The 110008-nt window shown below is 65.8% G+C and carries 100 protein-coding genes, 12 tRNA genes, 1 other RNA gene and 1 pseudogene (1 of these 114 cut by a window edge); 86 read left to right on the top strand and 28 right to left on the bottom strand.

The window, feature by feature from the left end:
• From AC5P7S_RS07885 to AC5P7S_RS07745, 29 genes are all read left to right on the top strand, one after another.
• Positions 1 to 141: EF-Tu C-terminal domain-related protein (locus AC5P7S_RS07885; RefSeq protein WP_495204990.1), on the top strand; the 141-nt coding region annotated here is incomplete at its 5' end.
• Between the two features lie 332 nt (positions 142 to 473).
• A complete protein-coding gene (gene rpsJ, locus AC5P7S_RS07880) occupies positions 474 to 785 on the top strand; it encodes a 30S ribosomal protein S10 (protein WP_005408208.1) in 312 nt (103 codons plus the stop codon).
• Between the two features lie 11 nt (positions 786 to 796).
• Positions 797 to 1447 carry a 50S ribosomal protein L3 gene (gene rplC / locus AC5P7S_RS07875; protein ID WP_004145336.1) on the top strand — a complete coding sequence of 217 codons (651 nt, stop codon included), beginning with the start codon at positions 797 to 799 and terminating at the stop codon, positions 1445 to 1447.
• Between the two features lie 12 nt (positions 1448 to 1459).
• A complete protein-coding gene (gene rplD / locus AC5P7S_RS07870; RefSeq protein WP_005415412.1) occupies positions 1460 to 2065 on the top strand; it encodes a 50S ribosomal protein L4 in 606 nt (201 codons plus the stop codon).
• Positions 2062 to 2361, top strand: coding sequence for a 50S ribosomal protein L23 (gene rplW, locus AC5P7S_RS07865; RefSeq protein ID WP_004145338.1), 300 nt, complete (start codon positions 2062 to 2064; stop codon positions 2359 to 2361). Before rplD ends, rplW begins: the two co-directional genes overlap by 4 nt.
• Before the next feature lie 10 nt (positions 2362 to 2371).
• The gene (gene rplB, locus AC5P7S_RS07860; RefSeq protein WP_004145339.1) at positions 2372 to 3199 is read left to right on the top strand and encodes a 50S ribosomal protein L2; all 828 of its coding nucleotides are present in this window, start codon (positions 2372 to 2374) and stop codon (positions 3197 to 3199) included.
• A 6-nt stretch (positions 3200 to 3205) separates the two neighbouring features.
• Entirely contained in the window at positions 3206 to 3475 is a 270-nt protein-coding gene (gene rpsS / locus AC5P7S_RS07855; RefSeq protein WP_005415413.1) for a 30S ribosomal protein S19, read from the top strand.
• Between the two features lie 12 nt (positions 3476 to 3487).
• On the top strand, positions 3488 to 3823 hold the full coding sequence (gene rplV / locus AC5P7S_RS07850) for a 50S ribosomal protein L22 (protein ID WP_004145348.1): 336 nt from the start codon (positions 3488 to 3490) through the stop codon (positions 3821 to 3823).
• Between the two features lie 18 nt (positions 3824 to 3841).
• The gene (gene rpsC / locus AC5P7S_RS07845) at positions 3842 to 4576 is read left to right on the top strand and encodes a 30S ribosomal protein S3 (RefSeq protein ID WP_005415414.1); all 735 of its coding nucleotides are present in this window, start codon (positions 3842 to 3844) and stop codon (positions 4574 to 4576) included.
• Positions 4577 to 4581: 5 nt separating this feature from the next.
• Positions 4582 to 4995 (top strand): 50S ribosomal protein L16, encoded by a 414-nt coding sequence (gene rplP / locus AC5P7S_RS07840; RefSeq protein WP_004154486.1) that lies wholly within the window; start codon positions 4582 to 4584, stop codon positions 4993 to 4995.
• Complete coding sequence (gene rpmC / locus AC5P7S_RS07835; RefSeq protein ID WP_004154487.1) at positions 4995 to 5180, top strand: 50S ribosomal protein L29; 186 nt, start codon at positions 4995 to 4997, stop codon at positions 5178 to 5180. The genes rplP and rpmC overlap by 1 nt, the downstream gene beginning before the upstream one ends.
• A gap of 11 nt (positions 5181 to 5191) precedes the next feature.
• A complete protein-coding gene (gene rpsQ, locus AC5P7S_RS07830; protein WP_004154489.1) occupies positions 5192 to 5461 on the top strand; it encodes a 30S ribosomal protein S17 in 270 nt (89 codons plus the stop codon).
• A 12-nt stretch (positions 5462 to 5473) separates the two neighbouring features.
• A complete protein-coding gene (gene rplN / locus AC5P7S_RS07825) occupies positions 5474 to 5842 on the top strand; it encodes a 50S ribosomal protein L14 (RefSeq protein ID WP_010483978.1) in 369 nt (122 codons plus the stop codon).
• A gap of 16 nt (positions 5843 to 5858) precedes the next feature.
• Positions 5859 to 6176 carry a 50S ribosomal protein L24 gene (gene rplX, locus AC5P7S_RS07820; protein ID WP_004154490.1) on the top strand — a complete coding sequence of 106 codons (318 nt, stop codon included), beginning with the start codon at positions 5859 to 5861 and terminating at the stop codon, positions 6174 to 6176.
• An 11-nt stretch (positions 6177 to 6187) separates the two neighbouring features.
• On the top strand, positions 6188 to 6730 hold the full coding sequence (rplE, locus tag AC5P7S_RS07815) for a 50S ribosomal protein L5 (protein WP_005415416.1): 543 nt from the start codon (positions 6188 to 6190) through the stop codon (positions 6728 to 6730).
• An 18-nt stretch (positions 6731 to 6748) separates the two neighbouring features.
• A complete protein-coding gene (gene rpsN, locus AC5P7S_RS07810) occupies positions 6749 to 7054 on the top strand; it encodes a 30S ribosomal protein S14 (protein ID WP_005408209.1) in 306 nt (101 codons plus the stop codon).
• Between the two features lie 257 nt (positions 7055 to 7311).
• On the top strand, positions 7312 to 7710 hold the full coding sequence (gene rpsH / locus AC5P7S_RS07805; RefSeq protein ID WP_005415417.1) for a 30S ribosomal protein S8: 399 nt from the start codon (positions 7312 to 7314) through the stop codon (positions 7708 to 7710).
• Between the two features lie 18 nt (positions 7711 to 7728).
• Positions 7729 to 8253 (top strand): 50S ribosomal protein L6, encoded by a 525-nt coding sequence (gene rplF / locus AC5P7S_RS07800; RefSeq protein ID WP_005415418.1) that lies wholly within the window; start codon positions 7729 to 7731, stop codon positions 8251 to 8253.
• Positions 8254 to 8285: 32 nt separating this feature from the next.
• Entirely contained in the window at positions 8286 to 8639 is a 354-nt protein-coding gene (gene rplR / locus AC5P7S_RS07795; protein ID WP_004154495.1) for a 50S ribosomal protein L18, read from the top strand.
• A 161-nt stretch (positions 8640 to 8800) separates the two neighbouring features.
• Positions 8801 to 9343 carry a 30S ribosomal protein S5 gene (rpsE, locus tag AC5P7S_RS07790; RefSeq protein ID WP_005415419.1) on the top strand — a complete coding sequence of 181 codons (543 nt, stop codon included), beginning with the start codon at positions 8801 to 8803 and terminating at the stop codon, positions 9341 to 9343.
• Positions 9336 to 9527, top strand: a complete 192-nt coding sequence (gene rpmD, locus AC5P7S_RS07785) for a 50S ribosomal protein L30 (RefSeq protein WP_005408214.1) — start codon at positions 9336 to 9338, stop codon at positions 9525 to 9527. The genes rpsE and rpmD overlap by 8 nt, the downstream gene beginning before the upstream one ends.
• Positions 9528 to 9533: 6 nt before the next feature.
• Positions 9534 to 9977 (top strand): 50S ribosomal protein L15, encoded by a 444-nt coding sequence (gene rplO, locus AC5P7S_RS07780; RefSeq protein WP_004154498.1) that lies wholly within the window; start codon positions 9534 to 9536, stop codon positions 9975 to 9977.
• Positions 9978 to 9984: 7 nt separating this feature from the next.
• The gene (gene secY / locus AC5P7S_RS07775; protein ID WP_005415420.1) at positions 9985 to 11352 is read left to right on the top strand and encodes a preprotein translocase subunit SecY; all 1368 of its coding nucleotides are present in this window, start codon (positions 9985 to 9987) and stop codon (positions 11350 to 11352) included.
• A 347-nt stretch (positions 11353 to 11699) separates the two neighbouring features.
• On the top strand, positions 11700 to 12056 hold the full coding sequence (rpsM, locus tag AC5P7S_RS07770) for a 30S ribosomal protein S13 (RefSeq protein ID WP_004154500.1): 357 nt from the start codon (positions 11700 to 11702) through the stop codon (positions 12054 to 12056).
• An 11-nt stretch (positions 12057 to 12067) separates the two neighbouring features.
• Entirely contained in the window at positions 12068 to 12457 is a 390-nt protein-coding gene (gene rpsK, locus AC5P7S_RS07765; RefSeq protein ID WP_004145443.1) for a 30S ribosomal protein S11, read from the top strand.
• Positions 12458 to 12472: 15 nt separating this feature from the next.
• Positions 12473 to 13102: a 30S ribosomal protein S4 gene (gene rpsD / locus AC5P7S_RS07760; RefSeq protein WP_004145446.1), complete on the top strand. Its 630-nt coding sequence runs from the start codon at positions 12473 to 12475 to the stop codon at positions 13100 to 13102.
• A 55-nt stretch (positions 13103 to 13157) separates the two neighbouring features.
• Positions 13158 to 14156 carry a DNA-directed RNA polymerase subunit alpha gene (locus tag AC5P7S_RS07755; protein ID WP_005408216.1) on the top strand — a complete coding sequence of 333 codons (999 nt, stop codon included), beginning with the start codon at positions 13158 to 13160 and terminating at the stop codon, positions 14154 to 14156.
• Between the two features lie 190 nt (positions 14157 to 14346).
• Entirely contained in the window at positions 14347 to 14730 is a 384-nt protein-coding gene (gene rplQ / locus AC5P7S_RS07750) for a 50S ribosomal protein L17 (RefSeq protein WP_005408217.1), read from the top strand.
• Positions 14731 to 14891: 161 nt separating this feature from the next.
• A complete protein-coding gene (locus AC5P7S_RS07745) occupies positions 14892 to 15398 on the top strand; it encodes a disulfide bond formation protein B (protein WP_005415421.1) in 507 nt (168 codons plus the stop codon).
• A 63-nt stretch (positions 15399 to 15461) separates the two neighbouring features.
• On the opposite strand, the gene AC5P7S_RS07740 is transcribed toward AC5P7S_RS07745, so the two are convergent.
• On the bottom strand, positions 15462 to 17588 hold the full coding sequence (locus tag AC5P7S_RS07740; RefSeq protein ID WP_095377056.1) for a TonB-dependent receptor: 2127 nt from the start codon (positions 17586 to 17588) through the stop codon (positions 15462 to 15464).
• 221 nt (positions 17589 to 17809) lie between these two features.
• Between AC5P7S_RS07740 and AC5P7S_RS07735 the strand changes: the two genes are divergently transcribed.
• Together AC5P7S_RS07735 and AC5P7S_RS07730 are read left to right on the top strand one after the other, a co-directional pair.
• A complete protein-coding gene (locus AC5P7S_RS07735) occupies positions 17810 to 19201 on the top strand; it encodes a class II 3-deoxy-7-phosphoheptulonate synthase (protein ID WP_005415423.1) in 1392 nt (463 codons plus the stop codon).
• Between the two features lie 675 nt (positions 19202 to 19876).
• The gene (locus AC5P7S_RS07730; protein WP_315973848.1) at positions 19877 to 21064 is read left to right on the top strand and encodes a mechanosensitive ion channel family protein; all 1188 of its coding nucleotides are present in this window, start codon (positions 19877 to 19879) and stop codon (positions 21062 to 21064) included.
• A gap of 27 nt (positions 21065 to 21091) precedes the next feature.
• Here AC5P7S_RS07730 and AC5P7S_RS07725 read toward each other — a convergent pair whose 3' ends face one another.
• The 3 genes from AC5P7S_RS07725 to typA are packed head-to-tail and all read right to left on the bottom strand — an operon-like array spanning position 21092 to position 25082.
• Positions 21092 to 22714: an amidase gene (locus AC5P7S_RS07725; protein WP_095377054.1), complete on the bottom strand. Its 1623-nt coding sequence runs from the start codon at positions 22712 to 22714 to the stop codon at positions 21092 to 21094.
• Between the two features lie 41 nt (positions 22715 to 22755).
• Positions 22756 to 23223, bottom strand: a complete 468-nt coding sequence (locus tag AC5P7S_RS07720; RefSeq protein WP_005415426.1) for a DUF2127 domain-containing protein — start codon at positions 23221 to 23223, stop codon at positions 22756 to 22758.
• A gap of 11 nt (positions 23224 to 23234) precedes the next feature.
• On the bottom strand, positions 23235 to 25082 hold the full coding sequence (typA, locus tag AC5P7S_RS07715; RefSeq protein WP_005415427.1) for a translational GTPase TypA: 1848 nt from the start codon (positions 25080 to 25082) through the stop codon (positions 23235 to 23237).
• Positions 25083 to 25354: 272 nt separating this feature from the next.
• Here typA and AC5P7S_RS07710 point away from each other — a divergent pair, with 272 nt between their 5' ends.
• The 6 genes from AC5P7S_RS07710 (at position 25355) to AC5P7S_RS07685 (ending at position 32029) form a co-directional block, all read left to right on the top strand.
• Positions 25355 to 25846, top strand: a complete 492-nt coding sequence (locus tag AC5P7S_RS07710) for a peptidylprolyl isomerase (protein WP_005408225.1) — start codon at positions 25355 to 25357, stop codon at positions 25844 to 25846.
• 117 nt (positions 25847 to 25963) lie between these two features.
• Positions 25964 to 26950, top strand: a complete 987-nt coding sequence (locus AC5P7S_RS07705; protein ID WP_005415428.1) for a malate dehydrogenase — start codon at positions 25964 to 25966, stop codon at positions 26948 to 26950.
• A gap of 122 nt (positions 26951 to 27072) precedes the next feature.
• Entirely contained in the window at positions 27073 to 27687 is a 615-nt protein-coding gene (locus AC5P7S_RS07700; RefSeq protein ID WP_095377053.1) for an RluA family pseudouridine synthase, read from the top strand.
• Positions 27688 to 28328: 641 nt separating this feature from the next.
• Positions 28329 to 30209: a propionate--CoA ligase gene (gene prpE, locus AC5P7S_RS07695; RefSeq protein WP_005415430.1), complete on the top strand. Its 1881-nt coding sequence runs from the start codon at positions 28329 to 28331 to the stop codon at positions 30207 to 30209.
• A 214-nt stretch (positions 30210 to 30423) separates the two neighbouring features.
• Positions 30424 to 30927, top strand: coding sequence for a hypothetical protein (locus AC5P7S_RS07690; RefSeq protein ID WP_005415431.1), 504 nt, complete (start codon positions 30424 to 30426; stop codon positions 30925 to 30927).
• A gap of 46 nt (positions 30928 to 30973) precedes the next feature.
• Positions 30974 to 32029 (top strand): suppressor of fused domain protein, encoded by a 1056-nt coding sequence (locus tag AC5P7S_RS07685; RefSeq protein ID WP_065178951.1) that lies wholly within the window; start codon positions 30974 to 30976, stop codon positions 32027 to 32029.
• A 93-nt stretch (positions 32030 to 32122) separates the two neighbouring features.
• Here AC5P7S_RS07685 and AC5P7S_RS07680 read toward each other — a convergent pair whose 3' ends face one another.
• The 5 genes from AC5P7S_RS07680 to AC5P7S_RS07660 form a co-directional block, all read right to left on the bottom strand.
• Positions 32123 to 32734: a glutathione S-transferase N-terminal domain-containing protein gene (locus AC5P7S_RS07680; protein WP_053501065.1), complete on the bottom strand. Its 612-nt coding sequence runs from the start codon at positions 32732 to 32734 to the stop codon at positions 32123 to 32125.
• An 84-nt stretch (positions 32735 to 32818) separates the two neighbouring features.
• Positions 32819 to 33277, bottom strand: coding sequence for a cell wall hydrolase (locus tag AC5P7S_RS07675; RefSeq protein ID WP_004154513.1), 459 nt, complete (start codon positions 33275 to 33277; stop codon positions 32819 to 32821).
• A 297-nt stretch (positions 33278 to 33574) separates the two neighbouring features.
• Positions 33575 to 35605, bottom strand: a complete 2031-nt coding sequence (locus AC5P7S_RS07670) for an NADPH-dependent 2,4-dienoyl-CoA reductase (RefSeq protein ID WP_005415434.1) — start codon at positions 35603 to 35605, stop codon at positions 33575 to 33577.
• A 134-nt stretch (positions 35606 to 35739) separates the two neighbouring features.
• A complete protein-coding gene (gene yczE, locus AC5P7S_RS07665; protein WP_005415435.1) occupies positions 35740 to 36372 on the bottom strand; it encodes a membrane protein YczE in 633 nt (210 codons plus the stop codon).
• A 157-nt stretch (positions 36373 to 36529) separates the two neighbouring features.
• Positions 36530 to 37549 carry a zinc-binding alcohol dehydrogenase family protein gene (locus tag AC5P7S_RS07660; protein WP_005415436.1) on the bottom strand — a complete coding sequence of 340 codons (1020 nt, stop codon included), beginning with the start codon at positions 37547 to 37549 and terminating at the stop codon, positions 36530 to 36532.
• Positions 37550 to 37906: 357 nt separating this feature from the next.
• Here AC5P7S_RS07660 and AC5P7S_RS07655 point away from each other — a divergent pair, with 357 nt between their 5' ends.
• The 4 genes from AC5P7S_RS07655 to AC5P7S_RS07640 all read left to right on the top strand — a co-directional run bounded on the left by AC5P7S_RS07655 (position 37907) and on the right by AC5P7S_RS07640 (position 40970).
• Positions 37907 to 38998 (top strand): OmpA family protein, encoded by a 1092-nt coding sequence (locus AC5P7S_RS07655; RefSeq protein WP_005415437.1) that lies wholly within the window; start codon positions 37907 to 37909, stop codon positions 38996 to 38998.
• 218 nt (positions 38999 to 39216) lie between these two features.
• On the top strand, positions 39217 to 39723 hold the full coding sequence (locus AC5P7S_RS07650; RefSeq protein WP_095377052.1) for a hypothetical protein: 507 nt from the start codon (positions 39217 to 39219) through the stop codon (positions 39721 to 39723).
• Between the two features lie 20 nt (positions 39724 to 39743).
• On the top strand, positions 39744 to 40550 hold the full coding sequence (locus AC5P7S_RS07645) for a pseudouridine synthase (RefSeq protein ID WP_032953965.1): 807 nt from the start codon (positions 39744 to 39746) through the stop codon (positions 40548 to 40550).
• 84 nt (positions 40551 to 40634) lie between these two features.
• Entirely contained in the window at positions 40635 to 40970 is a 336-nt protein-coding gene (locus AC5P7S_RS07640) for a hypothetical protein (protein WP_053501208.1), read from the top strand.
• 83 nt (positions 40971 to 41053) lie between these two features.
• Here AC5P7S_RS07640 and kbl read toward each other — a convergent pair whose 3' ends face one another.
• Positions 41054 to 42262: a glycine C-acetyltransferase gene (gene kbl / locus AC5P7S_RS07635; RefSeq protein ID WP_095377051.1), complete on the bottom strand. Its 1209-nt coding sequence runs from the start codon at positions 42260 to 42262 to the stop codon at positions 41054 to 41056.
• 205 nt (positions 42263 to 42467) lie between these two features.
• Between kbl and AC5P7S_RS07630 the strand changes: the two genes are divergently transcribed.
• Complete coding sequence (locus AC5P7S_RS07630; protein ID WP_005415441.1) at positions 42468 to 43163, top strand: TorF family putative porin; 696 nt, start codon at positions 42468 to 42470, stop codon at positions 43161 to 43163.
• Between the two features lie 194 nt (positions 43164 to 43357).
• On the opposite strand, the gene tdh is transcribed toward AC5P7S_RS07630, so the two are convergent.
• Positions 43358 to 44380 carry an L-threonine 3-dehydrogenase gene (gene tdh / locus AC5P7S_RS07625; RefSeq protein ID WP_005415442.1) on the bottom strand — a complete coding sequence of 341 codons (1023 nt, stop codon included), beginning with the start codon at positions 44378 to 44380 and terminating at the stop codon, positions 43358 to 43360.
• 399 nt (positions 44381 to 44779) lie between these two features.
• Between tdh and AC5P7S_RS07620 the strand changes: the two genes are divergently transcribed.
• The 7 genes from AC5P7S_RS07620 (at position 44780) to AC5P7S_RS07590 (ending at position 53381) form a co-directional block, all read left to right on the top strand.
• On the top strand, positions 44780 to 46942 hold the full coding sequence (locus AC5P7S_RS07620; RefSeq protein WP_065179525.1) for a S46 family peptidase: 2163 nt from the start codon (positions 44780 to 44782) through the stop codon (positions 46940 to 46942).
• 200 nt (positions 46943 to 47142) lie between these two features.
• Positions 47143 to 47787 (top strand): histidine phosphatase family protein, encoded by a 645-nt coding sequence (locus AC5P7S_RS07615; RefSeq protein ID WP_005415444.1) that lies wholly within the window; start codon positions 47143 to 47145, stop codon positions 47785 to 47787.
• A gap of 41 nt (positions 47788 to 47828) precedes the next feature.
• Positions 47829 to 49100: a bifunctional tetrahydrofolate synthase/dihydrofolate synthase gene (gene folC, locus AC5P7S_RS07610; RefSeq protein WP_095377050.1), complete on the top strand. Its 1272-nt coding sequence runs from the start codon at positions 47829 to 47831 to the stop codon at positions 49098 to 49100.
• Between the two features lie 80 nt (positions 49101 to 49180).
• On the top strand, positions 49181 to 50224 hold the full coding sequence (locus AC5P7S_RS07605; RefSeq protein WP_095377049.1) for an SPOR domain-containing protein: 1044 nt from the start codon (positions 49181 to 49183) through the stop codon (positions 50222 to 50224).
• Positions 50225 to 50270: 46 nt separating this feature from the next.
• On the top strand, positions 50271 to 51050 hold the full coding sequence (locus AC5P7S_RS07600; RefSeq protein ID WP_005415448.1) for a CvpA family protein: 780 nt from the start codon (positions 50271 to 50273) through the stop codon (positions 51048 to 51050).
• A gap of 30 nt (positions 51051 to 51080) precedes the next feature.
• A complete protein-coding gene (gene purF, locus AC5P7S_RS07595; RefSeq protein ID WP_065185785.1) occupies positions 51081 to 52547 on the top strand; it encodes an amidophosphoribosyltransferase in 1467 nt (488 codons plus the stop codon).
• A gap of 9 nt (positions 52548 to 52556) precedes the next feature.
• The gene (locus AC5P7S_RS07590) at positions 52557 to 53381 is read left to right on the top strand and encodes a ferritin-like domain-containing protein (protein WP_095377047.1); all 825 of its coding nucleotides are present in this window, start codon (positions 52557 to 52559) and stop codon (positions 53379 to 53381) included.
• A gap of 65 nt (positions 53382 to 53446) precedes the next feature.
• On the opposite strand, the gene AC5P7S_RS07585 is transcribed toward AC5P7S_RS07590, so the two are convergent.
• Entirely contained in the window at positions 53447 to 54904 is a 1458-nt protein-coding gene (locus AC5P7S_RS07585; RefSeq protein ID WP_495213618.1) for a T6SS phospholipase effector Tle1-like catalytic domain-containing protein, read from the bottom strand.
• 225 nt (positions 54905 to 55129) lie between these two features.
• Between AC5P7S_RS07585 and AC5P7S_RS07580 the strand changes: the two genes are divergently transcribed.
• Positions 55130 to 56383 carry a M12 family metallo-peptidase gene (locus AC5P7S_RS07580; protein ID WP_069138938.1) on the top strand — a complete coding sequence of 418 codons (1254 nt, stop codon included), beginning with the start codon at positions 55130 to 55132 and terminating at the stop codon, positions 56381 to 56383.
• A gap of 88 nt (positions 56384 to 56471) precedes the next feature.
• Here AC5P7S_RS07580 and lpxH read toward each other — a convergent pair whose 3' ends face one another.
• The 9 genes from lpxH to AC5P7S_RS07535 form a co-directional block, all read right to left on the bottom strand.
• On the bottom strand, positions 56472 to 57218 hold the full coding sequence (lpxH, locus tag AC5P7S_RS07575) for a UDP-2,3-diacylglucosamine diphosphatase (protein ID WP_095377045.1): 747 nt from the start codon (positions 57216 to 57218) through the stop codon (positions 56472 to 56474).
• Positions 57219 to 57311: 93 nt separating this feature from the next.
• Positions 57312 to 57851, bottom strand: a complete 540-nt coding sequence (locus AC5P7S_RS07570) for a phosphatase PAP2 family protein (protein WP_065185789.1) — start codon at positions 57849 to 57851, stop codon at positions 57312 to 57314.
• The gene (locus tag AC5P7S_RS07565) at positions 57832 to 58977 is read right to left on the bottom strand and encodes a glycosyltransferase family 4 protein (RefSeq protein ID WP_053500127.1); all 1146 of its coding nucleotides are present in this window, start codon (positions 58975 to 58977) and stop codon (positions 57832 to 57834) included. Before AC5P7S_RS07565 ends, AC5P7S_RS07570 begins: the two co-directional genes overlap by 20 nt.
• Positions 58978 to 59147: 170 nt before the next feature.
• Positions 59148 to 62072 carry a TonB-dependent receptor domain-containing protein gene (locus AC5P7S_RS07560; RefSeq protein WP_005415457.1) on the bottom strand — a complete coding sequence of 975 codons (2925 nt, stop codon included), beginning with the start codon at positions 62070 to 62072 and terminating at the stop codon, positions 59148 to 59150.
• 317 nt (positions 62073 to 62389) lie between these two features.
• Positions 62390 to 63916 (bottom strand): exopolyphosphatase, encoded by a 1527-nt coding sequence (gene ppx / locus AC5P7S_RS07555; RefSeq protein WP_005415458.1) that lies wholly within the window; start codon positions 63914 to 63916, stop codon positions 62390 to 62392.
• Positions 63917 to 64085: 169 nt separating this feature from the next.
• Positions 64086 to 66173: a polyphosphate kinase 1 gene (ppk1, locus tag AC5P7S_RS07550; RefSeq protein WP_032953971.1), complete on the bottom strand. Its 2088-nt coding sequence runs from the start codon at positions 66171 to 66173 to the stop codon at positions 64086 to 64088.
• A gap of 4 nt (positions 66174 to 66177) precedes the next feature.
• Positions 66178 to 67509 carry a phosphate regulon sensor histidine kinase PhoR gene (gene phoR / locus AC5P7S_RS07545; protein WP_005415460.1) on the bottom strand — a complete coding sequence of 444 codons (1332 nt, stop codon included), beginning with the start codon at positions 67507 to 67509 and terminating at the stop codon, positions 66178 to 66180.
• A 106-nt stretch (positions 67510 to 67615) separates the two neighbouring features.
• The gene (gene phoB, locus AC5P7S_RS07540) at positions 67616 to 68305 is read right to left on the bottom strand and encodes a phosphate regulon transcriptional regulator PhoB (protein ID WP_005408258.1); all 690 of its coding nucleotides are present in this window, start codon (positions 68303 to 68305) and stop codon (positions 67616 to 67618) included.
• Positions 68306 to 68421: 116 nt separating this feature from the next.
• Positions 68422 to 70068, bottom strand: a complete 1647-nt coding sequence (locus tag AC5P7S_RS07535) for a M48 family metalloprotease (RefSeq protein WP_095377044.1) — start codon at positions 70066 to 70068, stop codon at positions 68422 to 68424.
• 142 nt (positions 70069 to 70210) lie between these two features.
• Here AC5P7S_RS07535 and grxC point away from each other — a divergent pair, with 142 nt between their 5' ends.
• From grxC to AC5P7S_RS07510, 5 genes are all read left to right on the top strand, one after another.
• Positions 70211 to 70501 carry a glutaredoxin 3 gene (grxC, locus tag AC5P7S_RS07530; protein WP_095377043.1) on the top strand — a complete coding sequence of 97 codons (291 nt, stop codon included), beginning with the start codon at positions 70211 to 70213 and terminating at the stop codon, positions 70499 to 70501.
• Positions 70498 to 70890, top strand: coding sequence for a carboxymuconolactone decarboxylase family protein (locus AC5P7S_RS07525; protein WP_004154542.1), 393 nt, complete (start codon positions 70498 to 70500; stop codon positions 70888 to 70890). Before grxC ends, AC5P7S_RS07525 begins: the two co-directional genes overlap by 4 nt.
• Before the next feature lie 321 nt (positions 70891 to 71211).
• Positions 71212 to 72216, top strand: a complete 1005-nt coding sequence (locus AC5P7S_RS07520; RefSeq protein ID WP_033835461.1) for an isocitrate dehydrogenase — start codon at positions 71212 to 71214, stop codon at positions 72214 to 72216.
• Between the two features lie 248 nt (positions 72217 to 72464).
• Positions 72465 to 73208, top strand: coding sequence for a cysteine hydrolase family protein (locus AC5P7S_RS07515; RefSeq protein WP_005415464.1), 744 nt, complete (start codon positions 72465 to 72467; stop codon positions 73206 to 73208).
• A 53-nt stretch (positions 73209 to 73261) separates the two neighbouring features.
• Positions 73262 to 74170, top strand: a complete 909-nt coding sequence (locus tag AC5P7S_RS07510; RefSeq protein WP_005415465.1) for a LysR family transcriptional regulator — start codon at positions 73262 to 73264, stop codon at positions 74168 to 74170.
• A gap of 78 nt (positions 74171 to 74248) precedes the next feature.
• On the opposite strand, the gene AC5P7S_RS07505 is transcribed toward AC5P7S_RS07510, so the two are convergent.
• The gene (locus AC5P7S_RS07505; RefSeq protein ID WP_005415466.1) at positions 74249 to 75007 is read right to left on the bottom strand and encodes a Bax inhibitor-1/YccA family protein; all 759 of its coding nucleotides are present in this window, start codon (positions 75005 to 75007) and stop codon (positions 74249 to 74251) included.
• A 180-nt stretch (positions 75008 to 75187) separates the two neighbouring features.
• Here AC5P7S_RS07505 and AC5P7S_RS07500 point away from each other — a divergent pair.
• The 18 genes from AC5P7S_RS07500 to AC5P7S_RS07415 all read left to right on the top strand — a co-directional run bounded on the left by AC5P7S_RS07500 (position 75188) and on the right by AC5P7S_RS07415 (position 86389).
• Positions 75188 to 75264, top strand: a tRNA-Pro gene (locus AC5P7S_RS07500).
• Between the two features lie 39 nt (positions 75265 to 75303).
• Positions 75304 to 75380 (top strand) — tRNA-Arg (locus tag AC5P7S_RS07495).
• 172 nt (positions 75381 to 75552) lie between these two features.
• Positions 75553 to 75629: transfer RNA gene (locus AC5P7S_RS07490), tRNA-His, on the top strand.
• A 79-nt stretch (positions 75630 to 75708) separates the two neighbouring features.
• Positions 75709 to 75784: transfer RNA gene (locus tag AC5P7S_RS07485), tRNA-Lys, on the top strand.
• Between the two features lie 198 nt (positions 75785 to 75982).
• A tRNA-Lys gene (locus AC5P7S_RS07480) sits at positions 75983 to 76058 on the top strand.
• Positions 76059 to 76276: 218 nt separating this feature from the next.
• Entirely contained in the window at positions 76277 to 76645 is a 369-nt protein-coding gene (locus tag AC5P7S_RS07475) for a hypothetical protein (protein ID WP_095377042.1), read from the top strand.
• Between the two features lie 136 nt (positions 76646 to 76781).
• A tRNA-Leu gene (locus AC5P7S_RS07470) sits at positions 76782 to 76866 on the top strand.
• Positions 76867 to 77056: 190 nt separating this feature from the next.
• Positions 77057 to 78352 carry a trigger factor gene (gene tig / locus AC5P7S_RS07465; RefSeq protein ID WP_005415468.1) on the top strand — a complete coding sequence of 432 codons (1296 nt, stop codon included), beginning with the start codon at positions 77057 to 77059 and terminating at the stop codon, positions 78350 to 78352.
• Positions 78353 to 78428: 76 nt separating this feature from the next.
• Entirely contained in the window at positions 78429 to 79055 is a 627-nt protein-coding gene (gene clpP / locus AC5P7S_RS07460) for an ATP-dependent Clp endopeptidase proteolytic subunit ClpP (protein ID WP_004146318.1), read from the top strand.
• 126 nt (positions 79056 to 79181) lie between these two features.
• On the top strand, positions 79182 to 80471 hold the full coding sequence (clpX, locus tag AC5P7S_RS07455) for an ATP-dependent Clp protease ATP-binding subunit ClpX (RefSeq protein ID WP_004154600.1): 1290 nt from the start codon (positions 79182 to 79184) through the stop codon (positions 80469 to 80471).
• A 143-nt stretch (positions 80472 to 80614) separates the two neighbouring features.
• Positions 80615 to 83065: an endopeptidase La gene (gene lon, locus AC5P7S_RS07450; RefSeq protein ID WP_005415470.1), complete on the top strand. Its 2451-nt coding sequence runs from the start codon at positions 80615 to 80617 to the stop codon at positions 83063 to 83065.
• 220 nt (positions 83066 to 83285) lie between these two features.
• Complete coding sequence (locus AC5P7S_RS07445; RefSeq protein WP_005408270.1) at positions 83286 to 83558, top strand: HU family DNA-binding protein; 273 nt, start codon at positions 83286 to 83288, stop codon at positions 83556 to 83558.
• A gap of 11 nt (positions 83559 to 83569) precedes the next feature.
• Positions 83570 to 83644, top strand: a tRNA-Val gene (locus tag AC5P7S_RS07440).
• A 26-nt stretch (positions 83645 to 83670) separates the two neighbouring features.
• A tRNA-Asp gene (locus tag AC5P7S_RS07435) sits at positions 83671 to 83747 on the top strand.
• An 82-nt stretch (positions 83748 to 83829) separates the two neighbouring features.
• Positions 83830 to 83906: transfer RNA gene (locus tag AC5P7S_RS07430), tRNA-Asp, on the top strand.
• 86 nt (positions 83907 to 83992) lie between these two features.
• Positions 83993 to 84069: transfer RNA gene (locus tag AC5P7S_RS07425), tRNA-Asp, on the top strand.
• A 106-nt stretch (positions 84070 to 84175) separates the two neighbouring features.
• Positions 84176 to 84252, top strand: a tRNA-Asp gene (locus AC5P7S_RS07420).
• Between the two features lie 181 nt (positions 84253 to 84433).
• A complete protein-coding gene (locus tag AC5P7S_RS07415) occupies positions 84434 to 86389 on the top strand; it encodes a peptidyl-prolyl cis-trans isomerase (protein ID WP_053500849.1) in 1956 nt (651 codons plus the stop codon).
• Between the two features lie 180 nt (positions 86390 to 86569).
• Here the strand turns inward: AC5P7S_RS07415 and AC5P7S_RS07410 are convergent, their stop codons facing one another.
• Positions 86570 to 87772: a lytic transglycosylase domain-containing protein gene (locus AC5P7S_RS07410; RefSeq protein WP_065185795.1), complete on the bottom strand. Its 1203-nt coding sequence runs from the start codon at positions 87770 to 87772 to the stop codon at positions 86570 to 86572.
• Positions 87769 to 88533: a hydroxyacylglutathione hydrolase gene (gloB, locus tag AC5P7S_RS07405; RefSeq protein ID WP_005415478.1), complete on the bottom strand. Its 765-nt coding sequence runs from the start codon at positions 88531 to 88533 to the stop codon at positions 87769 to 87771. Before gloB ends, AC5P7S_RS07410 begins: the two co-directional genes overlap by 4 nt.
• A gap of 11 nt (positions 88534 to 88544) precedes the next feature.
• Here gloB and AC5P7S_RS07400 point away from each other — a divergent pair, with 11 nt between their 5' ends.
• Genes AC5P7S_RS07400 through dnaQ form a run of 3 tightly spaced genes read left to right on the top strand, consistent with a single transcriptional unit; the run spans position 88545 to position 90390 of the window.
• Positions 88545 to 89189, top strand: coding sequence for a methyltransferase domain-containing protein (locus AC5P7S_RS07400; RefSeq protein WP_065185797.1), 645 nt, complete (start codon positions 88545 to 88547; stop codon positions 89187 to 89189).
• Between the two features lie 12 nt (positions 89190 to 89201).
• On the top strand, positions 89202 to 89654 hold the full coding sequence (gene rnhA, locus AC5P7S_RS07395; protein ID WP_005408275.1) for a ribonuclease HI: 453 nt from the start codon (positions 89202 to 89204) through the stop codon (positions 89652 to 89654).
• 4 nt (positions 89655 to 89658) lie between these two features.
• Positions 89659 to 90390, top strand: a complete 732-nt coding sequence (dnaQ, locus tag AC5P7S_RS07390; RefSeq protein ID WP_095377041.1) for a DNA polymerase III subunit epsilon — start codon at positions 89659 to 89661, stop codon at positions 90388 to 90390.
• A gap of 69 nt (positions 90391 to 90459) precedes the next feature.
• On the opposite strand, the gene AC5P7S_RS07385 is transcribed toward dnaQ, so the two are convergent.
• On the bottom strand, positions 90460 to 91164 hold the full coding sequence (locus tag AC5P7S_RS07385) for a PP2C family protein-serine/threonine phosphatase (protein WP_005415481.1): 705 nt from the start codon (positions 91162 to 91164) through the stop codon (positions 90460 to 90462).
• Positions 91165 to 91329: 165 nt separating this feature from the next.
• Between AC5P7S_RS07385 and AC5P7S_RS07380 the strand changes: the two genes are divergently transcribed.
• Positions 91330 to 91420: transfer RNA gene (locus AC5P7S_RS07380), tRNA-Ser, on the top strand.
• 917 nt (positions 91421 to 92337) lie between these two features.
• A complete protein-coding gene (locus AC5P7S_RS07375) occupies positions 92338 to 92742 on the top strand; it encodes a DUF6165 family protein (protein WP_005415482.1) in 405 nt (134 codons plus the stop codon).
• Between the two features lie 18 nt (positions 92743 to 92760).
• Here AC5P7S_RS07375 and AC5P7S_RS07370 read toward each other — a convergent pair whose 3' ends face one another.
• Positions 92761 to 93807, bottom strand: coding sequence for a glycosyltransferase family 9 protein (locus tag AC5P7S_RS07370; protein ID WP_005415483.1), 1047 nt, complete (start codon positions 93805 to 93807; stop codon positions 92761 to 92763).
• 20 nt (positions 93808 to 93827) lie between these two features.
• Between AC5P7S_RS07370 and AC5P7S_RS07365 the strand changes: the two genes are divergently transcribed.
• Entirely contained in the window at positions 93828 to 94577 is a 750-nt protein-coding gene (locus AC5P7S_RS07365; RefSeq protein WP_005415484.1) for a 3-deoxy-D-manno-octulosonic acid kinase, read from the top strand.
• A complete protein-coding gene (locus tag AC5P7S_RS07360; protein WP_005415485.1) occupies positions 94577 to 95344 on the top strand; it encodes an MBL fold metallo-hydrolase in 768 nt (255 codons plus the stop codon). Before AC5P7S_RS07365 ends, AC5P7S_RS07360 begins: the two co-directional genes overlap by 1 nt.
• A gap of 148 nt (positions 95345 to 95492) precedes the next feature.
• On the opposite strand, the gene ffs is transcribed toward AC5P7S_RS07360, so the two are convergent.
• Positions 95493 to 95589: signal recognition particle sRNA small type (ffs, locus tag AC5P7S_RS07355), an RNA gene on the bottom strand.
• A 300-nt stretch (positions 95590 to 95889) separates the two neighbouring features.
• Between ffs and AC5P7S_RS07350 the strand changes: the two genes are divergently transcribed.
• The gene (locus tag AC5P7S_RS07350) at positions 95890 to 96207 is read left to right on the top strand and encodes a DMT family transporter (protein WP_005415486.1); all 318 of its coding nucleotides are present in this window, start codon (positions 95890 to 95892) and stop codon (positions 96205 to 96207) included.
• 358 nt (positions 96208 to 96565) lie between these two features.
• On the top strand, positions 96566 to 107455 hold the full coding sequence (locus AC5P7S_RS07345) for an autotransporter-associated beta strand repeat-containing protein (RefSeq protein ID WP_495213617.1): 10890 nt from the start codon (positions 96566 to 96568) through the stop codon (positions 107453 to 107455).
• Between the two features lie 57 nt (positions 107456 to 107512).
• Here AC5P7S_RS07345 and AC5P7S_RS07340 read toward each other — a convergent pair whose 3' ends face one another.
• Complete coding sequence (locus AC5P7S_RS07340) at positions 107513 to 107956, bottom strand: GNAT family N-acetyltransferase (RefSeq protein WP_005415487.1); 444 nt, start codon at positions 107954 to 107956, stop codon at positions 107513 to 107515.
• A 349-nt stretch (positions 107957 to 108305) separates the two neighbouring features.
• Here AC5P7S_RS07340 and AC5P7S_RS07335 point away from each other — a divergent pair, with 349 nt between their 5' ends.
• The 4 genes and pseudogenes from AC5P7S_RS07335 to AC5P7S_RS07320 all read left to right on the top strand — a co-directional run.
• Positions 108306 to 108680, top strand: coding sequence for a DUF3592 domain-containing protein (locus AC5P7S_RS07335; RefSeq protein WP_005415488.1), 375 nt, complete (start codon positions 108306 to 108308; stop codon positions 108678 to 108680).
• A gap of 289 nt (positions 108681 to 108969) precedes the next feature.
• Complete coding sequence (locus AC5P7S_RS07330) at positions 108970 to 109266, top strand: Arm DNA-binding domain-containing protein (protein ID WP_095377039.1); 297 nt, start codon at positions 108970 to 108972, stop codon at positions 109264 to 109266.
• 3 nt (positions 109267 to 109269) lie between these two features.
• Positions 109270 to 109527, top strand: a pseudogene (locus AC5P7S_RS07325) (phage integrase central domain-containing protein); the annotation flags it as partial.
• A gap of 100 nt (positions 109528 to 109627) precedes the next feature.
• Positions 109628 to 110008, top strand: partial view of a DUF927 domain-containing protein gene (locus tag AC5P7S_RS07320; RefSeq protein WP_242441293.1) — the 5' portion only. The gene runs 342 nt beyond the window's last position; only the first 381 of its 723 coding nucleotides appear in the window; its start codon is at positions 109628 to 109630; its stop codon lies beyond the right edge, outside the window.

Here is a 110008-nt window from a genome sequence, read left to right as displayed (position 1 = left end):
GAAATGGTGATGCCGGGTGACAACGTCAAGATGGAAGTCACCCTGATCAACCCGGTGGCCATGGACGAAGGTCTGCGCTTCGCCATCCGCGAAGGCGGCCGTACCGTCGGCGCCGGCGTGGTCTCGAAGATCATCGAGTAATCTGGTAGTATCAGCGCCCCGATGTTGCCTGGGTAGGGCATCGGGGCGTATCAAATGGGAAAGCAGGCACAGGATGTGCCTTGTGTTCCCCGGACCAGGAAGGGTCAATGCCATTCAGGCGGCGTCAACAGGCGACTGTTGACAGCTGCCTTGTGTGCCATTATGCTTCTACGTCTGGGCAGGCCGGGTAACTGGTCTGCCTACGTTTTTGAGGTCCATGGATTGACCTTGGCGGCCTGCAGGACTGCGGGCCGTCCGTATTCAGGAATTTCATGGGACAAAGCAACCCAGAGGCTTTGTCTGTCGCTCTTTTAACGAAGGAACCTACCGCCATGGCGGACCAAAAGATCCGGATCCGGCTGAAAGCGTTCGATCATCGTCTGATCGACCGTTCGGCCAGCGAGATCGTTGAAACGGCAAAGCGGACCGGCGCGCAAGTGCGTGGCCCGATCCCGCTGCCGACCAAGATCGAGCGTTACACCGTTCTCGTTTCCCCGCACGTCGACAAGGACGCGCGTGACCAGTACGAGACCCGCACGCACAAGCGCGTGCTCGATATCGTTGACCCGAATGACAAGACCGTGGACGCGCTGATGAAGCTCGAACTGGCTGCCGGCGTCGACGTTCAGATCAAGCTGACCTGAGGACTACGACCATGACGAAGAAGTATTCGTTGGGCTTCGTGGGCCGCAAGGCCGGCATGAGCCGCGTGTTCACTGAAGATGGCCGCTCCATCCCGGTGACCCTGATCGAAGCAACCCCGAACCGCATCGCGCAGATCAAGACCGTCGAAACCGACGGCTACAGCGCCGTGCAGGTGACCGTCGGCGCGCGTCGCGCTGCCCTGGTCAACAAGCCGGAAGCCGGCCACTTCGCCAAGGCGAAGGTGGAAGCGGGTCGTGGCCTGTGGGAATTCCGCGTTGAAGACGCGCAGCTCGGCGATTTCGCCGTTGGCGGCGAAGTCAAGGCGGACATCTTCGAAGTCGGCCAGATCGTCGACGTCCAGGGTGTCACCAAGGGTAAGGGCTTCCAGGGCACCATCAAGCGCCACAACTTCCGTATGGGCGATGCAACCCACGGTAACTCGCTGTCGCATCGCGCGCCGGGTTCGCTGGGTCAGCGCCAGACCCCGGGTCGCGTTTTCCCGGGCAAGAAGATGTCGGGCCACATGGGCGCGGTGCAGCAGAGCACCCAGAACCTGGAAGTGGTCAAGGTCGACGTCGAGCGCGGTCTGATCGCGGTTCGCGGCGCCGTTCCGGGCGCGGCGGGTGGCGATGTGATCGTCCGTCCGGCGAGCAAGGCATAAGGAGAGATGACGATGGAACTCGTTATCACGGGTAGCAACAACAAGGTCTCGGTCTCCGAAGCCGTGTTCGGTCGCGATTTCAGCGAAGATCTGGTCCACCAGGTCGTCGTTGCTTACCGCAACGCCGGTCGCGCCGGCACCAAGGCACAGAAGACTCGCTCCGAAGTGGCTGGTACCACCAAGAAGTCGAAGAAGCAGAAGGGCGGCGGCGCGCGTCATGGCGCACTGACGGCTCCGATCTTCGTCGGCGGCGGTGTCACCTTCGCGGCCAAGCCGCGCAGCTTCGAGCAGAAGGTCAATCGCAAGCAGTACCGTGCCGCCATGTGCGCGATCCTGTCCGAGCTGAACCGTCAGGGCCGTCTGACCATCGTGGAGGCCTTCGACGTCGAAGCCACCAGCACGAAGGGTCTGATCGCCAAGCTGGCCGGCCTGGAAGTGGGCAAGCGCCCGCTGATCGTCACCGAGGAAGCGTCCGAGCACCTGTACCTGTCCGCCCGCAATCTGCCGTACGTGCAGGTGCGTGACGTGCAGGGTCTGGACCCGGTCTCGCTGGTGGGTGCCGACACGGTCGTCATCACCGCTGACGCGGTCAAGAAGGTCGAGGAGTGGCTGGCATGAACAGCAACGAAAAAATCTTCAGCGTGCTGCGTGCCCCGCGTGTCTCGGAAAAGACCGCGCGCCTGCAGGAACTCTCCAATCAGTATGTCTTCGAAGTTTCGAACGAAGCCACCAAGGCCGATGTAAAGGCCGCGGTTGAGCAGCTGTTCGACGTCAAGGTCGAAGCCGTCAACGTGGTCAACGTCAAGGGCAAGAACAAGTCCTTCCGTAACCGTGCTGGCCGCCGCGGCGATTGGCGCAAGGCGTACGTTCGCCTGGCCGACGGCCAGTCGATCGATGTAACGGCCAAGGCCTGAGGTACATCCCATGCCATTGATGAAATTCAAGCCCACCTCCCCCGGCCGCCGTTCGGCCGTGCGCGTGGTCACCCCCGACCTGCACAAGGGTGCTCCGCACGCCGCGCTGGTCGAGTCGCAGAGCCGCTCGGGTGGTCGTAACCACCACGGTCGCATCACCGTGCGTCACGTCGGTGGTGGTGCCAAGCAGCACTACCGCATCATCGACTTCAAGCGCAACAAGCTGGGCATCCCGGCGCGCGTGGAACGCATCGAATACGATCCGAACCGCACCGCCCACATCGCTCTGCTGTGCTACGTCGACGGTGAGCGTCGCTACATCATCGCCCCGAAGGGCCTGAAGGCTGGTGATCAGGTGATCGCTGGTTCGGACGCCCCGATCAAGGCCGGCAACACCCTGCCGCTGCGCAACATCCCGGTCGGTACCACCATCCACTGCATCGAACTGAAGCCGGGCAAGGGCGCTCAGATCGCTCGCGCCGCTGGTGCGGCCGTGCAGCTGGTGGCTCGTGAAGGCATCTACGCCACCCTGCGCCTGCGCTCGGGTGAAATGCGCAAGGTTCCGGTCGAGTGCTGCGCCACCATCGGCGAAGTCGGCAACGACGAGCACAGCCTGGAAAAGCTGGGCAAGGCCGGTGCCAAGCGTTGGCGCGGCGTTCGCCCGACCGTTCGTGGTGCTGCCATGAACCCGGTTGACCACCCGCACGGTGGTGGTGAGGCCAAGGCCGGCCAGGGTAACCCGCATCCGGTCACCCCGTGGGGTGTCCCGACCAAGGGTTACAAGACGCGCCATAACAAGCGCACTCAGCAGTTCATCGTCCGCGATCGTAGGGGCTAATCGACCATGGCACGTTCACTCAAGAAGGGCCCGTTCGTCGATCACCACCTCGTCAAGAAGGTGGAGGCCGCTGCGGGCAGCAAGAAGCCGATCAAGACCTGGTCGCGCCGTTCGATGATCCTGCCTGACATGGTAGGCATCACCATTGCCGTGCATAACGGCAAGAACCACATCCCGGTTCTCGTCAACGAGAACATGGTCGGCCACAAGCTCGGCGAATTTGCCATCACCCGGACCTTCAAGGGTCACGGTGGTGACAAGAAGTCGGGCAAGTAAGGAGAGATGACAATGGAAGCGAAAGCCATCCTGCGCACTGCGCGCATCTCCCCGCAGAAGGCTCGTCTGGTCGCTGACCAGGTGCGCGGTCTGCCGGCCGAACGTGCGGTCAACCTGCTGAAGTTCTCGGACAAGAAGGCTGCCCACCTGATCAAGAAGGTGGTGGAGTCGGCAATTGCCAACGCCGAGAACAACCAGGGCGCCGACGTCGACGAGCTGAAGGTTCAGACCATCATGGTTGATGAAGGTCCGACCCTGAAGCGTTTCATGGCGCGGGCGAAAGGCCGCGGTACCCGCATCCTCAAGCGCACCAGCCACATCACTGTGGTTGTGGGCGCCGCCAAGTAAGCGGATAAGGAAAAGACCATGGGTCATAAAGTTCATCCGATTGGTATCCGCCTCGGCATTTCCAAGGACTGGAACTCCAAGTGGTACGCCAACAAGGCCGAGTTCGCCGGTTACCTGGCAGCCGACCTGAAAGTGCGCGACATGCTGCGCAAGAAGCTGGCTCAGGCCGGCATCAGCAAGATCCTGATCGAGCGTCCGGCCAAGACCGCTCGCGTGACGATCCACACCGCCCGTCCGGGCGTGGTGATCGGCAAGCGCGGTGAGGACATCGAGAAGCTGCGCAAGGAAGTGAGCGAGATGATGGGCGTCCCGGCGCACATCAACGTCACCGAAGTGCGCAAGCCGGAACTGGACGCGCAGCTCGTTGCCGAGTCGATCGCCCAGCAGCTGGAGCGTCGCATCATGTTCCGCCGTGCAATGAAGCGCTCGGTCGGCAACGCGATGCGCCTGGGTGCCCTGGGCATCAAGGTCAACGTCGGTGGCCGCCTCAACGGTGCAGAAATCGCCCGTTCGGAGTGGTACCGCGAAGGCCGCGTGCCGCTGCACACCCTGCGTGCCGACATCGACTATGGCTTCGCTGAAGCCAAGACGACCTACGGCATCATCGGCATCAAGGTCTGGATCTACAAGGGCGAGGTCTTCGATTTCTCCCAGGTTGGCCAGGAAAAGCAGGACGACACCCCGTCGCGCAACGATCGTCACGATCGCGGCGACCGCGGTGACCGTCAGCGCCCGGCCCGTGAAGCGAGGTAACGACAATGTTGCAACCCAAGCGAACCAAGTACCGCAAGGTACACAAGGGCCGTAACGATGGCCTGAGCTGGAGCGCCAACGCTGTCAGCTTCGGCGAATACGGCCTGAAGGCAACCGCACACGGTCAGCTGACCGCGCGCCAGATCGAAGCGGCCCGCCGCTCGATCAGCCGCTACGTCAAGCGCGGCGGCAAGATGTGGATCCGCGTGTTCCCCGACAAGCCCATCACCAAGAAGCCCATCGAAGTCCGAATGGGTTCGGGTAAGGGTAACGTGGAATACTGGGTGGCCCAGATCCAGCCCGGCCGCATGATCTATGAAATCGAGGGTGTTTCCGAGGAAGTGGCTCGCGAGGCGTTCCGCCTGGCCGCCGCCAAGCTCTCGGTCACCACCACTTTCGTGACCCGTACGGTGCGCTGATGGATATCAAAACTCTCCGTGAAAAGTCGGCTGACGAACTCAAGGCCCACCTGATCGACCTGCGTAAGGAACAGTTCTCTGTCCGTATGCAGCAGGTCACCGGCCAGCTGCCGAAGACCCACGACATTCGCCGGGTCCGTCGCGAGATTGCTCGCGTCAAGACCCTGCTCGGCAGCACGAAGTAAGGATGGCCGCTATGAGCGACAATACTGAAAAGAAGACGCTGCGCACGGTCGAAGGCCGTGTCGTCAGCAACAAGATGGACAAGACGGTTACCGTCCTGGTTGAGCGTCAGGTCAAGCACGCGCTGTACGGCAAGTACATCAAGCGCTCGACCAAGCTGCACGCCCACGATGCCGACAACGCCTGCAAGGAAGGCGACGTCGTCCGCGTGACCGAGATTGCTCCGATGTCCAAGACCAAGAACTGGCGCGTGGTGGAAGTCATCACGCGTGCGGCTGAATAAGGAGTCTGAATCATGATCCAGATGCAGAGCTACCTTGACGTCGCGGACAATTCGGGTGCCAAGCAGGTGATGTGCTTCAAGGTGCTGGGTGGTTCCAAGCGCCGTTACGCCGGTATCGGCGACATCATCAAGGTCACCGTGAAGGATGCGATTCCGCGCGGCAAGGTCAAGAAGGGTGAAGTGTATGACGCCGTCGTGGTGCGTACCCGCAAGGGTGTGCGTCGCGCCGACGGTTCGCTGATCCGCTTCGACGGCAACGCTGCCGTCCTGCTGAACAACAAGCAGGAGCCGATCGGTACCCGTATCTTCGGGCCGGTGACCCGTGAACTTCGTTCGGAGAAGTTCATGAAGATCGTCTCGCTCGCTCCCGAAGTGCTGTGAGCGACAGGAGATAATCATGGCTAACCGTATCAAGAAGGGCGACCAGGTTGTCGTCAACGCTGGCAAGGACAAGGGCAAGCAGGGCGAAGTCGTCCGCGTCGACGGCGACCGCGTGGTCGTCGCCAACGTGAACATCGTCAAGCGCCACACCAAGCCGAACCCGCAGGCAGGTGTTGCCGGCGGCGTGGTCGAGCGCGAAGCTTCGATCCATATCTCCAACGTGAACGTGCTGAACCCGGCTTCGGGCAAGGGCGAACGCGTTGGCTTCAAGGTGCTGGAGGATGGACGCAAACTGCGTGTGTTCCGCTCCAGCGGTGAGGCGCTCGACGCCTGAGGAATGTGAAGATGACTTCCCGTCTCGAAAAGATCTACAAGGAAGAAGTGGTGCCGGCGCTGATGAAGCAGTTCGGCTACACCAATCCGATGGAAGTACCGAAGCTCGTCAAGGTCACCCTGAACATGGGTGTCGGCGAGGCTGCCACCAACAAGAAGATCCTGGAAAACGCCGTCGCGGACATGACCAAGATTTCCGGCCAGAAGCCGGTTGTCACCAAGTCGCGTATCTCGGTTGCGTCGTTCAAGATCCGTGATGGTTGGCCGATCGGCTGCAAGACCACGCTGCGTCGCCACAAGATGTACGAGTTCCTGGACCGCCTGATCAACATCTCGCTGCCGCGCGTGCGCGACTTCCGTGGTGTTTCCGGTCGTTCCTTCGACGGCCGCGGCAACTTCAACATGGGTGTGAAGGAACAGATCATCTTCCCGGAAATCGACTTCGACGCCGTCGACGCGATCCGCGGTATGGATATCGCCATCACCACCACTGCGAAGACCGACGCGGAAGCGAAGGCGCTGCTGGCAGCGTTCAAGTTCCCGTTCCGTAACTGATCTGTCGAGGAAACCGAAATGGCAAAGACCTCCATGGTCAACCGCGACATCAAGCGGGAAAAGCTGGCCAAGAAGTACGCTGAGAAGCGTGCGGCTCTGAAGAAGATCGTGTCCTCCGTGGACGCGACCTACGAAGAGAAGATCGACGCCGCAACCAAGCTGGCCAAGCTGCCGCGCGATTCGTCGCCGAGCCGCCAGCGCAACCGTTGCGAGCTGTCGGGTCGTCCGCGTGGCGTGTACAGCAAGTTCGGCCTCGGCCGCAACAAGCTGCGCGAAGCCACCATGCGTGGCGACGTCCCGGGCCTGCGCAAGGCCAGCTGGTAATTCCAGCCGGCCCTGCGATCAGGAGCCCCCTCGGGGGCTTCTGAACCGGGGAGGGAGGCGTTCAGCTTCCTTTCTGCGAAAAAAACCGAAGAGCCCGGCGCAAGTCGGGCTCTTTTGGCGTATACTCCCGCGTCTTGCCCTGCGCAAACGGGGTTGTAGGAGTGGGCCCCGGCCCGCTGCATCAAGGGACCTGGCCCGTTTCCAGGAGACAACAGATTTTCGCGAAAGCGGATATCGGTGCACTCAAAGGTACTCATATGAGCATGACTGATCCCATCGCCGACCTGCTGGTCCGCATCAAGAATGCGGCTGCGGTTGGCAAGCAGACGGTGAAAGCCCCGTCGTCCAAGATCAAGGTTGCGATCGCCCAGGTCCTGAAGGACGAGGGTTACATCACCGACCTGCGCGTGACCCAGCTGGAAAACAACAAGGCCGAGCTGGAAATCGTGCTGAAGTATTTCGAAGGCAAGCCGGTCATCGCGACCCTGAAGCGCTTCTCGCGTTCGGGCCTGCGCCAGTACCGCGGCAAGAGCGAGCTGCCGAAGGTCATGAATGGCCTGGGCATCTCCATCATTTCCACCTCCAAGGGCATCATGACTGATGCGCAGGCGCGCCAGCTGGGCGTCGGCGGCGAAGTCCTGTGCTTCGTGGCCTAAGGCGAAAGGAGTAGAACTATGTCCCGCGTAGCCAAGAAGCCCGTCACCCTGGGTAAGGTCGAACTGAACGTCCAGTCGGAAAGCGTCACCGTCAAGGGCCCGAAGGGCACCCTGTCGCTGGTCAAGCCGGCCGGTATTGCCATCAACGTCGACAGCGGCGTTGCCACCCTGAGCACCGAGAGCGCCGACCTGGTCGCGCTGACCGGTACCGTGCGCGCGATCCTGGCCAACATGGTCAAGGGCGTGTCCGAAGGCTTCGAGCGCAAGCTGGAGCTGGTCGGCGTGGGTTACCGTGCTGCCATGCAGGGCAAGGATCTGAGCCTGTCGCTCGGTTTCTCGCATCCGGTCGTGTTCGTGGCGCCGGAAGGCATCACCATTTCCACCCCGACCCAGACCGAGATCCTGGTCCAGGGCGCTGACAAGCAGGTCGTCGGTGAAGTCGCCGCCAAGATCCGTGCGTTCCGCAAGCCGGAGCCGTACAAGGGCAAGGGCGTGAAGTACTCCGACGAAGTCATCATCCGTAAGGAAGCCAAGAAGGCCTAATTAGGCGCTTCCGCTTTCAAGGAAAACACATCATGAACAAGAACATCGCCCGCCTGCGTCGCGCCAAGTCGACCCGTGCCCACATCCGTGAGCTCGGCGTCGCCCGCCTGTCGGTGCTGCGCACCGGCCAGCACCTGTACGCCCAGGTCTTCACCGCTGACGGTTCGAAGGTGCTGGCTGCCGCCAACACCACCCAGACCGACGTCAAGGAAGGCCTGAAGAACGGCAAGAACGCCGATGCCGCTGCCAAGGTCGGCCGCATCGTTGCCGAGCGCGCCAAGGCCGCCGGCATCGAGAAGGTTGCCTTCGATCGTTCGGGCTACCGCTACCACGGCCGCATCAAGGCCCTGGCAGAAGCCGCCCGCGAAGCCGGCCTGCAGTTCTAAGGGACAAGGGCAGGGGGCCGATGGCCTCCTGCCTGCCTGCTCGCCAGCCTGAGTGAGGCTGGACGGCGCCGCTCTTCTGCAGCGGTCCACCGGAACAACGCGTCACTCCACAACCATAAGCGGCCTCGAGCCGTACATACCCAAACAACCAAGGAATCAACATGGCAGAAGAGCGTCAGCAGCGGGGTCGCGATCGCGACCGTAACCGCGAAGAGAAGATCGACGACGGCATGATCGAAAAGCTGGTCGCGGTCAACCGCGTCAGCAAGACCGTCAAGGGTGGCCGCCAGTTCACCTTCACCGCCCTGACCGTGGTCGGCGACGGCGAAGGCAAGGTCGGTTTCGGTTATGGCAAGGCCCGCGAAGTGCCGGTCGCCATCCAGAAGTCGATGGAACAGGCCCGCAAGAACCTGGTCAGCGTTGACCTGAACAACGGCACCCTGTGGCACACCATCAAGGATGGTCACGGCGCAGCCCGCGTGTTCATGCAGCCGGCTTCGGAAGGTACTGGCGTCATCGCCGGCGGTGCGATGCGCGCCGTGCTGGAAGCCGTTGGCGTGAAGAACGTGCTGGCCAAGGCCACCGGTTCGCGCAACCCGATCAATCTGGTGCGCGCCACCGTGAAGGGCCTGACTGCTGCGCAGTCGCCGGCCCGCATCGCGGCCAAGCGCGGCAAGAAGGTGGAGGAACTCAACCATGGCTAATGAGTCCAACAAGACTGTGAAGGTCCGCCTGGTGCGTGGCCTGCGTGGCACCCAGTCGCGTCACCGCCTGTCGGTGCGTGCCCTGGGCCTGAACAAGCTCAACGATGTGCGTGAACTGAAGGACAGCCCGCAGGTGCGCGGCCTGATCAACAAGGTTCAGTACCTCGTCCAGGTTGAGGAGTAATCGACCATGACTCTGCGTCTCAATGAACTGAGCCCGGCACCGGGCGCCCGCACCGAGCGCACCCGCGTCGGCCGCGGTATCGGCTCGGGCCTGGGCAAGACTGCCGGCCGCGGCCACAAGGGTTCGTTCGCCCGCAAGGGTGGCGGCAAGATCAAGGCTGGCTTCGAAGGCGGCCAGACCCCCATGCAGCGTCGTCTGCCGAAGATCGGCTTCCGTTCGCCGATCGCCAAGGACACCGCTGAAGTGCTGCTGTACGCGCTGGACAAGCTGCCGGCCGGTGAGATCGACTTCGCCGCCCTGCGTGCTGCCAAGCTGGTCCCGAGCACTGCCAAGAAGGCCAAGGTCGTCGTCAAGGGCGAAGTGACCAAGGCGTTCACCCTGAAGGGTATTGCTGCCACGGCTGGTGCCAAGGCTGCGATCGAAGCTGCCGGCGGCAGCGTAACGGAGTAAGAAAATCATGGCGCAAGCTGGCATCGGTAACCTCGCGGGCGGAATGGGCAAGTTCACTGAACTTCGCCAACGTTTGCTGTTCGTCGTCGGGGCTTTGATCGTCTATCGCATCGGCTGCTACGTGCCGGTGCCGGGCGTCAATCCCGATGCCATGCTTGCCATGATGCAACAGCAGGGCGGCGGCATCGTGGACATGTTCAACATGTTCTCGGGCGGCGCCCTGCACCGTTTCAGCATCTTTGCGCTGAACGTGATGCCGTACATCTCGGCATCGATCGTGATGCAGCTGGCCGTGCACATCTTCCCCGCCCTGAAGGCGATGCAGAAGGAAGGTGAGTCCGGCCGCCGCAAGATCACCCAGTATTCGCGCATCGGCGCCGTGCTGCTGGCAGTGGTGCAGGGCGGTTCGATCGCGCTGGCCCTGCAGGGCCAGGTTTCGCCGTCGGGCGCTCCGGTCGTGTACGCCCCCGGCATGGGCTTCGTGCTCACCGCGGTGGTCGCACTGACTGCCGGCACCATGTTCCTGATGTGGGTCGGTGAGCAGGTCACCGAACGCGGTATCGGCAACGGCGTGTCGCTGATCATCTTCGCCGGTATCGTCGCCGGTCTGCCGGGTGCGGTCATCCACACCTTCGACGCCTACCGCGACGGCAACATCCAGTTCATCCAGCTCCTGCTGATCGCCATCGTCGTACTCGCCTTCACCTTCTTCGTGGTGTTCGTGGAGCGTGGCCAGCGCCGGATCACGGTCAATTACGCGCGCCGCCAGGGCGGTCGCAACGCGTACATGAACCAGACCTCGTTCCTGCCGCTGAAGCTCAACATGGCCGGCGTCATCCCGGCGATCTTCGCCTCGAGCCTGCTGGCCTTCCCGGCCACCCTGGCCATGTGGTCCGGCCAGGCTGCCAACCAGAGCAGCTTCGGCCAGGTCCTGCAGAAGGTCGCCAATGCCCTGGGCCCGGGCGAGCCGCTGCACATGATCGTGTTCGCTGCGCTGATCACCGGTTTCGCGTTCTTCTATACCGCGCTGGTGTTCAATTCGCAGGAAACCGCCGACAACCTGAAGAAGTCGGGCGCTTTGATTCCGGGCATCCGTCCGGGCAAGGCCACCGCCGACTACATCGACGGCGTGCTGACCCGCCTGACCGCGGCCGGCTCGGCCTACCTGGTGATCGTCTGCCTGCTGCCGGAACTGATGCGCACGCAGCTGAATGCCTCGTTCTACTTCGGTGGCACGTCGCTGCTGATCGTGGTGGTGGTGGTGATGGACTTCATCGCCCAGGTGCAGGCACACCTGATGTCCCACCAGTACGAGAGCCTGCTGAAGAAGGCCAACCTGAAGGGCGGCAACCGCGGCGGTTTTGCCCGCGGCTGATAGGCCTGTTATACTTTCGTCTTCCTGACGTGATGGTCCCTCCGCTTCGCGGACTCCGGCCACACAAACGAAGGGCGGCCCCCGCAGCGGTTCCGGGTGGGGGTGTGATGAGGTGGTCCCGCGCTGGAGTAGCGCGGGCGGCCCCGGGGGAAACCCCAGGTCCAACCCCATCCGGCGCCGGAGCCTGGGCACACTCCCCAGGCCGGGTTCATGAAACCAATGGTTTCACGGGCTTCCATGTAAACCGGAACCTTGTTAGTATCGCTAGTTCACTTTTTTGATCCATCCTGCCGGATTGGCGTGCCCGAGGCGCGCTGTCGGCCATCACTCAGCTGGAGAACCGCGTCATGGCGCGTATTGCAGGCGTCAACCTGCCAGCCCAGAAGCACGTCTGGGTCGGGTTGCAAAGCATTTACGGCATCGGCCGTACCCGTTCGAAGAAGGTCTGCGAAGTCGCAGGCGTTGCTTCCACCACCAAGATCCGCGATCTGTCGGAGCCGGAAATCGAGCGCCTGCGCGCCGAAGTCGGCAAGTACATCGTGGAAGGCGATCTGCGCCGTGAGATCGGCATCGCGATCAAGCGCCTGATGGACCTGGGCTGCTACCGCGGCCTGCGTCACCGTCGTGGCCTCCCGCTGCGTGGCCAGCGCACCCGTACCAACGCCCGCACCCGCAAGGGTCCGCGCAAGGCGATCAAGAAGTAAGGGACTGAGAAATGGCTAAGCCCGCTGCTAAGACCAAGAAGAAGATCAAGCGCGTCGTCACCGACGGCGTTGCCCACGTCCACGCTTCGTTCAACAACACCATCGTCACCATCACCGACCGCCAGGGCAACGCTCTGTCGTGGGCGACCTCCGGTGGCGCTGGCTTCCGCGGTTCGCGCAAGTCGACCCCGTTCGCTGCCCAGGTGGCTGCTGAAAAGGCCGGTCGTGCTGCGCTGGACTACGGCGTGAAGTCGCTGGAAGTCCGCATCAAGGGCCCGGGTCCGGGCCGTGAGTCGGCCGTGCGTTCGCTGAACAACGTCGGCTACAAGATCACCAACATCATCGACGTGACGCCCATCCCGCACAACGGGTGCCGTCCGCCGAAGAAGCGTCGCGTCTAAAGGGAGCGATAAGAAATGGCTCGTTATATCGGTCCTACCTGTAAGCTCGCCCGCCGCGAAGGCGCCGACCTGTCCCTGAAGAGCCCGGCGCGTGCGCTGGACTCCAAGTGCAAGCTGGAGCAGAAGCCCGGCCAGCACGGCGCCACTGCCCGCAAGGGCAAGCTGTCCGACTACGCCACCCAGCTGCGTGAAAAGCAGAAGGTCAAGCGTATCTACGGCCTGCTGGAGCGTCAGTTCCGCAACTACTACAAGAAGGCCTCGACCAAGAAGGGCAACACCGGCGAGAACCTGCTGCAGCTGCTGGAAACCCGCCTGGACAACGTCGTCTACCGCATGGGCTTCGCCGTGACCCGTCCGGCTGCCCGTCAGCTGGTGTCGCACCGCGGCGTCACCGTGAATGGCAAGTCGGTCAACCTGGCTTCGTACCAGGTCAAGGCTGGCGACGCCATCGCTCTGTCCGAAAAGGCTGCCAAGCAGCTGCGCGTCCAGGAAGCCCTGACCGTCGCCGCCCAGCATGACCTGAGCCCGTCGTGGGTTGAAGTGGATTCCGGCAAGTTCACCGGCATCTTCAAGGCTGTTCCGGATCGTTCGGATCTGCCTGCGGACATCAACGAAGCGCTGATCGTCGAGCTGTATTCGAAGTAATTCACATTGGAGAGCCCCCGGCGACGGCCGGGGGTTCACTAGGAGAACCCGCAACATGACGGTTACCGCCAACCAGGTTCTGCGTCCTCGCGGTCCGCAGATCGAACGCCTTACCGACACCCGTGCAAAGGTCGTTATCGAACCTTTGGAGCGGGGTTACGGGCATACGCTGGGCAACGCCCTGCGTCGCGTGCTGCTGTCGTCCATCCCGGGCTTCGCCATCACGGAAGTCGAAATCGACGGCGTGTTGCATGAGTACACCACGGTCGAAGGTCTGCAGGAGGACGTGCTCGAAGTCCTGCTCAACCTGAAGGATGTGGCCATCCGTATGCACTCCGGCGACAGCGCCACTCTGTCCCTGTCCAAGCAGGGCCCGGGCGTTGTCACCGCTGCCGACATCAAGGTCGACCACAATGTGGAGATCCTGAACGGCGACCATGTGATCTGCCACCTGACCAAGGATACGGCGATCAACATGCGTCTGAAGATCGAACGTGGTTTCGGCTACCAGCCGGCTGCCGCGCGTCGTCGTCCGGACGAAGAAACCCGTGCCATCGGCCGCCTGGTCCTGGATGCCTCGTTCTCGCCGGTTCGCCGTGTCGCCTATGCCGTGGAAGCGGCGCGTGTCGAACAGCGCACCGACCTGGACAAGCTGGTCATCGATATCGAGACCAACGGCACCATCGATGCCGAGGAAGCCGTGCGCACCGCCGCCGACATCCTCAGCGACCAGCTGTCGGTGTTCGGTGACTTCACCCACCGCGACCGCGGTGCGGCCAAGCCGGCCAACAACGGCGTGGATCCGGTGCTGCTGCGCCCGATCGACGATCTGGAGCTGACCGTGCGTTCGGCCAACTGCCTGAAGGCTGAAAGCATCTACTACATCGGCGATCTGATCCAGAAGACCGAAGTGGAGCTGCTGAAGACCCCGAACCTGGGCAAGAAGTCGCTCACCGAGATCAAGGAAGTGCTGGCTCAGCGCGGCCTGTCGCTCGGCATGAAGCTGGAGAACTGGCCGCCGGCCGGCGTCGCCAGCCACGGCATGCTGGGCTGATATCGGTAATACCTGAAGGCTCCACCGTTCGCGGTGGGGCCTTCAACGCAGCACACCATGCCACGACGAACCGCAGGTTCGCGGGCAGGTCGTCCAGGACGGGCGGCCAGGACCATCCGCAGTCCGCGCAGCAACGCCAGGATGGCGACAACGATCCGCACAGCCTCATCATTAACCAAGGAATATCACCATGCGTCACCAGAAGTCTGGCCGTAAGTTCAGCCGTACCAGCGCCCACCGCGAAGCGATGTTCAAGAACATGGCCGCCTCGCTGTTCAAGCACGAGCTGATCAAGACCACCCTGCCGAAGGCCAAGGAACTGCGCCGCGTTGCCGAGCCGCTGATCACCCTGGCCAAGGTCGACTCCGTCGCCAACCGCCGTCTGGCTTTCGCCCGCCTGCGCGACAACGAAGCCGTGGGCAACCTGTTCACCATCCTGGGCCCGCGCTACGCGAACCGTCCGGGCGGCTACCTGCGCCTGCTGAAGTGCGGCTTCCGCGCTGGCGACAACGCGCCGATGGCCTACGTCGAGCTGGTTGACCGTCCGGTCGTGGCCGAGGAAGTGGCCGAGTAATCGGACCGCTCCAATGCGACACAGCGAAAGCCCGGCCTCTGCCGGGCTTTTGCGTTTCTGTGGGATCTGACCCGTACCGTTCCGACAGGCGTCACCTGTGGCGGTTCGAATGGCATGCACTCTCGGTTACGCTTGGCGCCTGATCCATTCGAGCGTTGACGATGAATCCACTGCGCTGGCCCTTCCGCGCCCAGTTCTTCCTGGGCTTCCTGATCTGCGCCGGCCTGCTGGGCTACGCGATCTTCCTGCAGCTGAAGATGGGCCTGGAGCCGTGCCCGCTGTGCATCTTCCAGCGGCTGGCGTTCGCCGCGCTGGGCCTGCTGTTCCTGATCGGTGCACTGCACGGGCCCTCCAACCGTCCTGGCCGGGCAACCTACGGCGTGCTCGCCTTCATTGCCGCCGCGGTCGGCGTAGGCATCGCTGCGCGCCACGTCTACGTGCAGATGCTGCCACCGGAGATGGGGGCGACCTGCGGCCCGCCGCTGAGCTTCCTGCGCGAGACCATGGGGCCGCTGGAAGTGTTCCGCACGGTGCTGACCGGTACCGGCAACTGCGGCAATATCGACTGGACGTTCCTGGGCCTGACCATGCCGATGTGGTCGGGCGTGTGGTTCGTGCTGCTGGCGCTGTGGGCGCTGGTGGTGTCGCTGCGCAAGGTCAAGCGCTGAACTAAGGCGGGGTCGGAGCCCTCTCCTGCGGAAAGGGGTCCGACCCCAGGCACCCTGGCGTTCTCAGAAATCCTGCTGCAGGCTCAGGTAGGCGCCACGGCGCGGCCCCCACTGCGGCGCGAACACGCCAACACCGCCGCCATCGCGCAGCTGGTAGCTGCGATCCAATGCGTTGATCACGGCCAGCTGCACATGCAGCGGATGGCCACTGTCGGCATTGAAGTCATGCCCGGCGCTGAGGTTCACCTGCAGGTAGGATGGCAGCTCGCCGCCGTTGGGCACGCCCTCGATGTCCGAACGCAGGCCGCTACCGAACACGTAGTTGGCGCCGACCCGGTTGTGGCCGGCGAAGGCGTAGCTGAAGCCGCCCGATGAGGTCAGCTTCTGGTCGTGGTCGAGGTGGATCCAGTGGTTGGCCACATAGGCCAGCGCTTCTGGATCGAGGTTGTACTGGCTGGTGATGACCTGGGTGCCGATGGCCTTGTTGTACGCCGCGTTGACGTAAGCGCTGAACGGACCGTTGCTGTAGTCGGCACTGAACTCCAGGCCACGGATATGGCCGCGGCGGTAGTTGAACGTCGAATAGATGTAGGCGGCACCAAACTGGCCTTCGTCCTGCAGGCGCGCAACACGGCGGTCGTACGCGTCCAAGCCCAGGGTCAGGTGTTCGCCCAGCTGATGCGATACGCCGATGTCGTAGTAGTCACTGCGCTCGGCCAGTGGCGTGTTGTTGCCGCCGCTCGGCTGCTGGTTGGTGGTGCCGTCGTACAGCGCGATATCGCTGCTGGCGATCAGCTCACTGGCCGGCGGCGTGAAGTAACGCGAATAGCCGGCATGCACGGTGGTGCTGTCGCTGGCATTCCAGGCCACGCCCACGCGGGGGCTGAGCTGGCCCTCGGTGTGGCCAAAGGCCTTGTAGCGATCGCCGCGCAGGCCGTAGTTGACGGTCCAGTCGTCGCCGATCTTCCATTCATCCTGCACGTACAACGCCAGCGTGCTGGCATGGAAGGCACTGCGGTCAGGTATCAGCAGCGGCGTGGTGCTGGACTGCTGGCCGGCGTCATCGACCGGGAACACCCAGCTGCTGTTGCTGGCCCGCGCGTTCTCGTAGTTGCCGTACAGGCCATAGCGCAGCGTGTGGTCGTTGCCCAGCGGGGTGGAGAAATCGGCCTGCAGCGTGTTGGCGCGGTTGCTGCGCTGCACCTGCGAGGCGACGCCACTGAATACCAGGTCGCCGATGACATCCGGGTTGAACGCCACATCGCTGTAGCGCTGCCCGGCGGACAGCTGGTAGGCGGTGCTGCCCAGCGCGCCCTGCAGCACCAGCATGCCGAAGCGGGTGGTTTCGCGCTGGGTTTCATCCAGCTGGCTGGAGTCGAAGGTGGTGGTGTCCAGGTAACCGAACTGCGGGGTCTGCCCGGGGTTGACCGGGATCTGGAAGCGGTTGTTGGCGAAGCCGGCGAACACGCTCAGGCGGGTGTTCTCGTTGACCAGGTAGGTGAGGTCAGCGAACGCTTTGCCCTGGTGGGTGTCGTCGTGCAGCGGCTTGCGCGAGCGGGTCGGGTTTTCCAGGCCAACCTCGTTCTGGTCGTAGTTGCCAGTCAGGAACCAGCTCCATCGCCCCTGGTTGCCCCACCACGAGGCATTCGGATTGATCTTGCCGAACGAGCCTGCGGTCAGACCGGCGCTGCCGCCATTGCCGAGCTCGGCACCATTGCGGGTGGTGATGTCGACCACTGCAGCGGTGCGCTCGCCGAACTGCGCCGGCAGCGCGCCATCCATCAGGCGGATGCTCTTGATGGTGCGTGCATCCAGTGTCTGGCCGAAGCCGGAGATCGATTCGGGCAGCAGCACGCCATTGATGCGGTACTGCAGGTTGGCGTGGTCGCCGCGCACGTGCACGCCGCCATAGGAATCCTGGACCACGCCCGGGGCCTGCAGCAGTACCTGGCTGAGCGGCGCGGAGGCACCCAGCGGCTGCTTCTGGATGTCCTCGGCGGTGATCTGGTACTGGCTGCTGCCGATGTCCGGCGACAGCGCGTTGCGGGCCTGGTCGAGCTGGGCGTGGACGGTGACTGCGTCCAGATCCTTGACGGAGGAAGAGGTGTCGTCGGTCGTTGCGGCGAAGGCGGGCAGGCTGGCCAAGGCCAGGGCGAAGGCAATGCCGGTAGCGAGGGGTGAGGGCTTCATGGTGAGAGAGGGGGCGGCTGGGCGTGGAAGGGGCCGGTCCATGACGTGGAAGTGTTACTCCGTAACAAATCATGCGCCTGTCCCGTGCGGCTGACCATGCTGGATCTGGCTGCTGGCGCTGGCCTTTCCCTGCCGTTCAGGTGGCCGGGGCGGTGGGTGTGGGCCTTTGCGTCAGCGGCTGGCTCTGCGACCATGACCGCCCCCCACCCCGGAAGTCTGCAATGAGCCTGTCCGCCGTTCCGCCCGCCTCCGATTCCGACGCGACCACCGCTGGCGCTGCCTGGTCGCCGGAGAGCTGGCGTGGCAAGACCGCGCTGCAGATGCCGACCTACCCGGACCCGGTGGCGTTGGACGCCGCTCTGCACGAGCTGAAGCGGCTGCCGCCGCTGGTCACCTCGTGGGAGATCCTGGCGTTGAAGCAGCAGCTGGCCGAGGCCCAGGAAGGCAAGCGCTTCCTGCTGCAGGGCGGCGACTGTGCCGAGAATTTCAGCGACTGCGAATCGGGCACCATTTCCAACCGATTGAAGGTGTTGCTGCAGATGAGCCTGGTGCTGGTGCACGGCCTGCGCCAGCCGGTGATCCGCGTGGGCCGCTTCGCCGGCCAGTACGCCAAGCCGCGCTCGGCCGACACCGAGACCCGCGATGGTGTGACCCTGCCCAGCTACCGCGGCGATGTGATCAACGCGCCGGCCTTCACCGAGGCAGCACGCCTGCCGGACCCGAAGCGGATGCTGCAGGCCCACGCGCATTCGGCGATGACGATGAACTTCGTGCGTGCGCTGATCGACGGCGGTTTCGCCGACCTGCACCACCCCGAATACTGGAACCTGGAGTGGGTAAGCCACTCGCCGCTGGCGGCCGAGTACCAGAAGATGGTGGCCTCGATCGGCGATGCGGTGCACTTCATGGAGACCCTGGCCGGGGCCCGCGTGCACAACCTCAACCGCATCGACTTCTACACGTCGCACGAAGCGCTGCTGCTGCCCTACGAGCAGGCGTTGACCCGCCAGGTGCCGCGCCAGCAGGGCTGGTTGAACCTGAGTACGCATTACCCGTGGATCGGCATGCGCACGGCCGCGCTCGATGGCGCGCACGTGGAGTACCTGCGTGGCGTGCGCAATCCGATTGCGATCAAGGTGGGCCCGTCGGTGACGCCGGACCAGCTGCTGCGCCTGATCGATGTGCTCAACCCACATGACGAGCCGGGCCGCCTGAGCTTCATCCACCGGATGGGCGCAACGCAGATCGCAGAGAAACTGCCGCCGCTGCTGGACGCGGTCAAGCGTGATGGTCGCCGCGTGCTGTGGGTGTGCGATGCGATGCATGGCAATACCGAAAGCACCGCCAACGGTTTCAAGACACGCCGCTTCGACAACGTGCGTGGCGAGGTGGAGATGTCGTTCGATCTGCATGCGGCCGCCGGTACGCGCCTGGGCGGTGTGCATCTGGAACTGACCGGCGAGGACGTGACCGAGTGCATCGGCGGCGCGCGCGAACTGACCGAGCGCGACCTGGAGCGTGCGTATCGTTCGACGGTGGACCCGCGGTTGAACTACGAGCAGTCGCTGGAGATCGCGATGGCGATCGTGCGCAAGCAGGAGCTGGTGCGGTAAGGATTTTTCGGCAGGGCTTGCAGCCCTGCACCTGCTACGAGCCAGAGCAACGTCAACGTCAACGTCAAAAGCGGGCTATCCGTGGGTTGGCGGGACGGTGTCGGAGTGCGGGGACGCCGCAAGTACGTCCTTGTAGGCTTGGCAGCCGCATCCATGCGGCTGACACCCCGCACCCCGACACCGCCCCACCTTCGACAGGTTCACTCGGCTGCTGGTAGGTGTCGACCTTGGTCGACACGGTAGATCCACGCGATGCGTGGATGCTTTTGGAATCCAATTCGAAATATTCGATTCCGATGGAGATTCATCCACGCATGGCGTGGATCTACTGCAGATCGCGGAGATCTGTCGTAGGCGGGGTGGGTCCGGTTGCGGGGGCGTGAGCCGCATGGATGCGGCGACCGAGCTTACATGGGTGAGGGCGCTTTGCTTGCGAAGCACTGCTTCGCAAGCGCCCGAACGCACAGCCGCCAGCGGCTGGGCCGGGCCCCGGAGGGGTACTTGCAGCGCCCCCCGCAACCGGACCCACCCCGCCATCCCACAGCAAACCCGCTTCTGCTTCGGCTGTTGCTGTTGAGGTTGCCGGCCAGCGGCCGGCACTACCGCAGGTGCAGGGCTGCAAGCCCTGCCGACCAACACCCTCCTTACAAACGACTGACGTGACGCTCATGTGCCATGCGCGAGGCTGTCCACTTGGCGGTTCGACTGGAGGTGACAAGGGTGCACTGGCAGAGCGCACAGGCCTACGCATGGCCGTTGGGATTGGCCGTGGTGGTGGGCGGTATCGGCGCGTGGCTGATCCTGTGGATCTATCATCGGCTGAAAGGGCGTGATCGGCGGCGCGCGCGCATCGGGCGTGTGCTCGGGCTGCCAATGGCCACCGCATGGCCGCTGCTGCTGTTGATTCCTGCGTTGCAGGCCACGCCGCTGCAGGATCCCCTTCTGGGCAACCTGCAACGGGTGCTGCATATCGCACTGACCGCCTGCTTCATCTGGTTGCTGGTACGCGCAGTGGCAGCGGGTGAGCGGGCCATCCTGCGCAGCCATCCCATCGATGTCTCCGATAATCTGGAAGCGCGCCGCATCCAGACCCAGACGCGGGTGCTCAGCCGCGTGCTGATGGGCGGCATCATCGTGCTGGGCACTTCGCTGGTGCTGCTGACCTTCCCCATGGTGCAGAAGATCGGCACCGCGCTGCTGGCCTCGGCGGGCCTCATCGGCCTGGTGGCCGGTATCGCCGCAAAGCCAGTGTTCGGCAACCTGATCGCTGGCCTGCAGATTGCAGTGACCCAGCCGATCCGGCTGGACGATGTGGTGATCGTCGAGGGCGAGTGGGGACGCATCGAGGAGATCGGCAGCAGCTACGTGGTGGTACGCATCTGGGACGAGCGGAGGATGGTGGTGCCGTTGACCTGGTTCATCGAGAACCCCTTCCAGAACTGGACGCGGCGTAGCGCTGACCTGCTCGGCACAGCCTTCCTGTGGCTGGATTATCGTGCCCCGATTGCGGCGATCCGTGCTGAACTGGAGCGCATCTGCCGGGGCGAAGCGTTGTGGGATGGCCGGGTCTGCGTGACCCAGGTGACCGAAACCAGCGAGCGCGCGATCCAGGTGCGCCTGCTGGTGAGTGCGCGCAGCTCCGGCGACGCGTTCGACCTGCGTTGCCTGGTACGCGAGCGCATGCTCGATTTCCTCGCACGTGAGCATCCGCAGTCGCTGCCGCAGCTGCGCGCGCGGCTGCAGCATGCTGACGAGCTGGACATGCCGCGTGGTCCACGCGCACGTACTGCAGATGTGCGTTCGCCGGGGGCTGAAGACGGTGAGGCGGCAATCGTGCCGATGGAGCCGGAACCCGAACGGTAGCGCCGGCCAGCGGCCGGCACTACCGGATCAGGGCTCGCCGGCGTCGATCAGCGTGTCGGTGCCGAAATGCGGTGGCCGCCGCGCGCGGGTGCGCTGTTCGTAGGCGTACGCCATTTCGATCAGCTTCGGTTCGCTCCAGGCGGTGCCCATGAACAGCAGGCCGACCGGCAGGCCATCGATCTGGCCCATCGGCACGCTGAGGCTGGGATAGCCGGCGACGGCGGCGGCACTGTAGCTCTCGCCGGGGAAGTCGTCGCCTTCGCTGCGGATCGGCCACGCAACGCCGGTGGTCGGCGCGACCAGGGCGTCGAGCTGGTGGGCGGCGAGGGCCGCATCGATGCCTTCCGGGCCCGCCAACCGGCGCGCATCGCTGCGTGCGCGGATGTAGGCGGGGTCAGCCAGGCCGGCGGTGGCGTCGGCCTCTACCAGCAGTTCCTGGCCGAACAGGCCCAGTTCCTGCTTGCTGTGCGCCCGGTTGAAGGCGATCAATTCGGCCAGGCTGTGCAGGGGAGCGCGGTGGGCGCTGAAGTAACGCTCCAGCCCGGCCTTGAACTCGTACAGCAGTACCTTGCGTTCGGCGTCGGCCCAGGCGCCCTGGTTGGGCAGTTCCACCGGCACCACGACGGCACCGGCCCGGCGCAGCTCGGTGGCGGCGTGTTCGATCAGTGGCGGCATGCCGCGGTATTTCAGCAGCGGCGTCTGCAGCAGGCCGATGCGCTTGCCACGCAGTCCCTGCGGATCCAGCCGCGCGGTGTAGTCGTACACCGCACGGCCGGGCATGGTTGCGGTGGCCGGGTCGGCATCATCGCGGCCGGCAATTGCGGTCAGTACGGCCGCAGCGTCGGCGACGCTGCGTGTCATCGGCCCCGCAGTGTCCTGGCTGAAGGAAATCGGGATGATCCCATCGCGGCTGACCAGGCCGACGGTCGGCTTGAGGCCGACGATGCCATTGATCGCCGCAGGGCAGACGATGCTGCCGTCGGTTTCGGTGCCGATCGCCACGCTGGCCAGGTTGGCGGCGACCGCTACCGCGCTGCCGCTGCTGGAGCCGCAAGGCGAGTGGCTGAGGCGATAGGGATTGCGGGTCTGGCCGCCGCGCGCGCTCCAGCCGGACACCGAATCGTTGCCGCGGAAATTGGCCCATTCGCTGAGATTGGTCTTGCCCAGCACCACGGCCCCGGCCTCGCGCAGGCGCCGCACCAGATACGCATCGTCAGGGCGGAGCCCCTGCAGGGCCAGAGAGCCGGCACTGGTGGCCATCGGCGCCGCGTTGATGTTGTCCTTCAGCAGTACCGGGATGCCGTGCAGCGGGCCACGCAGGCGTCCATCGCGGCGCTCGCGGTCGCGCGCCGCGGCTTCCTTCAGGGCATCGGGGTTGAGCTCGATCACCGCGCGCAGGCGGGGGCCGGCCCGATCCAGGGCGGCGATCCGCTGCAGGTAGGCCTGGGTCAGGGTGGTGCTGTCCAGTTCACCGGCGGTCATCCGCGCCTGCAGGTCGGCAACATCGGTTTCAGCGTACGGGAACGGCACGTTGCGGCTCGCAGGTTCGGCCGCATGCGCGCTGGGCGTGGCCGGGCTGCAGCCAGCCGAAAGCAGCGCAGGCAGCGCGGCGAGCAGGCAGGTCAGCAGAGGCGGCAAGGACGGGCGCATGGGGCGGCTTGGTCGGCTCCAATCCCCAGTGTAGCCGGTGCTCAGCGGTGGCGCTTGCGCAGGTCGCGGGCGAGAACGTAGACCACGATCAGGTTGATCGCCAGGATCGTCCACGACGGCCAGCCGGGGTGGCGGATGATCGCGAAGATGTCGAAGGGCAGGTACAGCGAGGCAGTCAGGCAGCCCAGCCAGGAGGCCCAGGCCTTGGCCCGCCACAGGCCCCAGGCTTCGACCAGGTGCAGCAGGCCGTAGCCGATCATCCCCGCCGCGGCCAGGTGGACCGCGTCGGGGCTGATCATATGCAGCAGCGAGGGCAGGGTGCCATGGTCCGGATCCAGGCTGAAACGCCGGATCAGGACCATGATGCCGTGCCGAAGCGGCTGCGGTCCGAGCACTTCCAGCCCGGTGGCGGCCAACAGCGCCAGCATCGCCTTGCTCGCTTCGAGCAGGGCGATGACGTGCAGGCCCGGATGCCGGTGTGGATCCGGGTTGTAGCCGCTCTGGTTCACGGGGTGCAGGCTCAGCCGCCGCGCGAAGCCTTCTTGCGATCGCTTTCGGTCAGGAACTTCTTGCGCAGGCGGATCTCCTTCGGGGTGATCTCGACCAGCTCATCGTCTTCGATGAAGTCCAGGGCCTGTTCCAGCGAGTACTTGATCGCCGGGGTCAGCTGGATCGCATCGTCCTTGCCCGAAGCGCGCATGTTGGTCAGCGGCTTGGTCTTGATCGCGTTGACGGTCAGGTCGTTGTCCTTGGAGTGGATGCCGACCAGCTGACCTTCATACACGTTGTCGCCTTCGGCAGCGAAGAGCTTGCCGCGTTCCTGCAGCGGACCCAGCGAGTAGGCCGGGGTGACGCCCGGCGCATTGGCGATCATCACGCCGTTGATGCGCTTGGCGATGGCGCCCTGTTCCTTCGGGCCGTAGTGGTCGAACACGTGGAACAGCAGGCCCGAACCCTGGGTCAGGGTCTTGAACTCGTTCTGGAAGCCGATCAGGCCACGGGCCGGGATCTGGTACTCCAGGCGCACGCGGCCCTTGCCGTCCGATTCCATGTTCTTCAACTGGCCCTTGCGGGTGCCCAGCTTTTCCATCACGCCGCCCTGGTGGATTTCTTCGATGTCCACCACCAGCTGCTCGATCGGCTCCATCAGCTGGCCGTCGATTTCCTTGATGATCACTTCCGGGCGCGACACAGCCAGCTCGTAGCCTTCGCGGCGCATGTTCTCGATCAGCACCGACAGGTGCAGTTCGCCACGGCCGGAGACCAGGAACTTGTCGGCGTCTTCCAGCTGCTCGACCTTCAGGGCCACGTTGTGGACCTTTTCACGGTCCAGGCGGTCCTTGATCTGGCGGCTGGTCAGGAACTTGCCACCGGACAGGTCCTTGTTGCCGGCGAACGGCGAATTGTTCACCTGGAAGGTCATCGAGATGGTCGGCTCGTCGACGGTCAGCGCAGGCAGGGCTTCCGGGAAGTCCGGTGCGCAGATGGTATCGGAGATGGTCAGCTCCTGGATGCCGGAGATGGCCACGATGTCGCCGGCCTCGGCCGAATCCTGCTCGATGCGCTCCAGGCCCATGAAGCCCAGCACCTGCAGCACCTTGCCGTTGCGCTTCTTGCCTTCACGGTCAATGACCGCGACCTGCATGTTCTTCTTCAGGGTGCCGCGCTGGATGCGGCCGATGCCGATCACGCCCACGAAGTTGTTGTAGTCCAGCTGGCTGATGCGCATCTGGAACGGGCCTTCCGGGTCCACTTCCGGCTTCGGCGCGTGCTGCATGATCGCTTCGTACAGCGGGGTCATGTCGCCGTCGCGCACGGTGTCTTCCAGGCCCGCGTAGCCGTTCAGGCCCGAGGCGTAGACGATCGGGAAATCCAGCTGCTCGTTGGTGGCACCGAGCTTGTCGAACAGGTCGAAGACCTGGTCGATCACCCACTCCGGACGGGCGCCCGGACGGTCGACCTTGTTGACCACGACGATCGGCTTGAAGCCCATCGCGAAGGCCTTCTGGGTCACGAAGCGGGTCTGCGGCATCGGGCCGTCCATCGCATCAACCAGGATCAGCACGGTGTCGACCATCGACAGCACGCGCTCGACCTCACCGCCGAAGTCGGCGTGGCCGGGGGTGTCGACGATGTTGATCCGGTTCTTGATGCCGGTCTTCTTGTCTTCCCAGGTGATGGCGGTGTTCTTGGCCAGGATGGTGATGCCGCGTTCCTTTTCCTGGTCGTTGCTGTCCATCACGCGCTCGGCGAGGACGGTGCGCTCGGACAGGGTGCCGGACTGCTTCAGCAGCTGGTCGACCAGGGTGGTCTTGCCATGGTCGACGTGGGCGACGATGGCGATGTTGCGAAGATTTTCGATGGACATACGAAAGGGGGCCAGTCGGCGCCGGATTTGGAAAAAGAAGTCCAACATTATACGTCGAACTTGACGATTCGCGAAAAGGTGGATTTCACGCCGGCCCAGCGGCCCATTCAGCTGGCTGTCCGCCGCTTCGGCCGAGGTCGCCAGGACGGGGCCCCCGGCTCACCTTCCGCTGGCTGAAGGCGGGGGCTCCACCGATGGTCGAAGGCACCGCCGCCACGAGGCAGGTGTAAACTAGGTGGCTAGACGCATTCCCCTTTGCACCAAGGATCTTCATGTCCCTCATCGCCACTTTCGACACCACCCAGGGCCCGATCAAGGTCGAGCTGTTCGCCGACAAGGCGCCGCTGACCGTGGCCAACTTCGTGAACCTGGTCAAGCACGGCTTCTATGACGGCCTGATCTTCCACCGCGTGATCGCCGACTTCATGATCCAGGGCGGCTGCCCGCAGGGTCGTGGCACCGGCGGCCCGGGCTACAAGTTCGAAGACGAGAAGAATGGCGTGAAGCACGAGGTCGGCTCGCTGTCGATGGCCAACGCCGGCCCGAACACCAACGGCAGCCAGTTCTTCATCACCCACATCAAGACCGATTGGCTGGACGGCCGCCACACCGTCTTCGGCAAGGTCCTGGAAGGCCAGGCCATCGTCGATTCGGTCAAGCAGGGCGACGTGATCCATTCGATCACCCTGGAAGGCGACGTCGACGCCGTGCTGGCCGCCCAGGCCGACCGCGTCGCGGAGTGGAACAAGCACCTCGCCGCCTGACCCCCTTCGAAACGGCCACCCACGGGTGGCCGTTTCCCTGTTCCCCGCCGCCTGCCCGGCCTGCGTGGCCATGCCCGCGGCGTCCCATCAAACGCTTGCAAGCAAGAGGAAACCCCCATGAAAGCACCCGTTCGTGTTGCCGTGACCGGCGCCGCCGGCCAGATCGGTTATGCCCTGCTGTTCCGCATCGCCTCCGGCGAAATGCTGGGCAAGGACCAGCCGGTCATCCTGCAGCTGCTGGAACTGCCGGTCGACAAGGCCCAGGCCGCCCTGAAGGGCGTGATGATGGAGCTGGAAGACTGCGCGTTCCCGCTGCTGGCCGGCATGGTTGGCACCGATGACGCCGAAGTCGCGTTCAAGGACGCCGACATCGCTCTGCTGGTCGGCGCACGTCCGCGTGGCCCGGGCATGGAGCGCAAGGACCTGCTGCTGGAAAACGCCAAGATCTTCACCGCCCAGGGCGCGGCGCTGAACAAGGTCGCCAGCCGCGACGTGAAGGTGCTGGTGGTCGGCAACCCGGCCAACACCAACGCCTACATCGCAATGAAGTCGGCCCCGGACCTGAAGCCGGAAAACTTCACCGCCATGCTGCGCCTGGACCACAACCGCGCGCTGAGCCAGCTGTCGGCCAAGCTCGGCAAGCCGGTCGGTGGCATGGAGAAGCTGGTCGTGTGGGGCAACCACAGCCCGACCATGTACCCGGACTACCGTTTCGCCACCGCCGACGGCGCCTCGATCGCCGATGCGATCAACGACCAGGAGTGGAACGCCAACACGTTCATCCCGACCGTCGGCAAGCGCGGCGCGGCGATCATCGAAGCCCGTGGCTCGTCCTCGGCCGCTTCGGCCGCCAATGCCGCCATCGACCACGTGCGTGACTGGGTGCTGGGCAGCAACGGCAAGTGGGTCACGATGGGCGTGCCGTCCGACGGTTCCTACGGCATTCCGGAAGGCGTGATCTTCGGTTTCGCGGTGACCACCGAGAACGGCAAGTACACCCTGGTCAAGGATCTGCCGATCGACGACTTCAGCCAGAAGTACATCGACAAGACCCTGGCCGAGCTGGAAGAAGAGCGCGCCGGCGTCGCCCACCTGCTGGGCTGATGCAGGCGGTACCGGCTCCGGTCGGTACGTCTTGCATCAAGGTAGGTACCGACCGCTGGTCGGTACGCAGAAAACGGGGAGGCTTCGGCTTCCCCGTTTTCATTTGGCATTCCTGGAACCGCATGATCCACCTGCACTACATCGACGACGCGCTGCTGGTGGCTGAAAAGCCCCCCGGCCTGCTGTCCGTGCCCGGTCGCAGCGCCGAGAACCAGGACTGCGTCGTCGCGCGCCTGCAGGCGCTGTACCCGGATGCGTTGACCGTGCACCGCCTGGACCAGGTGACTTCCGGGCTGCTGCTGCATGCGCGTGGCAAGGACATGCAGGCGGCGTTGTCGATGCAGTTCGAGCAGCGCCGGGTTGGCAAGCGCTATGAAGCGGTCGTCGAGGGGCTGCTTGAAGGCGATGCCGGCGACGTGGATCTGCCGCTGATCGTGGACTGGCCGAACCGGCCGAAGCAGATGATCGACCATGAGCGCGGCAAGCCGGCGCTGACGCGTTGGCGCGTGCTGGCGCGTGATGTTGAAGCGCAGCGTACGCGCGTGGCGTTGGAACCGATCACCGGCCGCAGCCATCAGCTGCGGTTGCACATGGCCAGTATTGGCCATCCGATTGTTGGCGACGTGCTGTATGACGCGGCACCGGCGCAGCGCGTGCACCTGCATGCGCGCAGCCTGCGGTTCACGCATCCGCTGACGGGCGAGGCGCTCGCGTTCGAGTCCGCGGCTCCGTTCTAGGGGTTCGGCAGGGCTTGCAGCCCTGCACCCGCAGAATCAACGTCAATGTCAAAAGCGGGCTATACGTGGGTTGGCGGGACGGTGTCGGAGTGCGGGGCCGCCGCAAGTACGTCCGTGTAGGCTTGGCAGCCGCATCCATGCGGCTGACACCCCGCACTCCGACACCGCCCCACCTTCGACAGGTTCACTCGGCTGTTGGTAACGGTGGCCGTTGTTCCGCGCAGCTGTTGGTAGGTGTCGACCTTGGTCGACACGCTTTTTCTGTCAGATATCGAATGAATCATTCACGCATGGCGTGGATCTATCGTGTCGACCAAGGTCGACACCTACCAGAACAATATGCCGTTCCGACAGATCGCGGAATCTGTCGAAGGCGGGGTGGGTCCGGTGGCGGGAGTGTCCGCGGCATGGATGCCGCGGCCAAGCCCCCATGGACGGGTTTACGGCGTCTCCCGCCACCGGACCCACCCCGCCATCCCCAAGTAAGCCAGCTTCTGCTGTTGCTTCGGCTTCGGCTTCGGCTTCTGCAGGTGCAGGGCGCAGCCCTGCATGAAAAACCCACCCCCTACCAAGGTAGGGCGGCCCGCGCGCCAGCGCCGGACTATCCTCGAACCCATGACTTTGTCTGGGAGGGCTGCGTCATGAACTACGAGGAAACCTACCGTCGCTCGATCGACGAGCCGGAGGCTTTCTGGGGCGAGGAAGCCAAGCGCATCCATTGGCACAAACCGCCGCAGCAGGTGCTCGACTACAGCAACCCGCCGTTCCGGCGCTGGTTCGTCGGCGGCGAAACCAATCTCTGCTACAACGCCGTCGACCGCCACCTGGCAACGCGCGCCGACCAGCTCGCGCTGGTTGCGATTTCCACCGAAACCAACAGCACCCGCGAGATCACCTATCGCCAGCTGTATCGCGAAGTGAACGACTTCGCCGCCGTGCTCAAGCATCTCGGCGTCGGCCACGGTGACCGCGTGGTGATCTACATGCCGAACATGGCCGAAGCCGTGTTCGCGATGCTGGCCTGCGCGCGCATCGGTGCGGTGCACTCGGTGGTGTTCGGTGGCTTCGCCGCGCACAACCTGGCGCTGCGCATCGACGATGCGAAGCCGAAGTTGCTGATCGCAGCGGACGCCGGCATGCGCGGTGGCAAGCTGATTCCGTACAAGCCGATGGTCGACGCGGCCTGCGCCGAAGCGGCGTCGCCGCCACCGCACGTGCTGATCGTGTCGCGCGGGCTGGATGCCGCCGAACCCCGCGTGCCGGGTCGCGACGTGGACTACGCCGCGCTGCGTGCACAGGTTGGTGAGGTCGATGTGCCGGTACAGTGGCTGGAAGCGAGCGAGCCGAGCTACCTGCTATACACCTCCGGTACTACCGGCAAGCCGAAGGGCGTGCAGCGCGATGTCGGTGGTTACGCGGTGGCGATGGCGCAGTCGATGGAGACCGTGTTCGACTGCAAGCCGGGCCAGGTGATGTTCTCCACTTCCGACGTCGGCTGGGCGGTAGGCCACTCGTACAACGTGTACGGCCCGCTGATCGGTGGCTGCACCTCGTTGCTGTACGAGGGGCTGCCGACGAATCCGGACCCGGGTATCTGGTGGGCGCTGTGCGAACAGTACAACGTGCGCACCATGTTCTCCTCACCCACCGCCATCCGCGTGCTGAAGAAGCATGACGCGGACTTCATCCATCGCCACGACCTGCGCGCCCTGAAGTATCTGTTCCTGGCCGGAGAGCCGCTGGACGAGCCCACCGCGCACTGGATCAGCGAAGCGCTGGGCAAGCCGATCATCGACAACTACTGGCAGACCGAAACCGGCTGGCCGGCACTGACCCTGCTGCCGGGCCTGGAGATGAAGCCGGTGCGCTTCGGTTCACCGGGCTTCCCCAATCTCGGCTACCGGATGAAGGTGATCGACGAGAACACCGGCGAGGAAGTGGCACCGGGGCAGAAGGGCGTGCTGGTGGTGTCGCCGCCCTTGCCGCCGGGTTGCATGAGCACGGTGTGGAACGACGACAGCCGTTTCCTGCAGAGCTACTTCAGCCACTTCAAGGAACTGCTGTACAGCTCGCTGGACTGGGCGATCCGCGATGACGATGGCTATACCTTCATCCTCGGCCGTACCGACGATGTGATCAACGTGGCCGGGCATCGGCTGGGGACGCGCGAAATCGAGGAGGCCATCTCCAGCCATCCGCGCGTGGCCGAGGCTGCCGTGATCGGGGTCAAGGACGAGCTGAAGGGGCAGGTGCCGCTGGTGTTCGTCACCCTCAAGCAGGGGCTTGAAGGCGAGGATCCGGCGCCGGTGGTGGCCGAGATGATGGCGACGGTGACGACTTCGCTTGGTGCGGTCGCGCGCCCGGCGCATGTGCACGTGGTCAACGCGCTGCCCAAGACCCGTTCGGGCAAGCTGCTGCGGCGCTCGTTGCAGGCGTTGGCCGAGCAGCGTGACCCGGGCGACCTGTCGACGCTGGACGACCCCAGCGCGCTGGAGGAGATCCGCCGCGCGCTGGGCCGTTGATCCGGTGGTGCCGGCCGCTGGCCGGCCCCCCATCAATCCCGAGGTTGCCGGCCAGCGGCCGGCACTATCCGCTGCACTTGCGCTAAGCTCGCCCTGTCATCGACCTGCAACACGCGGTGCGCGCCGGGGAATGCGCGCGCCGCCCAGGGGTGGCACACAGGGGGGCGTGCCCGTGAGGGTGCGCCGGCATGGCGCATCAAGGGAGGGGGATGCAATGGCATTGCTGCACGCCAAGACGGCTGCTGGCCGTCAGGAAATCGAAGACCGTGGCCGGCGCCTGCCGGCGGCACTGCGTTCAATCCTGCTGATGGTCGATGGCCATCGCGATGACACCGAACTGCGCGGCTTGTTCGATGGCCTGCGCGCACCTCCGGATGCACTGGAGCAGCTGGCCGCACAGGGACTGATCGAGGTGATCGGCGGGAGCGTAGAGGCCGCTCCGGCGCGTGGCATCAGCACCGGCCGCGAACAGGACCCGGCGCTGTACCAGCAGTTGTACGACGCGATGAGCGAGGCGGTGCGGCGCCATCTGGGGCTGAAGGGCTACTTCATGCAGTTGAAGATCGAACGCTGCACCGATGCGCTGGCGTTGGAACGCCTTTGCCCGGAACTGCTGGCGGCGGTGGGCAAGGCGCGCAGCCCGGCGCTGGCCCAGCGCTGGTGGCAGGAAACCCAGTCCGCCGTAGTAAACGCTGGCAAAGAGGTCGTGCAGGCCTGAGCCACCGCGTAAAGTGATCGGTTCACTTCCCCACAAGGAGTCCCGCGTGCAGGACGACCACGATGACACCGACACCCCCGGCTGGGACGCGATCAATGCGGCGCTTTCGCCGCTGTATGCCGGGCAGGAGCCGCGACACTACGGCACCGCGCTTCCCTACACGCTCGGCGGCCAGGATCCGCTGGATGGCATCAGCGTGTACTGGGCGGATGCGCCGGTTCCGCATTGGCACTACATCACCTACGGTTTCTCCGAGCTGTATGCCAAGGAGAGCAGTGATGCTGCCGCCAGCGGCTATGGTTTCGAGCTGACGTTCCGTCTCGCTGCCGAAGCCGCTGAGAACGCCGACAGCACGCCGCCGGTGTGGCCGATGAACCTGCTGCAGAACCTGGCGCGCTATGTGTTCGGCAGCGGCAACGTGTTCGAGGATGGCCACCATCTGAATGCCAACGGCCCGATCGCACTGGAGACCGACACGCGGTTGTGCCACCTGGCCTTCATTGCCGACCCGCAGTTGCCGGCACGCGACACCGCCAATGGCCACCTGCAGTTCCTGCAGCTGGTCGGATTGACCGATGAGGAAATGGAGGCGGTCAAGCGCTGGTCTACGCGCGGCGTGCTGCAGGCGCTGCAGCCGGCAATGCCGCTGTGGGTCAGCGACCTGCACCGCGGCAACCTGCTGGAGGACCCTGCGCTGGCGGCAGAGGTGCGGGCCGGCAGCGAGCGCGAAGGCTCCAGCACCGGCATGTTGTTCATCGAGACACTGGACTGGCGCCAGGAGGCAGGCATGATCACGCTGGTGCTTGGCGCCGGCCAGGTGGCGAGCGTGTGCGAACTGCTGCCGCTGCGCCTGCGCCACGGCAGATCGCTGGAACTGGTCAGCCGCGAGCGGCAGTGGGAGTTCATCGCCGACGGGGGCGGTGAAGTGGCGGACGTATCCGCCGACAGCGCGCGCTGGTCACTGGACGAGGCGGGCCTGCAGGCCCTGGCAGGGGTGCACGCCGAGCGCGGGGTCTACCCGCTGGCAGGAAGGTTGCGTATCGAGGTGGTGCCGACCTACCTGCGCGATGCCAAGGGGGAAGTGATCCGCCAGATCGGCTGATCGCGCCAATGAAATCGAGGGGGGCGGAGCCGCCTGGTAGCCGATGGGGTCAGATCCGTTCGCCACGCGAACGGCTCTGACCCCTGACCAAGGTCAGGCCAGGCCTTCGGCCTTCAGCGCGGCCTGCACGCCGGCATCGGCGTCCATGCGTGCCTTGTAGGCGGCCAGGTTGTCCAGGCCGGACAGATCAACCTTGGTACCGGCGGCCCAGCGCAGGGTGATGTAGAAGTACGGGTCGGCGAAGCTGCGGAAGCCGGCCAGCCAGGGCTTGTCGGCCAGCTGCTTGTCAGCGGTCTCGAACAGGCCACGCAGGCGCTTGTGCGCGGCGGCGCGGATCGCGTCGTACTGGCTCTCGTCGGCGATGAACTTGCCCGGCGCGAACAGCGGCGAGAAGGCCGGGTGCACGTCGGAATTGACGAAGGCCAGCCAGCGGGTGGCTTCGGCGCGCTGGCGCGGGCTGCCATCACCGGCGAGGCCGGCCTGCGGGAAGCTGTCGGCGATGTAGCCCATGATCGCGGCGTTCTGCAGCAGCACGAAGTCGCCGTCGACCAGTGCGGGAACGGCACCGGCCGGATTGATCTTCAGGAATTCCGGACCCTTCAGGGTGTCCTTGTTCAGCAGTTCAACCTCGAACGGCTGGCCGGTCCACTGCAGGGCGATGTGGTCGGCGGTGGAACAGGCACCGGGCTTGCTGTACAGCTTCATGGGAACTCCAGGTGATGCGGGCGGGAAACGCCCACTATCCCAGAGCCCGGCGGCGGCCGGCAACGCTGCCGCCAGCACGGATCGTTACGATTGCCGCGGCTTGAGGTTCTGCACCTTGTAGAAGGTGTGATCGCCGATGGTCGCCACCTGGTAGGCGTTGCGCCAGTTCGGGCTGGCGATGGACAGCGCGGCGAAGTGGCTGGCACCGGGCACGATCTCGCGGCGTTCGCCGGCCGGCAGCGCCCAGTTGCGCTCGGCGTCGAAGGCCACGTTCATCGCTTCGCTCCACGCCGCGTCATTGCCCAGCTGGGTGCCGGGGGAGACGATGGTCGGTGCGAACTGCTTGCGCGCGGTGACCACCTGGCACATCGAGTCGCCCCACAGGCCACTGTCGAGACGGCGCAGGGCGACCTCGGCAACAGCCTGCTGGCCGCGCAGGGTCTGGTCGCGGGCTTCCAGGTAGACGGTGGTGCTCAAACACAGTGAATCAGCGGCCGGCTGAGGCAACAACTGCGACAGCCAGAGAATCCAGGCCAGTTTCATATAACTCCTTGCTCCGTATGGGCCGCACCCTCCGGTTCCGGCCGCGGGGCGACAGGAGGTGGGGGACGACTTGGCGTCATGGGGAGGCGGCCATCGGGGCCGCCCCGTGGGCAGCCCCAAAAGAAACGATCAGTACCGATCGTGGGGACTGCGCCGGCTCACCGGAAACTGGCTGGTGAGCGGAAAGATGGCGCAAGGTAGGGGGGCATAGCCGAACGCATCGTGAACCGCTCGGCTTGACATTCAGGTTCAACCGGGGTGACGGAAATCACATTCCGTCCCCCATTCAGGCGCTCATCAGAGCGCGGCGGCGACCCGGCTGCCCTGGTCGATGGCGCGTTTCGCATCGAGTTCGGCGGCCACGTCGGCACCGCCGATCAGCTGCGCGTTGATGCCGGCCGCCTGCAGTTCGGCCTGCAGCGTGCGGTTCGGTTCCTGCCCGGCGCAGATCACCACATGGTCGACCGGCAGCAGCTGTTCGCTGCCGTCCACGCGGATGCGCAGGCCCTCGTCGTCCACCCCTAGGTACTCGACGCCACCGAGCATGCGCACGCCCTTGGCCTTCAGCGTGGCGCGATGGATCCAGCCGGTGGTCTTGCCCAGCCGCGCGCCCGGCTTGCCCGGGCTGCGCTGCAGCAGCCACAAGCGTCGCGGTGACGGCTCGACCTCGGGCCGACCCAGCGAGCCGCGTGCCTCGAAGCTGGGGTCCACGCCCCATTCGGCCATCCAGCGCTGCGGATCCAGCGAGGGGGATTCACCGGCGTGGCTGAGGAATTCGCCGACATCGAAGCCGATGCCGCCGGCGCCGATGATCGCCGCATTGGCGCCCACTTCGACCCGTCCCAGCAGCACGTCCAGGTAGCTCACCACCTTGGCGTGATCGGCACCGGGGAAATCGACCTTGCGCGGGGTGATGCCGGTGGCCAGCACCACCTCGTCGAAGCCAGCCAGTTGGGAAGCGTCGACGCGGGTGCCCAGGCGCAGCTGTACGCCGGTCTCCTGCAGCGCGTGGCGGAAGTAGCGCAGGGTCTCGTGGAACTCTTCCTTGCCGGGGATGCGCTTGGCCACGTTGAACTGGCCGCCGATCTCATCATTGGCATCGAACAGGGTGACCTGGTGGCCACGCTGGGCAGCGACAGTGGCGCAGGCCAGGCCGGCGGGGCCGGCGCCGACCACCGCAACCGTCTTCGGCGTAGCAGTGGGACGATAGACCAGCTCGGTCTCGTGGGCGGCGCGCGGATTGACCAGGCAGCTGGCCAGCTTGTTCTCGAACACGTGGTCCAGGCAGGCCTGGTTGCAGGCGATGCAGGTGTTGATCGCCTCCGCGCGGCCGGCACGGGCCTTGTTCGGCCACTGCGGGTCGGCCAGCAGCGGGCGTGCCAGCGACACCATGTCGGCGCCGCCACCGGCCAGGATGCGTTCGGCAACGTCGGGCATGTTGATGCGGTTGGTCGCCACCAGCGGTACCTTCACATGCGGCTTGAGCTTGGCGGTGACGCCGGCAAAGGCCGCGCGCGGCACCGAGGTGGCGATGGTCGGAATGCGCGCTTCGTGCCAGCCGATGCCGGAATTGATGATCGTTGCGCCAGCCGCCTCGATCGCCTGCGCCTGTTGAACGATCTCGTCCCAGTCGCTGCCGTCGTCGACCAGATCCACCAGTGACAGGCGGTAGATGATGATGAAGTCCGGGCCACAGGCCTCGCGGATGCGGCGCACGATCTCGACCGCGAAGCGCATGCGCTGGCGCGCGTCGCCGCCCCAGGCATCGGCGCGCTTGTTGGTGCGCGGGGCGATGAACTCGTTGATGAGGTAGCCCTCCGAGCCCATCACTTCCACGCCGTCGTAGCCGGCCTCGCGGGCCAGCTTCGCGCTGCGAGCGTAGTCGGCGATATGGCGCTCTACGCCGCTGGCCGACAATGCGCGCGGGGTGAACGGGTTGATCGGTGCCTTCAGCTTCGACGGTGCCACCGACAACGGGTGGTAGGCATAGCGGCCGGCATGCAGCAACTGCAGGCAGATCTTCGCGCCGTGCTGGTGCGCGGCGGCGGTGAGCTGGCGGTGCGGCCGCACTTCCCAGGGCCAGGACAGCTTGCCACCGAATGGCTTCAGCCAACCGACCACATTGGGCGCGAAGCCGCCGGTGACGATCAGGCCGACGCCGCCCTCGGCGCGCTCGGCGAAGTAGGCCGCCAGCCGTGGGAAGTCGCGGGCGCGATCTTCCAGGCCGGTGTGCATCGAACCCATCAGGACGCGGTTGCGCAGCTGGGTGAAGCCCAGATCCAGCGGGGCGAACAGGTGGGGATAGGCGCTTTCGTTGGCTGGCGACATGGTCGATACGCTTGCGTACGGAAGCGCGAAGCGTGCCGCGAAACGGCGGCCGGGGCAAGGGCCGCTTCTTTGGGAGGGCTGGCCGCTGTCTGACGGTTTGGTAGTGCCGGCCGCTGGCCGGCATTCCGGTCAACTCAGGGCGATTGCGGTTGCCGGCCAGCGGCCGGCACTACCGGAGCAGGCCTACCGATCCCGAACCAGCCCAGCGTCACTCCGCACAGCGGCCCGATCAGCAGGGCGAAGGCGAGGGTGCCGAGGCCGACATTGCCGCCCAGGCACCAGCCCAGCAGCAGTACGCTGCCTTCGATCAGGCTGCGCACCTTCCAGATCGGCCAGCCGGTACGGGCATGCAGACCGGTCATCAGGCCATCGCGTGGCCCCGGGCCAAGGCGGGCACCGATGTACAGGCCGGTGGCCAGCGCCACCAGCAGCATGCCGGCACAGAACATCGCCACCTGCCAGCCAAGGCCGACGGCCGGCGGCAGCAGCCACAGCCCGAACTGTGCGGAGGGGCCGATCAGCATCACGTTGAGCACGGTGCCGAGGCCCGGCTTCTGCCGCAGGGGCCACCACAGCAGGAGCACCAATGCACCGATGGCATTGGTTGCCAGGCCGAATGACAGCGGCGTCTGCGCGGCGATGCCCTGCGACAGAACATCCCAGGGTGCCACGCCGATGGCGGCGCGGATCATCAGCGAGGCGCCGAAGCCGTACAGGAACAGGCCGGTGATCAATTGCAGCAGGCGCAAGGGCAGGGCGGTGGGCATGGCGGTCCGGGGGGGCGGGGATCTGTTTCCACCGTATCGCCGTTTCTGCGTCATCCATAGATACAGATGCCGGCCAATCCGCCGCTACAGGTAGCGTCGATCCCGCGTAGAGGCTGTGGTGTAGAGCCGAGCCCCTGATCGGCTCCGCACTGCGGCGTCAGTCGTCCCAGCCGACCAGCGCCAGCTTGCCCACCGTGCGCCCGCTGGCCAGGCGCTGATGCGCGATGTCCAGGTTGGCCGCGTTGATCGTGCCCAGCGTCTCATTGAGCGTACCGCGCAGCTGGCCGGCATCGATCATGCTGGCCGCACGGCTGAGGATGCGGTGCTGTTCGATGCAGTCGGCGGTGGCGAAGCGCGAACGCGCGAACATGAATTCCCAGTGGATGCCGATGCATTTGGCCTTGTAGGGATCGCCGATGCGCAGTGCACCCCGCGGCTCGACGATCAGGCCGACGTGGCCCTGCGGTGCCAGCAGCTGGCCCAGTTCATCCCAGTAGTGGTCGGTGTCGGCCAGATTGAGCGCGACCTGCACCGCATCGATGCCCAGCGCCTGCAACTGGGGCTGCAGTGGCTGCCGATGGTCGATCATATGCGCGGCCCCCATCTGTCGGCACCAGTCGATCGAGGCCTCGCGCGAGGCGGTGGCGATCACCTCGAAACCGGCATGGCGTGCCAGCTGGATCGCCATCGAGCCGACGCCGCCGGCGCCGCCGATCACCAGCAGGTGCTGGCCCACGTGGCGGCGGCCATCGAGCTGCAGCGGCATGCGCTGGAACAGCAGTTCCCAGGCTGTGAGAGTGGTCAGCGGCAGCGCGGCCGCTTCAGCGAAATCGAGCGTGGTCGGCTTGCGGGCGACCAGGCGCTCATCAACCCACTGGTACTGGGCGTTGCAGCCCGGTCGGGTCACGTCACCGGCGAAGTAGACCTCGTCACCGGAGGCGAACAGGCTGGCCTCGTCACCGATGGCTTCGACCACGCCGGCTGCGTCCCAGCCGAGCACCCGGGGAACCTCAAGGGTGGCTGGATCGGTGGCGGCCCGCTGCTTGCCATCGACGGGGTTGACCGAAACCGCTTCGATCCGCACCAGCAGATCGCGGCCGCGAGGAGGCAGCGGCGGTGGCAGGAGGACATCACGCAGGGCGGGCGCGTATTCACGACTCAGGGCGACGGCTTTCATCACGGCTCCGGCTGGGTTCGTGATCCCATCATAAGGTTCCTCACGTTTCCTCAGACGCGCTGAACCGTGTGATGCAGCACGTTGCGCAATATGTCGCTTCTCGCACCTAAACCCCGTCAAACCCTTGCAGCGTGTGGGTCTTGCGGATTTTCATCATCCTGTATAGGGTTTCAACGTCGGACCGGTGGACGGTCGGGCGCAACACTTCACATGTTACGGGACTGTTAACATGGCCTTCACCCGCCTGAGCATAATGTTCGCGGCGGTGGCGTGCTGAATCGGCTGTCGAACATCGACGCACTAGTGCTGGCCCATGCCTCTACCGGTTTCATACCCCCGAAATAGGAGCTGTATTCAATGAACAAGAAGATCCTTACTGCCGCGCTGCTGGGCGGCCTGGCTTTCGCCCAGGCAGCTTCTGCGCAGGAGTTCGATGACCGCTGGTACCTGACCGGTTCGGCCGGCTTCAACTTCCAGGACAGCGACCGTCTGACCAATGACGCTCCGTTCGTGACCCTGGGCCTGGGTAAGTTCATCAGCCCGAACTGGTCGCTGGACGGTGAGCTGAACTACCAGAACCCGAACTTCGACAGCAACCAGGACCTGAACTGGTCGCAGTACGGCATCTCGCTGGACCTGCGTCGCCACTTCATCAAGGAAGGCCGCGGCTGGAACCCGTACATCGTCGGTGGCCTGGGCTACCAGAAGTCGGAAGAAGAGTACGCTGCGCTCGACAACAACGGCCCGCGCCAGCGTAAGGACGGCAATGTTGCTGCCAAGCTGGGCGTCGGCCTGCAGACCACCTTCGACAAGCGCGTTGCTGTCCGCGCCGAAGTGGCCTACCGCGCTGACTTCGACGACCAGAGCATCGCCGCACGTGACGAAAGCTGGTTCGGCGACGTGCTGGCTTCGGTCGGCGTCGTGATCCCGCTGGGCCCGGCTCCGGTCGCGGCTGCTCCGGCTCCGGCTCCGGTTGCCCCGAGCTGCGCCGACCTGGACGACGACGGTGACGGCGTCAACAACTGCGACGACAAGTGCCCGAACTCGCAGCCGGGTCAGACCATCGGTCCGGACGGTTGCCCGGTTCCGGTCTCCATCGACCTGAAGGGCGTCAACTTCGACTTCGACAAGTCGAACCTGCGTCCGGACGCCGTGGCGATCCTGAGCGAAGCCACCGAGATCCTGAAGCGTTACCCGGATCTGCGCGTTGAAGTTGCCGGTCACACCGACTCGAAGGGTACCGACGCTTACAACCAGAAGCTGTCGGAGCGTCGTGCTACCGCCGTGTACAACTACCTGACCAAGAACGGCGTTGACGCCGGTCGCCTGGTCGGCCCGATCGGCTACGGCGAGAGCCGTCCGATTGCTCCGAACACCAACCCGGATGGTTCGGACAACCCGGAAGGTCGCGCCAAGAACCGTCGTACCGAGCTGAACGTCCAGAACTAAGTTCTGACGCTCTGCCCGTAGGACACAGCAGGACCCGGCTTCGGCCGGGTCTTGTTGTTTCTGCGGCCAGGACGCTCGCCTGTGACGCGGCAAGGCAACCGTTCGTCGGTCTTTTGTCCGTAAAACCAATAAGTTGTCGTATTCATTGAAAGTGGCGCTTGAAAGCTGACGCGGCATTGCTAAACTCGCCGCGTCACTTCCTTCCGTGGATGCCCCTCATGCTGCGCTCTGCATCGGCCGCCGTCCTGGCGCTGGCCCTGGTTCCCGCCGCCCACGCTGCGGTCGATTGCTCGGTCAACACCAGCGCCTCGCCGCTGCCGTTGCCGGCCACGACCATCGCGCCAGTGGCCGACGAGCTGTACATCCGTGGCAACCAGCTGGGCATGCCGGCCGGTGTGCTGAGCAGCAACTACGATCCGTCGCAGTCGCTGGACCAGGTGCTGCAGCGCCTGCGCATCGACGGCTGCCAGAACATCGCCAAGGCCATTCCGAGCGCACCGGCGGTGAAGCCGAACGATCCGGCGGCCTACAAGCCGCAGACCGAATTCGACAACACGCCCTGGCGCTTCGACATGAGCCAGAACGGCAAGCGCATGACCGCCGAAGAGTTCGACGCCTGGATGAAGGCGCGCGGCGTTCGCGTGGTCAAGGCGCGTCCGGCTCCGGCCTCCACTCCGGCCCCGGCCGAAGCACCGGCTGAGACCAAGCCGGTCGACAAGAAGTAAGCGCCGCGGGGAGCAGAGGCTTGCGCACGCGCCGCCCACCTGCCGCCCCCGCCTCCCGCTCCCGCGCACCGCGTGGGCGTGCGACTCCGGATGTCTCCAGTGGCGTGCGCCATGGCCTGGCGCGCGTGCTGTCCAAGGCGGGTGTGTGCTCGCGCAGCGAGGCCGCGCGCTGGATTGCCGAGGGCCGCGTACGCGTGTCCGGCCGCATCGTTCGTGATCCCGAGTTCCCGATTGCCAGTCCGCCCCCGCCGATCGAGGTCGACGGCCAGCCGATGGGGGCGCCGCAGCGCCTGTACCTGATGCTCAACAAGCCGCGCGGGGTGGTCACCACGGCGCAGGACGAGCGTGGTCGCGACACCGTGTATCGCTGCTTCGATGGTGCCGGCCTGCCGTGGATCGCGCCGGTCGGGCGCCTGGACAAGGCCAGCGAAGGCTTGCTGTTGTTCAGCAATGATCCGCAGTGGGCGGCGCACCTGACCGATCCGGAGACCGGCCCGCAGAAGACCTATCACGTGCAGGTGGATCGTCTGCCCGATGAGGACACCCTGGCCGCGCTGCGCGCCGGTGTCGAAGACGCGGGCGAGCTCCTCGCCGCCCGTGCCGTGCGCGTACTGCGCAGTGGCGACAAGACCGCATGGCTGGAGGTGGTCCTCGACGAGGGCCGCAACCGCCATATCCGCCGCCTGTTGGCGGCCTTCGACCTGCAGGTGCTGCGCCTGGTCCGGGTCGCGATCGGTGGGCTGGTGCTCGGCGATCTCGGCAAGGGCCAGTGGCGGGTTCTGCAGGTCAGCGACCAGCAGCGGCTGGGGGCCGCTGCACCGGGCTGATCATCGCCCGTGGCCGGCAGTTGCCGGCCGCCGTTCCAGGCGTAGGGGGCGCCTGGCTGTCGACATTCCCGAACGGAGCCTGCCATGTACCACCTGACCCTCAATCAAACCCTGCGCTGTGCAGGCCTGCTGCTGCCGATGGTGCTGCTGGCCGCCTGCGGCGGCCACAAGAAGGTGGCCAAGGCGGAAACGCCTGCCGAGACGCCGGTGGTGGAAGTGAAGACCCCGGAGCTGGATGGTCGCGGCAGTTACCGCTTCCTGATGAGCAACGGCGACAAGAAGATGACCGCCGATGAGTTCGATGCCTGGATGAAGGCCAACGGCATCCGCGTTGCCAAGGGCAATGGCCAGGACGCTGCCGCCAAGCCGGTAGTGGTGGCCAGCAAGGAAGAGCCGAAGGGCAAGAAGAAAAAGAAGTGACGCCAGTGGGTGCCGACCTCGGTCGGCACGCCATCAAGCTGCGGTAGGTGTCGACCTCGGTCGGCACGCTTTGACCGCTGGGATCAGCCCTTGACCACGCCCAGTTCGACACCGATGCGGGTGAACGCATCAATCGCCCGGTCCAGGTGCTCGCGGCTGTGCGCGGCGCTGATCTGGGTACGGATGCGGGCCTGGCCCTTGGGCACCACCGGGAAGAAGAAGCCGATCGCGTAGATGCCTTCTTCCAGCAGGCGCTCGGCGAACTTCTGCGCCAACGGTGCGTCATACAGCATCACCGGGCTGATCGGATGCACGCCCGGCTTCACGTCGAAACCGGCGGCGGTCATCTTCTCGCGGAAGTAGGCGGTGTTCTCGGCCAGGGTGCTGCGCAGGTCGTCAGCGGCAGCCAGCATTTCGAACGCCTTGATGCCGGCGGCCACCACGTGCGGCGGCAGCGAGTTGGAGAACAGGTACGGGCGCGAGCGCTGGCGCAGCAGTTCGATCACCTCGGCGCTGGCGCAGGTGAAGCCGCCCAGTGCGCCGCCCATGGCCTTGCCCAGAGTGCCGGTGATGATGTCGATCTTCTCCAGCACCCCCTTCACTTCGGCCGAGCCGCGGCCGGTGGCGCCAAGGAAGCCGGTGGCGTGGCATTCGTCGATGTGCACCAGGGCGTTGTACTTCTTTGCCAGCGCGGTGATCTCGTCCAGCGGCGCGATGAAGCCATCCATCGAGAAAACGCCGTCGGTGGTGATCAGCTTGGTCTTGCAGCCGGCGGCATCGGCGGCCTGCAGCTGGGCTTCCAGATCGGCCATGTCACAGTTGGCGTAGCGGAAGCGCTTGGCCTTGCACAGGCGCACGCCGTCGATGATCGAAGCATGGTTCAGTGCATCGGAAATGATCGCGTCGTTCTCGCCAAGCAGCGGCTCGAACAGGCCGCCGTTGGCGTCGAAGCAGGCCGCGTACAGGATGGTGTCCTGCTTGCCGAAGAAGTCGGCGATCTGCCTTTCCAGCTGCTTGTGCAGGTCCTGCGTGCCGCAGATGAAGCGCACCGAGGCCATGCCGAAGCCGTGGGTATCGAGTGCGTCCTTGGCGGCCTGGATCAGGTCCGGATGGTCGGCCAGTCCCAGGTAGTTGTTGGCACAGAAATTCAGCACCTTGCGGCCGTCGTCGAGGGTGATCTCGGCCGACTGCGGGCTGGTGATGATCCGCTCGGACTTGAACAGGCCCTGGGCGCGGATGGCGTCCAGTTCCTCGGCGTAGTGGCGGGTCAGGGCGGAGGAGGCGTCGGTCATGGCGTGGGCACGGCTCTGAACGGGAAACCGCTGATTCTAACGGGCATCGCCGCTTGCCGACCGGCCCGGGCGGGGCATCGCCACGGCCGGCACATGTTGCATCGCAATAGCAAAGTGGTTAAAAATTCGTGAACCGGAGCTGTCCCGTTCCGGCCGATACGCCCGCCCTCGGCCTTCCACGCCACCGCCCCCATCGGAGACGCTCATGAAGCACGCCCGTGCCTGCCTCGCCATTGCCGCTGCCTTGACCCTGGCTGCCCCGTTCGCCGCCAGTGCCCAGGAAAACGAATCGCCGTACAGCTGGAACGTCACCGCCGTGTCGGACTACCTGTTCCGTGGTGTCTCGCAGACCGACGAAAAGCCGACCCTGCAGGCCGGTTTCACCTACACCTCGCCGGTAGGCCTGTATGCCGGTGTCTGGGGGTCGGGCGTGGACTTTGGTCCGGGCGACCCGAACACCGAGGTCGACTACCAGATCGGTTACGGCGTGGACGTCACCCCGCGCGTCAACTTCGATGTGCTGCTGAACCGCTATACCTACATCGGTGCCAGCAACCAGAACTACAACGAGCTGGTGACCACCACCACGCTGGATGAGACCTACAAGCTGACCGTGGCCTACACCAATGACCAGTGGAACAGCGGCACCGACGGTTGGTACTACGGTGTCGGCGGCCAGTGGGGCCTGCCGCGTGACTTCACCCTCAACGCCAATGTCGGCCGCAGCAGCTTCGAGAAGGGCCTGGCCAAGGACTACACCGACTGGAACGTCGGCGTCAGCCGCCAGTTCGGCCTGTTCAACGTCGGCCTGGGCTACTACGGTACCGACGGCAACGGCCGCGACAACTCCGGCAAGCTGGCCCACAGCCGGGTGATGCTGAGCGTGGCCGTCGGCAAGTAACCCTTGCTTCGGTAGGTGCCAGGCTTGCCTGGCATGCTTTACGAAAAAGGCGCCCATCGGGCGCCTTTTTCAATTCCGCAGTGTTCTTGATCCCATCCGGGGGAGAGCCCCCTTGTTGTTCAAGGGGGCGCGCCAATGGCGCGGGGATAAGGAAACATGCGCGGACTGATTCAACGTGCCGAGGGCACGGTGAATCAGTTCCAGCTGAGCACGACCTTGCCGGCCTTGCCTTCTTCCATCAGGTCGAAACCCTTCTGGAAGTCGTCGATCGGCAGCTGGTGGGTCATCACCTTGCCGAGCGGGAAGCCGGACAGCACCAGCTGGGTCATCTTGTACCAGGTCTCGTACATCTTGCGGCCGTAGATGCCCTGCACGGTCAGGCCCTTGAAGATGATCTTGTCCCAGTCGCAGCCGGCGCCCTTGGGCATGATGCCGAGCATGGCGATCTTGCCGCCGTGGTACATGCAGTCGAGCATGTCGTTGAACGCACGCGGGTTGCCGCTCATTTCCAGGCCCACGTCGAAGCCCTCCATGTGCAGTTCCTTCATCACGTCCTTCAGCGACTGGTTGGCGACGTTGACCACCCGGGTGGCGCCCATGTCGGCGGCCAGCTTCAGGCGGAAGTCGTTGACGTCGGTCACCACCACGTTGCGCGCACCGATGTGCTTGCAGATGCCGGCAGCGATGATGCCGATCGGGCCCGCGCCGGTGATCAGCACGTCCTCACCGATCACGTCGAATTCCAGTGCGCAGTGCGCTGCGTTGCCGTACGGGTCGAAGAACGCGGCCAGCTCCGACGGGATCTGGTCCGGGATCGGCCACAGGTTGCTGGCCGGCATCACCATGTATTCGGCAAAGGCACCATTGACGTTGACGCCGATGCCGACGGTGTTCGGGCACAGGTGCGGGCGGCCGCCGCGGCAGTTGCGGCAGTGGCCGCAGACGATGTGGCCTTCGGCCGAGACGCGCTGGCCGATCTCGTAGCCGGTCACGCCCGGGCCGATTTCGGCAATGCGGCCGACAAATTCATGGCCGATGGTCAGGCCCGGCTTGATCGTGCGCTGGCTCCACTCGTCCCACAGGTAGATGTGCAGGTCGGTACCGCAGATCGCGGTCTTCTCGAGCTTGATCAACACCTGGTTGGGGCCCGGAGTCGGCACCGGAACCTCTTCCATCCAGATGCCCTTGGCTGCTTCGCGCTTGACCAGGGCCTTCATCGTTTGCTGCGCCATCGGGGTGGAACTCATCAGGGGGAAAGCGCGGATTATAGGGTGCCGCGCGGATTTCCCATGTTGCGCTGCGGGTGCAGTGGCGGAACGAAAGGCGTGCGCCGGCGGGCGTTTCGAACGTGCTGCAAACAGCAGCGCCTCCTTGATTCCGGGGGAGGGGGCGTGGTCACCCTGGCCGGGACACGCAAAAGCCCATCCATGGTGCTCGATGGCGCCATCCATGGCGCCAACGGTCCCGGCCAGGGTGACCACGCCCCCTCTGGACGATTCCATGTGCGCGGCCGACGTGCGCATGGCAGAGCAAGAAGCAGGCCCATGACTTCCGGGGTTCGGGCCGGGGCAGGGCAGCGGGCTACAATCGAGGGTTCCACTACCAGGGGCCGCTCCATGCGCTCGAACCTGCTTGCATTCTCCATCGTCGCCAGCCTTGGGCTGGTCCAGGTCGCCCACGCCGCAGAAGGCATGTGGGTGCCGCAGCAGCTGCCGGAAATCGCCGGGCCGCTGCAGAAGGCCGGCCTGAAGCTGTCCCCGGAGCAGCTGGCCAACCTGACCGGTGACCCGATGGGTGCGGTGGTTGCGCTGGGGGGCTGCACCGCCAGCTTCGTCTCGCCGCAGGGCCTGGTGGTCACCAACCACCACTGCGCGTATGGCGCCATCCAGCTCAATTCGACCGCGCAGAAGAACCTGATCAAGGACGGCTTCAACGCACCGACCCTGAAGGATGAACTGAGCGCCGGCCCGAACGCCCGCGTGTTCGTGCTCGACCAGATCACCGACGTCACCGCCCAGGCCAAGGCCGCCATCGCCGCCGCAGGCAACGACCCGCTGGCCCGCAGTCGCGCGCTGGACGCCTTCGACAAGGCCCAGGTTGCCGCCTGTGAAGCCGATGCCGGCTTCCGCTGCCGCCTGTACAGCTTCTCCGGCGGCAACACCTATCGCCTGTTCCGCAACATGGAAATCAAGGACGTGCGCCTGGTCTACGCGCCCCCGGGCAGCGTCGGCAAGTTCGGCGGCGACGTCGACAACTGGATGTGGCCGCGCCACACCGGCGATTTCTCGTTCTACCGCGCCTACGTCGGCAAGGATGGCAAGCCGGCCGCCTTCGCCGCCGACAACGTGCCGTACCAGCCCAAGCACTTCCTGAAGTTCGCCGACCAGCCGCTGGGCGCCGACGACTTCGTGATGGTGGCCGGCTACCCGGGCCGCACCAACCGCTACGCGCTGGCCGGTGAGTTCAACGAAACCGCCAGCTTCACCTACCCGACCATCGCCAAGCACTACAACGCCGTGCTGAAGATGATCGCCGACGCCGGCAAGGCCGACGCCGACGTCAAGGTGAAGTACGCTGCCACCGCCGCCAGCATGAACAACGTGGCCAAGAACTACCTGGGCCAGCTGGAAGGCTTCAAGCGCATCGACGCCGCCGGCCAGAAGCAGGCTGAAGAAGCTGCCGTGCTGGCCTGGCTGAAGAAGCAGGGTGCCGCCGGCAAGCCGGCCCTGGCGGCGCACGCGCAGCTGGTCAAGCACCTGGATACCAGCAAGGCGACCCGCGAGCGCGATCTGTTCGTCGGGCAGTTCAACAACACCTCGGCCGTTGGTGCGGCAATCACCCTGTACCGCCTGTCGATCGAGCGCAGCAAGCCGGATGCCGAGCGCGAAGCCGGTTACCAGGAACGCGACCTGACCACCATCGAAGGTGGCCTCAAGCAGATGGACCGCCGCTATGTGGCGAAGATGGACCAGCAGCTGCAGGCCTACTGGCTGGAGCAGTACGTGGCCCTGCCGGCCGCGCAGCGCGACAATGAAGTGCTGAACAAGTGGCTGGCCGGTAGCGATGCCAACGCAGTCAAGGCGCTGGTGGGCAAGCTGTCGGGCACCGAGCTCGGCAGCCTGGACGCACGCCTGAAATGGTTCAAGGCCGACCGTGCCGCATTCGAAGCCAGCAGCGATCCGGCCATCCAGTACGCCGTGGCTGTCATGCCGGCACTGCTGAAGCAGGAAGAGCAGAAGAAGATCCGCGAAGGTGAATCGCTGACCGCGCGTCCGCTGTACCTGCAGGCCGTGGCCGACTACAAGAAGAGCCAGGGCGAGTTCGTCTACCCGGACGCCAACCTGTCGCTGCGCATCACCTTCGGCAACGTCATGGGCTACGGCAAGGACGGCGTGAAGTACACCCCGTTCACCACCCTGGAAGGCGTGGCGGCGAAGGAAACCGGTGAAGATCCGTTCGATTCGCCGAAGGCGCTGCTCGATGCGGTCAAGGCCAAGCGTTATGGCGGCCTGGAAGACAAGCGCATCGGTTCGGTGCCGGTGAACTTCCTGTCCAACCTGGACATCACCGGCGGCAACTCGGGTTCGCCGGTGCTGGACGCCAACGGCAAGCTGGTCGGTCTGGCATTCGATGGCAACTGGGAATCGGTCAGCTCCAACTGGGTGTTCGACCCGGTGATGACCCGCATGATCGCCGTCGACAGCCGCTACATGCAGTGGATCATGCAGGAAGTGGCGCCGGCGCCGCAGCTGCTGAAGGAACTGAACCTGGCGAAATAAACCGGTTGCGGTAGTGCCGGCCGCTGGCCGGCAAACCCGACCCGATGGCCGGGAATTCCGAAACCCCGCGACCCACGTCGCGGGGTTTTTTCATGCCCGCCCCGACCCGGCGCGCCGAACAGGTATCATCCGTGTTCCGCGCACTTCACAGGATGTGAACGAAACGCGGGAACCTCCTCCCCCCAGGACCCCTTGCACGCATGCGCATCCTGCTTGCCCGCCACGGTGAAACGCCGTGGAACGCCGAAGGCCGCTATCAGGGCCAGATCGACATCCCGCTGTCGCCGATCGGCGAAGCTCAGGCCCAGGCACTGGGTGCCCGCCTGGCCTCGGTCGACATCACCCGTGCCGTCGCCTCGCCGCTGTCGCGCGCGCAGCGCACCGCGCAGCTGGCGCTTGGCGCCGCCCGTGCCGACATGCTGCTGACCGAGCCGGAACTGCAGGAAATCGCCCACGGCGAATGGGAAGGGCTGCTGGCCAGCGAGATCCACGAGAAGGATCCGTCGCGCCTGCAGGCCTGGCGCGAGGAGCCGGATACCGTGCTGATGCCCGGCGGCGAATCGCTGCGCCTGGTGCTGGAGCGCAGCTGGCGCGGCCTGGCCCGCGCCACCGACGGCCTCGGCGAGCACGACACCCTGCTGGTGGTTGCCCATGACGCGGTGAACCGCGTGATCCTGTGCAAGGTGCTGGGCCTGCCGATCTCCCGCCTGTGGACCTTCCGCCAGGCACCGACCACGCTCAACCTGCTCGAAGGCGCCGACCTTGACAGCCTGGAAGTGGTGCGCCTGAACGACTGCGCCCACCACACGCCGTTCTTCGGCGAAGCCAAGCACCGCGCACTCTGATCGATCCCCTCGCACCAACTGCTTCTGCTGGAACCGCTGCCGTGACGAACACCCCGACCACCCTGGCCGACTGGCTGGACTACATTGAACGCCAGCATCCGGCGAGCATCGACATGGGCCTGGAGCGCGTGCGCGCCGTGGCCACGGCGATGGGCCTGGGGGCGCCGGCCAAGCGCACCATCGTGGTCGGTGGCACCAACGGCAAGGGCTCCACCGTGGCCTTCATCGAAGCCATTGCACGTGCCGCCGGCTGGAAGGTCGGCGCGTACACCTCGCCGCACCTGCTGCGCTACAACGAGCGCGTGCGCATCGACGGCCAGGACGTGGACGATGCCGCGCTGGTCGCTGCGTTCAGTGCGGTCGAGGCCGCGCGTGGCGAGACCACGCTGACCTATTTCGAGTACGGCACGCTGGCTGCGCTGCAGCTGTTCGCCGACGCCGGGCTGGACCTGGCGGTGCTGGAAGTGGGCCTGGGCGGCCGCCTGGATGCGGTCAACATCGTCGATGCCGACGTGGCGGTGATCACCACCGTGGACATCGACCACGCCGAGTGGCTGGGCGAGGACCGCGAGGCGATCGGCACCGAGAAGGCCGGCATCATCCGCGGCTGGAAGCCGGTGATCCTGGGCGAGACCGACCCGCCCTCGAGCGTGCTCGCGCGTGCCTACCTGGTCGGTGCCAACGCGATCCGCGGCGGCAGCGATTACTTCTACGAGCCGATCGACGCCCAGCGCTGGCGCTGGCGCGATGTCGGCCTGCGCATGGAGCTGCCGACCCCGGCGCTGGCCGGCCCGATCCAGCTGGCCAATGCCGGTGCGGCCATCGCCGCGCTGCGCGCGCTGGACAAGCCGGTGCCGCGCGCGGCGTGGGCCGCCGGTATCGCGGCGGCGCGCATTCCGGGCCGCCTGCAGGCGTTCGAGCGTGGCGGTGTGCAGATCCGCGTCGACGTCGGGCACAACCCGCAGGCGGCGGGCCAGCTGGCGCGCGCGCTGAAGGCCGAGGCGTCGGCCGGGCGCACCTTGGCGGTGTATACCGCATTGCAGGACAAGGACGCGGCGGGTGTGGTGCAGGCATTGCAGGGCGTGGTTGGCGAGTGGACCCTTGCCGGCCTGGACGGCCCGCGTGGCCAGAGTGCCGCCCAGTTGCAGGCGCGCCTGGCCGAGACCGCTGCTGGCAGCGCGCAGCTGGCCGCTTCGGTCGAACAGGCGCTGGCGCAGGTACTGGCCCGGGCCGAGCGCGGTGACCGCGTACTGGTGTTTGGCTCCTTCCATACCGCTGCCGCCGCGTTGCAGTGGTTGCAGGGCAGCGCCTGAGCCACGTTCAGCCAATCCCGACGCCGTCCGGTCCGGCACCCGTATAATCGACCGCAACCTCCGGACAGTTGCCGCCTCACGTGGATACGCCTCTGAAACAGCGTCTGATTGGTGCCATCGTGCTGGTTGCACTGGCCGTGATTTTCCTGCCGATGCTGGTCAAGGGGCCTGCACCGGACAGCGGCGTGGCCTCGGTGCCGATCGCCGCGCCGGATGCACCGGCCGATGGCCAGTTCGAAACCCGTGAACTGCCGCTGGTGGCCCCGGCCGGTGGGGCTACCGGCCTGCAGACCGGGCAGGCCAAGCCGCTGCAGGAGGCCGCCACGCCGGCCACGCCGCCGACCGCGGACACGTCCCCGGCGGTTGCCGCTGGCAACTACGCCGTCACTTTCGGCGCATACGGCAGCAAGGCCGACGCCGATGCCGTGATCGCCTACCTGCAGCGCTCGCAGCTGCCGGGCTTCGCAGAAGCGACTACCATCAACGGCCGTCAGGCATGGCGTGTGCGCGTGGGGCCGTATGCCGACCGTGCACAGGCCGAGGCGGCCCGGCTGCAGGCGGTGAAGATCCGCGCCGATGTGAAGGCCGAAGTGATCACTCTGGATGCCGCAACGGGCAGCAGCGCCCCGGTGGCAGCTACCCCGGCACCGGCTACGCCAAGCGCCAGTACCCCGTCCGCAGCCACCTCGCCGTCCGCCAGCAGCAACCCGGTGCGCAGCGAAAGCCTGCCGCCGAGTACGCCGACTGCGACGGCCACTCCGGCGGCCAAGCCCGAGCCGCCGAAGCCGGCGCCGAAGCCCGAAACCCCGAAGCCCGAGCCGAAGCCGGAGGCCACCGCCAGCAAGCCGGCGACGGCACCGGCCACGCCGGCTGCACCGGCGGCCAGCGGCGTCGGCTTCGCCGTGCAGCTGGGCGCGTTCGGCCAGGCCAGCGATGCCAATGCGCTGCGTGACAAGGTCCGTGCTGCCGGCTTCAGCGCCTTCGTCGAGCAGGTGCGTACCGAAAAGGGCACCCTGCATCGCGTCCGTGTCGGACCGGTGGCCAACCGGGCTGACGCCGAACAGCTGAAGGCGCAGGTCGCCGCCAAGGTTGGCGTCGCCGGCATGGTCCGACCGCACCCATGACCGACGTGCAGGCCCGTTGCCAGCGCCGCCGAAGGAGCGGGGCGCCATGATCGACGTGGTGCTGCTGATCGTGATCGCTGCCTCGACCCTGCTCGGGATGCTGCGTGGCTTCGTGGGAATCGTCATCGGCACGTTGTCGTGGCTGCTGGCCGCGTGGGCGGCCTTCGCCTTCGGCAACGATGCCGCGCGCTGGTGGGCGGCACCCGCGGCACCTGGCGGCGAACATTTCGTCGGCGGCTACCTGGGCGTGGGTATTGGCGTGATGATCGTGGTCGCGGTGATCGGCATGGTCATCAAGGCGATGATCCACCGCAGCATGCTGACCAGCCTGGACCGGTTGCTGGGCGGTGTACTGGGGGCCGTGCGCGGTGGCCTGATCGCGGCGATCCTGGTGCTGCTGGCCGGCTTCACCCCGCTGACCGCCGAGCCCTCCTGGAAGCGCTCGGCGGTTCGCCCGGTGCTGAATCCTGCCGTGGCCTGGATGAACGGGAAGCTGCCGCACTGGCAGGTACCCGGCGCCGACATGCTGCCCAAGGCCTTGCCGACCGACATGCTGTCCCCATCTGCATTGATGGAATTGGGGAAGAACGCAGGCGCCGGGTTGGGAAAGCCGGGCGCGGCAGGCGATAATGGCATCCTCAACCAGGTAGTGGCGGGCGGCGGATGGCTGCGGCCCGCGAAAGCGGAACAGGGCGATGCATACGATCCGGCCGAAGTGCGCCCGGACGCCCCAGCACTGCCGGACAGTATCGAGCCGGACGATCCGGCCAATGTCGACCGCAGGCGCGGCGACCACCGCGGCCAGGTACGGCCACCTTCCTTGTAACTGGGCACAGCCCAGCGGAGACCTCGCACCATGTGTGGCATCGTCGGAATCGTCGGCAACCAGAACGTCGCCGGGCAGTTGTATGACGGCTTGACCGTTCTCCAGCACCGCGGCCAGGACGCGGCAGGTATCGCCACCGCCAATGGCAGCCGCCTGCGGGTGCAGAAGGCCACCGGCCTGGTCCGCGATGTGTTCGACGCCCGCACCATGTCCACGCTGGAAGGCAGCGTTGGCATCGCGCACGTGCGCTATCCGACGGCAGGTTCGGAAGGCATGGACGAGGCACAGCCGTTCTACGTGAATTCGCCTTACGGCATCGCGCTGGCCCACAACGGCAACCTGATCAACACCGAGGCGCTGCGCCAGCAGGTGTTCGAACAGGACCGGCGCAACGTCAACACCGATTCGGACAGCGAAGTGCTGTTGAACGTGTTTGCCTACGAACTGGAGCAGCAGCGCCAGCTCAGCCCGGAAGCCGCGATCCGCGCGGTGGCCGGCGTGCATCGCCGCTGCAAGGGCGGCTATGCAGTGGTCAGCGTGGTGCTGGGCCTGGGCCTGGTGGCCTTCCGCGACCCGCATGGCATCCGCCCGCTGGTGCTGGGCAAGCGCAGCCACGCAGAAGGCGAGGAGTACATCGTGGCGTCCGAGTCGGCCGCGCTGGACGTGCTGGGTTTCCAGCGCGTGCGTGACGTGCAGCCGGGCGAAGCGCTGGTGATCACCGCGCGCGGCGAGCTGTTCTCGGAAATCTGCGCCGAGCCGGCCGAGCACACCCCGTGCATCTTCGAATACGTGTACTTCGCGCGACCGGATTCGATGATCGACAACGTCTCGGTGCACAAGGCACGCATGCGCATGGGCATCAAGCTGGGCGAGAAGATCCTGCGCCTGCGCCCGGACCACGACATCGACACCATCATCCCGATCCCGGATACCTCGCGCGATGCCGCGCTGGAGATCTCCAATGTGCTCGGGGTGAAGTACCGCGAAGGCTTCATCAAGAACCGCTACATCGGCCGCACCTTCATCATGCCGGGGCAGGGGGAACGCGTGAAGTCGGTGCGCCGCAAGCTCAACCCGATCCACCTGGAGTTCCGCAACCGCGTGGTGCTGCTGGTGGACGATTCGATCGTGCGTGGCACCACCAGCCAGCAGATCGTGCAGATGGCCCGTGATGCCGGCGCGCGCAAGGTCTACCTGGCCAGCGCCGCGCCGCCGGTGCGCTACCCGAACATCTACGGCATCGACATGCCGGCGGCCGAAGAGCTGGTCGCGCACAACCGCACGGTGGAAGAGATCGAGGCCCACCTGGGCTGCGACTGGCTGATCTACCAGGACCTGGAAGACATGGAAGCGGCGGTGAGCGAAGGCAACCCGGCGCTGCGCAGCTTCGATTCGTCCTGCTTCAACGGCCACTACCCGACCGGTATCGAGCCGGGCTACTTCGAGCGCATCCAGCAGTTGCGTTCGGACGATGCCAAGCACAAGCGCCGCGCCTGAGGATCAGGCGTGGTGGATGTGCCCGACGTTGGTGGCGACCTGCTGCGCGCTGCGCAGCAGTGCCTGGCTGAAGCCGATCCGCTGCGCAAGGTCGCATTGACCCAGGCGTATGCGGCCGCGTTCCGTGCCGGTCGCCTGAAGGTGGCCGCGGATGCGCCGCCGCCGGATCCGATCTGCATGCCGGGTCGTCCGGGACGACTGGTGCTGGTGCATCCGCGCGAGGTACCACGGCGTGGACTGGGCGGCGTGGAAGGGCGGGCTGCCTTCATCCACGCCATCGCCCATATCGAGCTCAACGCGATCGACCTGGCCTGGGACGCGGTGTACCGGTTCCGGGGCCTGCCGTCGGCGTTCCATGCTGATTGGGTCAGCTGTGCCGATGACGAATCGCGGCATTTCATGCTGCTGCACGAGCGCCTGCAGGTGCATGACCACGACTATGCTGATTTCCCCGCACACAACGGTCTGTGGGAAATGTGCGAAAAGACCGCGCATGACGGCCTGGCGCGCATGGCGCTGGTGCCGCGCGTGCTGGAAGCGCGTGGCCTGGACGTCACCCCGGGCATGATCGAGAAGCTGCGCAATGTCGGTGATGGCGAAACCGCCGATGTGCTGGAGGTGATCCTGCGCGAGGAAGTGGCGCATGTTGCCGCCGGTTCGCGCTGGTATCGCTGGTACTGCGACCGCGCCGGTGTCGAGCCGCGCGCGCGTTTCAAGGAGCTGCTGGTGGAGTACGCCGGCGGCTACCTGCATGGGCCGTTCAACATCGAAGCGCGCCTGCTGGCTGGATTCGATGCGGACGAACTCGCCAACCTGGTCGAGCAGGCCGTTTGAAAAAAAGGGACGGAGGGAATTAAGTCGTTTGTGCCAAAACGACTTAATTCCCTCCGTCCCTTTTTTCATGCGTTCGGCAGTACCACGCGCTTGCCATCCACCGTTGGACGGTTGATGTAGAACAGGCCGGGGCCCGGCCGGTACGGCAGCTCGCTGACGCCGGCATCGGCGGCGTAGGTCAGTGCGGTGTCGCCCAGCGCGTCGAAGTTCCAGTGCGCCGACTGCATCAGGTAACGCCGCCGCAACAGCGCCTCCTGCGTTTGCGTCAGTGGCTGTCCGGCCACCAGTCGTCGTGCGATCGGCTGCAGGGCCGACGGCAGCTCCCAGCCGGGGACTGCGTTGGCATTGGCCGTCCATTGCACGCCGGCATCGATGGCATGCTGCTGCATCACCTGAAGCGCGATCAGCTGGTAGCGCCAGTCGATGCGCCGGCGCAACACCACGGCCGCCGTCACGTACAGCACCGGTGACAGCACTACGCTGCGGCTGCCGGCGCGACGCTGTTGCTGCCACTGGTGCCAGACATCCACCAAGACTTCCTTTTCGTCCAGGCCCAGCTGCTGCCGCCAGCGCTCGGCATCGGCCTGTGCCTCGGCGTAGGCCGTGGTCGCCTGCAGGATCGCCAGCGGTGGCGTCTGGTACTCGGCCACGCTCGGGCGGCGCAGCAGCTGCCGGCGCGGGCGACTGAGCAGCTTGGGCCCTTCTTCGAGCTGGTTGTAGCCGCCGCCGATGTTGGCGTGCACGCCGGGCAGTGCGATCTCGGTGAACGCTGGCGCCACGCTGGTCAATGGATAGTGCTGGCGATGCTCGTCACGCGCGCTCAGTTGCAGCACCTGCCTGGCAACGCCTGCATGCAGCGCGAGGTGAGGTTGTTCGTCGGTGCGGCCACCGCTGACCGCAACCACCGTGTCGAACAGGCCGATGAAGCGCAGCGGCGGATCGGCCGGGGCGAAGTCCGTTGTGCAGGACAGGCCAGCGGCCTGCAACAGCTGCCGCCAGCGGGTGCGATCCCAGGCCTGCAACTGGTTGGCCACATCGCGCGCGGCGGCCGCACCCCGTGAAAAGCCGAACAGATCCAGCTGCACGCCACGCAGTGGTCGCTGCCAGCGTGCAGCGAGTGCACCCAGTGCCGCCGGCAGCAGCACCTGCAGCGCACGCTGCACTTTGGCGCGCACACCGCTGGCGCCAATGCCGAACGCCAGTCCGATCAGGTCGTCGTCGGCGTCATCGCGGGTACCGACACCTTCCACGTAGATCGACAGGGACGGGGGCGCCGATGTCCCGCTGCGGCTGTCCGGGTACAGCTGCTGCAGGCGGGCGATGTTGGTCAGGCCATTGTCGTAGCTGCTGGTCAACCGGCTCTGGTAGGTCGAATCGTCATCCGCACGCAGCTGCGCCGGGCGCGGCTGCGGCAGCTGGGGCCTGCCACGGGCCAGGTTGTGTGCGTTGTTGCGGGTGCCATCGAAGAACAGCCCGATCCGCAGCAAGCCGACATCTTCGTCCGTGTCCTGCGATGGTGCCATGTGCATTCCCCGTCGTGGCTGCGTCACGGTAGCGCGAAAGCGGTGTATTCGCGACGTGTAGCAACGCTTTTGACCTTACTTAATCCAGATGCGGTCGATCACAAATCCTGATTTTCACTTCTCTCGCCTATTGAATTCACACGCCCCGCGCAGGCCATATGGTCAGACCCGGCACACCGGGTCGTGCTGCATCAACGCTGTTCACATCATTCAAGGAGCGACGCAATGTTGTCCAGATCGATTGGCAAAGCGGCAGGTGGCCTGGTGTTGGGTTTGTCGGTGGCAGCGGCCGCGCATGCGGCACCGTTGTTCGAGCCGGTGACGGTCATCAGCCGCGCATCGGCAAACAGCGAGCCCGCACTGGGCAAGCTGCTGGCCACCCCGTCCACGGCGACGGTACAGGAAGTGCGTGTCGATGCAGCAGCCACTGCACAACCGCAGCTGGAATTCGAACTGCTCGGCCGGCGGGTGCAGGCGGTGCGCAGCAAGGTCGAAGCACTGCCCGATGGCGGCAGCATCTGGTACGGCCAGTTCCGTTCGCCCTCGGACAAACTGACCGCGGCCACCTCCAACGGCCAGGACGACCCCGGCAATTCGCTGATCCTGGTGCGCTCGGGCGACACCGTCACCGGCTCGATCCGCAAGGATGGAAAGCTGTATCGCCTGCGCCCGTTGGGCAACCGCCACGTGCTGGTGGAAGTGGATGAATCGCGGATGCCGGCCGACCATCCGGCCGACTACAACCAGCTGCCGAAGATCCCGATGGGCAACAACGATCGCATCGGCATCGCGCAGGCATCGTCCGGTACGCCGGCGACCATCCGTGTGCTGGTGGTGGCGACCAATGCCGCCGTCGCCGCCTATGGCGGCAACATGCAGTCGCTGGTGCAGCTGGCGGTGGCCGAGTCCAACCAGGGCTACGGCAACAGCAACGTCGGCCTGACGCTGCAACTGGCCGGTTACGAGACCACCAGCTACAGCGAGTCTGGCAACTTCACCACCGACCTGTCGCGTTTCCGTGGCACCAGCGACGGCTACATGGACAGCATCCACACCAGCCGCAACACCACCGCGGCCGATGTCGGCGTGCTGCTGATCAACAACAGTGCCTACTGCGGCCTGGCCTCGGGGATTGGCTCGACCGCGTCGACGGCGTTTGCGGCGGTGTACTGGGATTGCGCGACCGGCTACTACTCATTCGCGCATGAGATCGGCCACCTGCAGAGCGCGCGGCATGACATCGCCACCGACCCGAGCACATCGCCCTACGCCTATGGCCACGGCTACCGCTATGAGCCGTCCAGCGGCACCGGCTGGCGCACGATCATGGCCTATAACTGCACCCGCAGCTGCCCGCGCCTGAACTACTGGTCCAACCCGAACATCAGCTACAACGGCATCCCGATGGGCAATGCCAGTACCGCTGACAACCAGCGCGTGCTGGTCAACACCAAGGCCACCATCGCGGCCTTCCGCTGAGGCCAAGCGCCGACCAAGCGGCGGCGTCTACCCGGGCGCGTTCACCGGCTCGGGTAGATGCCAACCCTGGTTGGCATCCTGCGATCCATCAATCGCGGGCGAGCGTATCCAGCGACCAGCCGTTGGCATCCACACGCAGCACCGAACCCTGTTCGTACCAGTCACCCAGCACGATACGGATGCAATCGCGTCCACCGGCCTGCAGTGCGTGGATGGCCGGACGGTGCGTGTGACCGTGGATCATGGTGTCCACGCCGTGGCGGACGAAGGTAGCATCGACTTCGGACGGGGCCACGTCGGTGACGGTCTCAAACTGCGCACGATCGCCCTGCTTCATTTCCGACTGGCGGGCCTGGCTCGCCTCGCGCGCCTTCTGCGCGAAGGCGATGCGTGCGGCCAGCGGCTGCGACAGGAACTGCGCCTGGAACACCGGGTCGCGGGTCTGCGCACGGAACTGCTGGTAGGGGATGTCATCGGTGCACAGCAGGTCACCATGCTGCAGCAGCACCGGGCGGCCGTACAGCTCGATCATGCACGGGTCGGGCAGGATGCGCAGGCCGGCACGGCGCGCATAGTCCTCGCCAAGCAGGAAGTCGCGGTTGCCGCGGATGAAGTACACGGGCACGCCGCTGTCGGACAGCACCTTCAACGCATCGGCCACCGCATCGGCGGCCGGAGAGGGCGTGTCGTCGCCGATCCAGGCCTCGAACAGGTCGCCGAGGATGTACAGCGCATCGGCGCCGGGCGCCTGCTCGCGCAGGAAGCGCAGGAACAGGTCGGTGATCTCCGGACGGCTGGGGTCCAGGTGCAGGTCGGATATGAACAACGTGGTCATGCCTGCATTCTAGGCCATCAATGATGATGGTAGCGCCGCCGGTATTGTGGGGGTCAGATCTCTTTTCCGAAGGAAAAGGATCTGACCCCGGGGCTACACCGGCAGCGGCAGCCAGGTCAGGCTGGCCGAAGCCAGCAGGACGGCGATGCCCGTGGCGGCGAGCACGTCGGAAGGATAGTGCAGGCCCAGCACCACCCGCGACAGTGCGACGCCGAGGGTGAACGGCACCAGCAAGGGTGCCAGCCAGGGGTAGTAGGCCAGTGCGACGATGGTGAACGACACTGCGTGCAGGGTGTGCCCGGAGGGGAAGCTGAATTCGTCCAACGGTGCCACCCAGGCGCGGATGCGAAGATCGGCCGCGTAAGGCCGCGGACGCCGCGTCCAGCGCTTGAGGCCCTTGTACAGCAGCAATGCGGCCAGGCCGGTGGCGGCCATGTGCACCGAGGCGCGCAGGCCATCGAAGCCATCCAGCACCACCAGCGCAGCCATCAGCACATACCAGAACACGCCATCGCCGAGACGGCTGATGGCCGAGAACAGGCGGCGCACGCGGCGGCGCCGGCAGTAGTGGTTCGCCCGCCGGCACAAGCGCGCCTCGCGCCCTGCCAGCAGTTCAAGCGGCGTGGTGCGCATGGCCGCTCCTCCGCGACTGCGCAAGCTCGGCCAGCAACGCATCGAACTCGGCCACCACCTGCTGTGGATGCAATCGCTTCATCGCGCGTGCAGCATTGCCGCCCAGTTCGTGGCGTTTCGCGTCATCGGCGGCCAGTTGCACGGCGGCCTCGATGAACTGCTCGTCGCTGTCCACCGCTGCGCCGTTCTCGCCGTTGCGCAGGTACTCACGCGCGGCGCCGTAGTCGAAGGCCACGGTGGCCACACCGCTGGCCATGCTTTCCAGAGTCACGTTGCCGAACGTCTCACTGCGGCTGGGGAACAGGAACAGATCGCCGCTGGCGAAGTGGCGGGCCAGCGCATCGCCGCGCTGGATGCCACAGAAGATGAAATCGGGATTTTCATGTGCCAGCTTCTCGCGGGCCGGGCCGTCACCCACCCATACAAAGCGTGCCTTGGGCCGGATCTGCTGCAGGCGGCGGAATGCCTTCACCGCCAGGCCGAGGTTCTTTTCAGCAGCAATGCGGCCGACATAGATCGCCACCAGGCCGTTGCCATCCACGCCCCATTCCTCGCGCAGTGCAGGATCGCGCCGGCCTGGATCGAATTGCTGGCTGTCCACCGCACGGGCCAGCAGGCGCACGCGTTCGAAGCCCTGTTCGCCGAGGAACTGCTGCAGTTCGCGGGTCGGCACCAAGGTAGCGTCCGCCTGGTTGTGGAAGCGGCGCATCCAGCGCATGGCCGCGGCCTGCAGCCATGCCACGCCATAGTCGGGCAGGTACTCGTCGAAGCGGGTGTGGAAGCCGCTGGCGACCGGAATGCCGAGGCGACGTGCGGTACGCAGTGCCGACCAGCCGAGTGGACCTTCTGTGGCGATGTAGACCGCATCCGGACGCTGATTCTGCCAATGGCGGCCCAGCCGGATCGGGGCTGGCAGGCCGAAGCGCAGGCCGGGGTAGCGGGGCAGGGCAGCGCCGGGAACCAGCAAGGTGCCGGGTGCCGAATCCAGCGCTTCGGTGGACTGGCGGGGGCGGACGAGGTCGATCTCGTGTCCGGCTGCACGCAGACCCTGCTCCAGGCCCTGTACGGTGAGGGCGACGCCGTTGACTTCCGGCGGATAGGTCTCGGTGACGATGGCATAGCGCATGGCGGGCCTCCCGGTTTCCGGCATGCTCGGCCCTGGCGATGTAGCCGACATGACCACTTTGCGACCGTCAGATGACGGGGGCGCCGGCCACCGCAGGGGCGCTGCGGCCAACAAAAAACCACGGCCCCGAAGGGCCGTGGTCCTGGTGCTTCATGTCACAGCGCGATGGATCAGAAGCGCTGCTGGTACTTCATGTAGACGAAGCGGCCGATGTCGTAGCCGCCGTAGTACGAGAAGGCCGAGTTCGGCTTGCTGTACATGATCGGGCCGGTCTTTTCAAACACGTTGTTGGCACCGACCGACACGGTGGCATCCCACGGCAGCGAGTAGCGCACCTGCACGTCGTGGAAGGTGACCGCACCACGCTCGTTGTAGTTGCGGGCGCCCTTGTACCACGGTGCATACACACCCGGATCCGAGCATTCGTCCGGGTACAGCGCGATGTTCGAGCAGGTTTCCTTCACGCCCGAGTAGTAACGCGCGGTCCAGCTCGCGCCGAAGTTGCCCCGCTCGTAGCCCAGCACCAGGTTGGAACGGACGCGGAAGGCGCTGCCGATGCCGTTGGTGACGATCGGGACGATCGAGTTGTCGTTGGAGGTGCGGTAGGTTGCACTGGATACGTAGGTGGTGGCCGAGTTCACGTTGAACTTGCCGAACCGGGTGTCCAGACGGTAGCTCACATCCAGGTCGTAGCCTTCGGTTTCCATGAAGCCCGCGTTGCGGTTGCCGAACTTCAGGTTGGTCACGATGCCGGTCACCGGGTCACGCTGGAAGCGCGAGCAGCGCGCTTCGATGCCCGACTCATAGCAGTCCTGCAGGATCTGGGTCGGCGTGTCGGCGATGATCGTGTTGTCGATGCGGATCTTCCACCAGTCCAGCGAGGCGTTGAAGCCCTGGATGAAGCTCGGGCTCCAGACCAGGCCCAGCGTCTTGCTGGTCGAGGTTTCCGGCGTCAGCAGCGGGTTGGACCCGGAGGTGAACGGCACCGGCGTCGCGTCCGTCGACGTGTTCACCGGGGTGCCGCCCTGGCGGAGCTGGCGGAAGGTATTCGCATTGGCGATGTCGCGTGCGCAACGTGCACGGACTTCGGCGCTGGAGGCCGAGGAACCGAAACGGGTGTCGCACGGATCGCTGAACTGCGCGAAGGTCTCCGAACCACCACCGAACAGGTCGCTGATGGTCGGTGCGCGGAAGCCTTCGGCCCAGGTGCCACGCACCATCAGCGAGTCGATCGGCTTCCACTTGAAACCGAACTTGCTGTTGAGCGTGTTGCCGAAGGTGTTGTAGTCCGAGAAGCGGGTTGCGCCATTGAAGGTCAGTTCCTTCGCGCCCGGCAGGTCGGCCAGCACCGGAACGTTCACTTCCAGGTAGGCCTCGTTGACGGTGTAGTCACCGCCGGTCGGGCCTGCGGCCAGGTTGGTGGTAGCGCCGGTCTGGGCCAGGGCATCCGGGGTGTACTTGCCTTCTTCCTTGCGGCTTTCCACGCCGAAGGCGAAGCCGAGATCGCCAGCCGGCAGGGTGACGATGCTGCCAGCGATGTTGGCAAAGAAGTTCTTGGAGGTGGTGCGGCCCTTGGTGATCTCTTCCGGGAACAGCCACGCCTGCAGTTCTTCGTTGCCGTACAGGCCATCGGCAGCCGTCGTGCCGTACGGAACCAACGGGTTCCACGGCTTGCACACGTCGTAGGAGATCGGTGCAGCTGCGGTACCGCACTGCACCTTGCCAGTGGCGGCGTTGTAGAACGACGGGCCGACGCCGCCGGCGACGCGACCCTTGTGCAGGTTGCCGGTGGCCACCGATTCCAGTTCATTGCGGTTGTACTGGTAGCCCACTTCCCAGTCGAAGTAGCGGCTGCCGATCTCGAACGAACCGTCGAACGACGCCACCGCGCGGTAGGTCTTCAGCTCGCTGGTGGTCACGCGCGGCACTTCCCAGGTACGGCGGTTCCAGGCCACGGCGGTCGGGTTGGCGTAACCGTGCTGGCGGCCGAACGGGTTGAAGTAGCTGTTGATCGACATCGAGCCGACACCGGCGGTGCTCGACTGCAGCGGATAGCCCGCGATCTGGCGGGTGGACTCACGCTTGTTGTAGCCCAGCTCGGTGCGGAAGTTGACGTTGTCGGTGATCTTGAAGCGGCCGTCGAAATAGACCGAGTCGCGCTTGACCGGATACATCACATGCATCTGGTCGTTGGCGTTGCTCACGTCACCGGTGAAAGGCGTGGTATCGGTGAGGTGGTAATTGGCCGGGTTGGTGGGATCCGCGCCGCGGTTGAGGGAATAGCCGCAACCCGCAGTGGCGGTACAGCCCGGGCCGCGCAGACCCGTGAACTGGCCGTACTGGCTGATCGTGGTCCAGTTGCTGCTGTCGTACGGATGGCGATCGGTCATGCCGTACTTGCTGAAGCCGCGATCGCGCGCCCACACGCCCTTCTCTTCGGCATGCTCGGCCGACAAGGTCAACGACACGCGCTCATTGCTCCAGCCGGCGACCACGTCGAAGCGGTCGCGTGCACCGTCGCCCTGGCTGTACTGGCCGTGGTAGACGTTGGCAGTCACACCGGTGACATTGGAGCGGGTGATGATGTTCACCACACCGGCCATGGCGTCGGAGCCATAGATCGCAGAGGCGCCGTCCTTCAGCACCTCGATGCGTTCCACGGCGGACACCGGCAGCGTGGAGATGTCCTGGTAGCCGGACGTGCTGATGCCCAGGCGCTTGCCGTTGACCAGCACCAGGGTGCGCTGGGTGCCCAGGTTGCGCATGTCGATGTAGGTGCCGCCCGCGTTTTCGCCTGCGGTCAGCGCATTGGCGCGGCTGATGGTCGGGCTGCCCATGGCGGTGACGTTCTGCAGGATGTCGGCAACCGAGCTGAACCCCTGCTTTTCGATGTCGTTGCGGCTGATCGCGAACACCGGCTGGGCGGTCTCCACGTCCACCTGGCGGATGCGCGAGCCGGTGATCTCGATGCGGTCGAGGTTGGTCGGGTTGGCGTTGCTGCCTTCCTGGGCAAACGCGGGCAGCGCTGCCAGCGCTGCAGTGGTAGCCAGGGCGTAGCGGATGGCCTGCCCCAGTGCGGTGGTGCGTGAAGTCATGGCGAGCTCTCTCTCTCAGGTCGTGCACAGGACGCCAAAGTGGGCGTCGAAGGAGCCAGCAGGGTCGATGACCGAGCCGGTGACCCGATAGTAGTCTCGTTAGTTAATGCTCTGTAAAGGGTTCGTATCCATTTATGTCACGCGGCCGCGCCAGCCTTCACAAAACGTGAACAAAAGCAGGCGCTTACGTGATGGCAGCGATTGCCCACAGCGCGCCGTTGTGGTGCGGAGCAGCACAAAAAACCGCCAGACTGCGCAAAGTGGGAGTGGGAAATGCGTCACCCCGGTTGTCCTGTGGACAACAGCGGACAGCGTATTCAGGCCACGAACGGACGGAACTGGATGCCCAGCCCGGCGATGCCATCGGTCTCCCCGATCAGGTCCGCGCGCAGCAGCGGGCGGGCATCGATGAAGGCCTGCGGCACGATCAGCGACAGCCGGTTGTCGTCGGCGGTCAGTTCCAGTGCCGGCAGCGGATCGTCTTCGTGGGCGCGATTGAGCAGCACCGCCAGCCGCAGCAGGGCCGCCAGCCGGCGTGCGGTCAGCAGCAGTCGCTCGGGCAGGGCGTCGAAGGCGGTCTTGGTCACGCTGCGGCGGTGGCTACGCACCAGGGCCGCCAGCATCTGCTGCTCCTGGCGCGAGAAGCCGGCGATATCCGAGTGTTCCAGCACATAGCTGCCATGCACGTGGTAGCCGCTGTGCGCGATCATCAGGCCCAGCTCGTGCAGGCGCGCGGCCCAGCCGAGCATGCGCGCATCGTCGGCATCGAGCCTCCAGCGCTCCTGCACCTGTTCCAGCAGGGACAGCGCGGTGTCCTGCACGCGCTCGGCCTGGACGGTATCGATACCGTAGCGCTGGCTGAGAGCAGCCACCGATTCGTCACGCAGGTCGTTCTCGCCGGCGCGGCCGACGATGTCATACAGGATGCCTTCGCGCATCGCCGCCTTGCTGACCAGCAGCTTCTGCAGGCCCAGCGCCTGGAAGGCCGCTTCCAGCACCAGGATGCCGCCGGCGATGATCGGGCGGCGGTCGCTGGACAGCCCCGGCAGCTGGATGTCGTCGATCTTCTTGGCCTTCAGCAGTTCATCGCGCAGCTGCGGCAGGGCCTCGGCGGTGATGGCGCCCTTGCTCAGCTTCATCGTCGCGCAGATCTCGCTGATCGCCTTGTGCGTGCCGGAAGAGCCCAACGCTTCCTGCCAGCCCAGCGCGCGGTACTTGCTGGCGAAAGGCTGGAACTCGCGGCCAATCTCGGCCAGCGCGTCCTTCCAGCGCTTCTTGCTCAGCTTGCCGCCGGGGAAAAAGCGCCGGGTGCTGGCGATGCAGCCGGCCTGCAGGCTTTCGCGCTCCAGGGTCTGCATGCCCATGCCGATGATGAACTCGGTGGAGCCACCGCCGATGTCGATCACCAGCCGGCGCTGCCCGGGCTTGGGCGGTTGCGCGTGGGCCACGCCCAGGTAGATCAGGCGCGCTTCTTCGCGCCCGCTGACCACTTCGATGGCATGCCCCAGTGCGGTCTCGGCCGGTACCAGGAACGACTGCGGCGAGCGCAGCTGGCGCACGGTGTTGGTGGCCAGCGCGCGCACCCGGTGCGGCGGCACATTGCGGATGCGCTGGCCGAAGCGGGCCAGGCATTCCAGTGCACGTTGGCGTGCAGCGGAAGAGAGACCACCCTTGCCATCCAGGCCATCGGCCATGCGCACCGTCTCGCGCAGGCGGTCGATCACCCGCAGCTGGCCGAGCGTATAGCGCGCGATGACCATGTGGAAACTGTTGGAGCCAAGGTCGATGGCGGCCAGCAGGTCGCCATCCTGCAATGCGGGCGGAGTCGTGGTGGTATGCGGCATGGACGAATGTTAGCCGAAGGGGCGGTGTGCTCGTCACCGCGCGGCCTTCACATTTTGGAAGAGGGCGTGCCGCAGGACTGCAAGGGGTCAGATCCCTTTCCCGCAGGAAAGGGATCTGACCCCGTGGCGATCGAATCCCGACCAGCGGTCGGGATCTACCGGGGCAGGGTCAGAGCCCCTGCATCAACGCCATCTGCGCCGAATGCGGGGCTTCGTCGTGGGCTGGGGCACGCTTGTGGTAGATGCCGTGCGCGTCCAGTTCCCAGGCGTTGAGGTTGTCGTCAAGGTAGTTCTGCAGGACTTCGCGGTAGACCCGCTTGGCCAGTTCCGGATCGAGGATCGGGAAGCAGGTCTCGACCCGGCGCAGCAGGTTGCGTTCCAGCCAGTCGGCGCTGGCGCAGTACATTTCCGGTGCGCCGTCGTTGCCGAACCAGTAGACGCGGCTGTGTTCCAGGAAGCGGCCGACGATCGAGCGCACGCGGATGTTGTCCGAGATGCCCGGTACGCCCGGTCGCAGCGTGCAGGCGCCGCGGATGATCAGGTCGATCTGCACGCCGGCCTGCGACGCGGCGTACAGCGCGCGCACCACCTGCGGTTCGTTCAGTGCGTTCATCTTGGCGATGATCCGCGCCGGGCGGCCGGCGGCGGCGATGCGCGTCTCGCGCTCGATGCGGCCGAGGATGCCGGTGTGCAGGGTGAAGGGCGACTGCAGCAGGCGCTTGAGCTTCATCTTCGACGCCAGCCCGGACAGCTGCTGGAACAGCAGGTGCACGTCATTGCCGATGTCCGCATCGGCGGTGATCAGGCTGATGTCGGTATACGCGCGGGCGGTGCCGCTGTGGTAGTTGCCGGTACCCAGGTGCACGTAGCGGCGCAGCTTGCGGCCCTCGCGGCGCACGATCAGCAGCATCTTGGCGTGGGTCTTGTAGCCGACCACGCCGTACACCACCTGCACGCCGGCTTCCTGCAGGCGATCGGCCAGGCCGAGGTTGGCTTCTTCGTCGAAGCGGGCGCGCAGTTCGACCACCACGGTCACGTCCTTGCCGTTGCGCGCGGCCTGGATCAGCGCATCGACGATCAGTGAGTCCTTGCCGGTGCGGTACAGGGTCTGCTTGATCGCCAGCACGTTCGGATCGATTGCCGCCTGCCGGATCAGGTCCAGCACTGCAGTGAAGGCGTCGAACGGATGGTGCAGCAGCAGGTCCTGGCGCGCCACCGTCTCGAAGATGCCGTCACTGTCGCGCAGCGTGCGCGCGGTCATCGGCGGGTATTTCAGGTCCGGTTGCGCGATGAGATCGTACAGCTGGATGATGCGGTTGAGGTTGACCGGGCCATCGATGCGGTACACCGCGTTCTCGGTCAGGCCGAAATTCTGCAGCAGGGTCCGCACGATCTCGCGCGGCATGTCGTGCGCGATCTCCAGCCGCACCGCTGGCCGGTAGCCGCGGTCGACCAGCTCGTCACGCAGCGCCAGCGCCAGGTTTTCCACTTCCTCCTCGTCCACCACCAGCTCGGAATTGCGGGTGACGCGGAACTGGTAGGCGCCCTGGACTTCCATGCCCGGGAACAGCTCATCGACGAAGGTCGACAGCACCGACGAGAGGAACACGAAGTTCTGGGGCCCGCCGAGCTTTTCCGGCAGCTGGATGATGCGCGGCAGCGAGCGCGGCGCGCGCACGATGGCCAGGTGGCCGGCGCGGCCGAACGCATCGGTGCCCTTGAGCACCACCACGATGTTCAGCGACTTGTTGAGGATCTTCGGGAACGGGTGCACCGGGTCCAGGCCCAGTGGCGACAGCACCGGCATGATCTCGTTGCGGAAGTAGGCGCGCAGCCAGCGCTTCTGGCGGTCGGTCCAGGAGTGGCGGCCGAGCACGCCGATGCCGGCCTCCATCAGCGCCGGCCGCAGCGTCTCGTTCCAGCAGCGGTACTGCTGGTCCACCAGTTCGGCGGCGCGGTCATGGATGGCGCTCAGGATGGCCTGCGGGCTCATCCCGTCCGGTGCGGGTGGCAGGCCGTACTCCTGCGCGTGGCGCACGGCGGCGGCACGGATCTCGAAGAACTCGTCGAGGTTGGTGCAGGAGATGCACATGAAGCGCAGGCGCTCCAGCAGCGGCACCTGCGGGTCCATCGCCTGGGCCAGCACGCGGAAGTTGAAATCCAGCTGCGACAGCTCGCGGTTGATGTACAGCGCCGGGTCACGCAACGGATCGTTGTCCGGGCTCACGGGGAGGGGGAGGGATCCGAGGCTGCTCATGGCGTCATTCTTCGATGGAGGTCAGGGGGGCGGACTCGCGCGGGCGCACGTGGTCGGCATCGAAATGGCAGGAGAACACCGAGCCCTTGCCGACTTCGCTTTCAATCTCCAGCCGCGCGTGGTGCAGGCCGAGGATGTGCTTGACGATGGACAGGCCCAGGCCGGTACCACCGCTTTCGCGCGAGCGGCTGCTGGAGACACGGTAGAAGCGTTCGGTCAGGCGCGGCAGGTGGGTGGCCGGGATGCCGTAGCCGGAATCGCGCACCGCCAGCACCGCACCGTCGCCCTCGCGGCGGAACTCCACCGCGATGCGGCCACCGGCCGGCGTATAGCGCACCGCATTGGTGACCAGGTTGGAGAATGCGCTGTGCAGTTCCTTGGTCGAGCCCTGAAGGTCAACGCCGGCGAGGTCGTCGATGCTGATCTGGTGGCGGCCCTGGCTGTGCGCTTCGGCTTCGCGGCGCAGGGTGGCCAGCATCGGCTGCATGGCCACGGTCTCTTCCTCGCTGTGTTCCTGCGATTCGAGGCGCGACAGGGTCAGCAGGTCTTCCACCAGCTGGGCCATGCGCTGGCTCTGCTTGCGCATTTCTTCCAGCATCGGTCCGGTTCCCGGGAAATCCTCCGGGTCCATCATGTCCAGGTAACCGTGCACCACGGTGAGCGGCGTGCGCAGCTCATGTGAAACGTTGGCCACGAAGTCACGGCGCACCTGTTCCAGGCGCAGCAGCTTGCTGACGTCACGCGCGATCAGCAGCCAGTAGTCCGACGAATAGGGAATCAGGCGCAGGTTCAGGCGGATCGCCGGATCGACCGGCGAGGGTACGTCCAGGATCGGCTCGGCATTGCGGCCGCCGGCCAGCCAATGCGCCAGCGGCATCGGCTGCAGGCGTTCGACCAGGGCCTCGCCAAGGTCGCCGGGATGGTGCAGGCCGAGCAGAGCGGTAGCCGCTTCGTTGAACCACTGCACGCGCTGGCTGTTGCGATCCAGCACGACGACGGCATCAGGCAGCGCGGCGGCGGCAGCGCGGTAGCTGCGCAGCATGTCCAGCAGGCGGCGCTTGCGCACGCGCATTTCCACCTGGTTGCGGTACAGCAGGCGGTCCAGTTCGTTCCAGACGCCGGTGCCTTCTTCGGCGGTGTCCCAGCGCTGGCGCGCGGTCAGCCGGCGCAGAACGCTGCGCAGGCGCCAGTAATGCCAGGCCAGGGTCGCCAGCGCGCCCAGTGCGATGCACAACCACAGATGGCCCGTGAACCACCCCACCAGTCCGGCGAACAGCAGCACCGCGGCAACGGTGGCCAGGGTCTTCAACCAGGCAGAGCGGATGTGGCGGGGCATTGCGATCTCGTCGTTGAGGTGCGGCGGTTCACTGGGGTGAACCGAGGGTTATAGCAGAGTTGCCGGCACCGGCACCCGCAGGTGCGCGGTGCCGGCACGACGAGACTCAGGTAGCAGTGGAGAAGCGGTAGCCGGCGCCGCGCACGGTCTGCACCATGTTCTCGGCGTTGAACGGCTCCAGCGTCTTGCGCAGGCGGCGGATATGCACGTCGATGGTGCGCTCCTCCACGTACACGCTGCCGCCCCATACATGGTCCAGCAGCTGCGCGCGGGTGTAGACGCGCTCGGGATGGGTCATGAAGAAATGCAGCAGACGGTATTCGGTCGGGCCGATCGGCACCGGCTGGTCGTTGGCGAACACGCGATGGGCGGCGCCGTCGATACGGATCGGGCCGACGGCTACGCTGCCGTCCTCGTCATCTTCGCGGGCGCGGCGCATGACCGCTCGGATGCGGGCCAGCAGTTCGCGTGCCGAGAACGGCTTGACCACATAGTCATCGACACCGGCCTCGAGGCCACCGACGCGATCATTCTCTTCGCCGCGGGCGGTCAGCATGATGATCGGTACTTCGCGGGTCAGCGTTTCCTTGCGCCAGCGGCGGGCCAGGTCCAGGCCGCTGGTGCCGGGCAGCATCCAGTCCAGCAGGATCAGGTCGGGAACGCGATCGGCGATCGCGGTCTGGGCCTCCCGGGCATCGCCGGCGTGGACCGGTTCGTAATCGCCCTTGCGAAGGGCGAAGGCGACCATTTCACGGATCGCGGGCTCGTCATCGACGATCAGGATGCGTTTCTGCACGAGGACACCGTAGGGCTCGGTTACTGGAGTGGTGCCAGTAGACTACGGTTTGATGACATGTTTGTGACTACCCGGCCGGAACCGGCCTGGATTGCCATCGGCCGGTCATGCGGTGCTCAGCGGCGGTCCAGGTCCGGGTCCTGCACGCCCTGCCGGCGCAGCTCCAGCACTGTCGGGGTGATCGATTCGATGCGGGCGTCAACCCGCGCGCGGCCGATGTAATCCAGCGCCGGGTTGCGCTTGAGCGCCTGCAGCTGCATCAGCGCCTGTTCTGGCCGCCCGCTGAGGAAGGCGGCCTCGGCATAGGCCTCGCTGGCGCGCACGCTGTCGCCGGCCAGCTCGCTGGCGCGGGCGAAACGCTGCTGGAAGACCGGATCGTTACCGCTTTGCGACAGCAGGGGGCGCAACATTGCCTGCGCACGCTGGCCGGCTTCGCGGCTGCCTTGTTCGTTCAGGATCTCGGCATAGGTCAGTGCCACCGGGCGGCTGTTGGGGTGTTCGCGCAGCAGCTGCTCGAAGCGGCTGTTGGCCTGGGCCGCCTGGCCTGCGCGCGACTCCGCCTCGCCCAGTCCCAGCGCCAGCCACAGGTTGCCGGGATGGGTCTGCAGCAGGCCGGCCAGGGTCTGCCGGGCCTGGCCGGCACCGGCACGGCCACCGCGCATCACCGCCAGCGCCTGGCCGTAGCGCTGCGCATCGTTGAGGCCGTCCTTCTGCCGCTTGGCCAGGTCGGCGTACTCGCGCTCCAGCTCGGGGGTGGAGTCCGCGCTGAGCACGCGCAGGCGCTCACGCGCCCACTCGAAGTCACCGCTGGCGCCACGGTTGAGCTGGCCGATCGGCAGGCGCAGCACACTGCCGGGCAGCAGCGGGTTGTTGCCGCGCAACAGCGGCTCGCCCAGGCTGGGATCTGCCGGGTCCACCCGCTCCTTGCGCTCGCCGGTGGGGGTGCTGGTGGTGAGCAGCACCGTATCCTTCTTCATCTGCTGGGCGCGGGCTTTGGCCTCGCTGATGCGGGTGATGTTGACCGGGTGGGTGCGCAGGAACTCGGGCACGCTGTAGCCGCCTTCGTTGCCGCGCATGGCTGCCGACATCCGCTCGAAAAAGCCGGCCATGGCATCCACGTCGTAGCCGCTGCGCGACAGGGTGCGGATGCCCAGGCGGTCGGCCTCGGACTCGTTGGAGCGGGTGTAGTTGATCTGCCGCTGCTGCATCAGGCCCATGCCCGAGCTGATCGCGGCCATCGTCGCGTTGCCGGACGACGTACTGTTGCTGGCCTGGGCGGCCACTACCGCCGCCAGCATGCCCAGCAGGATCGGGATCTGGTCGCGCTGGGCGCGCTCGACACCGCGCAGCACGTGCTGCTGGGTGACGTGGGCGATTTCGTGGGACAGCACCGCAGCGACCTCGTCCTCGCGCTCGGCGGTCAGCACCAGTCCGGCATTGACCCCGATGTAGCCGCCCAGCGTGGCGAACGCGTTGATCTGGCGGTCGTTCATCACGAAGAAGGTGTACGGCTGCCGCGGCTGGTCACTGTTGGAGCCGAGCCGGGTACCCATGGTCTGCAGCCAGTCGTTGACCAGCGGATCTTCCAGCAGGTAGCCGTAGTTGCGTAGCTCGCGCAGCATCATCGCGCCGTACTCGGCCTGGCGGGCCGGGGTCAGCAGCTCGCCGGCCGAAGAGCCGATGTCGGGCAGCTTCTCCTGGGCCTGGGCCAGCGGCATGGCCAGGGCCAGGGTGACGGCGGTAGTCAGCAGCAGGGCTCGCAAGCAGAAGGTCCTCGGGCGGGGCGCGCCAAGCGTGGCAGGGCGGGGGGCAACCATTCGTTAATCCACAGTGTTGCGGCCGTGGCGTGGAAATTCCAGCGCACCGGTACCATATGTAGACCGTCGATCCATCGTGGAGTTTCCCGTGACAGCCCAGACCGCCGGCGGTGCCCCCGCCATCACCATCTATTCCACTGCCGTCTGCCCGTATTGCGTGGCCGCCAAGAACTTCCTGAAGAGCAAGGGCCAGCAGTGGACCGAGGTCCGCATTGACCTGGACCCGGCCGAGCGCGAGAAGATGATGGCGCTGACCCGCCGCACCAGCGTGCCGCAGATCTTCGTCGGCGACGTCCATGTCGGCGGCTACGACGACATGATGGCCCTGCACCGTGAAGGCAAGCTCGAGCCGCTGCTGGCCGGGCAGGGCGAGGCATGAGCGCGGCCGACGACGGCAGCAAGGACCGCATCGCCGAGTTCACCGAGTTCCGCAAGCGCATGAACGAGCGCATCCTGGGCGAACCGAACCAGGTGGTGCGCCGCTTCTTCGCGCTGGATACGCAGACCTACCAGGCCGGCGCGCTGGACGTGAAGACCAAGGAGCTGCTGGGCCTGGTGGCCTCGATGGTGCTGCGCTGCGACGACTGCATCAGCTACCACGTGGCCCAGTGCAAGGACGCCGGGGTGACCCGCGAGGAGTTCTTCGAGACCTTCTCGGTCGGCCTGGTGGTGGGCGGCTCCATCGTGATCCCGCACCTGCGCCGCGCGGTCGACTTCCTCGACCAGCTGGAAGGCGGCGCCGCCGCGCCAGCCGCGCACGAGCACTGAGGGTCGTGCCGGCCAGCGGCCGGCATCCCTTGAACCCGACATTGCCGGGGTTGCCGGCCAGCGGCCGGCACTACCGGGCCCGCGAGGGGGCCTGTCCCGCGATCCAACAGCCCAGGAGCCCCTTCTTGTTGAAGGGGCGCGCCGACAGGCGGGGGTAGAGGAGGAATCCGCGGGCAATTCTGCCTGAGCCGGGGACTGGGACCATGGTCTATTTGGGACCTCGGCCCCGGCTCAGGCATAATTGCCGGTGAAACTTCCTTTGCGCCGGCGTTTCCGGGCACGTCCGGACGGCGTTTTTCCCCCTGTTCGGAACATCGATCAATGACGCAGAAAATTACGGTCATCCGCGGCGACGGCATTGGCCCGGAAATCATGGACGCCACCCTGTTCGTGCTCGACCAGCTCAAGACTGGGCTGGAGTACGAAGACGCCGACGCCGGCCTGGTGGCCCTGGAAAAGCACGGCGACCTGATGCCGGCGGTGACCCTGGAATCGATCGCGCGCAACAAGGTCGCGCTGAAGAGCCCGCTGACCACCCCGGTCGGCGGTGGCTTCACCTCGATCAACGTCAGCCTGCGCCGTCACTTCGACCTGTACGCCAACGTGCGTCCGGCCCACACCTTCCCGAACACCAAGTCGCGTTTCGACAACGTCGACCTGATCACCGTCCGTGAGAACACCGAAGGTGCCTACCTGGCCGAAGGCCAGGAAGTGTCGGCCGATGGCGAGACCGCCTTCTCCGGCACCCGCATCACCCGCAAGGGCTCCGAGCGCATCGTGCGCTACGCCTTCGAGCTGGCCAAGAGCACCGGCCGCAAGAAGGTCACCGCCGTGCACAAGGCCAACATCATCAAGTCGACCTCGGGCCTGTTCCTGAATGTCGCCCGTGAAGTCGCCGCGCAGTACCCGGACATCGAGTTCCAGGAAATGATCGTCGACAACTGCTGCATGCAGCTGGTGATGCGTCCGGAACAGTTCGATGTGATCGTCACCACCAACCTGTTCGGCGACATCATCTCCGACCTGTGCGCCGGCCTGGTCGGCGGCCTGGGCCTGGCTCCGGGTGCCAACATCGGCAAGGACGCGGCGATCTTCGAAGCCGTGCACGGCACCGCGCCGGACATCGCCGGCCAGGGCAAGGCCAATCCGTGTGCGCTGCTGCTGGCGGCCGCGCAGATGCTGGACCACATCGGCCAGCCGGAGAATGCCGAGCGCCTGCGCAAGGCCATCGTGGCGACCATGGAAGCCAAGGACTCGCTGACCGGCGACCTGGGTGGCACCGGTACCACCATGAGCTTTGCCCAGGCCATCGCCAGCCGCCTGTAAGCGGCCGGCCGACCTCGGTTGGATCTACAGCGGGGCGCCTTCGGGCGCCCCGTTGCGTTGTGGGCTGGCTCGGTAGATCCACGCCATGCGTGGATGACGGGCACCTACGGTCCGCAGCCACCCATGGGGTGGCTCTACAGGGGATTTTCTGTGCGTATATCGCACAGATCATGTGCCGCTGGGCGGCTGGTTCGTGCGTAATGTGATCGGCATCCTGTGCCCACTTCCCAATGCACCGGAGCTTGAACATGAACCTCACCGCCTTCGGCCTGGCCAGCCTGATCGGCATGACCGCCACCCTCCCGCTTGCTGCTGCCGAGCTGGCCCATCCCACCATCCGCCATATGGCGGGTGCGCCGGTCGCGACCTCGCTGGATGCGGCGAAGACTGCCGTGCTGGTGATCGACTTCCAGAACGAGTACTTCGATGCCAAGGCTGTACCGGGCTTTGCGGGTGGCCGCATGGTCATTCCCGATGGCGAGGCCGCACTGCGCCAGGCCAGGCGGGTAGTCGAATTCGCCGATGCCCACGGCATCCGCGTGATCCATGTCCAGCACGTGCTGCCGGCCGGCGCACCCCTGTTCGCGCAGGGCAGCGTCAATGCCGCCTTCCATCGCGACCTGCAGCCGCGCCAGGGCGAGACCGTGGTGCAGAAGGACAATGTCAGCGTATTCGCCGGCGCGTCCGCCGCGGTGCTCGACCCGATGCTGAAGAACGCCGGCATCGACACCCTGATCGTCACCGGCCTGCAGACCCACGCCTGCGTGGCCGGTGCTGCGCGCGACGCGGCAGCGGCTCCGCGCGGCTACCGGGTGATCGTCTCGTCCGATGCCAGCGCCAGCCGCGATCTGGATCTGGCCGGCGGCCGTCGCATCGGCCATCGCGCGCTGCATGAGGCCTCGCTGGCGCAGATCGAAGACGCCTTCGGCGATGTCATGAGCACCGACGCGATCCTCGCGCTGCCGGTACGCAAGGCCGGTGACGGCGCTTGATAAGCTGGCGGGGCCCGCATGCCGTGGGCCCCGCCACGTGGAGCTGCCCGCCGATGGATCACTTCGCCGCCCTGCGTGCGCTGCGCGCCATCGTTGACGCGGGCAGTTTCACTGCGGCCGCCGAGCGCCTGGGGACCACCCACTCGGCGATGTCGCGGCAACTGCGGCAGCTGGAAGAGCACCTGCAGGTACGCCTGCTCGATCGCAACAGCCGTCGGCTGTCATTGACCGAGGCCGGGCGCGATTACTACCGCGAGGCGGCAACGCTGCTGGACCGCCTGCAGGAGGCGGATGATCGTGCTCGCGCCGGGCAGGCGCAGCCCAGCGGCAGCGTGCGGATCAGCGTGCCGCAGGTGGTGGCCAGCCAGGAGCTGCCCCACTGGCTGCCCTCGTTCCTGCAGCGTTACCCGCAGGTCACGCTGGACCTGTCGGCGGATGATCAGGTGGTGGATGTGGTCGGTGGTGGTTTCGACCTGGCGCTGCGCATTGCAGCTTCATTGCCGGACAGCCAGCTGGTTGCGCGCGAGCTGGCCAGCTGCCCGCGCATCCTGGTCGCCGCACCGGTCTACCTGGCGCGCCATGGCCTGCCACGGCACGCTGTGGATCTGGAGCAGCACACGCTGCTGGGTTTCAGTCCCACGCCGTCAATGCCGCCCTGGCGGTTGCAGGGACCGCGCGGCGCCAGCGTGAGCGTTGAAGCCGGGCAGCGCCTGCGCGTGGATGCCACGCCCGCGCTGTACGCCGCCGCGCTGGCCGGAATGGGCATCAGCCTGTTCACCGCGCTGACCGTGCAGGAGGATCTGCGCGCCGGTCGTCTGATCCGCGTGCTGCCGGCCTGGCATGCCGGCCAGCGGCGCTACTTCGCGTTGTACCCGCATGCACGTGCGCTCGCGCCCAAGGTGCGCGCGCTGGTCGAACACCTTGCGGCGCACTACGCTGCACAGGCTGGGGTGGCTGGCTAGCCGGGAAATGCAGCCACGCGTTACAAAGAGAAAAGGGCGCCCCGAAGGCGCCCTTTGTCATTCATGGCTCTGCCTGGTTCAGCGCTGCTGGATCTTCGACAGCAGGCGCAGGAACTCCACATACAGCCAGACCAGGGTCACCATCAGGCCGAATGCGCCATACCACTCCATGTACTTCGGCGCGCGCTGGGCCACGCCGGTCTCGATGAAATCGAAGTCCAGCACCAGGTTCAGTGCGGCCACGACCACTACGAAGAGGCTGAAGGCAATGCCCAGCCAGCTGGAGTCGTGGATCACCGGCACGTTGATGTTGAAGAAGCCCAGCACGAACGAGGCCAGGTAGAGCAGGGCGATGCCGCCGGTGGCGGCCACCACGCCCATCTTGAAGTTCTCGGTGGCCTTGATCAGGCCGCTGCGGTATGCGAACAGCAGGGCGGCCAGGGTGCCGAAGGTCAGCAGCACCGCCTGGAACACGATGCCCGGGTACTTCATGTTGAACAGGGCCGACACGGCGCCCAGGAACAGGCCTTCGACCAGTGCGTACATCGGCGCGGTGACCGGCGACCATTCCTTCTTGAAGATGGTGATCAATGCCAGCACCAGGCCGCCGATCGCGCCACCGATGGCGTACAGGCTCGCGCTGCCGGAAATCTGGCCGTACTCGTCGACCGCCTGGCTCCAGGCGAACGCCGCGGTCAGCACGGTCAACAGCAGCAGGATGCCGGTCTTGTTGGCGGTGCCGTTGAGGGTCATGGCCTGGTCGGGGCTGGTCACTACCGAGCCACTGGCGAGGTCGAGGAAGGTCGACTCGGAAAGAGCCGGGTTGCCGCTGCGCATGCGTGTTCTCCGTGCGAATGAAGGTCGGGACGGCCATCCGGCCGATGGGCGTCAGCATAGCCGATGACTGCTTTCGGCGTTGTGGCAGGCCCGGGATCTGTGCATCCTTCGTTGACAGTTCCCAACGCGCTTGGCGACAATGACCAACTCCCCGGGCCCAACCCGAGGGGATTGCAAGACCGGGGTATAGCGCAGTCTGGTAGCGCGCCTGCTTTGGGAGCAGGATGTCGGGGGTTCGAATCCCTCTACCCCGACCAATCCCACGCCACGTCGGATTGGACACCGTTCCGGTTCGGGCGCCCGTAGCTCAACTGGATAGAGCACCGGCCTTCTAAGCCGGCGGTTACAGGTTCGATTCCTGTCGGGCGCGCCATTGGCGAGCGCCGGGATCGCATCGACGGATGTGAAGAAGTGCTTGCAAAAGCGCAAGGACTCCACCAGAATATCGGACTCGCTTCGGCGGACCGCAACTTCGGTGACAGTCCCCAGGCAATGTTCAAGGTTCCGGCGTCAGTGGTATCGGCGATGGAGCGAAAGTTTCAGTGGTGGCTGTAGCTCAGTTGGTTAGAGTACCGGATTGTGATTCCGGTGGTCGGGGGTTCGAATCCCCTCAGCCACCCCACTGATTCAACCGCATCGGCGCAGCCGAAACGGTATTGCAATAAACAGAAAGCACGCTACAATGTGCGTCTGAGTTTCACGGGCCGTTAGCTCAGTTGGTAGAGCAGTTGACTCTTAATCAATAGGTCCAAGGTTCGAATCCTTGACGGCCCACCAAGACAGAAGCCACCTGGTACGCCAGGTGGCTTTTTTCTTATAGGTGTGACTGCCATCGTTCCGATGGATCACGCGTTGCAGAACCCGTTCGGCGTGGATCTGCAGCAGGAGCGGGGCCCGCAGTGCTGGTTTCAACCACGTTGAAAAAAGTGCTTGCACCCACCGAGCGGATCGGGTCATAATTCGCGCCCCGATTTCGGGCTGTTAGCTCAGTTGGTAGAGCAGTTGACTCTTAATCAATAGGTCCAAGGTTCGAATCCTTGACAGCCCACCAGACAAAAGCCACTTGGTCCGCCAAGTGGCTTTTTTTTTGCCTGTTCGCTGGGGGATTTCATCCACGCCTGGCGTGGATCGACTGAAGCAATGCTGAAATCAGCGGCATACACGTCATCAGTGTTTTCAATGCTGTGCGCTGCATCTCACCGCATCGCGTCCTGCATCGCACCCAATGGATCTTCCGCGCCGACGGCGCATGCACGAAGGACGATGTTGATGGCTCATATCAATCGATTGCACCGCGCGCTGTGGGTTTCCTTCGCGTTGCTGGCACTGGCGGCCTGCGCGCCCGCCGACGATCCCGCGCAGACCGTCGAACGCGGTGCTGGCACGGAGAGCGCTCCTGCACGCCCGGTCGGTGAGGCCATGCAGATGCAGCCGGCTCAGCCGGCAGAGCGGGAGGCCCTGCCCGATGCGGTGGACGTGCAGCGCAATGCGGATGGTTCGGTGGATGTGCGCAAGGCCACGCCGGAGTCGGCGGCCCTGCGGCGCACCGGCGACGGGGGCGTGGAGATCCGCGAGGTGGATCCTGCAGCCGGGCAGGGTGCCGATACGGCGTCGGCCAAGGCCAGGCCGCAGCAGTGACCCCCGCCACCCCGGATGAGCTTGCGCTCGCCGGGGTGGTTCAACGCGCGGGCTGCGCACAATTGCCATGTTCAGTTTTGTGCAGGCCTTCCGCTTCCCGTCATCGCCTGCGACAATGAACACCTGCGCCGGCCACGCGAAAGTGGCGGAATTGGTAGACGCCCTGGATTTAGGTTCCAGTGCCGCAAGGCGTGGGGGTTCGAGTCCCCCCTTTCGCACCAGTGCCGGCCTGTCCCCGCCCTGATCGGGCCATCTGCGCCCCCCTTGACCGGCACGCGCTGGCAGTGCAAGCCGAATTGGGCGAAACTAAAGGGCTGCGGCAAGCAGGCGCGTCCCAGACGTCGTGTCCTTACAACCGTTTCATCCCAATCATCTAGCCGGGGGCCTGGGCCACCGGTGGCAGGAGTCAACATGCAAGCTTCGATCGAATCCACCGGCAACCTGGAACGCCGCCTGAGCTTCTCGCTGCCGGAAGAGCGTCTGCAGAGCCACATCGTCGGCCGCCTCGGCGAAATCGCCCGTACCACCCGCATCAAGGGCTTCCGTCCGGGCAAGGTGCCAGCCAAGGTGATCGAGCAGCGCTTCGGCGCGCAGGTCCGTGGCGAGGCGCTGGACGGCCTGCTGCGCGAAACCTTCGATGCGGCCGTGCGCGAGCACGACCTGCGCATCGTCGGCAGCCCGCGCATCGACAAGGGCGACGAGGGTGAGTTCTCCTTCGTGGCCACCGTGGAAGTGGTGCCGGACTTCGGCGACATCGACGTCAGCAAGCTGACCGTCGTGCGCCATACCGCCGAGATCACCGACGCCGACATCGACCAGATGATCGAGAACCTGCAGAACCAGCGCCGTACCTGGGCCCCGGTCAGCCGTGGCGCGCAGGACGGTGACCTGGTCGCGGTGGAAACCTGGTCGCAGGCCGGCGAAGAGCGCCTGCCGGCCGAGGGCACCGAGAAGGGTTCGATCGTGCTCGGCCAGGGCATGATGTTCGACACCATCGAGAAGGGCCTGGTCGGCCTGGCCAAGGGCGAAGAGAAGACCCTGGACGTCGAGTTCCCGGCTGACTGGCGCGTGCCGGTGCTGGCCGGCAAGACCGTGCAGGTCACCGTCAAGGTCACCGAGGTCTCCGAGCCGGTCGTGCCGGCGGTCGACGAAGCCTTCATCAAGAGCTTCGGCGTGAAGGGCGGCGATGTGGAGCAGTTCCGCAGCGACATCCGCGCCAACCTGGAGCGCGAGCTGAAGGGTGCGTTGATGAACCGCCTGCGCCGCGAAGTGGGCGAGCAGCTGATCGCGGCCTACTCGTCGGTGGAAATGCCGCCGCGCCTGGTCGAGAACGAAGCCCGCGCCATGCTGGCCCAGCAGGTCGAGCAGCTGCGCCGCAACGGCCAGAACGTCGGCGAGATCCCGGCCGATGCCCACGAAGGCTTCAAGGACGCTGCCGCCAAGCGCGTGCTGGTCGGCCTGCTGGTCGGTGAAGTGGCCCGCATCAACGACCTGCGTCTGGAAGCCAAGCGCCTGAATGAAACGATGCGTCTGATCGCTTCGACCTACGAAGAGCCGGAGCAGGTCATTGAGATGTACCGCAACGACCCCCAGTTGATGTCTGGCCTGCAGAACCGTGTGATGGAAGAGCAGGTGATCGACTGGATCGCCGAGCGTGCCCAGCACACCGAAGAGAAGCTGTCGTTCCAGGACGCGATCCGCCAGTAAGCCCGGGCGGATCACCGGATGCCCCGCGCCTTTGCCGGCGCGGGGTTGTTGCCCCCCAAGATAGGTACCTCACGTAATGGACAACCGAACCAAAGCCCTGAACCTGGTTCCGATGGTGGTCGAGCAGACCAGCCGCGGCGAGCGTGCCTACGACATCTATTCGCGCCTGTTGAAGGAGCGCCTGATCTTCCTCGTGGGTCCGATCGACGATCACATGGCCAACGTGGTGGTGGCGCAGCTGCTGTTCCTGGAATCGGAAAACCCGGAAAAGGACATCAACATCTACATCAACTCGCCGGGTGGCGTGGTCACCGCCGGCATGGCGATCTACGACACCATGCAGTACATCAAGCCGAATGTGAGCACCACCTGCATCGGCCAGGCCGCCTCGATGGGCGCCCTGCTGCTGGCCGCGGGCGAAGCCGGCAAGCGCTATGCGCTGCCGAACTCGCGCGTGATGATCCATCAGCCGCTGGGTGGCTACCAGGGCCAGGCCACCGACATCGACATCCACGCGCGCGAGATCCTGACCCTGCGTTCGCGCCTGAACGAGGTGCTGGCCAAGCACACCGGCCAGTCGCTGGAGACGATCGCCCGTGACACCGAGCGCGACAACTTCAAGAGCGCCTTCGAGGCGCAGGCCTACGGTCTGGTCGATCAGGTCCTGGAGCGTCGTCCGGATGAGTCGATCCAGGCCGGTTGACCGGCCTTCACGGGGCCAGGGAGGCCTCGTTCCTGCAGGGTCGGGTGGGACTGGTGTCCCCTCGGCCCTGTGCTATTCTCGAATCGAACCCCCGTTCAGCGGGTGGGGTAACTGGGTAAGCGAAGCATGAGCGAAGACCGCCAAGGTCGTTCCACGGACACCGGCAAGATCCTCTACTGCTCTTTCTGCGGCAAGAGCCAGCATGAAGTGCGCAAGCTGATTGCGGGTCCGAGCGTGTTCATCTGCGATGAGTGCGTGGAGCTGTGCAACGACATCATCCGTGAGGAACTTGAGGAAAAGGCGCAGTCGGCGCGCAGTTCGCTGCCCAAGCCGCGCGAGATCCTCGAGGTCCTCGACCAGTACGTGATCGGCCAGAACCGTGCCAAGCGCACGCTGGCAGTGGCCGTGTACAACCACTACAAGCGCATCGAGAGCCGGCAGAAGAACGACGACGTCGAACTGGCGAAGTCGAACATCCTGCTGGTCGGCCCGACCGGTTCGGGCAAGACGCTGCTGGCCGAGACCCTGGCCCGCCTGCTCAACGTGCCGTTCACCATGGCCGACGCCACCACGCTGACCGAAGCCGGTTACGTGGGCGAGGACGTGGAGAACATCATCCAGAAGCTGCTGCAGAAGTGCGACTACGACGTCGAGAAGGCGCAGCAGGGCATCGTCTACATCGATGAAATCGACAAGATCTCGCGCAAGAGCGAGAACCCGTCGATTACCCGCGATGTGTCCGGCGAAGGCGTGCAGCAGGCCCTGCTGAAGCTGATCGAAGGCACCGTGGCCAGCGTTCCGCCGCAGGGCGGCCGCAAGCACCCGCAGCAGGAATTCCTGCAGGTGGACACCAAGAACATCCTGTTCATCTGCGGCGGCGCGTTTGCCGGGCTGGACAAGGTGATCCAGGCCCGTTCCACCGACGTCGGCAGCATCGGCTTCGGCGCCAAGGTGAAGAGCAGCGAGCGCAAGCAGGAAGTGGGCAAGGTGCTGGCCGAAGTCGAGCCGGAAGACCTGATCAAGTTCGGCCTGATTCCCGAGTTCGTCGGCCGCCTGCCGGTGGTGGCGACCCTGGAGGAGCTGGACGAGCCGGCCCTGATCAAGATCCTGACCGAGCCGAAGAACGCCATCACCAAGCAGTTCAAGAAGCTGTTCGAGATGGAAAACGTGGAGCTGGAGTTCCGTCCGGACGCGTTGTCGGCCATCGCCAGGAAGGCGCTCAAGCGCAAGACCGGCGCCCGTGGCCTGCGCACCATCGTCGAATCGGTCCTGCTGGACACCATGTATGACCTGCCGTCGCAGGAGAACGTCAGCAAGGTGGTCGTGGACGAATCGGTGATCGAGCACAAGTCCGAGCCGTACCTGATCTACCAGACCCCGGCGGCCCCTGAACAGAAGGCCGCAGGCGCCGAGTGATCCTTCCAGGTTGTTGATTGGAAAGGATTTTCAAGGAATGCCTTGCATCTGAAAGCCGATGGCCCCATAACGGGGCCATCGGCTTTTTTTGTCTCCGGAAGATGCCCTCCCGGAGGCGGTTTTCCCCCTTCCCTGGAGCCCCCATGGCCCGTTCCCCAAGTGAAACCCTCGACCTGCCGGTCCTGCCGCTGCGCGACGTAGTGGTGTTCCCGCACATGGTCATCCCGCTGTTCGTCGGCCGTGACAAGTCCATGCACGCGCTCGAACAGGCAATGGAGGCGGACAAGCGCATCCTGCTGCTGGCGCAGAAGTCGGCCGAGACCGACGACCCGCATGCGGCCGACCTCTACCAGGTCGGCACGCTGGCGCAGGTGCTGCAGCTGCTGAAGCTGCCCGACGGCACCATCAAGGTGCTGGTTGAAGGCCTGTCGCGCGTGCAGGTCACCCACGTCGACGAGCGCGACGGCTCGCTGCATGGCCAGGCCGTGGAGATCGACGCCACCGACGAGCGCGAGGCGCGCGAGGTCGAGGCGATTGCCCGCTCGCTGATGTCGCTGTTCGAGCAGTACGTGAAGACCAACCGCAAGCTGCCGCCGGAGCTGCTGCAGACGCTGTCGGGCATCGATGAGCCGGCGCGCCTGGCCGACACCATCGCTGCGCACATCAGCGTGCGCCTGGCCGACAAGCAGCGCCTGCTGGAAACGCTGGCCGTCGGTGACCGCCTGGAGATGCTGGTCGGCCTGGTCGACGGCGAGATCGACGTGCAGCAGATGGAGAAGCGCATCCGCGGCCGCGTGAAGTCGCAGATGGAGAAGAGCCAGCGCGAGTACTACCTCAACGAACAGATGAAGGCCATCCAGAAGGAACTGGGTGACCTGGACGACGCGCCGGGCGAGCTGGAAGAACTGGCCCGCAAGATTGCCGAGGCCGGCATGCCGAAGGCGGTTGAAGCCAAGGCGCGCAACGAACTGAACAAGCTCAAGCAGATGTCGCCGATGTCGGCCGAAGCCGCCGTCGTGCGCAACTACCTGGAGTGGCTGCTGGGCGTGCCGTGGAAGAAGCGCAGCAAGGTGCGCAAGGACCTGAAGGTCGCGCAGGATACGCTCGATGCCGACCACTACGGCCTGGAGAAGGTCAAGGAGCGCATCCTTGAATACCTGGCGGTGCAGTCGCGCGTGAAGCAGATGAAGGGCCCGATCCTGTGCCTGGTCGGGCCGCCGGGCGTGGGCAAGACCTCGCTGGGCCAGTCCATTGCCAAGGCCACCAACCGCAAGTTCGTGCGCATGTCGCTGGGCGGCGTTCGCGACGAGGCCGAAATCCGTGGCCACCGCCGTACCTACGTCGGTTCCATGCCGGGCCGCATCGTGCAGAACCTCAACAAGGTCGGCAGCAAGAACCCGCTGTTCGTGCTTGACGAGATCGACAAGATGTCGATGGACTTCCGTGGCGATCCGTCTTCGGCGCTGCTGGAAGTGCTCGATCCGGAGCAGAACAACGCATTCAACGACCACTACCTGGAAGTGGACCTGGACCTGTCCGAAGTGATGTTCGTGGCGACCTCGAACTCGCTCAACATTCCCGGCCCGCTGCTGGACCGCATGGAAGTGATCCGCATCCCCGGCTACACCGAGGACGAGAAGCTCAACATCGCGACCCGCTACCTGGTGCCGAAGCAGGTCAAGGCCAACGGCCTGCAGCCGGAAGAGCTGGAGATCGGCAGTGATGCCATCCAGGACATCGTGCGCTACTACACGCGTGAATCGGGCGTGCGCAACCTGGAACGCGAGATCGCCAAGATCTGCCGCAAGGTGGTGAAGGAGATCGCGCTGGCTGGCCCGCAGCCGGCAGCGAAGGCGAAGAAGGGCGCGAAGAAGAAGGCGCTGGTGAGCGTGTCCAGCAAGAACCTGGACAAGTACCTGGGCGTGCGTCGCTTCGACTTCGGCCGTGCCGAGGAAGAGAATGAAATCGGCCTGGTCACCGGCCTGGCCTGGACCGAAGTCGGTGGCGACCTGCTGCAGATCGAATCGACCCTGGTGCCGGGCAAGGGCCAGCTGATCCTGACCGGCCAGCTCGGCAACGTGATGAAGGAATCGGCGTCGGCGGCGCTGTCGGTGGTGCGTTCGCGCGCGGTCGGCTTCGGCATCGACAGCGACTTCCTGCAGAAGCACGACGTACACCTGCACGTGCCCGATGGCGCCACGCCGAAGGATGGCCCGAGTGCCGGCGCGGCGATGGTCACCTCGCTGGTGTCGATGCTGACCAGGGTGCCGGTGCGCGCCGATGTGGCGATGACCGGCGAGATCACCCTGCGTGGTCGCGTCACTGCCATCGGTGGCCTGAAGGAGAAGCTGCTGGCTGCACTGCGTGGCGGCATCCGCACGGTCATCATCCCGGAAGAGAACCGCAAGGACCTGGCCGACATCCCGGCCAACGTCACCCGCGATCTGAAGATCGTGCCGGTGAAGTACATCGAAGAAGTCCTGGACCTGGCGCTGGAGCGTCCGTTGGCACCGAAGAAGGCGCGCAAGAGTGCGCAGCGTGTCACGGTGCGCAGCAAGGCCAAACCGAGTGGAAACGCGCGCGTCAAGCATTGACGCGCGCTGTCCAATGGCCCGAAACCCGCGTCGTTGCTGGCTTTCCAGCTTGCGTGGGGGTAGGGCCACTGGTATAAAAGCAGCACTCGCGAATGAGTGGTCGCAGTCTGGTGATCGCTGGAATTCGGCGAACCGTTTCCACATGGCGGCCGCATGCAGATGGCGTGCGGTTGCTTCCCTGTCGAATAAGCGGAACCCACCGCCAAAGGAGTTGTAGAGAATGAACAAGACCGAATTGATCGATGCCGTTGCTGAAGCTGCCGACCTGACCAAGGCAGAGTCCAGCCGCGCTGTCGATGCCGTCGTTGCTGCCATCACCAAGGCGCTGAAGGACGGCGATGCGGTCACCCTGGTTGGCTTCGGTACCTTCCAGGTCCGCGACCGTGCTGCCCGCACCGGCCGCAACCCGAAGACCGGCGACACCATCAAGATCGCTGCTTCGAAGAATCCGTCGTTCAAGGCTGGCAAGGCCCTGAAGGATGCTGTAAACTAAGCGGCTCGCTGGGGTGCTTAGCTCAGCGGTAGAGCGTCTCCTTTACACGGAGAGGGTCGGGGGTTCGAAACCCTCAGCACCCACCACAGCACCGCGGTAAAAGTTTGAGTGTGGAGCGGTAGTTCAGCTGGTTAGAATGCTGGCCTGTCACGCCGGAGGTCGCGGGTTCGAGTCCCGTCCGCTCCGCCATTCAACGAGGCCTCCGGCCAAAAGCTGGAGGCTTTGTTTTCTCCCCGGTCCAGGCCGGCTGAAAGCAAAAAGGTAACAACGCGGAGCGGTAGTTCAGCTGGTTAGAATGCTGGCCTGTCACGCCGGAGGTCGCGGGTTCGAGTCCCGTCCGCTCCGCCAGTACATCGAGGCCCCCGGTTCAAGGCTGGGGGCCTTGTCTTCTCACCGAGAGGTTCGGGAGGAAGGCGAAAAGTCTTTGCAAGAACGGAGCGGTAGTTCAGCTGGTTAGAATGCTGGCCTGTCACGCCGGAGGTCGCGGGTTCGAGTCCCGTCCGCTCCGCCATTGCAGACTTCTTAAGTCCCTGTGAAAAAACTTTGAAAAAAGTGTTCATCGGGCTGGGTTTCCAGCGAGTCTTCGGATATACTGGGCACCTGCAAAGTTCAAGCGCGGAGCGGTAGTTCAGCTGGTTAGAATGCTGGCCTGTCACGCCGGAGGTCGCGGGTTCGAGTCCCGTCCGCTCCGCCAACTCTAAAAGCCCTCGGCGCAAGCCGGGGGCTTTTTCTTTGCGCCAGGATGGAGTTGGCCGATGCACTGATGGTGCGTGCCTGCGCAAGTGGGCGCAGGCCGCGTCGGTGCTGCTTTTGGTCCCTGCGGCGAAGCGGGTTACACTGCCGGGCTCGCCAATCAGGCCTTGTGATTCCTCACCATGCTGCAGAAACTCCGCGACAAGACCTCAGGCTGGATCGTCACCGTGATCCTGGGGCTGCTGATGATTCCGTTCCTGTTCGTGATCGACAACAGCTACCTCGGTGGCGTTGGCGCACAGAACGTGGCCAAGGTTTCCGCGCCGCCCACCTGGTGGCGTTCGGCGCCGTCGTGGTGGCCGGTGCGCATGCTGTGGCAGCACCATGAGATCAGCTCGCAGGATTTCCGCACGCGTTTCGAGCAGGAGCGCATGCGTGAGCGCCAGCAGCAGGGCGACAACTTCGACCCGCGCGCGTTCGAGAGCACCGAGAACAAGATGGCCGTGCTCGATCAGCTGATCGACGAACAGGTCGTGCGCCTGGTCGGTGAACAGGCGGGCGTGGTGATCGGCGACGGCGCTGTGCGCGAATACATCGCGACCATGCCGGCGTTCCTCGATTCGAACGGCAAGTTCAACGAGAACAACTACCGGCTGGCATTGGCCGGTGGCAATCCGCCGCGTACCCCGACCCAGTTCCAGGAACTGGTGCGTGAGAGCCTGCAGCAGTCGGTGATCCCATCGGGCCTGCAGAGCTCCGGCTTCGTCACCCAGGCCGAGACCGAGCGCCTGTTGAAGCTGCTGGGCGAAACCCGCGACGTCGAGCTGGCCGCGTTGCCGCCCGTACCGGCCGATACCGCGCCGGTCACCGATGATCAGATCAAGCAGTGGTACGACAGCCACGGCAAGGATTTCCGCCAGGCCGAGAGCGTGTCGCTGGAGTACGTCGAGATCAACGGTGCGAACCTGCCGGCACCGGTCCCGGCCGATGAAGCGACCCTGCGCAAGCGCTATGAAGAGGAAAAGGCAAAGTTCACCTCGCCGGAGCAGCGCCAGGCCTCGCACATCCTGATCACCGGTGACGGCGCCGAAGCCAAGGCGAACAGGATCGCTGCCGAAGCCAAGACGGCCGGTGCCGACTTCGCTGCGCTGGCCAAGGCCAATTCGGAAGATCCGGGCTCCAAGGACCAGGGCGGTGACCTGGGTTGGGTCGAGCGCGGTGCGATGGTCAAGCCGTTCGAGGACGCGCTGTTTGCGGCCAAGGCCGGTGACGTGATCGGCCCGGTCAAGACCGAGTTCGGTTACCACATCATCAAGGTGGCCGCTGTGCGCGGTGGCCAGGGCAAGTCGTTCGAGGAAGTGCGTGACACCCTGGCTGCCGAGCAGCTGAAGGCCGACGGCGAGCGCGGCTTCAACGAACTGGCCGGTCGCCTGGTCGATGCCATCAACAAGAGCCCGAGCGACCTGGCGGCCGCCGCCAAGGAAGTGAACCTGCCGCTGCAGACCCTGGGCCCGATCACCCGCGCGACCGCCAGCGGCATCGCCGCTGACCCGGCCGTGCTGCGTGCCGCCTTCTCCGACGTGCTGGTGCAGGACGGTACCGCCAGTGACCCGATCGCCCTGGGCGGCGCGACCAACCACAGCGTGGTCATCCGTGTGGCTGCACACACCCCGGAACAGGCCCTGCCGCTGGACAAGGCCCGTGACCAGGTGATCGCTGCGATCCGTGCTGATCGCCAGCGCCAGGCCAGCGACAAGGCGGCCGATGCCATCCTGGCCAAGCTGAAGGCGGGCGCCACCCTGCAGTCGCTGGCCGCCAGCGAGAAGCTGCAGCTGAGCCCGATGCCGGGCCTGCCGCGCAGCCAGCCGGTGCCGACCCCGGAAATCAACCGCGCGATCTTCAGTGCGCCGGTGCCGGCTGAAGGCAAGCCGAGCTATGGCAAGGTCGACGTCAATGGCCACGCGCTGCTGTTCGCGGTGAACAAGGTCAATCCGGGCGACATCAAGGAAGTGACTGCAGAGCAGCAGAAGCAGCTGAAGGAACAGCTGAGCCAGATCGACGGCATGGCCGCAGCCAAGGCCTACATCGAAGCGATGCGCAAGAAGTTCATGATCCAGACCACCGAAGCGAACCTGTAAGCCTCGCGGCGGCACCCATGAGAGAGGCCCGGCAATGCCGGGCCTTTTTTGTGCCTGCCGATGCGTAGCGTCGAGCCATGCTCGACTGCGCCTGCTGGGCGCAGGCATGAAAAAAGCCGAGCGTGGGCTCGGCTCTCCAGAACAAAGGGGCGGGCAGGGCGCGGCGGTGCCGCGCCGGACTCAGTCCTCCACGCGCAGCACGGCGCCCGGCTTCAGCACGCTGCTGCCGCTCAGGCCGTTCAGCGACAGTAGCGCCTTGACCGGCATGCCATAGCGGCGGGCGATGGTCCAGGCCGATTCACCATCCCGCACGGTGTGGCGACGACTGCGCGGACGATCGGCGATCGCGGCCACGGTCTTGGCGACCTGTGGCGCTGGCGAGGCGGCGGCAACAGGTACGCTACTGGCCACCAGTGCGGTGGCGGTGTCCGCCACGGTCGCGCTGGCGGCCGAGACCGGCGCCAGTACGCGGGTGGTGCCGGACGAGACGCGCCCACCGCCCGCCAGGGCGGGGTTGAGGCGGACGATCCTGGCCGGGTCCAGGGCACGCTGTGCGGCCCACTGCTGGACGCTGGTGCCGGCGGGCAGGGTGTGGTCCTTCAGTACGGGCACGGTGCGGTCCAGCGAGGCCATGACACCTGGCTGGTCTTCCACATCTTCCAGCACGCAGGCCAGGGCATGCAGCTTCTCGACGTAGGCATGGGTGACCGGCGACAGGCCGGGCAGCGCCGAGGGCTTGGCGTTCTGCGCGTTCATGCCGGCCTTGCGCATCGATTGCAGCACGCGGTACTCGCCGGCGTTGTAGGCCATGGTGGCCAGGCGCCAGTCGCCGCCGAACATGCCGTGCAGGGTCTTCAGGTAGCGCACTGCGGCCTGGGTGGAATCGACCGCCGACAGGCGCCCGTCGTAGCCGTTGGCCATGGGCACGCGGTGATTGCGCGCAGTGGTGGCGATGAACTGCCACAGGCCGGTCGGGCCGCTGCCATTGCGTGCATTGGGCCGGTAACCGCTTTCCACGAACGGAATCAGCGCGAACTCGGTAGGCAGGTTGGCCTTGCGCAGCTCTTCGACCACATAGCCGAACAGCACCAGTGCATCGTCATCCTGGTTGGCCAGGCGCGACGGGGCGTGGGCGAACTGCTTCTGCCAGCGCGGGCTGGTGGCCTCGGCATTGCAGGTGGGCTCGGCCAGGCCGTCGCGGAAGCTGGAGAAGATCTCCTGGCCGTTGCGGACCGACGCGGCCGGCAACGCGGCCGGATCCAGCGGCAGGGCCGCGGCGGCGGTCAGGTTCTGGCCGATGCCAGCGCCCAGCGACTGGGCGCCGGCGGTTCCGGCCAGCCCCAGGACCAGGCCCAGGGCCAGCGGCAGACTTCGGCGCATCATGCGCGGAAGCCGTCTTTCCAGTGCCGGAGACCGGCCATCACGTCGACGTCGTCAACGACGTCACGGCCCAGGTGCGCCGACACCGACGCGCGGATCGGCGCAGTGTGCACACGCAGGAACGGATTGCAGTCGAATTCGCTGGCCAGGGTTACCGGCAGGGTGGAACGGTCATCGCGGCGCATGGCCAAAGCCTCCTCTTGGCGCTGCCGCAAGGCAGCGTTGGCGGGGTCGACATGCCGCGCGAAGACGGCATTTGACACGGTGTACTCATGAGCGCAACAAAGCAGCAGTTGCGCGGGCAAGGTACCCAGCTTGCGCATCGATGCCAGCAGCTGGGACGGCGTACCTTCGAACAGGCGTCCACAGCCCAGGCTGAACAACGAATCTCCGCTGAAAAGATGTTCAGCAGTGTGAAACGCGATGTGGCTGCGGGTATGCCCGGGCACGGATAGTACGTGGAACGCCCGGCCCAGTGCCTGAACGCGTTCACCTTCGCCGACCCGTTCAGTTGCCGTGGGGATGCGCTCCTCGACGGGTGCGATCACCCGGACTCCAGGAAAACGTGCCTGCAGCACCGGCACGCCACCGATGTGGTCATCGTGATGATGGGTGAGCAGGATCGTGTCCACGCGCAGGCCCTGATCGGCGAGCGCAAGCACCGGCGCGGCATCGCCGGGATCGACGACCACGGCGTTACCGTCGTCGTCGATCAAGGTCCAGATGTAGTTGTCCGCAAATGCGGGCAGGGCAGTCAGTCGCATAGAATTGGACCATGCCCGCGCTGCAGAGCACCCGTCAAGCGAGCCAGACCCCGTGGTTCGACAGCGAACCGGCGGAAGCCCTGCGCGTTCTGGAGCGGCAACTGCTGCTGCCGCAGCTGTCGTTGCTGCCGGTGCAGCCCTGGCTGTGGATCGCGCCGAGTGCCGCATGGCTGGACGATGCGCAGCTTGGCGGGCGCGGCCTGCGCCTGTACCGGCAGGGGCACGGCTATGCCGGCGACACCCGCTGTGCGTTGCCGCTGCCGCTGGCCAATGAAAGCGTCAATGCGGTCGTGTTGCAGCATGTCACCGCAGCTGACGCTGATCGGTTGCTCGATGAGTGCGAGCGCGTGCTGATGCCGGGCGGCCATCTGTGGCTGAGCAGCCTCAACCCGTTCAGCCCTTACCGCACGCACTGGCGCCAGCACGGGCTGGTGGTGCGCACGCCGCAGCGGATCCGCCTGCTGCTCGGCCGCCACGGGCTGGAGTGCGACGATATGCGTTTCCTCGGCCCGCTCTGGCGCGGCGCCGGCAGCCGTCGCCCGGGCGGTTGGTCGCCACTGCGCGCGGCCTGCCTGTTCCATGCTGAAAAGCGAACGCTGGCCCTGCCCGGGCCGAAACCGTTGCCGGTGCGTTGGCACGGCACCGTTGCTACCTGATCTGGAGTTGTATTGAAAACCATTGAAATCCACACCGACGGCTCCTGCCTTGGCAATCCTGGCCCCGGCGGCTGGGCTGCACTGCTGCGCTACAAGGGCCACGAGCGTGAACTGAGCGGCGGCGAAGCGCACACCACCAACAACCGGATGGAGCTGATGGCGGCCATTTCCGGCCTGGAAACGCTGACCGAGCCGTGCAACATCGTGCTCTATACCGATTCGCAGTACGTGCGGCAGGGCCTGACCCAATGGATGCCCGGCTGGATCCGCAAGAACTGGAAGACCGCCGGCGGCGACCCGGTGAAGAACCGCGAGCTGTGGGAGCGCCTGCATGCGGCGACGCTGCGGCACCAGATCGATTGGCGCTGGGTGAAGGGCCACTCCGGTGACCCGGACAACGAGCGGGTGGATACCCTGGCGCGCAACGCGGCCATCCAGATCCGTGACGCCAGCCCGGTAAACTGAGTCCATGCGCCAGATCATCCTCGATACCGAAACCACCGGCCTGGAATGGAAGAAGGGCAACCGCATCGTTGAAATCGGCTGCGTGGAGCTGTTCAAGCGCCGCCCGACCGGCAACAACTACCACCAGTACATCAAGCCGGACTGCGAATTCGAACAGGGCGCGCAGGAAGTCACCGGCCTGACCCTGGAGTTCCTGGCTGACAAGCCGGACTTCGCGCAGATCGCCGATGAGTTCCTGGCTTTCATCGATGGCGCCGAGCTGATCATCCACAACGCGGCGTTCGACCTGGGCTTCCTCGACAACGAGCTGTCGTTGCTGGGCCCGCAGTATGGAAAGATCACCGATCGCTGCACGGTGATCGATACCCTGGTGATGGCGCGCGAGCGCTTCCCGGGCCAGCGTAATTCGCTGGATGCGCTGTGCAAGCGCCTGGGCGTGGACAATTCGCACCGTGCGCTGCATGGCGGCCTGCTCGACGCGCAGATCCTGGGCGATGTCTATATCGCGCTGACCTCGGGCCAGGAAGAGATCGGCTTCGGCACGGGCGACGATGACGGTGGTGGCGCCGGTGCCGCGCTGCAGGCCTTCGATACCAGCAAACTGCTGCCGCGCCCACGCGTGGTGGCCACCCCGTCTGAACTGGAAGCGCACAGCGCGCGTCTGGAACGACTGCGCAAGAAGGCCGGCTACGCCTTGTGGGATGGCCCGAAGGTGGAAGAGCCCGCCAGCGCGTAATGCCTGGCATGGGGTACTGCCGGACGCTGGCCGGCAGTGCCGTATCCACGCATGGCGTGGATCTGCCGCTTAATGGCAGCGCACCAGGATCACGCTGATGTTGTCGCGGCCACCGCCGTCGAGCGCGGCCGCGACCAGCGTGTCCACGCATTCCTGCGCGCTGGCATCGTCGAAGGCGAGGGTGCGGGCGATGCTGCGGTCGTCCACTTCCTCGGTCAGGCCGTCACTGCACAGCAGCAGCTGCATGCCCGGGCGCAGCTCACCGCTGGTGGTGGCCACGTTCAGATGCGCCGGGTCGGTCACGCCCAGCGCCTGGGTGACCACGTTGCGATGTGGATGCGCACGCGCCTGTTCGGCCGTCAGGTTGCCCTGCGCGACCAGTTCCTGCACCACGCTGTGGTCCTGGCTGAGCTGGGCCAGCTGGCCGTCACGCCACAGATAGGCGCGGCTGTCACCGACCCATGCCACTTCATAGCGATTGCCCTGCACGCGTGCGGCGACCACGGTGGTGCCCATCGGCAGGGTGTCGTTGCGCCGGCGCGAGGCGCGGATGATCTCTTCGTCAGCGGTGCGGATGGCCTGGGCCAGCGGCGCGCCACGGCGGATCTCGCGCACGATGGTTTCGCGCGCCAGCGCGCTGGCCACCTCGCCGCAGGCGTGGCCACCCATGCCATCGGCCACCAGCCACAGGGCCAGCTCGCTGTCACCGTAGTAGGTGTCTTCGTTGAGCTCGCGGCGCAGGCCGGGGTGAGTGAGGTGTCCGAATTCGATCATGGGGTGCGGGGGCGGGGTATTGCTGGGGAGACAGGCATCATCGGGGGGCTGCAGGCATCCGGCAAGGCATGCACTCAGGAAATTTTCACTTCGTTGACCGGAATGACTTGTCGCCGGCCTCACTTCCTCGTATGATGCGCGTCCCCGGTCCGCCGGGGACCACCCGGAGAGGTGGCAGAGTGGTTGAATGTACCTGACTCGAAATCAGGCAGGCGTTTATAGCGCCTCGGGGGTTCGAATCCCCCCCTCTCCGCCAGATAAAGAAAAAGGGCTGCCGAACGGCAGCCCTTTTTCTTTATCTGGCGCGGGACACGACGCGCTTTGCGCGCGTCGCCCCACACGTTGCTGTGCAACGCGTGGGCCCCTCCCTTTGCCGGCCTCTCCCCGCCCCTGTCGGGGCAGCCCCTCAACAGAGGGGCTTGTTCCACCAGATTGCCTCCGTGAATCCACGCCATGCGTGGATGCACATCGGGATTTGCGGCGCAGTGACCATGTCCTGATCCGGCGCGGGACACGACGCGCTTTGCGCGCGTCGCCCCACACGTTGCTGTGCAACGCGTGGGCCCCTCCCTTCGCCGGCCTCTCCCCGCCCCTGTCGGGGCAGCCCCTCAACAGAGGGGCTTGTTCCACCAGATTGCCTCCGTGAATCCACGCCATGCGTGGATGCGCATCGGGATTTGCGGCGTAGTGACCATGTCCTGATCCGGCGCGGGACACGACGCGCTTTGCGCGCGTCGCCCCACACGTTGCTGTGCAACGCGTGGGCCCCTCCCTTTGCCGGCCTCTCCCCGCCCCTGTCGGGGCAGCCCCTCAACAGAGGGGCTTGTTTCTCCAGATGCATCCGTAGATCCACGTCATGCGTGGATGGACAGCGCGAGTTGCGCTGTAGTGACCATGTCCTGATCTGGCGCGGGACGCGACGCGCTTTGCGCGTCGCCCCAAACGTTGCCGTGCAACGTTCGGGCCCCTCCCTTTGCCGGCCTCTCCCCGCCCCTGTCGGGGCAGCCCCTCAACAGAGGGGCTTGTTCCAGCAGATGCATCAGTAAATCCACGCCATGGGTGGATGCACTTGCTGCAGGGCTGGACCATCCACGCGCGGCGTGGCTCTACCTGAACTGTCCCATCGCCAGTCGCGGGTTAAACTGCACACATCACTTGCTGGAGCTTTCCCCGATGACCGCTGAAATCCTCGTCCCCGTGTCCTTCGGCGAGCTGCTGGACAAGATCTCGATCCTGCAGATCAAGTCCGAGCGCATCAGCGACGAGGGCAAGCTGGCCAATGTGCGCAGGGAGCTGTCGGCGCTGGAGCAGACCTGGATGGCACACCCGGCTGCGGTGAAGGACATCGCCAAGCTGCGTGCCGAGCTGAAGGCGGTCAACGAGCAGCTGTGGGACATCGAGGACGACATCCGCCTGAAGGAGAAGGCGCAGGCGTTCGACCAGGGCTTCATCGACCTGGCGCGCAGTGTCTACCTGCGCAACGACGAGCGCGCGCGCATCAAGAAGGCGATCAACCTGGCGCTGGGTTCGGCGTACGTGGAAGAGAAGTCCTATCAGGATTACGCGCAGCGCACGTGATCCCGGGCAGTCCGCCGCTCACCCCAGGTGGTCGGCGACGTAGCGTTCGAAGGCGGCGATACCGTCTTCGACGGTAATCAGTTCCATTACATCGTCGAACTCGATCTTGGTGCCCCACTTCAGATCGGTGGCCTGCTTGGCCAGGTACTTGCGCGCTGCGTCGTCGTAGCGGTCCACGCAGTAGCGGCGGTCCGAGTACGGGCCGCTGCGGTCCGGATTGCTGGCCGCATGCAGCCCCAGTACTTTGGTGCCCATTGCGTTGGCGATGTGCATCGGGCCCGAGTCCGGGGTCATCACCAGATTGGCGCGGGCCAGCAGGGCAGGCAGCTGCTTCAACGTGTCCTTGCCAACCAGGTCCAATGCAGGCGTCTGCAGCTGCGCCTGGATCGCATCGGCCATGTGGCGCTCCAGTTCGCTGCGGCCACCGCACAGCACCACCCGCCAGCCGCGCTGGACGGCATGGTTGGCCACCGCGGCGTAGCGGTCGGCGTACCAGTTGCGGCGCACGTGGCTGGAACAGGGCGAGATCATCAGCACCGGGCGGCCATCGTCCTGCCACTGCGCGGCGGCCCACTCGAAGGCGGACGGCGGCACGGCCAGATCCCAGCTGACTTCGGTCTGGCGCAGGCCCAGCGGCTCGCAGAAGCTGCCGATGGCATCCAGCACGTGGATGCCGGGGCGATCGGGAATACGCTCGTTGATGAAGAGCCCGTGCAGGTCCTTGGAGCGGCTGCGGTCGTATCCGATGCGGCGCTCGGCCGGAATGAAGGCCGACAGCAGGTTGGCGCGGAACGCGACCTGCATCTGCAACAGCGCTTCAAAGCGCCCCGGTGGCAGGTGCCTGCGCAGTTCCTTGACCCCGGCCATGCCGCTCTTCTTGTCGTAGGCATGGAAGGTGACGCCGGGCAGCCCGTCGAGCAGCTTGTGGCCGGCTTTGTCGATGATCCAGTGGATCGGCGTGTCCGGGCGTGCGGCCTGCAGGGTGCGCACCAGGGGCACCACGTGGGTGACATCGCCAAGTGCGGACAAGCGCAGGAGGCACAAGGAGGAGGACGCTGATGCCATGTGTTGTTAGACTCAATGAAATGGTCGCATTCGACGCCAATGAAGCGCTGACGCCATGCCGCGAGGGTCGCGGCATCGGGGCCATTCTGTTCGACCGCGAGCGGCTGCGGCAAGCCGATATTGGCCTGTTCTCGCCCCAGCACTGGGGCAGCAAGGCCCGCCCGGTGGGCGAGGGCGGCCGCGGCAGCGCCTGGTTCGTCGATGCGCCGTTCGGTGCCAGCGTGCTGCGCCACTACCTGCGCGGCGGCATGGCGGCCCGGATCAGCCACGACCAGTACCTCTGGCGCGGCTCGGACCGGACCCGCAGCTTCGCCGAATTCCGCCTGATGCGCGCGCTGCGCGAGAAGAAGCTGCCGGTGCCACGGCCGATCGCCGCGTTCTACATGCGTGAAGGCCTGCGCTACCGGGCGGCGATCCTGATGGAACGGATCGAGGACGTGCGCTCGCTGGCCGACCGCGCACTGGTTGCGGGCCGGGGCGCGCCCTGGGAAGAGACCGGGCGGCTGATCGCCCGTTTCCACCGTGCCGGCCTGGACCATGCCGACCTCAACGCGCACAACATCCTGTTCGATGGCAGTGGCCATGGCTGGCTGATCGATTTCGACCGTGGGGTGATCCGCATCCCGGCCACTGGCTGGCGCGAACGCAACCTCAAGCGGTTGCTGCGCTCGCTGGTCAAGCTGCGCGGCGAGCGCAGCGTGGAAGATGTGCAGAAGGACTACGCACGGCTGCGCCGTGCCTATGACATGGCGTGGAACCGGGGCACCTGATGGACTGGTCGTTGCGTTTCCTCGGCGTCGGCAATGCGTCGGCGGTCGAGCTGGGATCGCCGATGTCGGTGATCGAGCGCGGTGGTCGCCCGTGGCTGACCATCGATTGCGGCGGTGAAGGCCTCACCGCGTTCAAGGCGCACTACGGGCACATGCCGCAGGCGCTGTTCGTCACCCATGTGCACCTGGACCATGTGGCCGGCTTCGAGCGCCTGTTCGTGGACACTTTCTTCAATGCGCACCGGCGCGGCAAGGTGCGCCTGTACGTGCCTGCCACGGTGGTGCCGCTGCTGCACAAGCGCATTGCTGACTATCCGAACGTGCTGGCCGAGGGCGGTGCGAACTTCTGGGATGCCTTCCACCTGATCGTGGTGGGCGAGGCGTTCTGGCATGAGGGGATGCGCCTGGAGGTGTTTCCGGTGCGCCATCACTGGCCGGAGACGGCCTATGGCCTGCGCCTGCAGGGCGCGCTGACCTGGAGCGGCGATACCCGGCCGATTCCGGAGATGCTGGCGCGCTACGCCAACGACAACGAACTGATCGCCCACGACTGCGGCCTGCATGGCAACCCGTCACACACGGGCGTGGACGACCTGGAGCGTGAGTACAGCATCGAACTGCAGGCGCGGATGATGCTCTACCACTACGCCAGCGTGGCCGATGGCCAAGCGCTGGCCGTACGCGGGCACCGCGTGGCGCAGCCGGGGCAGTGTGTGCCGCTGGCCGACCCGACCGCGCCGCACGTACTGGTGCAGGATCCGCCGTGAGCAGGACCGGCCAGCCCGCTGATACGGCGCGGGCTGCCGAACTGGAGGCGCTGGAGCGAGCGCTGCAGTAGCGCTGGGCCATGCCCGGCGAGGGGCGCCAACCAGGGTTGGCAGCTGCCAGGGCCGGGTGTCGCCAGAAAAGGCGATGGCCCCGCCGGCTGACCTCGGCGCCCGCGTCGATCGATACCGTTGCTGCCTTCCGGCCCTGGCGGGGTTTTCGACCTAGCGTCGCGAGGGGCCGACGGGGCCACCATAGAGACGTTGGCCGCCCCGAGGGCGGCCAGTTCACGGATCAGGGGAAGCAGCGCGCGATGCGCCGGAGACCACAGCCGGACTGCACATCGGCTAGCCGATGGCAGGCGCTCATTCTAGCGCAGGCGGGTGCGTCGATGCCAGCTTCACGCACTGAATCGGCTGTAACCCGTTCCCGGCCACGGCGGCCGGGCGTGGCTCCCGTTGCTAGAATGCCGGCCAGGAGGAACGACCTCCCCCACATCGGGAATCAAAGACCAGGACGGCCTGGCCCTACCAAGAGGAGGGCCGTCATGGCCTGGATCTATCTATTGTTTGCCGGCCTGCTCGAAATCGTCTGGGCCGTGTCCATGAAGCAGTCCGAAGGCTTCACCCGTCTCACCCCCACCGTGGTCACCATCATCGGCATGATCGCCAGCTTCTGGCTGTTGGCGGTGGCCATGCGCAGCCTGCCGCTGGGCACCGCCTATACGATCTGGACCGGCATCGGCGCGGTCGGCGCGTTCGTGGTCGGCATCGTGTTCCTGGGGGAGCAGGTCAGCCCGATGCGGATCGGTGCAGCGGTGCTGATTGTTTCCGGCCTGGTGCTGATGAAACTCTCCAGCAGCTGAATTTATTTACTCATGGCGGGGAATGGATTCTCCGCCACATGCAGCGATATGCATTTTCGGCAAAATCATTCTGCCTGCCTATTTTATTTGACGTGCGTCATGAAAATAACGCGCGCGATTCACATGCCGCTGGCACGGCCGGTCGCACAGTGCCGCCATTCGTCGGGCGAAATCGGGGAGTTTTCGTCCTGGTGGACACGCTGACGTACCTGTCCCGGGGTGCGATCACGTGAAGATGTGAAGATTTTCAGGAGTTAATGCCTTCAGGCCTTGTTCCCGTATCGGGAGCAGGGGTGGACCGCATTGTCTCGAAAAACCTGCCAGCTGTGCCATCCGGTCTTTTCATGGAGATTTGCCGATGAACCGCATTTACCGTCTGGTTTTCAATCGCGCCCTTGGGGTAATGCAGGTTGCTTCGGAGTTCACCCGGAATCCCGGCGGAAGCGCGGTCGGCGCAGGGCGGGTGCCGCGATTGCGGGCGCACCAGCTGGCGGCGGCACTGGCCGCCACACTGGCCAGCGGATCGGCATTCGCGGCGTGTACGGGCACCACGACAGTAAACTGCGACAGCACCACCAACATCAACAACTACTCCAACGTGACCAGCGGCCTCACGCTGAACATTGCCGCGGGTGCGTTGCTGCGTACGCCGCCGATCGTAGGTGGAGGCAACGCAGCAACGCTGACTGGCGACAACGTGACGGTCAACAACAATGGCACGATCGATCCGAGCTCGATCGTCCTCGCCTCGCCCGGCCTGGTCATCGGAAATGGTTCCGCCAACAACAGCGCGATCGTCGTCAACAACAACGCCAGTGGACAGATCAAGGGTGTCGTCAACATCGCAACGCTGCTGGGCTTCGGTGGACAGGCGCTGGTGGCACAGAACGTCAACGGCACCACCACCATCAACAATGCCGGCCTGATCAGCACGTCGTTGATCGGTGTGGGCAGCGTTTCCGACGCGACCACGGTCGTGACCTATGGTGGCGCGGCAGCCAATGTGACCAACACCGGCACCATCGACGGGCGTGTCGGCCTGGGCGCTTCTGGCGGTAATACGTTCCTCAATGCAGGGGCGGTCAGTGGCAGCGTTCACCTGGGTGATTCAACCGGCGGCAATACCTTCACCGCAGTGTCGGGTTCCAGCGTTGTGGCCGGCGGTGGCACCGCCCTTGCCGGCGTGATTACGGGTGTTACCGGGGTGAAGGTTGCGGCAGCGGGAACGGTCGACGCCGGTACCGGCAGTGGCGCGGCCAACAACACGCTGGTGTTGCAGAACGTCGTCAGCGGTCCGGGCTCCGGCACCGGCGGAGCGGTGACCACACTGGGCTGGAACCAGTACCTCAACTTCCAGAAGCTCACCGTCAACAGCGGTACCTGGAACCTGCAGGGCGCATGGGGCGCATCCGGCCCGACGACGCTCAATGATGGCCTGGTCAATTTCAACAATGCCGGTTCATTCGGCACAGGGCTGTTCACGGCCAACGGCGGTGCCATCGCATCCTCCACGGCCGGTCTGAATCTGGCCAATGCGTTCAACCTCGGCGGCAATCTATCCCTGGCCGGGACCAATGCGTTCGGCTTGAATGGCGTGCTTTCAGGCGCTGGTGGGCTGACGGTGAACAACACCGGCATTGTTACTCTCGGCGGCGCAAACCTGTTCTCCGGGGGCGTCAACCTCAATGCCGGCGGCCTGCTGCTGGGCAATGCCGGTGCACTCGGCAGCGGCAACCTGACCGTCGGTGGCAGCGCCTCGCTGGATACGACGGCAGGCTTCGCCCTGGGCAACAACCTGGTGGTCAATGGCGGGGGCTCGCTGAACCTGCTGGGCAGCAATGCGCTGACATTGAGTGGCTCGATATCCGGTGCCGGCAACGTGACCAAGAACGGTGCCGGCACGCTGACCTTGAACGGTGCCAATTCGCTGAGCGGCAGCTTCAACCTGGCCGGGGGCGCGTTGGCGCTGGGCGCGGGCGGCAGCCTGTCGCCCACCGGTGCGATCACGCTGGGCGTCGGCACCAGCCTGGATCTTTCGGCGGCGGCCGACCAGACCATCGGCTCGCTGGCCGGCCTCGGCGGTTCGGTCAACCTCGGCAGCCACACCCTGACCCTGGGCGGGCTGGGCAATACCAGCTACAGCGGCACGTTCGCCGCAGGCACCGGCGGCCTGATCAAGGTCGGCACCGGTGTGCAGACCCTGTCGGGCGTCAACAGCCTCACGGGCGGTGTTGCGCTCAACGCCGGTGGCTTGTTGCTGGGCAATGCCGCCGCGCTGGGCAGCGGTACACTCTCTGTCGGCGGCAACACCACCTTCGACGGCACCACGGCGCTGGCGCTGACCAATGCGGTCAGCCTCGCATCGGGTGCCAGCCTGAATCTGCTTGGCGGGCAGGCGCTGACGTTCAACGGGGTGATCAGCGGCGCGGGTGGCCTGATCAAGGATGGTGCGTCGTCACTGACCCTCAACGGCGCCAATACATTCGGCGGCGGTCTGGCGCTCAACGCCGGCAGCCTGGTGCTGGGCAACGGCGGTGCACTGGGAACCGGCGCACTGAGCGTCGGCGGCGCGGTATCGCTCGACGCCAGCACCGGGCTCACCGTGGGCAATGGCATCACACTGGGCGCCGGTGGTTCGCTCAATGTGCTGGGCTCGAACGCGTTGACGCTGGGGGGTGTCATTGGCGGCAGCGGCAGCGTGGTCAAGAACGGCGCTGCCACGCTGACGTTGGGCGGCGCGAACACGTTCACCGGTGGGCTGGCGGTGAATGCCGGAACGGTGGCATTGGTCAGTGGTGGGCGCCTGTCGGCGACCGGCGCGGTCAGCCTGGCCGGCGCTGGCAGCGCACTGGATATCGCGCTGGGTGGCAACCAGACCATCGGTGCATTGTCCGGTGTGGCGGGCAGCACCCTGGCACTGGGCAGCAGTACGCTCACCTTCGGTGATGCCACCAACCAGACCTTCGCTGGCGTGATCGGCGGCACCGGTAGCCTGGTCAAGCAGGGCAGTGGCGTGCAGACGCTGACCGGCGCCAATACCTTCAGCGGTGGGGGGAATCTTGCGGCCGGTGGCCTGGTGCTGGGCAATGCCGGTGCGCTGGGAAGCGGTGCGATGACCGTCAGTGGCAACGGTTCGCTGGACACCACTGCAGCGCTCACCCTGGGCAATGCGATCAACCTCGGCGCGGCCCTGACCCTGCCGGGCAGCCAGAACCTGACCCTGGGCGGCAACATCACTGGCACCGGCAGCCTGGTCAAGAATGGCGCGTCGACACTGACCTTGAACGGCACCAACACCTTCAGCGGTGGACTGAACGCAAACGCCGGCAGCCTGCTGCTGGGCAACAGCGGCGCGCTCGGTACCGGAGTACTGGGCATCGGCGGCAACGTCACGCTCGATGGCAGCGCCCCGTTGAGCCTGACCAACAACGTTGACCTGGGCGCCGGTGCGGCACTGTCGTTGCCGGGCTCGCAGGCGATCACGCTGGGTGGCGTGGTGTCCGGTACCGGCAGGCTGGTGAAGAACGGTGCCAGCACGTTGACCCTCAACGGCACCAACAGCTTCGGTGGTGGGCTCACCGTCAACGGCGGCGGCGTGTTCCTGGGGAACGCCGGCGCACTGGGCACCGGTGCACTGTCGGTGGGCGCCACTGCCACGCTGGACAGTTCAGTAGCGCTGAACCTCGCCAACAACGTCAACCTCGGGGCAGGCGCGGCGCTGGATCTGCTGGGCAGCCAGGACGTGTCACTGGGCGGTCTCATCAGTGGCACTGGCAGCCTGGTCAAGAATGGTACGGCCACGCTGGCGTTGAATGGACCCAACACCTTCAGCGGGGGTGTCGGCCTCAACGCGGGCCTGCTGCAGCTGGGCAATGCGCAGGCACTGGGTACCGGCCAGCTGGACGTGGGCGGCAACGCTTCGCTGGATGCAACGTCTGCACTCACCGTAGGCAACCTCATCGGCCTGGCCGCCGGTGCGAATCTCTCCGTGCTGGGCGGCAATGACCTGACGCTCACCGGTCCGGTATTCGGGGCCGGTGGGTTGATCAAGGACGGCGCGGCCCGCCTCACCCTGTCCGGCGCCAACCTCTACACCGGTGGCACCACCATCAACGCCGGCACGCTGGCGCTGGGGGCGGGCGGCAGTCTTGCCGCGGCCGGTGCGGTGGATCTTGCCGGTGCCGGTGCGACGCTGGACATCTCCGCAGCCGGTGCGGCGCAGACCATCGGCGCGCTGAATGGCGTGGCAGGCAGCCAGCTGGTGCTGGGCGCGCAGTCGCTGACCTTTGGCGGCGCCAGCAATGGCAGCTTTGCCGGCGTGATCGATGGTGCCGGCGGCCTGATCAAGACCGGTGCCGGCGTGCAGACGCTGTCCGGTGCCAATACTTTCAGTGGTGGCCTTGCACTCAACGACGGTGGCCTGGTTCTGGGCAACGCCAGCGCACTCGGTACCGGTGCACTGGGCATTGGTGGCACGACCACGCTGGACAGCACCGTGGCGCTGAACCTGGCCAACGCAGTGAACTTCGGTGCCGGTACGCAGCTGACGCTGGGTGGCAGCAACGATCTCACTCTCGGTGGCGTGGTGGCGGGCAATGGCAGCCTGATCAAGAATGGTGCGGGCTTGCTGACCCTCAACAACACCAATACCTTCGGTGGCGGCCTGACCTTGAACGGCGGTGGCCTGGTGGTCGGTGCGAATGGTGCGCTCGGTACCGGCGCGCTGGCGGTGAATGCCAGTACCACGCTGGACGCGGGCGCGGCAGTGACGCTCGGCAATGCGGTCACGCTGGGCTCGGGCGTCGTACTGACGTTGCCGGGCAGCACTGCGCTGACGCTGTCGGGCGTGGTCGGCGGCAATGGCAGCCTGGTCAAGAATGGTGCCACCACGCTGACGCTGTCCGGTGCCAACACCTACACCGGCGGTACCACCATCAATGCCGGCACGCTGGCGCTGGGCACGGGCGGCAGCCTTGCTGCAGCGGGTGATGTCACGTTGGGTGCAGGCGCTGGCTTTGATATTTCCGGTGCCGGCAGCAGCCAGACCATCGGCGCGCTCAACGGTGCGGGTGGCAGCACCCTGGCGCTGGGCGGCAATTCGCTCACCTTCGGTACGGCCGGCAACGCCGCGTTCGATGGCGTGATCAGTGGCGGCGGCGGTCTGATCAAGGCAGGCGCGGGCGTACAGATGCTGTCCGGAGCCAACACGTTTGGCGGCGGCGTAACGCTCAACGCGGGCGGACTGGTGCTTGGCAATGATGCGGCGTTGGGCACCGGCGCATTGACTGTTGGTGGTGCCGCCACGCTGGATACCACCGGCCTGGCAACGTTGGTCAACAACATCGCGCTCAACGCCGGGCTGACCGTGCTCGGGACCAATGCACTGACGCTCAACGGCGTCCTGTCCGGGGCCGGCAGCCTCACCAAGAATGGCAGCGCGACGCTGACCTTGAACGGCGCCAACACCTATACCGGTGGCACCAACATCAACGCCGGCACGCTGGCGCTGGGCGCCGGTGCCAGCCTGGCGGCGAGCGGTACCGTGAACCTCGCCACCGGTGCCACGCTGGACCTGTCTGCCGGCAGCGGCACGCAGCAGTTCGGCACCCTGGTCGGCAATGGTACGGTGAACCTCGGCGCCAACTCGATCGAAGTGGGCGGCGCCACCGATGGCACCTTCAGTGGCTCGATCGCAGGCACCGGTGGCCTGACCAAGGTGGGCGCGGGCATCGAGACGCTGACCGGTGCCAACACCTACACCGGCGGCACCTTCATCAATGCCGGCACGCTGGCGATTGGTCCGGGCGGCAGCCTGGCCGCGACCGGCGCGGTGACGCTGAGCGCTGCAGGCACCGGCTTCGATATCTCCACCGCAGGGGCCGGCCAGACCATCGGGTCGTTGAACGGCGTGGCCGGCTCGACGGTGAGCCTGGGGGCACAGACGCTGACACTCGGTGGCGTGGGCAACAGCCTCTTCGATGGCGCGATTTCCGGCACCGGTGGCCTGGTCAAGAATGGCGCCGGCATCCTCACGCTGGGTGGCGCCAATCTGTTCAGTGGTGGCGTTGCACTGAACGGCGGTGGCCTGGTGGTCGGCAACAACGCTGCGCTCGGCAGCGGTGCGTTGACGGTCGGAAGCAACGCAACACTGGATGCAACGACCGGCGTCAGCCTTGCCAACAACATCAGCCTGGCAGCGGGTGCCAATCTTGATCTGCTCGGCAGCCAGTCGCTGGCACTGGGCGGTGTGATCTCGGGTACAGGTGGGTTGATCAAGGACGGTGCGGCCACGGTAACCCTGAGCGGTGCCAACACCTACACCGGGGGGACCACCATCAACAGCGGCACACTGGTAATCGGTGCCGGTGGCAGCCTCGCCGCAACCGGCGCGGTGAACCTGGCCGGTGCGGGCACGCTCGACATCTCCGCGGGTAACCAGGCCATCGGTTCGCTGGCCGGCGTGGCGGGCAGCACGGTGGCGCTGGGTGGCAGCACGCTGACTCTGGGCGGCACCGTGGACAGCACCTTCAGCGGTGTGATCGGCGGCAGTGGCGGCCTGATCAAGAACGGTGCGGGCGTGCAGACGCTCAACGGTGCCAACACCTTCAGCGGTGGCGTGGCGCTCAACGCCGGTGGCCTGGTGGTCGGCAACAATGCTGCGCTGGGCACCGGTACGGTGACGGTCGGAGGCGCTGCGACGCTCGATTCGAACACTGCGGTCATCCTCGGCAACAACTTCATCCTCAACAACGCGTTGACCGTCCTGGGCAGCAACAACCTCACCCTCAACGGCAACCTGAGTGGTCTCGGCAGCCTGACCAAGGAGGGGGCCGCGACGCTGACCTTGAACGGCACCAACACCTACACCGGCGGCACCAACATCAACGCGGGTACGCTGGCACTGGGCGCGGGCGCGAGCCTGCACGCCAGTGGCATCGTCAACCTGGCCTCGGGGGCGACCTTCGATCTGTCGGCAGGCAGCGGCACGCAGCAGTTCGGTACCCTGATCGGCAACGGCACGGTGAATCTGGGCGCCAACACGCTGACGATCGGAGACGCCACCAATGGCACGTTCAGTGGCTCGGTGGCTGGCTCCGGTGGGCTGATCAAGGAAGGCTCCGGTACCCAGACGTTGACCGGCACCAACACCTTCACCGGTGGCACCACCATCAATGCCGGCACGCTGGCGATCGGCGCCGGTGGCAGCCTCGCTGCGACGGGTGCGGTGAACCTGGCCAACGCCGGTACCACCTTCGACATCAGTGCGGGGGGCGCGCAGGCGATCGGTTCGCTGGCAGGCGTGGCAGGCTCTTCAGTGGCGTTGGGTGGCAGCACGCTGACCCTCAATGGCGTGGGCAACACCACGTTCGCCGGCACCATCGGAGGGGCGGGGGGGCTGGTAAAGAACGGCGCAGGCATCCAGGGCTTGACTGGCGTCAACGTCTTCACGGGCGGCGTGACCCTCAATGCCGGTGGCCTGCTACTGGGCAACGACGGTTCACTGGGAACCGGTGCGCTGACCGTAGGCGGCAACGCCAGCCTGGATGGCACCAGCGCGCTGACGCTGGCCAACACCGTGCAGCTGGCCAGCGGCACGCTGACTCTGGGCGGCAGCAACGCACTGACCTTGAACGGCCCGATCAGCGGTGCCGGTGGCCTGCTGAAGGATGGCGCGGCGACGGTCACCCTGGGCGGTGCCAGCAGCTATACCGGCACCACCACCATCAACAGTGGGACGCTGGCGGTGGCAGCCGGCGGCAGCCTGTCCGGTGCCAGCACGGTCAACCTGGCCGGTGCCGGTACGCTGGATATCAGTGCCGGTGGCAGCCAGAGCATCGGAGGCCTCGCTGGCGTGACCGGTTCCAGCGTGGTGCTGGGCGGTGCAACCCTGACCACCGGCGGCAACAACGGCAGCACCACGTTCGCCGGCGTCCTCAGTGGCACCGGCGGCCTGGTGCAGAGCGGTACCGGCACGCTGACCCTCAGTGGCGACAACACCTATACCGGAGGCACCACCATCAACGGTGGCAGTACGCTGCAGATCGGCAACGGCGGCAGCACCGGTTCGGTGCTGGGCGACATCACCAACAACGGCAGCCTGGTCTACAACCTCGGCACCACGGCAACCGTGGGCGGTGTAGTCGGCGGCAGTGGCAGCCTGACCCAGGCCGGCAGCGGCACGCTGGTGCTGACCGGCAACAACACCTACACCGGCGGTACCACGATCAATGCCGGTGGCACATTGCAGATCGGCAACGGCGGTGCGACCGGCGCGATCGTCGGCGACATCACCAACAACGGTGCGCTGGTATCCAACGTGGCCGGCAACACCACGCTCGGTGGCACCATCAGCGGCAGTGGCGGCCTGACCCAGGCCGGCAGCGGCACGCTGACCCTGACCGGCAACAACACCTATAGCGGCGGCACCACCATCAATGCCGGTGGCACGCTGCAGGTGGGCAATGGCGGTGCGACCGGCGCGATCACCGGCAACGTTGCCAACAACGGCAGCCTGGTGTTCGACGTTGCGGGCAACACCACGGTCGGCGGTGCGATCAGCGGCAGTGGTGGCCTGACCCAGGCGGGCAGCGGTGTGCTGACCCTGGTGGGCAACAACACCTACACCGGCGGGACCACCATCAATACCGGCGGCACGCTGCAGGTGGGCAACGGCGGCGCGACCGGCGCCATCGCCGGCGACATCACCAACAATGGCGCGTTGATTTCCAACGTGGCCGGCAACACCGCGCTGGGCGGCACCATCAGTGGCAGCGGCGGCCTGATCCAGGCCGGCAGCGGTACGCTGCTGCTGACCGGGACCAACACCTATACCGGCGGCACGACCATCAACGCCGGCAGTACGCTGCAGCTGGGCAATGGCGGGGCAATGGGCTCAATCGTCGGTGATGTCACCAACAACGGCACGCTGGTGTCCAGCGTGGCGGGCAATACCACGCTGGGCGGCACCATCAGCGGCAGTGGCGGCCTCACCCAGGCCGGCAGCGGTACGCTGACCTTGACCGGCAACAACACCTATACCGGCCCGACCACGATCAACGCGGGTGGCACGCTGCAGGTAGGCAATGGCGGTGCGACCGGTGCCATCGGCGGCAGCGTCACCAACAACGGCAGCCTGGTGTTCAACGTAGGCGGCACCACCACCGTCGGCGGTGCCATCAGTGGTAGCGGTGGTCTGACCCAGGCGGGCACCGGTACCGTGATCCTGGCCGGCAACAACACCTATACCGGCGGCACCACCATCAACACCGGCGGCACACTGCAGGTCGGCAATGGCGGCGCCAGCGGTGCGATCACCGGTAATGTCAGCAACAACGGCAGCCTGGTGTTCAACGTCGGCGGCAACACCACGGTGGGCGGTACCATCAGCGGCAGTGGCGGCCTGACCCAGGCCGGTACCGGCACCGTGACCCTGACCGGCAACAACACCTATACCGGCGGCACCACCATCAACCCTGGCGGCACCGTGCAGGTCGGCAATGGTGGGGCCAGTGGCTCGATCACCGGCAACATCACCAACAACGGCGGCCTGGTCATCAACACCGGTGGCACCACCACGCTTGGCGGCAGCATCACCGGCGGCGGCAGCATCGTGCAGGCCGGCCCGGGCACGCTGAATCTGGGCGGCAACAGTGGTGGCTTCAGCGGCACCGGCCAGGTCACCGGCGGCGGTTTGAATGTCACCGGCACGATCGGCGGCCAGTGGACCATCGGCAGTGGTACGACCCTGTCCGGCACCGGCACCATCGGTGGTACCGGCGGTGGCGTGACGGTATCCAGCGGCGGCGTGCTGTCGCCGGGCAATGGCGCGGGCAATGGCAGTGGTGCGGGCAATGGCGCCGGCACCATTACGGTGGGCGGCAGTCTGAACCTGTCACCGGGCAGCACGCTGGGCATCGACCTGGGCGCCACCGGCAGCGACACGGTGCAGGTGGGCGGCAGCGCGAATGTGGGCGGCAGCACCGTGCGGGTGAACACCATTTCGCCCAGCACCAGCTACCAGCAGGGCCAGCAGTACACGGTGGTCAATGCGGGCGGTGGCGTGAGTGGGCAGTTTGCCTCGGCAACCTCGCCGTCGGCCTTCCTGACCATCACCCCGGTCTACACCGCCAACACGGCCAACCTGCAGATCGACGTGGCACAGACCGCAGCGTTCACCACCGTGGCCAACACGCGCAACCAGTACAACACCGCCGCGGCGCTGGACAGCCTGCCGCAGAGTGGCGCGGCCCTGGGCCTGTACAACACGGTGCTGATGTATGACGCCGGCACTGCGCGCAGCGCATTCGAACAGCTCTCCGGTGAAGTGCACGCGGCCAGCCGCGCGGTGCTGCTGTACGACAACTACCTGGAAGAAGGCATCCGCCAGCGACTCGGCAGCGAGTTGCCGACCGTGCGTGGCGAGCGCGCTTCGGCCTGGCTGGCCGGCAGTGGCAAGGTGTTCAGGCAGGATGGCGACGGCAATGGCGATGAGATCCGCGCCAATCGCAATGCGCTGATGGCCGGTGTCGACTGGCAGCTGGGCGAGCATGTGGTGCTGGGTGCAGCGGCCGGCAACGAACGGCTGGATACGCGGCTGTATGATCGCAGCTCGCGGGCCCGCCTGCGTGGCAACACGTTCGGCCTGTATGCACAGGGACAGTGGAACAACGGCTTTGCGGTTGGTGGCAGCGTGTCGCGCGGTGACTACCGCACGCGCGCCACGCGTGAAGTGCCGTTGTTGGGCCAGACCCTGTACAGCCGCCAGGATTCCGATGTGACCATCGCCCAGGTGGAAGGCAGCTGGACATGGACCCACGGCAGGACCCAGCTGCAGCCCTATGTGCAGTTCACCAAGCACTGGGTCGACAGCGATCGTGCGGTGGAGCAGGGCGGCAGCGCGGCACTGGTGCTGGAAGGCGGCAAGGACACGCTCAATGTCAGCACCGTGGGCGTGCGTGGGCGCTGGGACGTGGGCAGCGGCGAGCGCTTCCCGGCGCAGCTGACGGTCGGCCTGGGTTGGCAGCATGCGTCGGGGGATACCGATGTGGCCAGCCGCAACCGCTTTGCGGTCGGTGGCGATGCCTTCGATGTCTACAGCGCGGTGATGGCACGCAATGCCCTGGTCAGCCAAGTGGGCGTGGCGGTCGGCCTCGGCCGCAACAGCCAGCTGTCGATGTTCGTACAGGGCCAGCATGGCGATGGCCGCCGCGATGTGGGTGGGCAGATCAACCTGCGCGTCGGGTTCTGAGCAGGGGATGCCTGCGGTAGATCCACGCCCTTCGTGGATGGCACCGGGGCGGGAGCGCTAGAGCTCCCGCTCCATTTCAACGGCGTCGATCCCGGCGCCATGCCCATCGGGCACGATGCGCGTCACCTGGAAACCCAGGCCGGCATAGAAGCCCTGGGTGTGCTGGCTGGTGCTGAGCGCGATGCGGTCGATCGACGGATCGCTTTCAGCCTGGTGCAGGCGCGCGAGTGCCAGTTCGCGGCCCAGTCCCTGGCGGTGCAGCGCGCGCTGCACCATGCCCCAGCAGAAGCCGGCGCTGCCGTCGCTACGGCGCGAGAGGCCACCACAGGCGACGACGTTTCCATCGCGCTCGATCACCTGGAATGCACAGTCCGTGGCCTGTTCGCGCAGGAAGCATTCAAAGTCGCTGCGCTCTTCGGGCGCGAAGTAGGTGGGTACGTTGCTGTCGAAAATCGACAGGCAGGCGCTGGCATCGGCGGGGCGGTAGAGGCGGAGATTCATGGGAAATGCCATGGAGTTGCCCGGCTGCATTTCAACCGTCCAGACGTTGGGAGGGGGCGAAAGTTCAAGGGTACATGGAGCGATGCCAATCCCTTTACAGGTAACGTCTCCCCACTCGAATGATCGTGCGGAATGCAGGCGCCTGAACCAGGCGGGTGCGTCGGTGGCGGGCAATGGCGAGGCGCATCCGGTGGCGATGGCGTGCAGTGGGGCGCAGTGGCTTCTGGGCTATGCTTTCCACACGTGGGACTGACCGCGCGGCAGGATCCGCCGGCCCCATTCGTCTTCCCGCCTGCAACGGAGCTGCCCAGCGATGCCCGCCCCTTCTTTTTTCCGGACTGCCCAGCTCATGCGCGGTCTGCTGTTTGGCGTGGTGGGTCTGTTGATCCTTGCTGTGGCCGCCTTCGAGGTGACACATCGTCTTGAGTTCCTGGAGGTCGCGCAGGCCGTTGATGGCCAGGTCGAGCGCCTGAACGCCGGCGGATCGCATCCGCAGGTCGCGTTCACCACCGCGACCGGCCAACGCGTCTCGTATCCGCAGGGCGGCATGATCTTCGGCTATGAGCCTGGGCAGCCGGTACGCGTGCTGTACGACCCGGCGCAACCGCGGCTGGATCCGGTCCTGGACACGTTCGGTGCGCTGTGGGGAATGACGGTCGTGTGGGTGCTGCTGGGGCTGGCGTTCGTCGGCGCCTGCGTGCGGGGACTGCTCCGGCGCAGATGACCTGCGGCGGATCGCGCGCCGTCGGCGGGCGGGCCGTTGGACCGGCCACGACGGCAGGCCCTGTTCAGTCCGGTAGTACCTGCGACGATTCCCGCCAGCCAAACAAAAAAGCCGCCCACTGGGCGGCTTCTTCATTTATCTGGCGGAGAGAGGGGCCAATTTTACGATCCAATCAAGTCCAATGTTGCCCTATCTAATTGATATTGAACATTTTTTCAGTCCTGTGCCGTACTATGAAATCCAGTCCAATCGGACTTCTTTGTATGGGAAATAGTATGGGACATATTTGATGGCTCGCCCTTTAAACCGACTCACCGCACGGGCAGTTCAAACACTCATCACTGCCGGCTATCACGCCGATGGTGGTGGCCTTTACCTGCTGGTCAAGCACTCAGGCACCAAGTCCTGGGTTCTTCGCTATCGGCGACAGGGGCGACTTCGTGAGATGGGTCTTGGGGCCGTCCGCCTTTTTGGCTTGCAGGAGGCACGTGCAGTTGCATTGGAGCAGCAGAAACTCTTGGCCCAAGGAAAGGACCCCATTGATGAGCGACGTTGCACCCGCGTTGTGGGGGCGACGTTTGGATAAGCGGTGGACGCCTACATTCAATCCCATCGAAAGGCCTGGAAGAACCAAGCCCAGGCAGACCAATGGCATCAGTCTCTGCGCGACTACGGCCCGGCCAGGGAGATGGCGGTTTCAGCCGTGACTACGAGCACGGTCATGGCCTGCCTCTCGCCCATCTGGACGACCAAGACAGTGACGGCCACCCGTGTGCGTGGGCGCATCGAACGTGTATTGGATTGGGCCAAGGTGCACGGCATGCGCGATGGTGAAAACCCCGCCCGTTGGCGTGGTCACCTGGAAAGCCTGCTTCCCAAGCCAAGCAAGGTCAGCAAGGCCAAACACCATGCAGCAATGCCCTATGCCGATGTGCCTGCATACATGCGTGTACTTGCAGAGCGCGATGCGCGTGCACGCCGCGCGTTGCGGTTCACCATACCACTATGCAGCGGTCGGCTCGCTGGACGATTGGCGACGCGACGTGGCCCGGCGTTGCCAGGACAACTCGCGTCTGGTGCTGGCGGTGTCAGCGATGTTCGCCGGGCCGCTGCTGCACTTCACCGGCGCTACGGGCGGTGGTTTCCACCTGGTCGGCGGCAGCAGCAGCGGCAAGAGCACCGCGCTGCGCGTGGCGGCGAGCGTGGTCGGTCCCCCGGAATATGCCCGCGAGTGGCGCAGCACGGCCAACGGTCTGGAAGGCGTAGCGGTGTTGCACAACGATGCCACGCTGATTCTGGATGAACTGGCGCAGATCGATCCCAAGCAG

It is taken from the genome of Stenotrophomonas sp. YJH_SMC_32 (assembly GCF_059369975.1).
Note: the sequence above shows the minus strand (reverse complement) of the source record. Positions and strands in the feature narration are given on the sequence as shown.

Bases quoted from the DNA above. Each gene is read 5' to 3' on its own strand.
- AC5P7S_RS07615 (WP_005415444.1), top strand. From the start codon at position 47,143: ATGCGCATCCTGCTTGCCCGCCACGGTGAAACGCCGTGGAACGCCGAA.
- AC5P7S_RS07620 (WP_065179525.1), top strand. From the start codon at position 44,780: ATGCGCTCGAACCTGCTTGCATTCTCCATCGTCGCCAGCCTTGGGCTG.
- rpsN (WP_005408209.1), top strand. From the start codon at position 6,749: ATGGCAAAGACCTCCATGGTCAACCGCGACATCAAGCGGGAAAAGCTG.
- AC5P7S_RS07570 (WP_065185789.1), bottom strand. From the start codon at position 57,851: ATGCGCACCACGCCGCTTGAACTGCTGGCAGGGCGCGAGGCGCGCTTG.
- ppk1 (WP_032953971.1), bottom strand. From the start codon at position 66,173: ATGAGCAGCCTCGGATCCCTCCCCCTCCCCGTGAGCCCGGACAACGAT.
- rpsD (WP_004145446.1), top strand. From the start codon at position 12,473: ATGGCTCGTTATATCGGTCCTACCTGTAAGCTCGCCCGCCGCGAAGGC.
- rpsM (WP_004154500.1), top strand. From the start codon at position 11,700: ATGGCGCGTATTGCAGGCGTCAACCTGCCAGCCCAGAAGCACGTCTGG.
- rplC (WP_004145336.1), top strand. From the start codon at position 797: ATGACGAAGAAGTATTCGTTGGGCTTCGTGGGCCGCAAGGCCGGCATG.
- rpsS (WP_005415413.1), top strand. From the start codon at position 3,206: ATGGCACGTTCACTCAAGAAGGGCCCGTTCGTCGATCACCACCTCGTC.
- clpX (WP_004154600.1), top strand. From the start codon at position 79,182: ATGAGCGAAGACCGCCAAGGTCGTTCCACGGACACCGGCAAGATCCTC.
- AC5P7S_RS07475 (WP_095377042.1), top strand. From the start codon at position 76,277: ATGGCTCATATCAATCGATTGCACCGCGCGCTGTGGGTTTCCTTCGCG.
- AC5P7S_RS07755 (WP_005408216.1), top strand. From the start codon at position 13,158: ATGACGGTTACCGCCAACCAGGTTCTGCGTCCTCGCGGTCCGCAGATC.
- AC5P7S_RS07410 (WP_065185795.1), bottom strand. From the start codon at position 87,772: ATGATGCGCCGAAGTCTGCCGCTGGCCCTGGGCCTGGTCCTGGGGCTG.
- dnaQ (WP_095377041.1), top strand. From the start codon at position 89,659: ATGCGCCAGATCATCCTCGATACCGAAACCACCGGCCTGGAATGGAAG.
- AC5P7S_RS07660 (WP_005415436.1), bottom strand. From the start codon at position 37,549: ATGAAAGCCGTCGCCCTGAGTCGTGAATACGCGCCCGCCCTGCGTGAT.
- AC5P7S_RS07370 (WP_005415483.1), bottom strand. From the start codon at position 93,807: ATGGCATCAGCGTCCTCCTCCTTGTGCCTCCTGCGCTTGTCCGCACTT.
- AC5P7S_RS07345 (WP_495213617.1), top strand. From the start codon at position 96,566: ATGAACCGCATTTACCGTCTGGTTTTCAATCGCGCCCTTGGGGTAATG.
- tig (WP_005415468.1), top strand. From the start codon at position 77,057: ATGCAAGCTTCGATCGAATCCACCGGCAACCTGGAACGCCGCCTGAGC.
- secY (WP_005415420.1), top strand. From the start codon at position 9,985: ATGGCGCAAGCTGGCATCGGTAACCTCGCGGGCGGAATGGGCAAGTTC.
- rpsQ (WP_004154489.1), top strand. From the start codon at position 5,192: ATGAGCGACAATACTGAAAAGAAGACGCTGCGCACGGTCGAAGGCCGT.
- AC5P7S_RS07640 (WP_053501208.1), top strand. From the start codon at position 40,635: ATGTACCACCTGACCCTCAATCAAACCCTGCGCTGTGCAGGCCTGCTG.
- rpmC (WP_004154487.1), top strand. From the start codon at position 4,995: ATGGATATCAAAACTCTCCGTGAAAAGTCGGCTGACGAACTCAAGGCC.
- AC5P7S_RS07700 (WP_095377053.1), top strand. From the start codon at position 27,073: ATGATCCACCTGCACTACATCGACGACGCGCTGCTGGTGGCTGAAAAG.
- AC5P7S_RS07515 (WP_005415464.1), top strand. From the start codon at position 72,465: ATGAACCTCACCGCCTTCGGCCTGGCCAGCCTGATCGGCATGACCGCC.
- rplD (WP_005415412.1), top strand. From the start codon at position 1,460: ATGGAACTCGTTATCACGGGTAGCAACAACAAGGTCTCGGTCTCCGAA.
- ppx (WP_005415458.1), bottom strand. From the start codon at position 63,916: ATGCCGCATACCACCACGACTCCGCCCGCATTGCAGGATGGCGACCTG.
- AC5P7S_RS07735 (WP_005415423.1), top strand. From the start codon at position 17,810: ATGAGCCTGTCCGCCGTTCCGCCCGCCTCCGATTCCGACGCGACCACC.
- AC5P7S_RS07510 (WP_005415465.1), top strand. From the start codon at position 73,262: ATGGATCACTTCGCCGCCCTGCGTGCGCTGCGCGCCATCGTTGACGCG.
- rplP (WP_004154486.1), top strand. From the start codon at position 4,582: ATGTTGCAACCCAAGCGAACCAAGTACCGCAAGGTACACAAGGGCCGT.
- AC5P7S_RS07350 (WP_005415486.1), top strand. From the start codon at position 95,890: ATGGCCTGGATCTATCTATTGTTTGCCGGCCTGCTCGAAATCGTCTGG.
- rpsJ (WP_005408208.1), top strand. From the start codon at position 474: ATGGCGGACCAAAAGATCCGGATCCGGCTGAAAGCGTTCGATCATCGT.
- rplF (WP_005415418.1), top strand. From the start codon at position 7,729: ATGTCCCGCGTAGCCAAGAAGCCCGTCACCCTGGGTAAGGTCGAACTG.
- AC5P7S_RS07415 (WP_053500849.1), top strand. From the start codon at position 84,434: ATGCTGCAGAAACTCCGCGACAAGACCTCAGGCTGGATCGTCACCGTG.
- AC5P7S_RS07335 (WP_005415488.1), top strand. From the start codon at position 108,306: ATGCGCGGTCTGCTGTTTGGCGTGGTGGGTCTGTTGATCCTTGCTGTG.
- AC5P7S_RS07650 (WP_095377052.1), top strand. From the start codon at position 39,217: ATGCTGCGCTCTGCATCGGCCGCCGTCCTGGCGCTGGCCCTGGTTCCC.
- gloB (WP_005415478.1), bottom strand. From the start codon at position 88,533: ATGCGACTGACTGCCCTGCCCGCATTTGCGGACAACTACATCTGGACC.
- rplV (WP_004145348.1), top strand. From the start codon at position 3,488: ATGGAAGCGAAAGCCATCCTGCGCACTGCGCGCATCTCCCCGCAGAAG.
- phoR (WP_005415460.1), bottom strand. From the start codon at position 67,509: ATGCCCCGCCACATCCGCTCTGCCTGGTTGAAGACCCTGGCCACCGTT.
- AC5P7S_RS07585 (WP_495213618.1), bottom strand. From the start codon at position 54,904: ATGGCACCATCGCAGGACACGGACGAAGATGTCGGCTTGCTGCGGATC.
- AC5P7S_RS07740 (WP_095377056.1), bottom strand. From the start codon at position 17,588: ATGAAGCCCTCACCCCTCGCTACCGGCATTGCCTTCGCCCTGGCCTTG.
- rpmD (WP_005408214.1), top strand. From the start codon at position 9,336: ATGGCTAATGAGTCCAACAAGACTGTGAAGGTCCGCCTGGTGCGTGGC.
- typA (WP_005415427.1), bottom strand. From the start codon at position 25,082: ATGTCCATCGAAAATCTTCGCAACATCGCCATCGTCGCCCACGTCGAC.
- rplX (WP_004154490.1), top strand. From the start codon at position 5,859: ATGGCTAACCGTATCAAGAAGGGCGACCAGGTTGTCGTCAACGCTGGC.
- AC5P7S_RS07505 (WP_005415466.1), bottom strand. From the start codon at position 75,007: ATGCGCAGCGGCAACCCGGCTCTTTCCGAGTCGACCTTCCTCGACCTC.
- rplW (WP_004145338.1), top strand. From the start codon at position 2,062: ATGAACAGCAACGAAAAAATCTTCAGCGTGCTGCGTGCCCCGCGTGTC.
- lon (WP_005415470.1), top strand. From the start codon at position 80,615: ATGGCCCGTTCCCCAAGTGAAACCCTCGACCTGCCGGTCCTGCCGCTG.
- AC5P7S_RS07670 (WP_005415434.1), bottom strand. From the start codon at position 35,605: ATGTCGCCAGCCAACGAAAGCGCCTATCCCCACCTGTTCGCCCCGCTG.
- AC5P7S_RS07525 (WP_004154542.1), top strand. From the start codon at position 70,498: ATGAGCGCGGCCGACGACGGCAGCAAGGACCGCATCGCCGAGTTCACC.
- AC5P7S_RS07520 (WP_033835461.1), top strand. From the start codon at position 71,212: ATGACGCAGAAAATTACGGTCATCCGCGGCGACGGCATTGGCCCGGAA.
- AC5P7S_RS07600 (WP_005415448.1), top strand. From the start codon at position 50,271: ATGATCGACGTGGTGCTGCTGATCGTGATCGCTGCCTCGACCCTGCTC.
- lpxH (WP_095377045.1), bottom strand. From the start codon at position 57,218: ATGACCACGTTGTTCATATCCGACCTGCACCTGGACCCCAGCCGTCCG.
- AC5P7S_RS07725 (WP_095377054.1), bottom strand. From the start codon at position 22,714: ATGCGCCCGTCCTTGCCGCCTCTGCTGACCTGCCTGCTCGCCGCGCTG.
- AC5P7S_RS07360 (WP_005415485.1), top strand. From the start codon at position 94,577: ATGGACTGGTCGTTGCGTTTCCTCGGCGTCGGCAATGCGTCGGCGGTC.
- AC5P7S_RS07730 (WP_315973848.1), top strand. From the start codon at position 19,877: ATGCGCGAGGCTGTCCACTTGGCGGTTCGACTGGAGGTGACAAGGGTG.
- prpE (WP_005415430.1), top strand. From the start codon at position 28,329: ATGAACTACGAGGAAACCTACCGTCGCTCGATCGACGAGCCGGAGGCT.
- rpsH (WP_005415417.1), top strand. From the start codon at position 7,312: ATGAGCATGACTGATCCCATCGCCGACCTGCTGGTCCGCATCAAGAAT.
- AC5P7S_RS07630 (WP_005415441.1), top strand. From the start codon at position 42,468: ATGAAGCACGCCCGTGCCTGCCTCGCCATTGCCGCTGCCTTGACCCTG.
- AC5P7S_RS07680 (WP_053501065.1), bottom strand. From the start codon at position 32,734: ATGAAGCTGTACAGCAAGCCCGGTGCCTGTTCCACCGCCGACCACATC.
- rplR (WP_004154495.1), top strand. From the start codon at position 8,286: ATGAACAAGAACATCGCCCGCCTGCGTCGCGCCAAGTCGACCCGTGCC.
- yczE (WP_005415435.1), bottom strand. From the start codon at position 36,372: ATGCCCACCGCCCTGCCCTTGCGCCTGCTGCAATTGATCACCGGCCTG.
- AC5P7S_RS07365 (WP_005415484.1), top strand. From the start codon at position 93,828: ATGGTCGCATTCGACGCCAATGAAGCGCTGACGCCATGCCGCGAGGGT.
- AC5P7S_RS07690 (WP_005415431.1), top strand. From the start codon at position 30,424: ATGGCATTGCTGCACGCCAAGACGGCTGCTGGCCGTCAGGAAATCGAA.
- AC5P7S_RS07375 (WP_005415482.1), top strand. From the start codon at position 92,338: ATGACCGCTGAAATCCTCGTCCCCGTGTCCTTCGGCGAGCTGCTGGAC.
- AC5P7S_RS07745 (WP_005415421.1), top strand. From the start codon at position 14,892: ATGAATCCACTGCGCTGGCCCTTCCGCGCCCAGTTCTTCCTGGGCTTC.
- purF (WP_065185785.1), top strand. From the start codon at position 51,081: ATGTGTGGCATCGTCGGAATCGTCGGCAACCAGAACGTCGCCGGGCAG.
- tdh (WP_005415442.1), bottom strand. From the start codon at position 44,380: ATGAAGGCCCTGGTCAAGCGCGAAGCAGCCAAGGGCATCTGGATGGAA.
- AC5P7S_RS07445 (WP_005408270.1), top strand. From the start codon at position 83,286: ATGAACAAGACCGAATTGATCGATGCCGTTGCTGAAGCTGCCGACCTG.
- rplQ (WP_005408217.1), top strand. From the start codon at position 14,347: ATGCGTCACCAGAAGTCTGGCCGTAAGTTCAGCCGTACCAGCGCCCAC.
- AC5P7S_RS07705 (WP_005415428.1), top strand. From the start codon at position 25,964: ATGAAAGCACCCGTTCGTGTTGCCGTGACCGGCGCCGCCGGCCAGATC.
- AC5P7S_RS07565 (WP_053500127.1), bottom strand. From the start codon at position 58,977: ATGCGCTATGCCATCGTCACCGAGACCTATCCGCCGGAAGTCAACGGC.
- AC5P7S_RS07385 (WP_005415481.1), bottom strand. From the start codon at position 91,164: ATGATCGAATTCGGACACCTCACTCACCCCGGCCTGCGCCGCGAGCTC.
- rplO (WP_004154498.1), top strand. From the start codon at position 9,534: ATGACTCTGCGTCTCAATGAACTGAGCCCGGCACCGGGCGCCCGCACC.
- AC5P7S_RS07655 (WP_005415437.1), top strand. From the start codon at position 37,907: ATGAACAAGAAGATCCTTACTGCCGCGCTGCTGGGCGGCCTGGCTTTC.
- AC5P7S_RS07330 (WP_095377039.1), top strand. From the start codon at position 108,970: ATGGCTCGCCCTTTAAACCGACTCACCGCACGGGCAGTTCAAACACTC.
- AC5P7S_RS07560 (WP_005415457.1), bottom strand. From the start codon at position 62,072: ATGACTTCACGCACCACCGCACTGGGGCAGGCCATCCGCTACGCCCTG.
- rplB (WP_004145339.1), top strand. From the start codon at position 2,372: ATGCCATTGATGAAATTCAAGCCCACCTCCCCCGGCCGCCGTTCGGCC.
- AC5P7S_RS07710 (WP_005408225.1), top strand. From the start codon at position 25,355: ATGTCCCTCATCGCCACTTTCGACACCACCCAGGGCCCGATCAAGGTC.
- AC5P7S_RS07400 (WP_065185797.1), top strand. From the start codon at position 88,545: ATGCCCGCGCTGCAGAGCACCCGTCAAGCGAGCCAGACCCCGTGGTTC.
- rpsE (WP_005415419.1), top strand. From the start codon at position 8,801: ATGGCAGAAGAGCGTCAGCAGCGGGGTCGCGATCGCGACCGTAACCGC.
- AC5P7S_RS07675 (WP_004154513.1), bottom strand. From the start codon at position 33,277: ATGAAACTGGCCTGGATTCTCTGGCTGTCGCAGTTGTTGCCTCAGCCG.
- kbl (WP_095377051.1), bottom strand. From the start codon at position 42,262: ATGACCGACGCCTCCTCCGCCCTGACCCGCCACTACGCCGAGGAACTG.
- AC5P7S_RS07340 (WP_005415487.1), bottom strand. From the start codon at position 107,956: ATGAATCTCCGCCTCTACCGCCCCGCCGATGCCAGCGCCTGCCTGTCG.
- rplE (WP_005415416.1), top strand. From the start codon at position 6,188: ATGACTTCCCGTCTCGAAAAGATCTACAAGGAAGAAGTGGTGCCGGCG.
- rpsC (WP_005415414.1), top strand. From the start codon at position 3,842: ATGGGTCATAAAGTTCATCCGATTGGTATCCGCCTCGGCATTTCCAAG.
- rplN (WP_010483978.1), top strand. From the start codon at position 5,474: ATGATCCAGATGCAGAGCTACCTTGACGTCGCGGACAATTCGGGTGCC.
- clpP (WP_004146318.1), top strand. From the start codon at position 78,429: ATGGACAACCGAACCAAAGCCCTGAACCTGGTTCCGATGGTGGTCGAG.
- AC5P7S_RS07580 (WP_069138938.1), top strand. From the start codon at position 55,130: ATGTTGTCCAGATCGATTGGCAAAGCGGCAGGTGGCCTGGTGTTGGGT.
- rpsK (WP_004145443.1), top strand. From the start codon at position 12,068: ATGGCTAAGCCCGCTGCTAAGACCAAGAAGAAGATCAAGCGCGTCGTC.